This is a genomic window from Psychrilyobacter atlanticus DSM 19335, assembly GCF_000426625.1.
GTDB classification, from domain to species: Bacteria; Fusobacteriota; Fusobacteriia; order Fusobacteriales; family Fusobacteriaceae; genus Psychrilyobacter; species Psychrilyobacter atlanticus.
The window spans coordinates 1324416-1439758 of record NZ_KE384547.1 but is presented as its reverse complement, the minus strand read 5'-3'; the positions used below and the strand labels follow the sequence as shown (position 1 = coordinate 1439758).

Annotated in this window: 115 protein-coding genes, 1 pseudogene and 2 riboswitches (2 of these 118 cut by a window edge); of the genes and pseudogenes, 73 read left to right on the top strand and 43 right to left on the bottom strand. The window is 29.6% G+C overall.

Annotated elements, in window-relative coordinates:
• Positions 1–60, top strand: the final stretch of a protein-coding gene (locus K337_RS0107305) for a mechanosensitive ion channel family protein (protein ID WP_028856025.1). The gene continues 747 nt to the left of window position 1, outside the view; the window shows 60 of its 807 coding nt (coding positions 748–807); its start codon lies off the left edge, out of view; it ends in the stop codon at positions 58–60.
• Between the two features lie 158 nt (positions 61–218).
• Positions 219–887 (top strand): Crp/Fnr family transcriptional regulator, encoded by a 669-nt coding sequence (locus K337_RS0107300; RefSeq protein ID WP_028856024.1) that lies wholly within the window; start codon positions 219–221, stop codon positions 885–887.
• Between the two features lie 16 nt (positions 888–903).
• On the opposite strand, the gene K337_RS19800 is transcribed toward K337_RS0107300, so the two are convergent.
• The 3 genes from K337_RS19800 to K337_RS0107285 all read right to left on the bottom strand — a co-directional run bounded on the left by K337_RS19800 (position 904) and on the right by K337_RS0107285 (position 2327).
• The gene (locus K337_RS19800; protein ID WP_156877338.1) at positions 904–1053 is read right to left on the bottom strand and encodes a hypothetical protein; all 150 of its coding nucleotides are present in this window, start codon (positions 1051–1053) and stop codon (positions 904–906) included.
• Positions 1054–1226: 173 nt separating this feature from the next.
• On the bottom strand, positions 1227–1622 hold the full coding sequence (locus tag K337_RS0107290) for a hypothetical protein (RefSeq protein ID WP_028856023.1): 396 nt from the start codon (positions 1620–1622) through the stop codon (positions 1227–1229).
• An 81-nt stretch (positions 1623–1703) separates the two neighbouring features.
• Positions 1704–2327 carry a copper homeostasis protein CutC gene (locus K337_RS0107285; RefSeq protein ID WP_028856022.1) on the bottom strand — a complete coding sequence of 208 codons (624 nt, stop codon included), beginning with the start codon at positions 2325–2327 and terminating at the stop codon, positions 1704–1706.
• Between the two features lie 178 nt (positions 2328–2505).
• On the opposite strand from K337_RS0107285, the gene K337_RS0107280 reads away from it, so the two are divergent.
• The 5 genes from K337_RS0107280 (at position 2506) to K337_RS0107250 (ending at position 7682) form a co-directional block, all read left to right on the top strand.
• A complete protein-coding gene (locus tag K337_RS0107280; protein ID WP_037029243.1) occupies positions 2506–3435 on the top strand; it encodes a nucleoside recognition domain-containing protein in 930 nt (309 codons plus the stop codon).
• Positions 3436–3576: 141 nt separating this feature from the next.
• The gene (locus tag K337_RS0107275; protein ID WP_028856020.1) at positions 3577–4686 is read left to right on the top strand and encodes a GGDEF domain-containing protein; all 1110 of its coding nucleotides are present in this window, start codon (positions 3577–3579) and stop codon (positions 4684–4686) included.
• Between the two features lie 66 nt (positions 4687–4752).
• Complete coding sequence (locus K337_RS17915; protein ID WP_051251654.1) at positions 4753–5265, top strand: GNAT family N-acetyltransferase; 513 nt, start codon at positions 4753–4755, stop codon at positions 5263–5265.
• A 1367-nt stretch (positions 5266–6632) separates the two neighbouring features.
• On the top strand, positions 6633–6998 hold the full coding sequence (locus K337_RS0107255; RefSeq protein ID WP_028856019.1) for a toxin-antitoxin system YwqK family antitoxin: 366 nt from the start codon (positions 6633–6635) through the stop codon (positions 6996–6998).
• Between the two features lie 45 nt (positions 6999–7043).
• A complete protein-coding gene (locus K337_RS0107250; RefSeq protein ID WP_028856018.1) occupies positions 7044–7682 on the top strand; it encodes a Type 1 glutamine amidotransferase-like domain-containing protein in 639 nt (212 codons plus the stop codon).
• 99 nt (positions 7683–7781) lie between these two features.
• On the opposite strand, the gene K337_RS0107245 is transcribed toward K337_RS0107250, so the two are convergent.
• Both K337_RS0107245 and K337_RS19795 read right to left on the bottom strand, forming a co-directional pair.
• Positions 7782–8276 carry a GNAT family N-acetyltransferase gene (locus tag K337_RS0107245; protein ID WP_028856017.1) on the bottom strand — a complete coding sequence of 165 codons (495 nt, stop codon included), beginning with the start codon at positions 8274–8276 and terminating at the stop codon, positions 7782–7784.
• Between the two features lie 572 nt (positions 8277–8848).
• The gene (locus K337_RS19795) at positions 8849–9016 is read right to left on the bottom strand and encodes a hypothetical protein (RefSeq protein ID WP_156877337.1); all 168 of its coding nucleotides are present in this window, start codon (positions 9014–9016) and stop codon (positions 8849–8851) included.
• A 176-nt stretch (positions 9017–9192) separates the two neighbouring features.
• On the opposite strand from K337_RS19795, the gene K337_RS0107235 reads away from it, so the two are divergent.
• From K337_RS0107235 to K337_RS0107225, 3 genes are read left to right on the top strand one after another with little or no spacing between them, the layout of a single operon-like run.
• A complete protein-coding gene (locus K337_RS0107235; RefSeq protein ID WP_028856016.1) occupies positions 9193–9813 on the top strand; it encodes a nucleotidyltransferase domain-containing protein in 621 nt (206 codons plus the stop codon).
• Between the two features lie 4 nt (positions 9814–9817).
• Complete coding sequence (locus tag K337_RS0107230) at positions 9818–10183, top strand: hypothetical protein (RefSeq protein ID WP_169712879.1); 366 nt, start codon at positions 9818–9820, stop codon at positions 10181–10183.
• Complete coding sequence (locus tag K337_RS0107225; RefSeq protein WP_028856014.1) at positions 10180–11034, top strand: OmpA family protein; 855 nt, start codon at positions 10180–10182, stop codon at positions 11032–11034. The genes K337_RS0107230 and K337_RS0107225 overlap by 4 nt, the downstream gene beginning before the upstream one ends.
• Before the next feature lie 121 nt (positions 11035–11155).
• Here the strand turns inward: K337_RS0107225 and K337_RS20370 are convergent, their stop codons facing one another.
• The gene (locus K337_RS20370) at positions 11156–11284 is read right to left on the bottom strand and encodes a hypothetical protein (RefSeq protein WP_281168329.1); all 129 of its coding nucleotides are present in this window, start codon (positions 11282–11284) and stop codon (positions 11156–11158) included.
• A 299-nt stretch (positions 11285–11583) separates the two neighbouring features.
• On the opposite strand from K337_RS20370, the gene K337_RS0107215 reads away from it, so the two are divergent.
• The 4 genes from K337_RS0107215 (at position 11584) to K337_RS0107200 (ending at position 15895) form a co-directional block, all read left to right on the top strand.
• Positions 11584–12927, top strand: a complete 1344-nt coding sequence (locus K337_RS0107215) for a reverse transcriptase domain-containing protein (protein ID WP_028856013.1) — start codon at positions 11584–11586, stop codon at positions 12925–12927.
• Positions 12928–12936: 9 nt separating this feature from the next.
• On the top strand, positions 12937–13521 hold the full coding sequence (locus K337_RS20475; protein WP_028856012.1) for an SLATT domain-containing protein: 585 nt from the start codon (positions 12937–12939) through the stop codon (positions 13519–13521).
• A 360-nt stretch (positions 13522–13881) separates the two neighbouring features.
• A complete protein-coding gene (locus tag K337_RS0107205; protein ID WP_028856011.1) occupies positions 13882–15324 on the top strand; it encodes an MATE family efflux transporter in 1443 nt (480 codons plus the stop codon).
• 358 nt (positions 15325–15682) lie between these two features.
• The gene (locus K337_RS0107200; RefSeq protein WP_028856010.1) at positions 15683–15895 is read left to right on the top strand and encodes a hypothetical protein; all 213 of its coding nucleotides are present in this window, start codon (positions 15683–15685) and stop codon (positions 15893–15895) included.
• 112 nt (positions 15896–16007) lie between these two features.
• Here the strand turns inward: K337_RS0107200 and K337_RS0107195 are convergent, their stop codons facing one another.
• Positions 16008–17111 (bottom strand): YdcF family protein, encoded by a 1104-nt coding sequence (locus K337_RS0107195; RefSeq protein ID WP_028856009.1) that lies wholly within the window; start codon positions 17109–17111, stop codon positions 16008–16010.
• Between the two features lie 323 nt (positions 17112–17434).
• On the opposite strand from K337_RS0107195, the gene K337_RS0107190 reads away from it, so the two are divergent.
• Positions 17435–18178, top strand: coding sequence for a hypothetical protein (locus K337_RS0107190; RefSeq protein ID WP_028856008.1), 744 nt, complete (start codon positions 17435–17437; stop codon positions 18176–18178).
• A 58-nt stretch (positions 18179–18236) separates the two neighbouring features.
• Here the strand turns inward: K337_RS0107190 and K337_RS0107185 are convergent, their stop codons facing one another.
• Positions 18237–19853, bottom strand: a complete 1617-nt coding sequence (locus tag K337_RS0107185; RefSeq protein ID WP_028856007.1) for an ABC transporter ATP-binding protein — start codon at positions 19851–19853, stop codon at positions 18237–18239.
• 278 nt (positions 19854–20131) lie between these two features.
• On the opposite strand from K337_RS0107185, the gene K337_RS0107180 reads away from it, so the two are divergent.
• Both K337_RS0107180 and K337_RS0107175 read left to right on the top strand, forming a co-directional pair.
• Positions 20132–20647 carry a GNAT family N-acetyltransferase gene (locus K337_RS0107180; RefSeq protein ID WP_028856006.1) on the top strand — a complete coding sequence of 172 codons (516 nt, stop codon included), beginning with the start codon at positions 20132–20134 and terminating at the stop codon, positions 20645–20647.
• A 71-nt stretch (positions 20648–20718) separates the two neighbouring features.
• Entirely contained in the window at positions 20719–21213 is a 495-nt protein-coding gene (locus tag K337_RS0107175) for a GNAT family N-acetyltransferase (protein ID WP_028856005.1), read from the top strand.
• 44 nt (positions 21214–21257) lie between these two features.
• Here K337_RS0107175 and K337_RS17905 read toward each other — a convergent pair whose 3' ends face one another.
• A complete protein-coding gene (locus tag K337_RS17905) occupies positions 21258–22961 on the bottom strand; it encodes a BCCT family transporter (RefSeq protein ID WP_051251653.1) in 1704 nt (567 codons plus the stop codon).
• A gap of 624 nt (positions 22962–23585) precedes the next feature.
• Here K337_RS17905 and K337_RS0107165 point away from each other — a divergent pair.
• Positions 23586–23963 carry a toxin-antitoxin system YwqK family antitoxin gene (locus tag K337_RS0107165; protein ID WP_156877336.1) on the top strand — a complete coding sequence of 126 codons (378 nt, stop codon included), beginning with the start codon at positions 23586–23588 and terminating at the stop codon, positions 23961–23963.
• A 78-nt stretch (positions 23964–24041) separates the two neighbouring features.
• Here K337_RS0107165 and nifU read toward each other — a convergent pair whose 3' ends face one another.
• From nifU to K337_RS0107140, 5 genes are all read right to left on the bottom strand, one after another.
• Positions 24042–24410, bottom strand: a complete 369-nt coding sequence (gene nifU, locus K337_RS0107160; protein WP_028856003.1) for a Fe-S cluster assembly scaffold protein NifU — start codon at positions 24408–24410, stop codon at positions 24042–24044.
• A 55-nt stretch (positions 24411–24465) separates the two neighbouring features.
• A complete protein-coding gene (metK, locus tag K337_RS0107155; RefSeq protein ID WP_028856002.1) occupies positions 24466–25620 on the bottom strand; it encodes a methionine adenosyltransferase in 1155 nt (384 codons plus the stop codon).
• 453 nt (positions 25621–26073) lie between these two features.
• Positions 26074–26844, bottom strand: a complete 771-nt coding sequence (locus K337_RS0107150) for a hypothetical protein (RefSeq protein WP_028856001.1) — start codon at positions 26842–26844, stop codon at positions 26074–26076.
• Positions 26841–27407 (bottom strand): DUF1007 family protein, encoded by a 567-nt coding sequence (locus K337_RS0107145; protein WP_028856000.1) that lies wholly within the window; start codon positions 27405–27407, stop codon positions 26841–26843. The genes K337_RS0107150 and K337_RS0107145 overlap by 4 nt, the downstream gene beginning before the upstream one ends.
• 316 nt (positions 27408–27723) lie before the next feature.
• Positions 27724–28188: a GNAT family N-acetyltransferase gene (locus K337_RS0107140; protein ID WP_028855999.1), complete on the bottom strand. Its 465-nt coding sequence runs from the start codon at positions 28186–28188 to the stop codon at positions 27724–27726.
• A 538-nt stretch (positions 28189–28726) separates the two neighbouring features.
• On the opposite strand from K337_RS0107140, the gene K337_RS0107135 reads away from it, so the two are divergent.
• Positions 28727–29929: a putative manganese transporter gene (locus K337_RS0107135; RefSeq protein WP_028855998.1), complete on the top strand. Its 1203-nt coding sequence runs from the start codon at positions 28727–28729 to the stop codon at positions 29927–29929.
• 234 nt (positions 29930–30163) lie between these two features.
• On the top strand, positions 30164–30724 hold the full coding sequence (locus K337_RS0107130) for a GNAT family N-acetyltransferase (protein ID WP_028855997.1): 561 nt from the start codon (positions 30164–30166) through the stop codon (positions 30722–30724).
• Between the two features lie 79 nt (positions 30725–30803).
• Here K337_RS0107130 and K337_RS17900 read toward each other — a convergent pair.
• The 4 genes and pseudogenes from K337_RS17900 to K337_RS0107110 all read right to left on the bottom strand — a co-directional run.
• Positions 30804–30938: pseudogene (locus tag K337_RS17900) on the bottom strand (cold-shock protein); the annotation flags it as partial.
• A gap of 63 nt (positions 30939–31001) precedes the next feature.
• Positions 31002–32708, bottom strand: a complete 1707-nt coding sequence (locus K337_RS0107120) for a ShlB/FhaC/HecB family hemolysin secretion/activation protein (RefSeq protein WP_028855996.1) — start codon at positions 32706–32708, stop codon at positions 31002–31004.
• An 18-nt stretch (positions 32709–32726) separates the two neighbouring features.
• Positions 32727–37436, bottom strand: a complete 4710-nt coding sequence (locus tag K337_RS0107115; protein WP_028855995.1) for a YDG domain-containing protein — start codon at positions 37434–37436, stop codon at positions 32727–32729.
• A 549-nt stretch (positions 37437–37985) separates the two neighbouring features.
• Positions 37986–38186, bottom strand: a complete 201-nt coding sequence (locus K337_RS0107110) for a cold-shock protein (RefSeq protein ID WP_028855994.1) — start codon at positions 38184–38186, stop codon at positions 37986–37988.
• 783 nt (positions 38187–38969) lie between these two features.
• Here K337_RS0107110 and K337_RS0107105 point away from each other — a divergent pair.
• The 4 genes from K337_RS0107105 (at position 38970) to K337_RS0107090 (ending at position 40640) form a co-directional block, all read left to right on the top strand.
• The gene (locus K337_RS0107105) at positions 38970–39347 is read left to right on the top strand and encodes a hypothetical protein (RefSeq protein WP_028855993.1); all 378 of its coding nucleotides are present in this window, start codon (positions 38970–38972) and stop codon (positions 39345–39347) included.
• On the top strand, positions 39316–39555 hold the full coding sequence (locus K337_RS0107100; RefSeq protein ID WP_028855992.1) for a hypothetical protein: 240 nt from the start codon (positions 39316–39318) through the stop codon (positions 39553–39555). Before K337_RS0107105 ends, K337_RS0107100 begins: the two co-directional genes overlap by 32 nt.
• 123 nt (positions 39556–39678) lie before the next feature.
• The gene (locus K337_RS0107095) at positions 39679–40032 is read left to right on the top strand and encodes a hypothetical protein (RefSeq protein ID WP_028855991.1); all 354 of its coding nucleotides are present in this window, start codon (positions 39679–39681) and stop codon (positions 40030–40032) included.
• Between the two features lie 158 nt (positions 40033–40190).
• On the top strand, positions 40191–40640 hold the full coding sequence (locus K337_RS0107090) for a YiiD C-terminal domain-containing protein (protein WP_028855990.1): 450 nt from the start codon (positions 40191–40193) through the stop codon (positions 40638–40640).
• A gap of 255 nt (positions 40641–40895) precedes the next feature.
• Here K337_RS0107090 and K337_RS0107085 read toward each other — a convergent pair whose 3' ends face one another.
• On the bottom strand, positions 40896–41573 hold the full coding sequence (locus K337_RS0107085; protein ID WP_028855989.1) for a DNA alkylation repair protein: 678 nt from the start codon (positions 41571–41573) through the stop codon (positions 40896–40898).
• Between the two features lie 535 nt (positions 41574–42108).
• On the opposite strand from K337_RS0107085, the gene K337_RS20365 reads away from it, so the two are divergent.
• The 6 genes from K337_RS20365 (at position 42109) to K337_RS0107050 (ending at position 49166) form a co-directional block, all read left to right on the top strand.
• Entirely contained in the window at positions 42109–42243 is a 135-nt protein-coding gene (locus K337_RS20365) for a hypothetical protein (protein WP_281168328.1), read from the top strand.
• Between the two features lie 258 nt (positions 42244–42501).
• Positions 42502–43761, top strand: a complete 1260-nt coding sequence (locus K337_RS0107070) for a PDDEXK family nuclease (protein WP_028855988.1) — start codon at positions 42502–42504, stop codon at positions 43759–43761.
• A gap of 597 nt (positions 43762–44358) precedes the next feature.
• Positions 44359–44997: a tetratricopeptide repeat protein gene (locus tag K337_RS17895; RefSeq protein WP_051251652.1), complete on the top strand. Its 639-nt coding sequence runs from the start codon at positions 44359–44361 to the stop codon at positions 44995–44997.
• Positions 44998–45464: 467 nt separating this feature from the next.
• Entirely contained in the window at positions 45465–45623 is a 159-nt protein-coding gene (locus K337_RS19790; protein ID WP_156877335.1) for a hypothetical protein, read from the top strand.
• Positions 45624–46177: 554 nt separating this feature from the next.
• The gene (gene metG, locus K337_RS0107055; RefSeq protein ID WP_028855987.1) at positions 46178–47854 is read left to right on the top strand and encodes a methionine--tRNA ligase; all 1677 of its coding nucleotides are present in this window, start codon (positions 46178–46180) and stop codon (positions 47852–47854) included.
• Between the two features lie 406 nt (positions 47855–48260).
• Positions 48261–49166 carry a GGDEF domain-containing protein gene (locus tag K337_RS0107050; protein WP_028855986.1) on the top strand — a complete coding sequence of 302 codons (906 nt, stop codon included), beginning with the start codon at positions 48261–48263 and terminating at the stop codon, positions 49164–49166.
• A gap of 180 nt (positions 49167–49346) precedes the next feature.
• On the opposite strand, the gene K337_RS19120 is transcribed toward K337_RS0107050, so the two are convergent.
• Both K337_RS19120 and K337_RS0107040 read right to left on the bottom strand, forming a co-directional pair.
• The gene (locus tag K337_RS19120) at positions 49347–50927 is read right to left on the bottom strand and encodes a sensor domain-containing diguanylate cyclase (protein WP_051251651.1); all 1581 of its coding nucleotides are present in this window, start codon (positions 50925–50927) and stop codon (positions 49347–49349) included.
• Between the two features lie 255 nt (positions 50928–51182).
• Positions 51183–52970, bottom strand: coding sequence for an ABC transporter substrate-binding protein (locus K337_RS0107040; protein ID WP_037029242.1), 1788 nt, complete (start codon positions 52968–52970; stop codon positions 51183–51185).
• A 666-nt stretch (positions 52971–53636) separates the two neighbouring features.
• On the opposite strand from K337_RS0107040, the gene K337_RS0107030 reads away from it, so the two are divergent.
• Both K337_RS0107030 and K337_RS19115 read left to right on the top strand, forming a co-directional pair.
• Entirely contained in the window at positions 53637–53864 is a 228-nt protein-coding gene (locus tag K337_RS0107030) for an SHOCT domain-containing protein (RefSeq protein ID WP_037029241.1), read from the top strand.
• 25 nt (positions 53865–53889) lie between these two features.
• Positions 53890–54237 carry a heavy-metal-associated domain-containing protein gene (locus K337_RS19115; RefSeq protein ID WP_051251650.1) on the top strand — a complete coding sequence of 116 codons (348 nt, stop codon included), beginning with the start codon at positions 53890–53892 and terminating at the stop codon, positions 54235–54237.
• A 241-nt stretch (positions 54238–54478) separates the two neighbouring features.
• On the opposite strand, the gene K337_RS0107015 is transcribed toward K337_RS19115, so the two are convergent.
• Positions 54479–55669 carry an NAD/NADP octopine/nopaline dehydrogenase family protein gene (locus tag K337_RS0107015; protein ID WP_028855982.1) on the bottom strand — a complete coding sequence of 397 codons (1191 nt, stop codon included), beginning with the start codon at positions 55667–55669 and terminating at the stop codon, positions 54479–54481.
• A 738-nt stretch (positions 55670–56407) separates the two neighbouring features.
• On the opposite strand from K337_RS0107015, the gene K337_RS0107010 reads away from it, so the two are divergent.
• Positions 56408–56995: a GNAT family N-acetyltransferase gene (locus K337_RS0107010; protein ID WP_028855981.1), complete on the top strand. Its 588-nt coding sequence runs from the start codon at positions 56408–56410 to the stop codon at positions 56993–56995.
• Positions 56996–57180: 185 nt separating this feature from the next.
• Here the strand turns inward: K337_RS0107010 and K337_RS0107005 are convergent, their stop codons facing one another.
• Complete coding sequence (locus K337_RS0107005; RefSeq protein WP_028855980.1) at positions 57181–57696, bottom strand: GNAT family N-acetyltransferase; 516 nt, start codon at positions 57694–57696, stop codon at positions 57181–57183.
• Positions 57697–57940: 244 nt separating this feature from the next.
• On the opposite strand from K337_RS0107005, the gene K337_RS0107000 reads away from it, so the two are divergent.
• On the top strand, positions 57941–59821 hold the full coding sequence (locus K337_RS0107000) for a toxin-antitoxin system YwqK family antitoxin (RefSeq protein WP_028855979.1): 1881 nt from the start codon (positions 57941–57943) through the stop codon (positions 59819–59821).
• A 139-nt stretch (positions 59822–59960) separates the two neighbouring features.
• Here the strand turns inward: K337_RS0107000 and K337_RS0106995 are convergent, their stop codons facing one another.
• Entirely contained in the window at positions 59961–60842 is an 882-nt protein-coding gene (locus K337_RS0106995) for a DMT family transporter (protein ID WP_028855978.1), read from the bottom strand.
• A gap of 1222 nt (positions 60843–62064) precedes the next feature.
• Here K337_RS0106995 and cas6 point away from each other — a divergent pair.
• From cas6 to cas5, 4 genes are read left to right on the top strand one after another with little or no spacing between them, the layout of a single operon-like run.
• Entirely contained in the window at positions 62065–62772 is a 708-nt protein-coding gene (gene cas6 / locus K337_RS19110; protein WP_051251649.1) for a CRISPR-associated endoribonuclease Cas6, read from the top strand.
• Between the two features lie 8 nt (positions 62773–62780).
• The gene (gene cas8a1, locus K337_RS0106985) at positions 62781–64121 is read left to right on the top strand and encodes a type I CRISPR-associated protein Cas8a1/Csx8 (protein WP_028855977.1); all 1341 of its coding nucleotides are present in this window, start codon (positions 62781–62783) and stop codon (positions 64119–64121) included.
• Positions 64118–65017 carry a type I-B CRISPR-associated protein Cas7/Cst2/DevR gene (cas7i, locus tag K337_RS0106980; RefSeq protein ID WP_028855976.1) on the top strand — a complete coding sequence of 300 codons (900 nt, stop codon included), beginning with the start codon at positions 64118–64120 and terminating at the stop codon, positions 65015–65017. The genes cas8a1 and cas7i overlap by 4 nt, the downstream gene beginning before the upstream one ends.
• 2 nt (positions 65018–65019) lie before the next feature.
• Positions 65020–66120 (top strand): CRISPR-associated protein Cas5, encoded by a 1101-nt coding sequence (gene cas5, locus K337_RS0106975; protein WP_028855975.1) that lies wholly within the window; start codon positions 65020–65022, stop codon positions 66118–66120.
• Between the two features lie 424 nt (positions 66121–66544).
• Here cas5 and K337_RS0106970 read toward each other — a convergent pair whose 3' ends face one another.
• A complete protein-coding gene (locus K337_RS0106970) occupies positions 66545–66733 on the bottom strand; it encodes a hypothetical protein (RefSeq protein WP_028855974.1) in 189 nt (62 codons plus the stop codon).
• A 390-nt stretch (positions 66734–67123) separates the two neighbouring features.
• Here K337_RS0106970 and K337_RS0106965 point away from each other — a divergent pair, with 390 nt between their 5' ends.
• A complete protein-coding gene (locus K337_RS0106965; RefSeq protein WP_028855973.1) occupies positions 67124–67438 on the top strand; it encodes a nucleoside triphosphate pyrophosphohydrolase in 315 nt (104 codons plus the stop codon).
• A 771-nt stretch (positions 67439–68209) separates the two neighbouring features.
• Positions 68210–69742: an alanine/glycine:cation symporter family protein gene (locus K337_RS0106960; RefSeq protein WP_028855972.1), complete on the top strand. Its 1533-nt coding sequence runs from the start codon at positions 68210–68212 to the stop codon at positions 69740–69742.
• Positions 69743–69846: 104 nt separating this feature from the next.
• Here the strand turns inward: K337_RS0106960 and K337_RS0106955 are convergent, their stop codons facing one another.
• The 5 genes from K337_RS0106955 to K337_RS0106935 all read right to left on the bottom strand — a co-directional run bounded on the left by K337_RS0106955 (position 69847) and on the right by K337_RS0106935 (position 78678).
• Positions 69847–73263 carry a DUF748 domain-containing protein gene (locus K337_RS0106955; RefSeq protein ID WP_028855971.1) on the bottom strand — a complete coding sequence of 1139 codons (3417 nt, stop codon included), beginning with the start codon at positions 73261–73263 and terminating at the stop codon, positions 69847–69849.
• A 216-nt stretch (positions 73264–73479) separates the two neighbouring features.
• The gene (locus K337_RS0106950) at positions 73480–76554 is read right to left on the bottom strand and encodes an AAA family ATPase (protein ID WP_028855970.1); all 3075 of its coding nucleotides are present in this window, start codon (positions 76552–76554) and stop codon (positions 73480–73482) included.
• The gene (locus K337_RS17880) at positions 76554–77705 is read right to left on the bottom strand and encodes an exonuclease SbcCD subunit D (protein WP_051251648.1); all 1152 of its coding nucleotides are present in this window, start codon (positions 77703–77705) and stop codon (positions 76554–76556) included. Before K337_RS17880 ends, K337_RS0106950 begins: the two co-directional genes overlap by 1 nt.
• A gap of 216 nt (positions 77706–77921) precedes the next feature.
• Positions 77922–78149 (bottom strand): hypothetical protein, encoded by a 228-nt coding sequence (locus K337_RS0106940; RefSeq protein WP_028855969.1) that lies wholly within the window; start codon positions 78147–78149, stop codon positions 77922–77924.
• Between the two features lie 190 nt (positions 78150–78339).
• Positions 78340–78678: a zinc ribbon domain-containing protein YjdM gene (locus K337_RS0106935; RefSeq protein WP_028855968.1), complete on the bottom strand. Its 339-nt coding sequence runs from the start codon at positions 78676–78678 to the stop codon at positions 78340–78342.
• A 438-nt stretch (positions 78679–79116) separates the two neighbouring features.
• Here K337_RS0106935 and glsA point away from each other — a divergent pair, with 438 nt between their 5' ends.
• From glsA to K337_RS20360, 14 genes are all read left to right on the top strand, one after another.
• Complete coding sequence (gene glsA, locus K337_RS0106930; RefSeq protein ID WP_028855967.1) at positions 79117–80031, top strand: glutaminase A; 915 nt, start codon at positions 79117–79119, stop codon at positions 80029–80031.
• 33 nt (positions 80032–80064) lie between these two features.
• Positions 80065–80505, top strand: coding sequence for an NUDIX hydrolase (locus tag K337_RS17875; protein ID WP_084140809.1), 441 nt, complete (start codon positions 80065–80067; stop codon positions 80503–80505).
• Positions 80506–80514: 9 nt separating this feature from the next.
• Positions 80515–81240, top strand: a complete 726-nt coding sequence (locus K337_RS17870) for a uracil-DNA glycosylase (protein ID WP_037029239.1) — start codon at positions 80515–80517, stop codon at positions 81238–81240.
• Positions 81241–81539: 299 nt separating this feature from the next.
• Positions 81540–82397: a hypothetical protein gene (locus K337_RS0106915; protein WP_028855966.1), complete on the top strand. Its 858-nt coding sequence runs from the start codon at positions 81540–81542 to the stop codon at positions 82395–82397.
• 113 nt (positions 82398–82510) lie between these two features.
• On the top strand, positions 82511–83719 hold the full coding sequence (ilvA, locus tag K337_RS0106910) for a threonine ammonia-lyase (RefSeq protein ID WP_028855965.1): 1209 nt from the start codon (positions 82511–82513) through the stop codon (positions 83717–83719).
• 115 nt (positions 83720–83834) lie between these two features.
• Positions 83835–84050, top strand: a complete 216-nt coding sequence (locus tag K337_RS0106905; protein WP_028855964.1) for a hypothetical protein — start codon at positions 83835–83837, stop codon at positions 84048–84050.
• Between the two features lie 43 nt (positions 84051–84093).
• Positions 84094–84447 carry a zinc-ribbon domain-containing protein gene (locus K337_RS0106900; RefSeq protein WP_028855963.1) on the top strand — a complete coding sequence of 118 codons (354 nt, stop codon included), beginning with the start codon at positions 84094–84096 and terminating at the stop codon, positions 84445–84447.
• Positions 84448–84578: 131 nt separating this feature from the next.
• A complete protein-coding gene (locus tag K337_RS0106895) occupies positions 84579–85217 on the top strand; it encodes a histidine phosphatase family protein (protein ID WP_037029238.1) in 639 nt (212 codons plus the stop codon).
• A gap of 179 nt (positions 85218–85396) precedes the next feature.
• Positions 85397–85825, top strand: coding sequence for a ribose 5-phosphate isomerase B (rpiB, locus tag K337_RS0106890; RefSeq protein ID WP_028855961.1), 429 nt, complete (start codon positions 85397–85399; stop codon positions 85823–85825).
• 29 nt (positions 85826–85854) lie between these two features.
• Positions 85855–86202, top strand: coding sequence for a histidine triad nucleotide-binding protein (locus K337_RS0106885; RefSeq protein ID WP_028855960.1), 348 nt, complete (start codon positions 85855–85857; stop codon positions 86200–86202).
• 345 nt (positions 86203–86547) lie between these two features.
• The gene (locus K337_RS19555) at positions 86548–86688 is read left to right on the top strand and encodes a zinc ribbon-containing protein (protein WP_084140808.1); all 141 of its coding nucleotides are present in this window, start codon (positions 86548–86550) and stop codon (positions 86686–86688) included.
• A gap of 139 nt (positions 86689–86827) precedes the next feature.
• On the top strand, positions 86828–87337 hold the full coding sequence (locus K337_RS0106875; protein WP_028855959.1) for an NUDIX hydrolase: 510 nt from the start codon (positions 86828–86830) through the stop codon (positions 87335–87337).
• Positions 87338–87358: 21 nt separating this feature from the next.
• Positions 87359–87784 carry a VOC family protein gene (locus K337_RS0106870; RefSeq protein ID WP_037029236.1) on the top strand — a complete coding sequence of 142 codons (426 nt, stop codon included), beginning with the start codon at positions 87359–87361 and terminating at the stop codon, positions 87782–87784.
• Positions 87785–87807: 23 nt separating this feature from the next.
• Positions 87808–87936 (top strand): hypothetical protein, encoded by a 129-nt coding sequence (locus tag K337_RS20360; RefSeq protein ID WP_281168327.1) that lies wholly within the window; start codon positions 87808–87810, stop codon positions 87934–87936.
• A gap of 402 nt (positions 87937–88338) precedes the next feature.
• Here the strand turns inward: K337_RS20360 and K337_RS0106860 are convergent, their stop codons facing one another.
• Complete coding sequence (locus K337_RS0106860) at positions 88339–88530, bottom strand: hypothetical protein (protein ID WP_028855957.1); 192 nt, start codon at positions 88528–88530, stop codon at positions 88339–88341.
• An 81-nt stretch (positions 88531–88611) separates the two neighbouring features.
• Positions 88612–88833 carry a hypothetical protein gene (locus tag K337_RS0106855; RefSeq protein ID WP_028855956.1) on the bottom strand — a complete coding sequence of 74 codons (222 nt, stop codon included), beginning with the start codon at positions 88831–88833 and terminating at the stop codon, positions 88612–88614.
• 257 nt (positions 88834–89090) lie between these two features.
• Positions 89091–89173: riboswitch (cyclic di-GMP riboswitch) on the top strand.
• 85 nt (positions 89174–89258) lie between these two features.
• Here K337_RS0106855 and K337_RS19785 point away from each other — a divergent pair.
• From K337_RS19785 to K337_RS0106820, 7 genes are all read left to right on the top strand, one after another.
• Positions 89259–89399: a hypothetical protein gene (locus tag K337_RS19785; protein WP_156877333.1), complete on the top strand. Its 141-nt coding sequence runs from the start codon at positions 89259–89261 to the stop codon at positions 89397–89399.
• A gap of 49 nt (positions 89400–89448) precedes the next feature.
• A complete protein-coding gene (locus tag K337_RS19780) occupies positions 89449–89595 on the top strand; it encodes a hypothetical protein (protein ID WP_156877332.1) in 147 nt (48 codons plus the stop codon).
• Between the two features lie 202 nt (positions 89596–89797).
• Positions 89798–90403 (top strand): pentapeptide repeat-containing protein, encoded by a 606-nt coding sequence (locus K337_RS17865; RefSeq protein WP_051251647.1) that lies wholly within the window; start codon positions 89798–89800, stop codon positions 90401–90403.
• A gap of 793 nt (positions 90404–91196) precedes the next feature.
• Positions 91197–92735: an alanine/glycine:cation symporter family protein gene (locus tag K337_RS17860; RefSeq protein ID WP_051251646.1), complete on the top strand. Its 1539-nt coding sequence runs from the start codon at positions 91197–91199 to the stop codon at positions 92733–92735.
• A gap of 275 nt (positions 92736–93010) precedes the next feature.
• Complete coding sequence (locus K337_RS0106830; protein ID WP_037029234.1) at positions 93011–93562, top strand: GNAT family N-acetyltransferase; 552 nt, start codon at positions 93011–93013, stop codon at positions 93560–93562.
• A gap of 198 nt (positions 93563–93760) precedes the next feature.
• Positions 93761–93952, top strand: coding sequence for a hypothetical protein (locus tag K337_RS0106825; RefSeq protein ID WP_028855954.1), 192 nt, complete (start codon positions 93761–93763; stop codon positions 93950–93952).
• 20 nt (positions 93953–93972) lie between these two features.
• Entirely contained in the window at positions 93973–94443 is a 471-nt protein-coding gene (locus K337_RS0106820) for a YbaK/EbsC family protein (RefSeq protein ID WP_028855953.1), read from the top strand.
• A gap of 100 nt (positions 94444–94543) precedes the next feature.
• On the opposite strand, the gene lpdA is transcribed toward K337_RS0106820, so the two are convergent.
• From lpdA to lipB, 6 genes are all read right to left on the bottom strand, one after another.
• Positions 94544–95911, bottom strand: coding sequence for a dihydrolipoyl dehydrogenase (lpdA, locus tag K337_RS0106815; RefSeq protein ID WP_028855952.1), 1368 nt, complete (start codon positions 95909–95911; stop codon positions 94544–94546).
• 11 nt (positions 95912–95922) lie between these two features.
• Positions 95923–97158: a dihydrolipoamide acetyltransferase family protein gene (locus tag K337_RS0106810; protein ID WP_028855951.1), complete on the bottom strand. Its 1236-nt coding sequence runs from the start codon at positions 97156–97158 to the stop codon at positions 95923–95925.
• Between the two features lie 21 nt (positions 97159–97179).
• Complete coding sequence (locus K337_RS0106805) at positions 97180–98157, bottom strand: alpha-ketoacid dehydrogenase subunit beta (protein WP_028855950.1); 978 nt, start codon at positions 98155–98157, stop codon at positions 97180–97182.
• Positions 98157–99239, bottom strand: a complete 1083-nt coding sequence (pdhA, locus tag K337_RS0106800; protein ID WP_028855949.1) for a pyruvate dehydrogenase (acetyl-transferring) E1 component subunit alpha — start codon at positions 99237–99239, stop codon at positions 98157–98159. The genes K337_RS0106805 and pdhA overlap by 1 nt, the downstream gene beginning before the upstream one ends.
• A 14-nt stretch (positions 99240–99253) precedes the next feature.
• Positions 99254–100099, bottom strand: a complete 846-nt coding sequence (gene lipA, locus K337_RS0106795) for a lipoyl synthase (protein WP_028855948.1) — start codon at positions 100097–100099, stop codon at positions 99254–99256.
• A 245-nt stretch (positions 100100–100344) separates the two neighbouring features.
• Positions 100345–100971 (bottom strand): lipoyl(octanoyl) transferase LipB, encoded by a 627-nt coding sequence (lipB, locus tag K337_RS17855; protein WP_037029232.1) that lies wholly within the window; start codon positions 100969–100971, stop codon positions 100345–100347.
• Between the two features lie 250 nt (positions 100972–101221).
• Between lipB and K337_RS0106785 the strand changes: the two genes are divergently transcribed.
• Genes K337_RS0106785 through K337_RS0106765 form a run of 5 tightly spaced genes read left to right on the top strand, consistent with a single transcriptional unit; the run spans position 101222 to position 105036 of the window.
• Positions 101222–102109 (top strand): RnfABCDGE type electron transport complex subunit D, encoded by an 888-nt coding sequence (locus K337_RS0106785; protein ID WP_051251645.1) that lies wholly within the window; start codon positions 101222–101224, stop codon positions 102107–102109.
• Complete coding sequence (locus tag K337_RS0106780) at positions 102110–102712, top strand: FMN-binding protein (RefSeq protein WP_028855946.1); 603 nt, start codon at positions 102110–102112, stop codon at positions 102710–102712. It begins immediately after the preceding gene.
• Complete coding sequence (locus K337_RS0106775; protein WP_028855945.1) at positions 102705–103310, top strand: NADH:ubiquinone reductase (Na(+)-transporting) subunit D; 606 nt, start codon at positions 102705–102707, stop codon at positions 103308–103310. Before K337_RS0106780 ends, K337_RS0106775 begins: the two co-directional genes overlap by 8 nt.
• Before the next feature lie 10 nt (positions 103311–103320).
• Positions 103321–103914, top strand: a complete 594-nt coding sequence (locus tag K337_RS0106770; RefSeq protein ID WP_028855944.1) for an NADH:ubiquinone reductase (Na(+)-transporting) subunit E — start codon at positions 103321–103323, stop codon at positions 103912–103914.
• Between the two features lie 15 nt (positions 103915–103929).
• Positions 103930–105036 (top strand): NADH:ubiquinone reductase (Na(+)-transporting) subunit F, encoded by a 1107-nt coding sequence (locus K337_RS0106765; protein WP_028855943.1) that lies wholly within the window; start codon positions 103930–103932, stop codon positions 105034–105036.
• 65 nt (positions 105037–105101) lie between these two features.
• Here K337_RS0106765 and K337_RS0106760 read toward each other — a convergent pair whose 3' ends face one another.
• Entirely contained in the window at positions 105102–105605 is a 504-nt protein-coding gene (locus K337_RS0106760) for a hypothetical protein (protein WP_028855942.1), read from the bottom strand.
• A gap of 641 nt (positions 105606–106246) precedes the next feature.
• Here K337_RS0106760 and K337_RS0106750 point away from each other — a divergent pair.
• Positions 106247–107167, top strand: a complete 921-nt coding sequence (locus K337_RS0106750; RefSeq protein ID WP_156877330.1) for a 2-thiouracil desulfurase family protein — start codon at positions 106247–106249, stop codon at positions 107165–107167.
• 387 nt (positions 107168–107554) lie between these two features.
• Positions 107555–107630, bottom strand: a riboswitch (cyclic di-GMP riboswitch).
• Positions 107631–107685: 55 nt separating this feature from the next.
• Here the strand turns inward: K337_RS0106750 and K337_RS0106745 are convergent.
• Positions 107686–108366: an RAMP superfamily CRISPR-associated protein gene (locus tag K337_RS0106745; RefSeq protein WP_028855940.1), complete on the bottom strand. Its 681-nt coding sequence runs from the start codon at positions 108364–108366 to the stop codon at positions 107686–107688.
• A gap of 408 nt (positions 108367–108774) precedes the next feature.
• On the opposite strand from K337_RS0106745, the gene K337_RS0106740 reads away from it, so the two are divergent.
• Positions 108775–109941, top strand: coding sequence for an ABC transporter permease (locus K337_RS0106740; protein ID WP_028855939.1), 1167 nt, complete (start codon positions 108775–108777; stop codon positions 109939–109941).
• Positions 109942–109993: 52 nt separating this feature from the next.
• Here K337_RS0106740 and K337_RS0106735 read toward each other — a convergent pair whose 3' ends face one another.
• On the bottom strand, positions 109994–110440 hold the full coding sequence (locus K337_RS0106735; protein WP_028855938.1) for a DUF1353 domain-containing protein: 447 nt from the start codon (positions 110438–110440) through the stop codon (positions 109994–109996).
• A 241-nt stretch (positions 110441–110681) separates the two neighbouring features.
• Between K337_RS0106735 and K337_RS0106730 the strand changes: the two genes are divergently transcribed.
• The 3 genes from K337_RS0106730 to K337_RS19550 all read left to right on the top strand — a co-directional run bounded on the left by K337_RS0106730 (position 110682) and on the right by K337_RS19550 (position 113232).
• A complete protein-coding gene (locus tag K337_RS0106730; protein WP_028855937.1) occupies positions 110682–111488 on the top strand; it encodes a class I SAM-dependent methyltransferase in 807 nt (268 codons plus the stop codon).
• A gap of 818 nt (positions 111489–112306) precedes the next feature.
• Positions 112307–112963: a PHP-associated domain-containing protein gene (locus tag K337_RS0106720; protein ID WP_028855936.1), complete on the top strand. Its 657-nt coding sequence runs from the start codon at positions 112307–112309 to the stop codon at positions 112961–112963.
• Between the two features lie 98 nt (positions 112964–113061).
• Positions 113062–113232, top strand: a complete 171-nt coding sequence (locus K337_RS19550; protein ID WP_084140806.1) for a rubredoxin — start codon at positions 113062–113064, stop codon at positions 113230–113232.
• Between the two features lie 64 nt (positions 113233–113296).
• On the opposite strand, the gene K337_RS0106710 is transcribed toward K337_RS19550, so the two are convergent.
• Positions 113297–113875 (bottom strand): hypothetical protein, encoded by a 579-nt coding sequence (locus K337_RS0106710; RefSeq protein WP_028855935.1) that lies wholly within the window; start codon positions 113873–113875, stop codon positions 113297–113299.
• A gap of 271 nt (positions 113876–114146) precedes the next feature.
• Here K337_RS0106710 and K337_RS0106705 point away from each other — a divergent pair, with 271 nt between their 5' ends.
• Positions 114147–114674, top strand: coding sequence for a hypothetical protein (locus K337_RS0106705; RefSeq protein WP_028855934.1), 528 nt, complete (start codon positions 114147–114149; stop codon positions 114672–114674).
• Between the two features lie 15 nt (positions 114675–114689).
• Positions 114690–115133 carry a hypothetical protein gene (locus K337_RS0106700; protein WP_028855933.1) on the top strand — a complete coding sequence of 148 codons (444 nt, stop codon included), beginning with the start codon at positions 114690–114692 and terminating at the stop codon, positions 115131–115133.
• 99 nt (positions 115134–115232) lie between these two features.
• On the opposite strand, the gene K337_RS0106695 is transcribed toward K337_RS0106700, so the two are convergent.
• A protein-coding gene (locus K337_RS0106695) for a LysO family transporter (RefSeq protein ID WP_028855932.1) crosses the window boundary here: on the bottom strand, positions 115233–115343 show its 3' portion. 486 nt of this gene lie beyond the right edge of the window; 111 of the gene's 597 nt are visible here — the last part of the coding sequence; its start codon lies beyond the right edge, outside the window — the gene reads right to left on this strand; its stop codon occupies positions 115233–115235.

Below are 115343 nucleotides of genomic sequence, written 5' to 3'. Positions count from 1 at the left end.
TTTGATAAAGCAGGAATTTCCATTCCATATCCGCAAATGGATATTCATATGGATAAGTAAAAAAATATAAAAATAAAAATCAGGAGAAAATACTCCTGATTTTTATTTTTATAAGAAATTAATATGTTCTTTTATTATTAATGAATTGATTTTTTATCCTAATTACTATAAAATTATTCAAAGAGATAACTATAACTTGATTGTAAGGAGTTAAAATAATGGTAATATCAAAGACACTTTCAAAATTGAATTTAAAAGAACTTATAGGGACCGAATTTGAAAATTTAATAAATGTAAAAAAAATTAAAGAAGGAGAGATTATAATAGACATACCCTATAATAAGTTAGGAGCTTTCTATGTGTTAAAAGGAACTCTTGAATTGGTATCCTATAGTAAAGGTGGAAAAGAATTTTACAGATATCTCACTCCGGGAGATATTATAGGGGTAGGGGAATGCTTTTTTGAAAAAAATAAAAATGAGCTTGAAAAAAAATTTGGAACGGAAATACATGTATTGGAAAATTCTGAGGTTGCTTATCTTCCCTTTTTTAAATTGATAAGTTTAAAAATAGATAACAAAGATAAAATTTTAAGAAAACTCATTGTTATGATTGTTGAAGAAAAGGAAAAAGAAAGTAGTCATTATTTAGGAAAAATTCTGAATTCTGATGAGGAGTTTATAATTAAAGTTTTAGATCAGTTAAAAACGGTTAAAACACCCAGTACTAAATATTTAGCTAAAGGTCTCAATATGAATATTAGAAACCTCCAGAGGATACTAAAAAAATTAGAAAAAATGGATATAATAAAAAAAGATAGAGGTGTCATTTCTATAAAAAATTTAAATAAATTTGATAGTTATAATAAAAAATTAAAAGACTATTAAAAAATTAGAATTTTTTTTAAAAAAGCTGACAAATCATGCTTAACTTCTCTGCATCTGAAAGAGAGCTCCAAACTTTTATTGGTTTTGTTTCATCCTTTATTTTTAGTTGGTATTTATTTTTGCGATTCTTTTTTAATATGATTTTGTATTTTACTTTGATACCCATTTTTCCTCCTGTTAGATGTTGGAATAACTGCATAAAATTATATTAGTTATTCTAACATTTAATAAAATTATATTGCCGACAATTGTCGTAAAATATTATTTTTTTTGAATTTCATCAAAAAGAAGAAATAAATCCCACTCAAACAACTCATATCAATCTTTCGCCAAACTTTTTTAATCCTTAAAAACTCCTAACTCCTTCATAGATTCATAGGAATACTTTTTAAAATATTGATAGATATATGAATAGAGTAAAGCATTAATGATCCCTTGAACGGATATTGTCCAAAATAAATTTGGTATTTTAAAATAAAAATCAATGAAAGTAAATATCAAAAAATTTAAAATAACTATTGTAAAAAGAGCACTTAATAAATAACCAAACTTATAATTAGGATCTCTGGCAAACTTAATTATAACTATAATACTTCCAAATCCTTTGAAGAGTTCCAATATATTAAAGGAAGCAGCAGAAGATATTGAGGGCTCAATTGTTGTAATGAATAGGTCTACTATTGTAAAAAAAATCATAATACCTAATACAGAAAGATCCATTTTTCTAGCCTCCATAGATTTCACTCCTCTTAAAACATTTTTTCTATCTATAACAATAGTAATATAGCTTAAATTTTTATTTATATCAACTTAATTTTATTTATTTAAATCTCCTACGATTTTTTTACCATGAAATTCAGTAGATGGTATTTTTGATCTTACCTCTTCAAAATTTTCCCTAGTTACTCCTCCTGCAACTACAATTTTAATCTGTCCAGAGGCTTCATGAATCATTTGATTTAAAGTTTCTTTTCCTTCGAGAGCTGTTGTGGCTCCTCCAGAGGAGAGGATTCTGTCTATTCCTAATTCTATCAGTTTCTCTATTTCATCTGCAGGGTTTAAAATATCATCGATTGCCTTATGAAAGGTTACCTCCATTCCTTTAGTCTCTTTTAAAAGTCTTTTTAAAATGGGATAGTCGATCTTGTTATCTTTAGTCAAAACGCCTAAAACAATTCCCTTTATACCTAATTTTTTAAACAATCTGATATCTTCAATCATAATATCAATTTCGGAAGAGGTATAACAAAAGTCTCCTCCTCTGGGTCTTATCATAACAAGGACAGGAATCTTTATTTCCTCTAATACTTTTTTTACCGTTCCATAGGAAGGAGTTGTTCCTCCCTCAGATAGATTTTCGCAAAGTTCTATTCTCTCAGCACCAGCGATCTCTGCTTTTTTAGCTTCTATAAAATTCCCAACGCATGCTTCTTTTATCAATGATTTAACCTCCGATTAAATTAATATGTTTAAAATGATATAATTTATTTTACTAATGTTTTATAATGACATATAATTATACTAAATTCAAATTTTTATTAAATATGTTTGTAAAAAAAATTAATCTATAAAAGTAAAAATATATATAGAAAAGAAATTAGTCGTGGAGGAGAAAAAAATGAAATTATTAAAAGAAAGTGCAAGGATAAGCTTAAAGCTTTTGAAGATAATGCTGCCTATAAGTATCTTAGTAAAGGTCGGAAGTAATTTTGGAATAATAGATATCCTTTCTAAAACTTTGTCTCCATTAATGAAAATAATGGGACTCAGCGGAGAGATGGGAATTGTATGGGCAACAGCCATGATAACCAATATATATGGTGGGATATTGGTATTATTTACCATGGCACAAAATAATACATTCACAGTGGCAGAGATAACTATAGTGGCTAGTATAATTTTATTTGCTCACTCCCTTCCAGTAGAGCTAAAGGTTATCTCGGAAACAGGAGCAAAACCCTGGAAAATTTTGAGTATTAGAGTGTTGTGTGCTGTGATAGCGGGAGGATGTTTAAATTTATTGTTTAAGTTTTTTAATATCTACCAAGAAACAGCAGTCTTTAAGTTTACAATAAAGGAATCAAATTCAGGAATTACGAGCTGGATATTGGGAGAACTAAAAAAATATATAACAATATTTATCATTATATTTATTCTTTTGGCTCTCATGGAGGGATTAAAAAAAATAGGAGTTATAGATTGGATAAATGATAAGTTCTCTCCAGTGATGTCTTTTCTGGGAATTGATCCAGGACTCTCATTGACTTGTATTGTTGGTCTTACTATGGGAATCAGTTATGGCAGTGGACTCATCATAAAAGAAACAAGGGAAGGTAACTATAACAGGAGAGATCTATTCTTAGTGGCTGTATTTATGAGTTTGTGCCACGCCCTTATAGAGGACACACTTTTGATGATTCCTTTGGGAGCTAAGATGATAGGGATATTCTGGGGACGAATAGTCTTTGCAGTAATATTTACGTTGGTATTCAATAGGATAATGCCGAAAGATGAGGTAAAAGAAGTAGAAGCGGAATTAGAAAAATAATAATTAAGAGTGAAAATGAAATTATATATTAAAGAAATTACTAGGATATTTTACACCAAAATAAATTTTATAATTTAAATTTACAATTCAGAAATTAAAATAGCACTCTATTGGTTTTATGATGGAAAAGGAGAAATTATTATGGTTTTGAAAAAAATGAACAAAGTTGTTAAAAATAATAATAAAACTATTACTTTATCAGAAAATAGAGAAACTAAAGAAGAATGTCATAAATTGATAAGGGAAAAAGATATCCTTTATTTTATAAAGGAAATTGCAAAAGCTTTGGTTTCTACCAGCTCAATAGAGGAGATGTCAAAAATAGTATATAATTTTTTGAGAGATAGTTATGGTGAATGTACTATTGGGATAGCAGTTAATTATCCTAAAGAAAAAAGAATATCTGATTGTTTTTTCTTTGAGAAAAATGAACGATTAGACTTTGAAGAGATCCTTTATAGTGAAGGTAGTGCGAGTAAATTATTAAAGGCAGTTTTAGATAAAAAAGAATATATCTATGAAAAACACACAAGGGAAGGGCCTGCAGTTTTTATAGGAAGAATTCCAACAGCGACTTATTTTACACCTTTGATAATAGAAAAAGATGCAATTGGAGCATTTACTTTTCAGATATATGAAAGGGATACCTTTTCAATAGAGCAGATAGAGGTATGCAGGGAGCTAATTCCTTTTATGAGTATTGCTCTCAATAACACTCTTCAAAATAAAAAAATATTAATGGCAAATAAAATTTTAGAGAAGTATTCTAAATACGATGACCTTACTGGGATTTATAATAGGAGATTTTTTTATGAATCCTTTGATAAGATCTATAAAAAATCTATTTTAAAAGGTGAAAAAGTTTTCCTCTACCTGATGGATCTGAATAATTTTAAAGGTGTCAATGATAACTTCGGTCATTTTGTAGGGGATGAAGTTCTTATGAAGGTGGCTGAAATTTTGAAAAGATTATTTTTTAACAGAGGAGAGATCGGAAGGTATGGGGGAGATGAATTTCTCTGTGGAATTACTAAAACCTCTAAAGAAGAAGCGCTGGAATTAGCTGAAAAAGTTGTAGATGAGGTCTCTAACTTAGATATTTATTACAATGATTTTGGTGGGAAGGTCGGGATCAGTATTGGGATATTGGAGTTAGATTCAAAAAAAGACTTAAGGGGCTATTTTATGCAGTTAGATAAAAATCTCTATAGGGCAAAGAAATCGACAACAAAAACAATATTTATCTCTTAAATTAGGGATGGAAATAAATTTGAGTTAATAAAAAACAGAAGTACTTGGATAAAGGGGGATAAAAATATGGAAAAAATAGTAGATGAAAATATAAAAATTGTATCTCTGGATTTAGATGATATGGGATCTATCGATCAGCTGTGCAATGAATGCGAGGATTATTTTTTAATGGTTAATGGTGCCATTCACACAACAGAAGATACAGAGGAAATATTGACTGCTCTGCCTCCGGAGAAAGAATACAAAGATAAGTTTGTATTAGGAGTCTATTATAAGGAGGAGCTGATAGGGGTAATAGATCTTATAAAGGATTACCCTGTAATAGATCAATGGATCATTGGGTTATTTCTTTTGAAGAAAAAAGATAGGAATAAGGGAATTGGAAAATTGGTTCATAATGCTTTAATTGAAATGGTATTAAAGGACAGTGGAAAGTCACTTACACTAGGTGTTGTCAAAGAAAATATCAAGGGATTAAAATTTTGGGAGAACCTGGGTTATAAAACAATAAAAGAAACCGATGTAACACTGGGGGATAAAGTAAAGAAAGCGTACGTAATGGCAATGGAATTAGTGTAGGTTAAATTTTTTATCTTAATTTTTTCTAAATTGAAATAAGTTAAATACTCGTGGATAGAACAAAAAATTAAACCTAAGGGTGTCACCCTTAACGGAGTTCATTTCAGATATGCGAATATTTTATTTTTCTCTAATAACATTAGAAAAAAATAAAAATGCAGCAAAAGAAACGAACCAAAGAAAAGCAAAAAATCTTATACTTCCTCATTCTGACTTCTCTCAAATAGAGAAGACGAAGCAATAACCATTTGATGTTATAGAGTGAGGCCATGGATCCCCGTTTCTTAGTGGGGTGCCTGACGGACATGGTGAGTACGACGAAACTCGTAAAGATATTTACTGAGGAGTAGAATAACATCTAAAAAAAGAATTTAATTATTTTTGACGTAGACTAGTACCTGTTTTTAATTTTTAATTTTGAAGTTTATAGTCGTTGTACTTCAGCTGTACTGTTTCTACAACAACGATTGTGTATTACTCATTAAGACCATTAGAAACTTCTTGAACTTTTACGTCTCATTTTCTTCTACATCTTAATTTTTTCTAAATAGAAATAAATTAAATACTCGTGGATAGAACAAAAAATTAAACCTAAGGGTGTCACCCTTAACGGAGTTCATTTCAGATATGCGAATATTTTATTTTTCTCTAATAACATTAGAAAAAAATAAAAATGCAGCAAAAGAAATGAACCAAAGAAAAGCAAAAAATCTTATACTTCCTCATTCTGACTTCTCTCAAATAGAGAAGACGAAGCAATAACCATTTGATGTTATAGAGTGAGGCCATGGATCCCCGTTTCTTAGTGGGGTGCCTGACGGACATGGTGAGTACGACGAAACTCGTAAAGATATTTACTGAGGAGTAGAATAACATCTAAAAAAGAATTTAATTATTTTTGACGTAGACTAGTACCTGTTTTTAATTTTTAATTTTGAAGTTTATAGTCGTTGTACTTCAGCTGTACTGTTTCTACAACAACGATTGTGTATTACTCATTAAGACCATTAGAAACTTCTTGAACTTTTACGTCTCATTTTCTTTCAAGAGAAAAGAGACCCGTATTAAAGATGGAATCTTTAGAAACTCTCCCTTCTCTTTCTTTCTAGAAGAAATATTAGAAATAATAAATTAAAAAAATACCTTTTCACTTCCCTCCTAAGTTTTTTCGTAAGGTTCTTAGATGCAATTTCTTCCTGATCAAATCATCCATTCGTTAAAATTTCTCTTAAATAAATGAAAATAAGATTAAAAACATGGCTTATTTACCTATAGTTTATTAAGGTAATCTTGATATTATTTAGGGTTTGTAGTATAAAGTATATGAGCATACTTTAAATTAAACTATAAATAAAGAGGGGGAAACCATGAAAAAAATACTATTACTGCTGTTATTATTGATATCAGTGATTAAAATAAGTTTAATTAGTTATAGAAAATCAATTGATCAAAATCAATCATATGAACGAAGTATTGAACCTGAGAGACATTTTAAAAATAAATTAAAAAATGCAGAAGTTATTGGATACTGTGAAAACGGAAAGGTTATGTTTAAAGGAAATTATAAAAATGGGAAAAAAGATGGAGAATGGCTCACTTATTATAAAGGCGGAGAAATAAAATTTAAAACAAACTATAAAGGCGGAGAAAGAGACGGAGAATCAATTACCTATAATAAAAATGGAGAAGTTAAACTGAAAATGAATTATAAAGATGGGGAAAAAGTTGATTAAAGAAACTAAAAGGTATTGGGTAACAATTAATAAAGAGGTGTAACTATGATGACCATTTATTTATTCAGTAATTTTAACAACAATTTTCCAAAAGATATAGAAAGAAATTTGAAAGATGATATAAATATAGATAGCTTTGTTTTTATCCCGACTGTTCCTGAAGACATTAATATAAGTGAAAAATATTTTGATCTAACTAAGAACTTATTTGAAAGTATTGGAATTGATTTTAAAATCTCTACTTTATTGGATAGAAGGTATTCTTCTGAGGAAGCTAAAAAAATAATAAAAAGTGCTACTGTTATTTTTTTAAGTGGTGGCGATACATTAAATCAATTTAAATTTATCAAGGAATATCAATTGGAGAAAGCACTGGATGAATTTATTGGTACCTTAATGGGCTTGTCTGCTGGAGCTATTAATTTAGGTGGAACATCTATGGTGTTTAAAGATAATTTAGACAGTGCTGATAGGATATATGATGGATTAGGAATTAGTCCAATTACCGTCATTCCTCATTTTGAACCAATTGAGAGTCATTTTAATGAAAAATTATTTAAATTATCCAGTGAGAATTTAATTTTTGGTATAACTGACAACAGTGCAATAAAAATAACTTCAGGTTTGCAATTTTTTGGTGATATCTATTTATTGGACAGAGGAAAGGTGTTAAAATTAAAATAAAGTCTATGTTATATTTTAAGCGATTGGAATACGGGAAAAGGATCACCTACAAACTTTTAAAGTTGTAGTTGATCCTTTTTCTTTTCCCACTTTTGATTTTTAATATACTTTTCCCATATAGTATTGATCGACAAATTCACCGTCTAATCTGAAAGATGACCTTTTAATACCTTCAATTTCAAATCCCATAGACTTATATAAGTTTACCGCTTTTTCATTATCACAAACTACAGTTAATTCAATTCTTTTAATATTTTTATTCTGAGACCACTGGTCCACTTTATTCATTAATGCTTTTCCCCCGCCTTTTCCTCTATGGGAATTTAGGATACCTAAAGCAATATGTAGATTATAATTCATTCTATTACATTTGTATCTCACCCCTTTCAAAAATCCAACAATTTTACCTTCTACTTCCATTAAAAACATAGGGATTTCATTTTCAATATTATATTTAATAATATTTTTTTGATCTTCTAGGGTAGTTTTTCTTTCGCCCGGTTCGAACATCAAAAAATTTGTTTGCTCATCTAAAATTTTGAGCATTTGAAGATATCTTTCTGCATCTTCTAGTAATACTTCTCTTATAATCATAAAATCACTCCTCTATACTTATTTTTAATATTAAGTATAGCACAATAAAATATATTTTATAACATTTTAGAGTGTTATTAATTTATTTATTTTTTCTTTGCTGCATCACAAAAATTATTTCTTTTCTTTTGGGGTACAGGCTTTTACAATTGGCATTTTCTCTTGAATAAATAGGTTATCTAATATCTAAATTTAGAGATCAAAAATGGCACTTACTACAGTGCTTGAACTCCCACTATATTAATTTAAATCCTCAAAAGAAAAGTCTATCTTAATTGATAGACTTTTCTTATTAAATATATGATAGATAAGCTAACACTCTGTCATTTTTTTCTTCTCTCAAGTAATGAACATTAGAAATAAGAAAAATACAAAAATACTCTCTAATTTCCCTTCTAAGCTCTCCTAAAAACTTCCCCTTATGATTACATGGGTAGCGTTGAAATTCGTTAAATAAGAAGGTCTTTAATCCGTTGGTATCATTGGGATTGAAGGGGAGAAAATGGATAAGGCCACTGAGTGGCCTTAAGGGGGTTAGAAATAGCCTTAAAGGTAGCGTGAGTGGCCTTATTTTACTCTAAAATTAGTGTGTTTTTCTTTTTGTATCCAATAGATACCTTTCTTTCCTCCATCAAATATATTTTAAATTCATCTATAATAGATCTATTTATCCCTTTAAAATAAGTCTCTACAGTAGCTTTGGTATAGTTGTTTTCTAAGTATTTTTTGTATTGTGTCATAAAAAACACCTCCTATAGGAGTTTTAACACATAAAAGGTTGAAAGTTAAGGGTAGTATTTTTATATTTATGTAGTATACTCTAAGGGAATTAATTCTAAAACAATTTAAAATAGTAAATAAATTACACATTGAGAAACTAAAGTAATAAAAAATATGAAGTTAATTAGGAGGATTTATGTATGTAATATTGATAGGTTCTGTAGCTAAGAACGAAGAAAATGAAAATAGCGATATAGATATATGTCGAATAGGAACAGAAATGTTAATAGAAAAAGATGTGAAATGGCCTAAGGGACCAATTAGTTATATCGACTATAGTATAGAAGAGTTTAGTTCTCTTTATGAAAAAGGAAGTCTGTTTATTTATCATATCCTCAAAGAGGGCTTATTACTAAATGGATCTGAAAAAAATTGGAATTTTTTAGTAGAAAAATTTAATTTTAAAGATACTTATGGTGAAGAGGTTGAAAAGATAAAAATAATACTCCAAAAGATATTAGAAGTTGACATTTATGGCTCTACATTTTTGTCTTTTTATTCAAATCTTTTTACTTTATTAAAGAATTTTTCTATTTTTTTATTAGCACATCAAGGAAATTTTGAATTCAACAAAAGAAAGGCTTTCAACCAAGTATTGGGTGAGAAATATTATGAATTACTCTATTATTCATACAACAAGTTTGAAAGAGGGATAAATTCGAAAGATAATAAAATAGATTTTTTATCGCAAGAATTAGCAAAAGATGTAATTGAATATTTTAAAAATAAAATGGAGATGATAAATAATGTTAAGTGAAATAATGTGTGAAAGATTACTAGAAATTTTTAAAGGAGAAAAAAAGAATCGAAAAATTGTAAAGGTTATAGTTGATTCTTTACAAGAACAATTGTTTAAGAAATTTTTTTCAGAGACTCTTCCAACAGGGACAACAAACAGAAGAATTAGAATAAATTGTTCAAAGTCTGAATTTGATGAGAGTGAAAAAAAAATATTAAATGCTTTAGAAAAATTATTAGGAGAGTATGATGGAACATTTAGTAAAAGCTATATGAGTCATGCCTCAGAATTAGAGGATTTTATCGACATGCACTTAAAAAGATTAATAAAAGCAATTTTAGAATTAGATGAATCAACTCATCTTGAATTATTGGAATATATAAGATGAAAGACAAACAAAAAGAAATCCTTATAGAAGCTTGGAAGATGTACCAAAATTTAGCGAAAGGCTTTGGTGAAAATAGTTGGAAAATAAAGACTCTAGGAATCGGTTTTTGGTCAACTGTTATAGCTTATGGATATAAAAATTCAGATGCAATTATCTATTTATTTTCTATTTTAATAGTTGTGATGTTTTTCTTTATTGATTGTGGAATGAAAACGTTGCAGTATAAATATATAAAAAAATCTATTGAAGTTGAAAAAGGTATTAATGATTATTTAGTAGGTAGCGATAGTCTAAGCTTTCCAAGTAATGGCATTTCTACAAATGTAGAGGCTATCCAAAGAGAAGATTATATTTTTTTAATTAAACTGAGGAGCTGGAGATTTTGGATTCAATATTTATGTATGGCACTTATTTCAATATTTATGTTGACTTACTCTCCACAGAATAAATCAGTCAATAATATAAATGCAAATAGTAACATTAAATATAGAAAAAATAATGATTTTAATTCGAATTTTGAAAAAACTTTGATATATTTTAACTTAGGAGAGAGTGAGCTTTCCATTTCAGGGGAAAAAAAATTAGAAAAATTACAAGAATTTACTAAAGAAATAAAGTCAGTAATAGTCATACCTTACACAGATACAACAGGTACAAATCAAATGAATAGAAAAATTAGTAGTGAAAGAGGGGAAAACGTCCAAAAAAAATTGATGAAAATAGGTATCCCAAAAGAAAAAATATTCATATCATCTTCAAATACATTATTAATTGAAACATCTATAAATGTAAAAGAACCTCTTAATAGAACGGTACAAATGATTATTGAAGTAGGAACAAAAAGGAAATAAAAAATTAGAATTAGGAGTTTTATTATGAAAGAACACGCTAATATAGAGAATAACGAATGGAATAGACCTAGAAATATGACTACTTTAAATTTAAAACAAAACTCAGTTGAAAAAGAAGCAGTTAGAATTTTAAACCACTGCCGAGGTCTTTACAATACTCTAAAAGTTTTTTGTTAGTTTCTTCATCGATTCTAACTTTTATATCGATGTTTTTAGGTGATTCAACTTTTGGTCTTCCTATTTTTTTCATAAAACCTCCTTTTTGAGTTCCACAATCTAATTGTAGTTTATGAGTTCCGAAAAGTCGAATTTATTTTTAAAAATTTATTTATATACTATTTATTAAGGAAATATATATTGATATATAATACTTGGATATGATATTCTATTAAATAGAAGCTTACTATCTTTGAATTAAATTTCAATGAGACTTTCATACGAAAGTAATCTAACCAACGAGGTCTAACCTCTTTCTAAAAGACTTCTCGGCTTAAAAGCTTAGAAGATTCCTTACCTTGCACCTTAGTAAGCTTCTAAGGAGTAAAAAAAATGAAAGCTTATCAACTATTCAACAATATTTTTAAGAAAAGTAACTTACTTAGAATATACACTGAAAATGTCCAATATAAAGCTGCAGTAGGGAATGATAAAATAAATCACCGAATTTTTAAAGGTAAGCTAATGGATGAAACAATTCTTATTAGCAAAAAAGTTTTTAATAATAGTTATAACTTTACCACTTATAGACAAAAGTTAATTTTAAAAGGGAAAAAAAGTAACCCAAGAGAGGTTTCAATATGCACAATTAGAGATAAAATAACCCTAGTCGCATTGAAAGAAGTTTTGCAGGAATTATTTAAAAATGAAATAAAGACTAGTTTGGTACAAACATATATATATGATATTAAAAAGACGTTAGAAACAAATAAATATGACAGTTTTATTAAGTTGGATTTAGAGAATTACTATGGCACAATAAATCATAAAAAATTATTTAAAATACTTGGTAAAAATATTCGAAAAAAAGAAATATTAACTTTAATAAATAAATCTATTACCACTGGAACTTGTTCAATTGGGACTAAATGTAAAATTAAAAATACCTTAGGTATTCCACAAGGACTACCAATCTCAAATGTTTTATCTACTATTTATTTAAAAAATTTTGATAAAAAACATTTAAATAATAAAGAATATAAGTATTTTAGATATGTCGATGATATATTTATTTTTTGTAACAAAGAAAACGTTAAAACAATTTGTAATTCTATTATTGAAGAATTACAAATTGATTATAAATTAAAAGTTCATCCAATAGAAAATGGTAGTGCTAAAAGTTCGTTTGGTCTTATAAAAGATGGTTTTTCATATCTTGGATATGTATATACTGGTAAATTATTTACAATTAGATCAACTACAATAAATAAAATGGAAAACCGTTTAGAAAATTTACTAAATGACTATAAATTAAAAAAAGATAAAAAGTTTTTTGATTTTGTTGATAAATTCAACTTTAAAATAACAGGATTTATAAGTGAAAATGAAGAAAAATATGGTTGGCTTTTCTTTTTTTCTCAATTAGAAGATTTAACTATCCTATATAAATTAGATAACTTAGTAATTAAGTTATTTAAACGTCATGATCTCGAAACAAAAAATATAAGAAAATTTTCAAAAAGTTTTCATGAAATACTCTATAATAGAGATAAAACAAAATATATCCCTAATTTTAGCAAGTATACTACTGAAGAAAAAAAAGAGATTTTAATTAAAAGTTTAGGTGGGAAAGTTGAAAAATTTAGTGAAGATGACATTAAATATGAATTTAAAAAATATGAAAAATCATTAAAAAAAGAAATGGAAAGAGATCTTCAAGGTATATCATATTTATAGGAGGAATAAGTGAAACAAGGATATTATAACAATTTAAAAAGAAATATATATATAACTAGAAAATGTAGGATAAACTTATCTGAACGATTACTGAAAAAAAATAAATGTTGGAACTATATCAATTTTATTTATTCCTTATGTTTAATAGGTTTAGCTATTTTAGGGTTAAAGAAAAACATAGGAACAGCTAATTATAATCTATTAATGGTTTTTTTATCTGTATCTGTAACTATGATTTCTTTATATTCCAACACTCAAAACTATAAAGAAAGAGCTCTCTCTTTAAAGTTTCATTATATTAAACTTCAAAGTATGTATATCGAACTCTCACACTTAAATTTTAATACTCATTTTCAAAGAATAAAAAAAATAGAAAATGAGTATTTAGAAGAATTAAAATTAAGCGAAAATCACATTCCTAGAGATAGATATTTTTCAATAAAAGAAGATCCTCAAGAAATTGAGTCATTAAAAAGGATTTCTTGGATAAAGAAAATCTATTATCACATATTCTTTTATGAAGATTATATCTGGTTTATACTTTTTATTTTGCCTATATTATTTTTTTACCAGAATTATACTCCTCTAACTTAGAGGTCAAAAACGGCACTTACCTAGGTACTACTAAACCCTTAAGAAAATAATAAAAGATCCTAATTTTTTTAGGATCTTTTTTAATTACTTTAGAGTTAGGAATTAAGTCAAATTATCTACCAAAAATAGTGATTCCGTGGGGACAGTTTGGGGACAAAAAATATTATTCTCAAAAAAACGCGTAAAATATTGATATTAAACCTCAATAAAAATAGGGGTTTAATGAATAGAATTACGTTAAAATAAAACCTATTAGGTGCGCCACTTCCTTGAAACTCTCCTTCTTTAAGTAAATTGTTTTTAAAGGGTAAAAATAATATAAATTGTATATTTAAAGAATCAAGTAAAAAGGAGGGAGAGATGTCAACATACAATATATTAGAAGATGATATTTATGGTTTAATAAAGAAAATAGCTATCCCAGCATCTATAGGGTCGTTGTTTACAACACTTTATAATGTTGTAGACACTATTTTTGCAGGAAAAGTTGGAACTGCTGGAGAAGGTTTAGCAGGGGTATCTATAACTTTCCCACTTTTTTTATTGCTCTTATCTATTTCTATAGGGTTAGGAGCAGGGACAACTACTCTTGTAGGTAATGCAATAGGTGCTAAAGAGAATAAAAATGCAAGAGAGATAACATACAATTCATTTATATTAGCAACAATAATGTCAATTTTAAGTGTTGTTATTTTATATCCAATGCTTCCAGGAATTTTAAGATTTTTAAAAGTTTCAGAGGAAGTTTTACCTTATTCTCTTAGTTATATTAGAGTTATATATATAGGAATATTTACTTTTACTATCTCAGGTGTCGCTAATTCTGTTTTATCAGCTCAAGGACAAACAAAACCTTATAGAAATATCCTTATTATAGGTTTCTTCTTAAATATAATATTAGATCCATTATTCTTGGGGAAAAATCCTTTATATTTTATAGAATTAGCATTAAAAAAAATATTTTCAACAGTAACTTTTGGAAATATGAATACAGGAATATATTTTTCAGAAAGTTTGGATATATTCCCAAATATGGGAACTGCTGGAATAGCTCTTGCTACAATACTAATTCAATTATTTCAAACTATATATATAGTCATAAAATTAATAGAATCTCCATTATTCCATTGTCAAAGAGAAAAAGGAGAATTTAAATTTGATTATAACATTATAAAAGAACTTCTAAAACAAGGTCTACCTGCTATGCTTAATATGATAACTGTTACTACAGGTATATTTATATTAAATTATTTCGTTTCATATATAGGAGGAAGTAATGCCACAGCTGCTCTTGGAATAGGATATAGAGTAGAGCAAATAGTCATGTTACCTGCATCAGGAATATATATCGCTATGATGGCGATTATTGCACAAAATAGAGGTGCCGAAAAATATGACAGAGTCTATGAAACTTTTAAAAAAGGATTTATATTGAGTGTAGGGTTACTAACACTTGGTTCTATAATAGTTTTTATAATAAAATTAAGTTTAATATCGTTATTTACCAACAACAAGAATATTATTAGATTAACAATAGAATATCTAAATATAGAAGTATTTACTATTCCTGCATATGCAGTTTTATCTAGCAGTATCAATACATTACAAGCTATTAAGTTACCAAAAGTTCCAATGTATGCTACCTTAGTTAGACAATTTTTTATGCCTTTAACACTATATACTTTAGTAACTTTTGTTTTTCAATTACCTATAAGATTTATATGGATTTGTGTATTTATTAATGCATGGAGTGTAAGCTTATTCTTGATGTTTTATGCAAGACGACAAGTCAAAAAAATTTAAATAATTATATTTTTGAAAGTTCTAGAATAACTATTACGAAAATTTTGTAATAGTTATTTTTATTTAACAGAAATTTTATAGATTTTATTATTAAAAATGAAATAATTTAAAATCAGGCTTTTTATATCAAACAAATGATAAAGTTTGGTCTACATGACTTCAAGTAATTACGAGTTTATTTGTTTATATTCCATACAAAAAAATATGTTTCAAAAGTTATAAAATTTTGATTGATTAATATATTTAAATATAGTATTATAATTTCGATTAAGAAAAAAAGTTCTCCTAAAATATTCTGATTTCTTTAATAATTAAAGGAGATAGATTTTTTAATGAATTTATAAAAGGAGGAAAAAGTATGGATTTAAAAGAATTACAGATGATTATGGAGTCAAAAGATTTTAAAAAATTTGTTGAACTCTATGAAATAAAAAAAGAAATATACACCTGTGAATGGCTTGAAATAGAAGAGATGAAAGATGAGCTTCTTGAACAATATGGTTTAGTTAGTCTATACGGCTTAAAAATTAATGATGAAGATGACGACGACTGTTACGAAGATGATTATTAAATTTATATATGGGTATACTTTTTATGAATATAATTAAAAAAAATGATTATATTTTAGATCTTTAGCTAAAAATAAAAAAACATCACGAATTTTTCGTGATGCTTTAAATATCTTATCTTTGTATTCCTGGATAGTTCCATAATCCAGAACCTCTTAATGTGTCTCTGTAAACTACCATATATTCTTTAGATGACACTTTCATTGCTTCTTCTACAGAATCATAGTCTAGGTATACTAAGTTATCAAAGTTAATATCTAAGTTTTCTCTAACAGAAACTTCTTTATACACTGATAATCCTCTTCTAATATGACTAGCACTAGAAATCAATGTTACATTTTTAGTGTTTAATTTTTTCATTATCTCAGTAGAGTATACAGCATTTCCTACTGTATCTTTAGCTTTATCATCTATAAATACTCTAGATGCATCTATTCCATTTTCAACTAACCATTCCTTCATTAAATGTCCTTCAGTAACTCCCTGCTTAGGAACTCCTCCACTTACAATTATAGTTGAGTTAGGATTTAATTTGGCCATAGCCAATGTTTGGTCTAATCTTTTTATCAGAGTAGGTCTCATAGTACCGTCATTTGCCAGAGCATATCCTAAAGTAACTATTGTGTGATTAGGAGTTTTTACCTTGTATGCGTCTGTTTTTATATCTGTTTTTAAAAAGTTCTCTGTTCTTTCAAAACTAGCTACATATTTTGCAGTCTTTTCAGGTTCAATCGTGCTCAAGAATTTTAAAGTATTATCATAAGATAAAGTATCTCCATTTATTCTAGAATATGCTGCAAACAATATATTAGCATCAAAATTATTTGGTTCAATGTTTAAAATTCCTTTATATGTTTCTAAAGCTTCAGCTATCTTCCCTTGTATAACTTGAGTAGAGGCGATAGAGAATCTTAAGTCTAACCTATATGGATCTAAGTTGCTTGCCTCTTTAAAAGAATTTTCAACAACATCATATTTTCCTTTAAGAGTGATCCCTTTAAAGAACTCTTGTTCTACCTTCTTTAGATCTCCTCCATTCCAGTAATAATAAATACCTGTTTGAACTAATTCGTCTATTTTTCTTTGGTTATCAAAATTGACTACTTGAACTATTTGGTCTTTTGATACCTTATTTGATTTATTTTGAGCTGGAGTACATGCCATTAAAGATAAAGATAAAACTGCGGTAATTAAGATTTTTCTTTTGATATTCTTCATTTTTTCATCCCCTATTATGTTTATGTTTTGTATTAAAATTTCACTCTTCGTTTGTTAAGTGAAATTTAGTATACAGAATTATACACCATCAATCTTTAAAAAGCAAAAAAAATCTTTACAAAGATACCAATTATTTTTGCATAACCTCTTAGAAGGCATTAAAACTTTAAAAAAATTGACTTTTTAAAGATTTAAAGCTAAAATTACTCTTGGATAAAGCTTAAAAAATGATATATCTTTTAGTGAAATGGCGATTTCTGTAAAAGAAGAAAATAAATTTTAAAAGCTATTGATTAAAAAATTATTTAACAAAGGTGGCGAAAATGAAAAAAGTAAATTGGAAAATCTATATGGGCTTGTTACTGATAATGATGTCAGCTTCTTTTTATCTTCTGGAATATTTTTTATTTAGAGATATACATCATATCTTGGTATTTTTAATAGAAGATATTGCTTTTTTGTTTATTGAGGTTTTATTGGTTACATTGATTATTCATAAAATTCTTGATAACAGGGAAAAAAAAGAACGGATGGAAAAATTGAATATGGTTATAGGGACTTTTTACAGTGAGATAGGTACAGACCTTTTGAGTATTATTGCAAATATGGATGTGGAGATAGTAAAGTCACAATCTAAATTTAAAATAACGGATCATCCCTCCAAGGAAGAATTTAAAAATATGTGTACACTTCTAAAGGAACATAAAAGTCAATTCAATCATAAAGATATTGACTGGAAAAAATTAAAATTTCTTTTAGAAAATAAAAAAGATTTTTTATTAAGGCTTCTTGAAAATAATAATTTACTGGAGCATGAAAGTTTTACAGACCTTTTGTGGGCTGTATTCCACCTCACTGAAGAGCTGAAGCATAGAGATACTCTCGTAGGCCTTCCTGAAGAGGATTATCAACATCTCACAGGAGATATGAATAGAGTTTATGGTGAACTAAAAAATCAATGGGTAAGCTATATAGATCATTTAAGAGAAAGTTACCCTTATTTATTTTCCCTTGCCTGCAGAACCAATCCTTTTGATCTGGATTCTTCAGTAATAGTAAGAAAGTAATAAAAAATGCCAGTTTTAATACTGGCATTTTTTATTGCTTAGATTGTAGTGATTTTTTTTATTCTAAATTAGAATAATTATTTAGGTTAAGAATTTTACTAAATTTTGAAATTTCATATTTACTATGGGTAATAAATAATATAGTTTTATCTTTAAATAAATCTAATACCAAATCTAGTATCCTTATTTGTGATTCTTCATCTAAATTACTCGTTAGTTCATCAAAGATATAAACATCAGAGTTCTTTAAAAATGTTCTAGCTAAAAGCATCTTCCTCTTTTCCCCCCCTGAAAAATTAGAACCTAAATGGCTTAATCTAGTCTGATACCCCATAGGGAGGGAAGATATTAAATTATGAATATTTAATTTTTTACAGATGTCTATTATATCATTAAGATCTATATCTTCATTTCCTAATCTTAAATTTTCCTCTATACTAAAATCAAATAAATTATTCTCCTGAAAAAGTATTGAAATTTTATCTCTATAATCTTCTATATTTATGTCATAAAAATTACTGTTGTTTAAGATAATTTCTCCTGAGCCTATTTTTTCTATTCCTGTAATAATATTTATTAACGTACTTTTCCCTCTTCCATTTCCTCCTACAATAGCTATCTTGTCACCATGATTTATTTTGTAGGAAAAATCTTTATATACAACTTTAGTTCCATAAGAAAAACCAATTTTTTTGAATTCCAAAGATTTAAAGATCTCCAAGGTTTCAATAGATCTAAAATAATTCTTATCTTTAATAAATATATTCTCTATTCTTTTATAGGATTCTTCTGTTTTTACTCTATCTTCTAAAAATTTTCGAAATTGCAATACAGGGTTATACATAAATTCATAATAACTGAGGAGGGCTAATAAACTTCCGATTGTTAATTTCCCAGATTTAATTCCTAAAATACCTATAAAAAATATAACTACTCTTCCACCTGTTAAAGTATATTTAGTTAATGCTCCTAATAGATTTGAAAACACGATTGATTTAACATTTATTTCTTTTTCTGCCTCCGTTATAGTTATCATTTTTTTTGAAAAATATTTTTTTAAGTTATTAGATTTTATTAATTTTAATGATAATATCGATTGATTTAATAATTCTAAAAATTTTTCTTTATTTTTTAAAATTTGAACTTTATATTTTTTATATTTTTTGCTATGAAAAGTATTAAAGTAAAAGATCAATAAAAATAAAAAAACTATTATAGCAGTTATTTCCATAGAGAGTTTAAACATTGTTATTAATAAAAATACTATTATTATTATATTATAAGTGAACAATTTTAAAGTAGAACTTAGAAATGTAGAAACTGTGGTGATGTCACTCTCCATAATTGTCATCAGTTTCCCCACTTTATTTTTTGTTATATTTGATAGGTTAGAATTTAACATTTTATTATAAACATCTTTTTGAAACTCTGTTTTAATAGTTGTAGAAAGTGAAGCATCGTAATAAGACCTTATTATTTGGAATACATAGTGTAAAAAATATAGAGCTAACATATAGAATATTAACCTGTTTATTTTAGAATAATCTTTATTTACAATATCATCTAATATATTTTTTTGAACTAATGGAATGATCATATAAGATAAAGCCTCAATGACTGTAAAAAATAAAGATTGGCTCCATCTCAGCTTTGATTTTTTTAATAGTGAGTACATAATTTCTCCTAATGTGTTTTTTATTTTGGTATAAAAAATAAGTTCCTATTTTTAAGCTATTTTTAAGTTAGTATCATATATACCACAATATCAATAAAAAGCAATAATATTACATATTTTTCTCACTAAATTTTCGAATCTATTAAAATTCTTCCTATGTTTTTATGTGAGACAAAAGCGACATAGTACTTTTTTTAATTTTAAAAATTGACTTTTAAAAAATTAAAAGATAATATTAGTCTTGAATAGACTTATAAAATGATAAAAAAAGGAGATCTATGAAAATAAAAAAACCATTAAAAAATAACCTTCCTCAGCTAGAAGAATTTTTTAGAATAGTTATATCTGATACGGCTAAAAAAGAAGAAATAACTATTCCAGATTTTGTAGATGAAGAAGTAACAGAAAAAATGAAGTATTGTAAAAATTATTTTAAAGAAGGGAGTAATATATCTCTTTTGATTGCTCTAGATGGTGAAAAAATAATAGGGACTATATCATCCTCATATTGTAATTCAGATATAAAAGATGTGATTAAAGATCTTAAGAAAGGTGCTATAAAAATTGGAACCGTATATATTCATCCATCTTATCAAAAAAAAGGTATAGGGAAAATCCTTTTAAATGAAATGTACAAAATATTAAGATCTAAAAATATAAAAGAGTTTTATTTGGATTCTGGTTATAAAAGCGCTCAAATATATTGGACTAAAAATTTTGGAAAACCATTTTTTAAGGCTAAAAATTATTGGGGTCCTAAAATAGATAATCTAATTTGGAAAGTTAAATTATAATAAGGAAATTTATTTGCCCTTTTTTATTTATGTAGTATACTCTAATAATTAATTAATAGGGGGAAGGGAAGATGGAGATCTATCTAAAAAAATTAGAATTAGAAGAACCGATTGAAATTTTTAATTTACTTCAAGAAACAGTTAAAGAAGAGTGGGGATTATTGGATTCTATGACTACTGAAGAATTCCCCAAATATTTAGAGGACAAATACAATGAAGATTTAGGAATTAATTTAAAAAATGGAAGAGTTCCACAAACAAATTATTGGCTTTATGTGGATGAAATTCCGTGTGGACTGATTGTTCTTAGAAGACGAATCAGTGAACCTCTAGTTAAGAGAGGAGGACACATTGGGTATTATATAAAAAAAGACTATAGAAAAAAAGGTTATGGGCAAAAAATGCTTGGATTGTGTTTAGACCTTTTGAGGGAAGAAGGGATGGATAAAGTCTTAATTACATGTGATATTGATAATAAAGGTTCTCAAAAGATTATAGAAGGGAATAGAGGAATTCTTGAAAATATAATAGATGGGAGCAAAAGATATTGGATAACTATTAATTAAAAGCCAGGGAATAATTCCCTGGCTTTCTTTACTCAATTTTTGATTTAAATTTCTTTGACCGATTCATCTTTTTCAAATTCACCGTATATTTTCTCGTTAAACATTTTGTTTAGAAGTTTATCACTTCTATATTGTTTAAGTTTTTTTAAGTCATCTCGAAGACCTATATGTAAACTATAAGTCATAGCAAGGAGCATCACTGTAAAGGGCAGACCCGAAATGATTACACCTGTTTGAAGCGCACTCAGGGCCTCGCTTCCTCCGGCAATTAAAAGTGCTGCCGCTATAGTTCCCTGCATCATAGCCCAGAATATTCTCTGAGAAATAGGAGAGTCTGTCTTTCCTCCAGAAGTTAGGTTGTCAACCACAAGAGATCCTGAATCTGATGAAGTGACGAAGAATGATATAACTAAGAATGTACCAGTTATTGAAAGAATCATTTTAAAAGATGAAGAAATATCTAAATTTTGAATCATTGCGAACAATGAAGTCGCTACATTATTATTAACTGCATCTAATAAAGCTCCACCATCTATACTGTTTTGGAATAAGGCTGTTCCACCAAAAGCGGACATCCAGATAAAACTTAATAATGTTGGCACTATAAGAATGGCTAGTATAAATTCTCTGACTGTTCTTCCTTTTGAGATTCTCGCGATAAACATTCCTACAAATGGAGACCATGAAATCCACCATGCCCAATAGAAAATAGTCCATGAACCCTGCCACTTATTTCCATTTTCAGTAAAGAAACTTATTGAGATTAAATTATTCAGATAAAATCCCAATCCATTATTAAAAGCTCTTACAATATAAAGGGTCGGACCTAAAACTATAATCATAATAAGAAAAACAGTAGCAACTTTCATATTTAATTCCGAAAGGATCCTAACCCCTTTTCCTATTCCAGAAACAACAGAGATAGTTGCTATAAGTGTGATAACAACTATAATCAACACTTGGATTTTCGGTGATTGAGGGATCCCAAATAAAAAATTTAATCCTGCATTTATTTGCTGAGAACCAAATCCAAGGGAAGTAGCCAGTCCAAAAAGACATGAAATTACAGCAGTTATATCTATGACATCTCCTATCCATCCAAAGACCTTGTCTTTAAATATCGGGTAAAAAACAGACCTTAAAGAAAGAGGTAACCCTCTGTTATATGCAAAAAATGCTAAAGATAGAGCTACCAAAGCATAGATCCCCCACGGGTGAAACCCCCAATGATAAAAAGTTACTCCTAAAGCTTCTCCAATAGAATTCCCATCGGTTATGGGCATTTTACCGGTGGCGTGGTAAAGAGGTTCTCCTACACTCCAGAACATAAGTCCGATACCCATTCCAGCACTTATAAGCATAGAATACCATCCAAAATTAGTATATTCTGGTTTTGCCTTGGGTCCTCCTAATCGAACCTCTCCTAATTTACTAAACATAAGATAGATAGGAAATACCAAAAATATATTTGCACTTATAATAAAAAACCAATTCCAATTGTTGGTTATATTATCTTTAATCCCACTTAAAACTTCATTTACCCTGATTGGGTCTTTTAAAGTAGATCCTATAAAGAATAAAACCAATAATCCAGAAATAATAGATACTTGCGGGTGAAAATCAAATCCCCACTTATTAATATTTCTAGAATGTAATAATTTTGTCTTTCCTTTTAGTTTATCAGTTTCAAACTTTGGTTTTTTTAACCTTGTTTTTGATTTTTGTACTGTTTTCTTTTTTTTCTCCATTTTTTCCTCCTAATAACAAAAAAACACTCTAATTCTACTACCATAAAGGTAATAGAGTTAGAGTGTTTAAGTTTCGTCTAATAGACTCACAATATGCCACATAAGTAGCATAATACATTGCCTCAAAAGAGACCCTGAATAAACCCCAGTTCTATAAATATTTTTCAAGTTAAATTTTTCTTTTTTGTTCAATTGGTTTGCATCTACACTATATAAAACATTATAAACCTCGCCAATTAAGTAATCATTTAATTTACTTCATATCGTATTCTTTAGTATTATACTATATTTGTCCCACTAAATCAACTATTTTGACTATTTTTTTGGTATAATCATGGTTTGTTAGAGACTTTAGTATTTAAAAATAAGTTGAGATGGTTAAGATAGAGGAGAAAAGAATAAATTATTACCCTGCAATATTAGTTAGAGTGTACCATAATGAGAGTCTTTGTTAATTTCAATATCATTTTTAGTTGAGTACTTTAATTTTTTATATAAGTACCTAATATTGTTTAAACTTTTAAGAGCCTATAAATAAATTTAAAAATTTGATTTTATTGTTATTTCAAGGCAGACTTAAATAGGGGTATCTGGTTACAAGAGAATACAATGGGGGAGAGAGGGATGAAAAAAATAATATTAATATTGATGATTAGTATGAGTTTAGTAAATTATAGTAAATCAATGGGTCAAAACCAATTAGAAAGCAAAGACACTAAAGAAAAAAGAAGTTTTAGAAGCAAATTTACAGATACCAAGGTGGCTGCTTATTGTGAAAATGGAAAAGCTATATATAAAGGAAGTTTTAAAAACGGGAAAAAAGATGGAGAATGGGTAACCTATTATAAGGCTGAAAAAATTAAACTTAAAGGGAATTATAAAAACGGAAGGAAAGATGGAGAATGGACTACTTATTATAAAGACGGGGAAGTCAAATGGAAAACAAACTATAAAGATGGGGAAAGTATTGACGATGGGACTATATCAAAGTTTGGTCATTAAAAAAAATAAAATATATAGAGCCAGGACAGTAAATTTACTGTCCTTTTTTTAGGCTCTAATGAACTCAAGTCAATTTTTTTATCTTTTAGAAGTATAATCCTCTATTGCTGCATTTATAACTTCTTCAGCTAAGACTGAACAATGTAATTTTGATGCTGGTAATCCGTCTAAATTTTGTGCAATAGATTTATTTGTCAATTGTAATGCTTCTTCTATAGTTTTATTTAAGATCATCTCTGTTGTCACAGATGAGGAGGCAATAGCTGATGCACATCCAAATGTTCTAAATTTTGCATCGATGATTATTTCATCTTCTATCTTTAAGAAAATTTCCATCATATCTCCACAAGACGGGCTTCCTACTTTTGCATATCCATCAGGGTTTTCAATTACTCCAACGTTTCTAGGATTCATAAAATGATCCATTAATTTTTTTGTATACATCAAATTAGCCATTATTTCTTCTGTAGATGTCATCTATTATCACTCCCTGTCTTTTATTTTATTTTTTTAGCTGAAATTTAACTAGGTCTACTCTATTTAATCTTTCCCAGGGAAGATCTATGTCTGTTCTTCCAATATGACCAAATGCAGCTAAATCCTGATAGTTAAAGTTTCCGCTTCTTAATTCAAGGTCATTTTCTATCCCTTTAGGGGTAAGATCAAATGTATTTTTTACAATATCAGCCATCTCTATGTCACTAATTTTACCGGTTCCGAAAGAATCTATCTTTATAGAGGTCGGTTCTGCTACACCGATTGCATAGGATAGCTGCACCTCACATTTTTCTGCAAGATCTGCTCCTACGATATTTTTTGCAACCCATCTTGCTGCATATGCTGCAGATCTGTCTACCTTGGAAGGATCCTTTCCGGAGAATGCTCCTCCTCCATGTCTGAAATATCCCCCATAAGTATCTACAATTATTTTTCTTCCTGTAAGTCCTACATCTCCATGGGGGCCCCCTATTACAAATCTTCCTGTAGGATTGATATGATAATGTCTTACACCTTCCGGATCTATCTTATATTTTTTTAGAACAGGGTTGACTACCTCCTCTATGATCGTTTTATGTATTTCACTCTGTGTCACTTCTGGGTGATGCTGTACAGATACTACTACTGTATCAACATAATCAATATTTCCATCTTCATCGTAAGCCAGAGTTATCTGTGATTTGGCATCAGGTCTTGCCCAAGTAATTTCCTTTGATCTGGTCATTTGAGTTAATCTTTTAATAATCTCCCTAGAGAGAACCAATGCCAAGGGCATAAGCTCTGGAGTTTCTCTCACAGCTCCTCCAAACATTATTCCCTGATCTCCTGCTCCCCCTTTATCTACACCCATGGCAATATCAGGTGATTGGGAACAAATTAAGTTTATCACTCCGCAATTTGAATCAAATCCCATCCCTTCCTCATACCCTATCTCCTTGATCTTTTCCCTTACAATTTTCTGAACATCTACATAAGTGCTGGTAGTAATCTCTCCTCCTACCACAACTTGTCCTGTTGTACAGAAAACTTCACAGGCTACTCTGGAATTTGGGTCACCTTTTAAGCAGACATCTAATACTGCATCTGATATTTGATCTGAAATTTTATCCGGGTGTCCCGGTGATACATACTCCGAAGTAAATAATATTTTCTTTTCCATCTGTTGATCATCTCCGTATAAACTTTTATGAATAATATTTTAATAACTCTTACAAGTATTGTGCATATGCACGTTTAAACTATAGTAATTTATTCTGGTTTTGTCAATAAATATTATTTATATATGATTTTTCCTCCTGTCTTTTACCGTCAACTTATACTAATTCATAGAACGCGGATCTCTATAGAGACACACTAAAACTCTATAATTAAAGAGAGTAATCCTTTTTCTAGATGTTATTTAACTTTTCAGTAGATGTATTACGAGTTTCGTCAGATCTACCATGTCCGTCAGGCATCTCACTAAGAAACAGAGTCCGTCCTTAGAATTTTATTTATTCTTCATTTCTTTTCAGATAATAAATATCAGAAATAAGGAAAAGGAGTTTTAAATTATTCTTCTAAAAAAAGAGAACACCTTAAAATTTTTAAGATGCTCTCTTTTTAATTAAATCTAAACAATAATATTAATCCCATATAATATCATAACTATAATTCCAATGTATCTAAGGGATACAATAAATGACCCTTTAATTTTGATAACCTCATTACTAAAAAAATTGCTTAACAGCCCACTAAAAACTAATGTAATAAATACTCCCGTACAAACAGCTAAAATACTAATAACTCCATACTGGCTTAATTTCAATATGTTTAAAAAAAGTAATATGTTTAATATTCCACTGCAGGGAACAATCCCTAGGAAAAAAGAAGCCAGAAAAATATTTTTGCTGGCAGAAGATCTGCAAGAATGACTTTCTCTTTTAAATTCTTTATAGAATAGGTACAGCCCCATAATTACTAGTAATATCGCTGTCATCGTTCTACCATGGTTTTCAATTTTAAAATTCAAAACAGGTAAAAGTTGTTTTCCAATAAATGCAAACAACTTATATAAAATAAATGTACTGATTCCTTGACAATATGCTATTATTCCAGCTAAAAAAATAATTTTTTTAAAAGTTATTTTTTCGATAAGAACAGCAGAAGATAAAATGATTTTCCCATGACCAGGACCTATAGAATGAACCACTCCGTATAAAAACAATGTAATTATACCTAAGTAAATACTTCCATCACCCCGAAAATTTCCGCTGATATTTGCAACTATTTCTCTCTGAATATTAACAATTTTTCTGAAAATTAATTGATTATAACTCTTAAAAATATAAAACAACCCCATAAACAAGATTATAAGTAATATTAACTTTATTTTTTTTTTCAAAACTTCACCTCAAATTCAACTGGATTAAGATTTCCCATGTAGTAACTGACATTTTCGTTTTCTATCAGATCGTATTTTAAAAATCTTTCTATATTATTTTTTAAGAAATAATTTTTATCATAGACATAATCATAATAATATTCCTCATCATAGATAGAAATATTCATTTTATCTCCTGAATTTATTTTAAGTTCAAAAGGTATATAAAGTTTATAAATAAGATTATTATTATCCATAAAGACATCTTTTATAACAAATTCATCTATATCTACAATGCTTTGGTTATATTTTATATGGAAATGGCTGTTTTTGCCGCTAATCCCTTCAAAATTTTCATCAGCTAAAGCTTTAAATTCCGCTTCATTTAAATTCCCATCATTATCAAGATCGTAAAGAGAAAGATAGATTAAACTATTCATCTCATCCATAATTACGATAAAGTTAACTCCCTTTAAGAGGTCATCCTCTATTTTAAGCTCTACAAAGGTTTCTAAAAATACATGGGGATGTGCTTCTGCCATTATGGTTACAATAAAGAAAATTGTTATCATTAATTTTTTCAATTTATTCCTCCTAAATCTCTAGCTTATAGATTTCCAAATATTATATCATGAGAGACTCTTTTTCTTGTAGATTTTCTCCTTAAAAGTTTAAATAGTTATACATTAAATAAGAAGGTCACCAAACGATTGAAAACATTGGGCTAGAGGACAAATTTTTAAACTTGTATATTCAATTGACAGAACGTCTATCAAAAAGACAAACTGTCTCCTCAATAGACGTTTTTAGGGTATGATTTTAGGTTTAATTACAGTAGTTTAGACCCTAAAAAAGGCTCACAGTTGGGTTTCATCTCCCATTATTATTAATTAATTGATTTTATAAATTTTTAATAAAAATCCTGTTTCCGTTGTCAGCAGTTTCGTCAATATGGTGGTATCCGTTTTTCTTCCAAAAATTTACAGCATCCTTATCAGCAGTTATATAATATGATTTTGTAGCTAATTCTTCTTCTACCAGGGTAACCAGCTTTGAGCCAATATTAGTGTTTCTGGCATTTGGATCCACATATAATTCGCAAATTCTCCCAGTAACGGTCTTTTTAAAATTATATCGATCATACATGATAAATCCTAGAATAATACCATTTTCCGAAGCAACCATCATATTTGTATCATTATCTTCAGTAACTAAAGACATGACATGCTCTCCATGATCTTCGAAATTATATTTTTTTCCCGATAGAATATCTCCCCTATATATATATTTAAAATAATCGACTATAATTTTTTTTAATCCCAAATAATCTTTTAATGTCTCTTTTTCTATTTTTTTTATTTTCATATTTCATCTCCTCAATTAATAAATAAGTATTTCTAATAATTTTTTCTACTATACCTCCTTTGTATAAACTCTAGGGGAATAATTTGTATCAAAAAAAGCCTATCTAGAAATATCTAAATAGACTTTAATTTACTTAAACTAATAGCTATTGATACAAACCTAAACTCCTGAGAAAGAGTTGTCTTGAATAAATAACAATAAATTTAAGCACCTAAAAATACTATGAGTAAGTTAAGTTCTATGGTTATAATTGTTTTATCAAACATCCTCTTTTTATTAAATTGTACTGCTACCTCTTAAATTTTTCATTATTATCGCCTCCTTTTTTATTTATATTTTAGATTGTAGCATCTTTAATTTTTATTGTCTAACCCAAAATTTAATATCAGGTAACAATAAATTTGTACTTTAAAAAATACATTAATTTGATATTCAAATAATTAGAAAGAAAAACATTTACAAAACATTTTTAAAGTGGTAATCTAATGTTGAATAATAAATTTTAAAGATATTATTAAATAAAAAAAGGAGTAAAATTATGGATATAAAAAATATATTTTATGAAACAGCAGTAGGTTCATTTGTAGAGGTTGGGACATTCGTTGCAATACCTCTTTTAATTTTAGGCTATATTAATTTCAAGACCGAGGGAAGACTCATCGATAAAATGGAAAAAAATAAAAAAATTCAGGTACTTTTGGGAGCTTTTCTAGGGATGACACCAGGGTGTGGAGGAGCCATAATGGTCATGCCTCTCTATCATTTGGGAAAGGTAAGTTTTGGAACTATAGTAGCAACCCTTATAGCTACAATGGGAGATGCAGCTTTTTTATTGTTAGTAAAATCTCCTAAAATATTTGCTGCTGTATCTATAATTTCGTTTATAGTAGCTATAGTAACAGGTTACATTATTGATTATTTTGGGATAGGAAAAAATATACTTAAAAAAACTAAGACAAAATATGAGCTGGAAAAAGAACATGAAATGTTTAGAAGGGAACCCACAGAATTTGAATTGAATACAGAAAACAAAATCTACACATTCAAACACCTAGGGCACGAAGAGGGGGATGCTGTAGATATAGCTCTTCATCACGGGAAAAGCATGGCAGGAACCTTTCATAAATTTAGACATACGCTAGGGTATAAAATCTTTTGGACTTTGATTATTTTTTCATTTCCCCTGGCAGTTTTAAATCTTCTACAAAGAGATGTAGATAACATATTTTTTATAAAAGATTTGAGTGTTTTAGGTTTTATAGGGACTATGTTTTCAGTGATCTATACTATTATCAGTAAAAAAATCATATCCGATGAAAATCATGCTGAAGTGGAGAGTAAGATGAATTCTTTCAAAGAAACACTTATACACAATGCAGAAGAGACAGCTTTTGTTATTATGTGGGTATTTATAGCTCTTTTCTCCTATGAAGTTTTTGTTGGATCTGTAGGAGGAGAAACTGTTGTTGCCAACTTTATGAGCCAGCCAGGTTTTATAGTTATCCTTGCAGCTGTTGTCATAGGTATAATTCCAGGATGCGGTCCACAGATTATATTGACAACACTCTTTATAAATGGAGTAATACCGTTTTCTGCTCTTATGGCCAATGCCATATGTAATGATGGGGATGCACTTTTCCCGTTATTGGCTATCGATCGGAAATCTGCCATTATTACTACACTTTATAATATAATTCCAGCTTTAATAGTAGGATCAATACTCTATATTTTAGGGTTTTAGAGAGTAAAATTTGAGTCTAGTTTTAACAGGAAAAAAGTGATTTATTTTTTGATATAACTATGTTATTATGTCCCTATAAAGTAGCTATAGAGCACTTTAAATAAATCGTAAGAATTACAGGCTCTGACTATATTTTAAGAGGCTTGGTGAATTCAGGGAGTGGAACTATGTTTGTATTAAGAAGTAATTTTGGAGAAAGAAACAGATAAAAATAAGAATTAAAGGAGAACTAAATTGAATATAGAAATAAGAGAAACAACCAAACTTGACTATGAGGATGTAATAAAGGTTAATAGAGATGCGTTTAAGAATTATGGGGAAGAGGAGATAGTAACTTTAGTTACCGATCTTTTAGAGGATGAAACTGCCAAACCTGTAATATCATTGCTTGCATTTGTTGATGGAGAAGCTGTCGGGCATATAATTTTTTCAAAATCTAAAATAGAGAATGATAAAAATAACCTATCGACTTATATTCTAGCACCTATGGGAATTATTAAGGAGTACCAAAAATTAGGAATTGGCGGAAAACTTATAGATGAAGGAGTAAAAAGATTAAAAGAATTAAAAACAGATATTGTTTTTGTTTTAGGACACTTAGATTTTTATCCTAGATACGGATTTATAAAAAATGCTATAAAAGAGATAGGATATAAACCAACTTATGATATCCCGGAAGAGCACTATGATGCGTGGATGTATATGCCGTTAATATCAATGAAAGAAATTAAGGAAAATCCAGGCAGGGTAATCTGCGCTAATACTATGAACAAGGCAGGATATTGGGTTGAATAGTAGCATTTAATATCTAAAAACGGCAAATAAAAAAGAGGTAGAAATTTCTACCTCTTTTAATATTTAAAATTTTACATAATTATACAGTTTCTATGTTTGAAGCTTGAGGGCCTTTATCACCTTGAGTGATTTCAAAAGTTACTTCTGCTCCCTCGTTTAAAGTTTTAAATCCTTCTTTATTGATCTGTGAAAAATGCATGAAGTAATCGTTCCCAAACCTTCATATTTAAATAAAAATCTTATGGTTTAGTAAATGGTTTATATATCCAAGATATAATTAAAAAGTCCATCCAGTGGAAACCATATATCTAGCGTTATAGTCAGGTTCAGATTCTATATTTTCATTATCTATCTTATAGGCAGCATAGAAATTTAAGAAGAAGTTCTTGTAGTCTATATAGTATGATATCCCAACATCTTGGAGAGTTCTACTTTTAAAGCCTACTTTATCAGCATTATTTGTCATATAAACTCTACCAATATCATAGAAAATTCCTACCTTGTTACCAACATTATAGATATATGGTAATTGGTAGGCAAGTTCAACATTTGCTAAATATCCATTTTCTGCACTTAGCTCACCATCTGGATATAGTTTTACACCATATGCTCCACCTATAGATAAGTCTTCGCTACCATCTAAATTTTTATCTTGTAGGGTATGTTGATAGCAGATAGATGTTTTTAGTGATAATAGATCGGTCAAATAGATTAAGTTAGAGTTTTCTAAGTTGATTTTTGAAAAATCACCTTGGGTATTAGCTCCTTGTTCATTAATCTCTTTTTTATCAGCTTCTTTAATATCTAAATGTCCATAAGTTACTATAATAGAAGAGTTTGTATAGAAATCACGGCTAAGAAAAACACCTTCTTTATCGTAATCTAGTCCTATATTGATCTTATCTAATCTTTTATTTTCAGTTTCGTCAAAAGCATCATATTTGTCTTCTAGGTCAGAACTGTCTATTCTTGTACTGATATAGAGGTTTTCAAGTCTACTTCTAATTATAGGATAGGATAACTTTCCATAGAAGGATTTAGATGTTCCCTTAGCATCTAGGCTACTGTATTTTCCAGATAGCTCATACTCTGTTTGATCATATCCAAAACTACCGATAAGTCCACTATAGTATATAGGAAGACTATAGGAGGCACTTCCACTTATTATATCACTAGCATCGGTTATCATACCATTTAATGACAGCTGATCACCTAGTGAGAGTGGTGAATTGATAGTTGTTCCAGCCATAAGCCTTTCCTTACCAGTATATTTACCACCGTAGTTATCACCTATAAAATAGCCGTCATAGGAAGAACCTTTTGAAGCAACGATATCAAAGTCACTAGTAAGGGGTTTATTGCCAGGTTTCACCTCAGCTTTGGTAATAACAACTCCTGGAAGGTCATTTAATAAAAGAAGGGTTCTTTCGATGGAATTTTTTTCTACAGAAGCACTTCTTGATGACCCGCTTGTCTTTGTATTATCAAGATATCCTTGGACAATAAAGTCTTTTACACCACTATTGTTTTCGAGATTAAAGTTTCCATATAATCCCTCAATAACATTTATTTTTATGATATTACCTTTGAAATCTTGATCTTTAGGAATATAAGCTCTAGCTACAAAAAAACCTTGATTACGATAGTGCTTGGTAATAATAGATACAGCATACTTCACTTGTGAAAAGGTAAGTTTTTTTCCCTCATAGGAGGCTAGTATCTCTTGTAAAATTTCAGTATCGACACTATAATTGCCTTCAAATTTGAAGCCTTTAATTAGAATTTTTTGTCCCACATCATCTGGGAGTTCTTCTTGTATTAGATCTATACCGCCTACTTGTGGGATATCTCCACTTTTTCTTTCCTCTACACCTTGGGATTTTTTTACTTCTTGTAAAACACTCCCTATATTTGGAACATTATTACCATAGAGGAAGTTGGTACAAAATAAAGATAAAATTAGTATGTTTTTAATTGGTTTCATAATTTTCTCCTTTAAAGTCTATTTATCGTTTATATACTCTGTCACATAAAATATTTGTTCAACTTGAGTATCTTTAGAAGTTAAATTTACTCCGGAACCATTTATAGTAAGGATAGAATTTTCTCCAATGGGAACTTTAGTTTCTGTTGTTCCTTGCATAGACTGAACTTCAGAATGAGTTACCTTTTTAGTTTTACTAGCAATCTTAGGAGTAGAAACTATATCCTCTCTTTGTATATTATTACCCTTTCTTTGGAGTGAATCTATAGGAGTTTTAATATCATTGGAAATAGGAGTTTTTATACTAGTTGTGTTATCGATAGAGGCTAGTATATATTCAACTTTATTTTCAGTAATATCAGCTTTTGTGGAAGTCGATCCAACTAAATTATAGTTATCTTTATCCTTTCCAGTTAAGATAGTATCTGTAACTATTATATCTTTATTATTTCCTGAATATGGGTCTACAAAATTTCCAACATAATTATCTACAGAGAGGTCATCACTATTTAGATAATTATCCCAACTACTAAATTTTAATTCTGTAAGTGTTTCACCATTATAAATCTTGTTACTAGCAACAAAAGAAGCATTGATATCTCTTTTGTTGATATCAGCCTTTGTAGAGTCAGAAGAAAGTAAGTTGTAGTTATCAGCATCTTCGCCGGTAAGAGAGATATTGTCGATAGTTACAACTTTATCGTTTCCAGCATTTTTATCGTTAAAAGAAGCAGTTATACTAGAAGCATTAAGGTCATCATTTTCAACTAAGTTATCCCAAGAGTTAAATGAAACATTGGCACTGGAACTACCGTCATAAGTTTTGTCTGAAGTAACAAAAGAAGCATTGATATCTCTTTTGTTGATATCAGCCTTTGTAGAGTCAGAAGAAAGTAAGTTGTAGTTATCAGCATCATCACCGGTAAGAGAGATATTGTCGATAGTTACGACTTTATCGTTTCCAGCATTTTTATCGTTAAAAGAAGCAGTTATACTAGAAGTATTAAGGTCATCGTTTTCAACTAAGCTATCCCAAGAGTTGAATGAAACATTGGCACTGGAACTACCGTCATAAGTTTTGTCTGAAGTAACAAAAGAAGCATTGATATCTCTTTTGTTGATATCAGCTGAAGAAGAGTTAGAAGTAACTAAGTTGTAGTTATCAGCATCATCACCGGTAAGAGAGATATTGTCGATAGTAACGACTTTATCGTTTCCAGCATTTTTATCGTTAAAAGAAGCAGTTATACTAGAAGTATTAAGGTCATCGTTTTCAACTAAGCTATCCCAAGAGTTGAATGAAACATTGGCACTGGAACTACCGTCATAAGTTTTGTCTGAAGTAACAAAAGAAGCATTGATATCTCTTTTGTTGATATCAGCTGAAGAAGAGTTAGAAGTAACTAAGTTGTAGTTATCAGCATCATCACCGGTAAGAGAGAGATTGTCGATAGTTACGACTTTATCGTTTCCAGCATTTTTATCATTAAAAGAAGCAGTTATACTAGAAGCATTAAGGTCATCGTTTTCAACTAAGTTATCCCAAGAGTTAAATGAAACATTGGCACTGGAACTACCGTCATAAGTTTTGTTAGTCGCTACAAAAGAAGCATTGATATCTCTTTTGTTGATATCAGCTGAAGAAGAGTTAGAAGTAACTAAGTTGTAGTTATCAGCATCATCACCGGTAAGAGAGATATTGTCGATAGTTACGACTTTATCGATCCCAGCATTTTTATCGTTAAAAGAAGCAGTTATACTAGAAGTATTAAGAACATCATTTTCAACTAAGTTATCCCAAGAGTTAAATGAAACATTGGCACTGGAACTACCATCATAAGTTTTGTTAGTTGCTACAAATGAAGCATTGATATCTCTTTTGTTGATATCAGCCTTTGTAGAGTCAGAAGAAAGTAAGTTGTAGTTATCAGCATCTTCGCCGGAAAGGGAGATATTGTCGATAGTAACGACTTTATCGTTTCCAGCATTTTTATCGTTAAAAGAAGCAGTTATATTAGAAGCATTAAGAACATCATTTTCAACTAAGTTATCCCAAGAGTTAAATGAAACATTGGCACTGGAACTACCGTCATAAGTTTTGTTAGTCGCTACAAAAGAGGCATTGATATCTCTTTTTGTGATATTAGCTGTAGCAGTGTCTGTAGATGAAACTAGGTGATAGTTGTTAGCATCTTCACCACTTAGGGTAATTCCAGAGATAGAAACAACTTTATCGTTCCCAGCATTTTTATCTGAAAACATTCCGTAAGCAGTATTAGATATACCAACTGAATCACTACCAAAAATTCCATTCAAAGAATTTAATGATATTTGTGCATTTATGTTACCGTCGTAGACCTTGTTGCTAGCAGAAAAATCTGCTGTAATAGCCTTTGTATTAATTGTAAAAAAGCCATTAGTATTACCATAATTAGCCTCAGTGTATCCCTCTTTAAGTATATCTATATATACTTCATACATTCCAGCTTCAGTAATGGAAGTTAGAAGATTGCCATCATACATAAAGTTATAGTCCGTTCCTAAAACCCAGTCGGAATATTCACTACCGAAAATTGATTCATTTGTATAATAATCACTTAAGTAATATTCAGATCCTTTATATGTTTCAGTTAAATTACCTAAAACATAATTTATATCAATATCTGAAGGAACCTCAATTACTATACCTTGTTTTCCAAGTAAACCTGTTGGATCCACAGGTATAGGAGTAAATAGTTCATTATTTTTTAACGTACTTCCTGAACTATTAGTTAAAGTGATATAAGGAGAAAGACCCATATCTGATAAATTAAAGACTACAAATCCTAATCTATAAGTTCCTGCTTCTCCTGCTTTTAAATTAACTTTTTGCCAACCTGTTGAACCATAGTCTCCTGTTCCCCAGTTTCCAGTTCCTTCAACTGTTGCACCTAATACAAGTGTTTCTCTATTTAAAGAATAAATTTTTGATGTATGATCAGAACTATTTGATAAGTTTACAAATGAAACAAAGGATGCATCATTGAAAGGGGAATAATCAAGAGCAGTATAGTTCCACTCTCTTATAACTTCTTCTCCTGCTTCTAAAGTTATATCTTCATATACAACTGAAAAATTTGTAGTATTACTAAAGTCTTGAGTTATTATTCCTTTGCTTTCATTTGTTATCTTTAACTCTGTTGCTACATTATCAATGTTATAGGTATTTGATTTAGGCTGAGAAATAATAATGTCTTTTTGTTCTGGATCTTGAGAAAAATGTTCCCATGTTGTTTTTACTCCGTCATACATAACAGTAGAAGAAATTTTAGAGGTTACATATGCACGGTCTTTAAAGAGATATAATCTTTCTATTCCATTAGTTCCTTTTTTTCTATAAAATAATCCTCCATTAGTAAAAATAATATTACCAGACTTATTTACAGATATATTATCACCTGATAAAATTGAATCTGTTTTTATTTCTCCATTTACTATATAATTAGAATTAGTATCAGAATTAAAACCTTGTCCATAATATAACTTTAAAATTCCTTCAGAATTATTAATTGTTATATCTTCATTAATGATTATATTGTTATATGCATCTAAAGTTAAAGTAGTGTCAGCACCCCAAGCGATAGCACTATTTACATAAATATTACCATCTCCACTAGTATCGGTACTTTGTGTAGAACTATTAATAGAACTTTTATTATCTGTTGTTTGGATAGTGACATCGCCAGTTTTTAATGAATTCTCAACAGTAGTAGCCAAGGTGTTATCTATTGTTATATCCACTGGATCTATTAGCCATTTTTTAGCTTCTATACTGGAATCTTTTGCTATAGAAAAATCTTTTCCAGAGGTTTCTACAAAACCGTCTTTGGCTTTTATGCTACCTCCTACTTGGACTTCACCCCCATGGGCAAACAACTCTACATACCCTGTTATATCTTCAAAGGAATTTGCTTCTATTACTCCAGTATTGTTTACAGTTCCCTTTAAAAGTTCTTCGGCACCTGAAGTAGTCAGATAGATCTCACCACCATTTGCAATAAGAGCTCCCTTATTTTCCACAAGAGAATCAATAAAAGATTTTTCTACCTTTAAACTTACAAGAGAGTTTCCATTGAGGTTAATAGAATATTCACTAGCACCAACTAATTTTATAACTCCCTTGATCGCCTTTATACTTCCTTCATTTGAAACTTTATGACCTAAAAGAGCTGCATACCCAGCATCGGTAATCTCTATCTCTCCAAGGTTAATAACTGAATTTTTAGAGTTTCCTTTAAAATTATATTTTCCTGCTAAAAAGTCTTTATCAGTTAAGTTTTTAGTAGTGGCTAAAAGTCCTGCTGTATTTATTTTTGCATTTTTTCCAAATAAAACTCCGTTGGAGTTTAGTATCCACACTTGTCCATTAGCATTTAAAGCACCGTTTATAACAGAACGTTCACTACCAGTAACTCTGTTTAGAGTTATTGAACTTTTGTTTGGCTGCTTAAAATTAACGGTTTCATTTTTATTTATACTAAATTTATTCCAATTGATACTAGCTTTTTTAGTGGACTGTGTTATATTAGTAACACTTCCTTTTGTAGAGATATTTGCTTGTCCTAAAGTAACTTTTCCACTTTGTGGAGCTGCATTTGCAAAACTCCCCACTAAAAATGAGAAGATTAGAGTATTTCTTCCTATTTTTAGTAGAGTAGATAATATTTTTAATTCCTCTTTCTTAAACATAATTAACCTCCTACAACAAATTGGTTATTATATTCTACCGTTCATATAGAAAAATTTTTTTTAAACAATAAAGTGTATTACAACACTAAATATTAGAGGGTATCCATATAATAGTAGTATAAATATTGAATATCTAGAGAATTGGTATAATAAAAGGAGAATCTAGAAAAAGCTAGATTAGAAGCCTCTTAAAGGGTACATAGAGGTAGCATAAAAATGAAGAAAGAATTGTCCAATAACTTGATGTAATATCAGTAAAAAATACAAATAATTTTGTATTTTTGTCTCTTTCTTAATTACTTACTAATACTATTATATTGAAATAGTTAAGGGAGGGACTATAGAAAATATTTATAGATGATTAAAGAACCTCCTCACTTTAGCATGCCTTTAAAATCATAAAAAATCAAATTTATTTTAATATGGAATTAAGAACATTTTAGGCCTGATTTTGTTGATTTACTAAGTTTTCATATTTAATATCCAAAAACAGCAAATAAAAAAGAGGTAGAAATTTCTACCTCTTTTAATATTTAAAATTTTACATAATTATACAGTTTCTATGTTTGAAGCTTGAGGGCCTTTATCACCTTGAGTGATTTCAAAAGTTACTTCTGCTCCCTCGTTTAAAGTTTTAAATCCTTCTTTATTGATCTGTGAAAAATGTGCGAAGTAATCGTTCCCGTCTTCTGCTGAAATAAATCCAAATCCTTTATCATCGTTAAACCATTTAACTGTTCCTTTTAACATATATATATTCCTCCGTAAAATTTTAATACAGATAAGTTTTTCTTGAAAATTCATATAACTCTGACCCAATCAAGGGTTTCTTAACTAATGAAGCTCTTGTCTTACTCTCTGTTACCATTAAATAGTATCATAGCTGTTACAAAAAGTAAAGTTTTATCTTAAATCTCAAAAATACCCCCCTCATTCCCCTCCTAAGCTCTTTCGCAAGATTCTTATGATAAGAATCTTATTTGTCTTGGAGAGATCGTCTCTAAGTAATATATTTTTTATATGACTTAGGGAATCAGATTTGTTTTTAATAAGGATAACCTTTACCCCCTAGAAATTCTAAGGATTCCATCCTTAACTGGGTTCATTTCAGATATGCGAATATTTTATTTTTCTCTAATAACATTAGAAAAAAATAAAAATGCAGCAAAAGAAACGAACCAAAGAAAAGCAAAAAATCTTATACTTCCTCATTCTGACTTCTCTCAAATAGAGAAGACGAAGCAATAACCATTTGATGTTATAGAGTGAGGCCATGGATCCCCGTTTCTTAGTGGGGTGCCTGACGGACATGGTGAGTACGGCGAAACTCGTAAAGATATTTACTGAGGAGTAGAATAACATCTAGAAAAAGAATTTAATTAAACCGAAGTTTATAGTCGTTGAGCTTCAGCAGTACTGTTCTTACAATGTCGCCATTCCTGTAGATTATACAGATTTGAGTTGACTTTTTAAAAATTAAAAGATAATATTACCTTAAGTGAAACTTAAAAAATAATAAAAAAAGGAGATGTTATGAAAAAGAAAATGACCTGGTGTTCTTTATTATCATTGGTTTTGTTAAAAATATTCGCATTATATAAAGGAGTAAAATTTGATATTTTACCCCAATTTGATGATATATACATATATACAATTGTATATGTTTTTACCATAATAGCTTATCTATTAATTTTTAAAAGAAAGAAAAGTTTATATATTTCTTTTTTAACGGGATGTTTATTTGGATTTATTAATATTTTAAAACCAAATAGCCCTTATGGAGATTCACCTGAAAATATATTACATGCTTTAGGTGTAATTAGTTTACTGGTATTTATAGTAACTTTAATTAGTTTGGGAAAAAAGGGGACGAAAATTGTTGAAAAAAATATTGATAATATTAATAATTAGTATAAGTTTAACTTGTTATGGAAAAACAATCAATAGAAGTTACTTACAAAACAGATACGGGACTTTTTATGAAATAGATCAAAAAAATCCATATACAGGAGAAGCAACTTTCTATTATGAAAATGGAAAAGTGGAATTACAAGAAAATTATAAAAATGGAAAAATTAAATCAAAAACAAAATATAAAGGTGAAAAAGAAGTCGATTAACTAAATAAATAAAGCGCTATTCTACTAAAACTTAGGTTGACTTTTATTAAAATTTGAAAGACACTCATAATAAGTTTCAATATTATTTGGTTAAAATTTATCATTTTTATTACAGGGGGTCATATGAAAAAGAAAAAAATAATGATCTGGTGTTCTTTATTATTATTGGTTCTGTTAAAATTTTTTGCAGTATATAAAGGGGTAAAACTTGGGGTTATTCCTAGAAGTCATGATGTTGTTACATTTTTAATGGTCGCTCTTGGCACGTATATACTTTATTTATGGGAAAAAAAAGGGAAAAAAAAGAGAGGTTTATATAGTAATTTTTTAACAGGATGTATCATTGGAATGGATGGTTTTAGTGAAGGTTCCCTAGAGAAAACATTACATACTTTAGGGATGATCAGTTTACTAATATTTATAGTAACTATTATTAGTTTGAAAAAAAGCCGAGATATAGTTGATAGTTTGGAATAGCCTTTGTAAAAAAAAGTATAAATCCATTTCAATTAAGTTAAATTTTTTTTTACCTTTAATTTTAAAGAGCAATAAAAAACAATATATTTTAGATATGTCTCTTCCTATAGATATATTTGTAGTATAATAATTTAATTGTATTTATCAAGGAGGATATCATGGATAAGATTGAACTTCAAAAGTATATTATAGAAAATATCCCTATCGTAAAGGAAATGGGATTTATTATTGAAAATATAGGGGATAACGAAATAATTGTTTCAGGGGAATATAAAAAACACATCAATCATACTAATTCTGTATTTGGAGGAAGTATTTCCTCTGTGATGACTTTAGCAGGTTGGGGGAGAGTTAGAATTTTAATAGAAGATATTGACAATAATGCGATTATTCTCATAAAAAGCAATAGCACCGATTTCATAAAACCTGTAGTTGAAGACTATATTGTAATTACAGAGCCTCTCCTGGAAAAGGATATAGCGAAATTAAAAAAAATATATAATAAATTCGGAAAGGGAAGAATTATGGTGAATGCTGTTTTAAAACATAGAAATTCATGTGAGATTTTAGCTAAGTTTACAGGAGAATTTGTTGCAATAAAAAAATAAAGTTAAGGCTCTTTCGAGAGCCTTTTTATCTGCTAAGTATTTTTTGTATTCTGTCATAAAAAATACCTCCTATAGGAGTTTTAAAACATAAAAGGCTAAAAGTTAAGGGGACTATTTAATTTATAGTGTCCTTTTATTTTTAATGAACGATAAAATAAACATAATTTTAGTTTACACCCATTTAGAGGTTTACACAAAATATGAGACAGACCTACTTCTTTGACGATTTAGGCTCTTGTAAGTACTGTTTAAGTACTATATTCTTTTTAAAGTTTTTAAAAGATTTTTGTGTTCCTTGCTGACTCTATTACTTTCACGTGATTTTTGAATAGCTTTGTTATGGGTAAGTTTATCTAATCGATTGTCTTTAAAAAATAAGATAGTTTCTTCTGGAAATTTAGCCATGCACACAGAAATAAGCCAGGCATTACCCATAAAAACATAGTGACCCTTATGAGTTATTTTATTAGAAATATCAAATATATTCTGAAGGTACTCTTTATTTACATAGTAACTAAGGAGTATGAGAAGAGCAGTCCTAACAATAAATTCTTCTTTTGAATTTAACCATGGTTTTAGCATATTAAATACAACTTCTTTGTCTTTTTTAATACCTTTAAAGTTCATCACAAAGGAATCGACTTGGGCCCAATTATCAATTTTTTTCATATAAGTTTCAATGTACGAGACAAGATCGGAAAATGGAATTTTAAGAGATGAAATAACTAAGCCTTCTAACATAATCATTTCATAATTGTTCCCTTTATCTAGAGCTAAAAATTCATATGGTGATTCTTTAGTAATTTTTTTAGCTAACTTCTTTAATAAAGGCATTCTGACCCCTAAAATATTATGATTTGTAGGAACTAATTTTATAATAAAACTTTTATAGCTTTCATCTGAAAGGCTTTTTAATTCTTCGAATATATTCATATTTCACTCCTTTAAAAATATAATTTAATCTTAAATCACTATGGTATTAAATAATTGAGTTAAGATTTATTAACAATTTATACGTAATATTACCATATATTTCAAAAATATTTTTATATAATAAATAATTTAAAATTAATGGAAATAATCAAAATGAATATAATTTCGGTTATATTATGTCATATCTACTGGTATTATTAGGATTAAGTAGATTTAATCCATTAAAATAACCTCGGACAGTCTGAAATCCAATAAAGAGGACATGAATGCAAACAAAATTTAAAATAGTTTCAAATAAATGTACAAAAAATTATTTTTTAAAATTCAATACTATCTTTTTCAAGAATAAAAAATTGATATAGTTTCCTCAATATAAAGGGCGATTAGATAAATTAAATCTATTTCTCCTTTTTTAGTAAAAAAATGAAAGGAGATTACGCTCTTGTTAAGAATTAAATAATATGTTCCAATTCTAATTAGGAGAAAGACATAATAATTTGAAAAAATTTAATCTGATTTTTTAACTGGAGGAATTATGGTGAAAAAGTTGAAACATAGTGAGTACGTTGAAAGACTAAAAGGAAGGAAGATTGCAGTTATAGGGAAATATCTTAATAATAAGAGCCCTATCGATCATCTCTGCCTTGAAAAAGAGTGTGGGCACAAATGAAAAGCAGCTCCGAGTGATATATTAAAAGGTAGTGGATGCCCTGAATGTAGAAAGAAAAAGTATGGCAATCACCTAAGAGACTCGCATGAAGAGTTTTTAGAAAAGATAAAAAACTCTAACTGGATACTTCTTGATAAATATATAAATTCCAGAGTAAAAAATAGATTCTGTTGTAAGAAATGTAATGATCAAGAAGTTGTTGTGGCGCAAAGAATTAGTGGGGGATATGAATGTTCAAATTGCAAAAAGATAAGAATAATGAGAGAAAGAACAAATAAGTATAAAGATGACGTAAAAAAATATAATATTATTCCACTAGAGAATGTTCAGAAATTAACAACTCATATAATTCATAAGTGTCTAGTGTGCGGAAAAGAATTTAAGGGATGTCCAAAAGATATTAAGTCTGGAAAAACAGGTTGTCATTTTTGTAGAAAAAAATCTCGTATAGAAAATTCTAGAAAATCACATGAAGAATTTATAAAAAATTTAGTAGACGGAATTATAGTCCATGGGACTTATATTAAGTCTATTGCAAAGATTAAAGTAGAATGCACTAAGTGTGGTTATATATGGAATGTGATACCTGCAAACATTCAAAAAATAAAACCAGGAAACAAAAGAAGAGCAACAGGGTGTCCTAAATGTTCTGGACGGCTTAAATTTGGGATAGAGGAATACAAACAATCTCTTATTCAAAAGAAAATAAAGCTGATAAACAATCCAACAGATGCTAATGACAAAATTGAGCATTTATGCTTAGTGTGTAACAACCATTGGAATGTTAAACCTACTACTATAAATCAAGGACATGGTTGTCCTGTATGTGCTGCGGCTAAAGTAGGAAAGACAAAAAGACTTGACGTTAAAACAGTTGATAAAATTTTCAAAACAAAAAAAATTAAACTACTTACACCATATGAAGGAATGGGAAAGAAACACCAGTTAAAATGTCTTAATGAAGAATGTAATTACATATGGGAAGCTACTTTGGCTCATCTCATATGTGATGAACTAGCTGGTTGTCCTAAATGTTCAAAAGGTGGTCAGTCTCTTGGAGAGAAGATTTTTGAAGATTTTTTAATTAAAGAAAAAATTGAGTATACTTATAGAGCTAAACCTTCATGGTTAAAAACTAACAGACATTTTGATTTTTATATTCGTAAGAAAAATCTTTTTGTAGAAATAGACGGTGCGCAACACTTTCACCCTTCAGGTGGATATTTTGGTGGAGAAGATGGTTTCAAATCTACTAGAATAAGGGATATTGAAAAAATGGAGAAAGCACTTAAAAGGGGTTTTTCTATACTAAGGATTACTAATTACGTAGTTAAAAGAAAATCTGACCTTCTCCATATTTTAATGGCAAGAAGTTACAAAGGGTTAAATTGTGTAGGAGAAGCCTATTATGAAGTCGAAGATTTCTTTAAATATAATCCTACATTTATAAAATCTGAATATAAAAAGCATCGTTCACATAAAACTCAGGAGGCCTGTGAATTAAAAAAAAAGGTATAGAGTAAGAAGGTAGTTAGGGAGTAATATATTCTTAATTTACATTCAAAAAAGATAGGCTTGTCAACGGTATAATTTCTTTATACTAATGATTGTGTCTTTTTAATTCTTTTGTAACCTTCATAATTGGCATCAATAAAATAGACCTTTAAAGGACAGTATAAAATTACTGTCTTTTTATTTATTATTTTTTATTACTTTGTCTTCGATTTTCTTTAAATTTTGTCCGCGATTCATCTATAATAGATCTATTTATTTCTCTATCTTTTAAAAAATTATTGAATATAGTTATTCCTTTAAAATAGGCCTCAATAGTAGCTTTGGTATAGTTGTTTTCTAAGTATTTTTTTTATTGTGTCATAAAAAACAACTCCTATAGGAGTTTTAACACATAAAAGGGTGAAAGTTAAGAGTAGTATTTTTTCTATTTAAAATTGACTTTTATATAAAAAAAATATAAAATTATAATTAATTAAGACTTAAAAAACAAAATAGAATAGAAATGAAACCAAAAGGAATGAAAATTAAGGGAAAGGAATTCTATTATTTGAAATACTGTATTAAGATATTGCGTGAAATAAACTTATTAGGGGGAATTAATTGAAAAGAAAATGGGTAAAGAAATTATTAATATTATTTTTAATAATATTATTTATAGGTTGTCAAAAGCGAAAAACAGGTTCAAATCTTGATGTGAACAATAAACCTTATACTACAGTCAATACAGCTGCCTATAGCTATAGTCGAAAAGGATTACTTAGGGAAAAATTAGGCAATACTGATGAAGCATTAGAAGACTATACTAAAGGAATAGAAGTCGATCCTAACTATATTTATAACTATATCTATAGAGGGCAACTTAGGGAAAAATTAGGCAATACTGATGGTGCATTAGAAGACTATACTAAAGGAATAGAAGTCGATCCTAACTATGTTTATAACTATAACTACAGAGGGCAACTTAGGGAAAAATTGGGGAATACTGATGGTGCATTAGAGGATTATACTAAAGGAATAGAAGTCGATCCTAACTATATTTATAACTATATCTATAGAGGGAAAATTAGGGAAAAATTAGGCAATACTGATGGTGCATTAGAAGACTATACTAAAGGAATAGAAGTCGATCCTAACTATATTTATAACTATAGCGATAGAGGGAAAATTAGGGAAAAATTAGGCAATATTGAAGGTGCATTAGAGGATTATACTAAAGCCATTGAGATTGACTCTCAATAAATTTTTAGGCTTATGGTTATAGAGCTCTTCTAAAAGTAAAATTGGAAGATCTAAAAGATAAAACTGAAATACAGAAAGGGATATTAAGAAGAGTTAAAGCCGAAGAAAGTTTTACAATTATAAAAAAATAGAAAAATCCGGGTAAATTAATTTCCCTGGATTTTTCTCTACTCACTCAACTTCCCATGAAACTCCGAAGTTTCGTAGCAGTCATAAATTCATCTTTACCCATTAGGCTACCTCCATTACTAGGTTTGCTAGTTCCAGGAATGGCTCCATATAGTAGTGAGCCTGAGTTTCTTTTAGATTCTACGGGTAAATTTATCAATACGCTAGTAAGTAAATATTGATTTTATTGAAATATTATTGTATAAAGTGTATAGATTGTAAAAATTAATTTTAGGAGGTAAAATGAAAATTTCTAAAGAATTAGAAGAGTTGTATTCACAGTATATAAAGAAATTCTAATGCAAATAAATGAGAAAAATCACGAAAAATTAAATGATATATATGTAGTTTTGGATAAACATATCAAAACTCTAAATATCAATATTATGTTTGAAAGTGATCTGGGTCGAGAAGAAGAAGAAGAAGAAGAAGAAGAGGAATACGATTATAGTTATTAAAATTAAACCCTCTAAACTTAGAGGTCAAAAACGGCATTTACTTAGATACTTGAACCCTCTAAATTATTGAAAAATCTAGTAGAGGAAGGAGCCGCGTATTCTGATGCACTTGACCTCTTAAAATAATAAAAGATCCTAAAAAAATTAGGATCTTTTTTAATTACTTTTAAGGACACAGGCTCTAACATGTGCCCCGAAATATTTAGTTATTTTAGTTGATTTGAAAGGTGGTAAAGTTTCTATGAAAACATGTTTATAATTATTAATTCTGAAAAAAAGACTTTACATTTAAATAAAATTTATGTTATTATCTAAAAAAATTCAAATGGAGAAGATTGTTATGAAAAATATAGAATTCAGACAATTAAATATGATGATGATGCTTTGGAAGGGTTTGTAACTTAAATTATTTAAATTTAAGGGCAGACTCATTTTGTATTAATTTACTGAGTCTGCCAAACATCTTTCAAGCAATTATGAAAGCCTGTGGTAGACGCCACAGGCTTTTTTTATTTTCTAAAAATATTATATTAAATCAATAGGGAGTTGAGATTATGACAAAAATTATTACTGCTGCTTTACCGTATATTAATAACGTTCCACACCTAGGGCATATTGCTGGTTCACATTTACCAGCAGACATCTATAATCGGTTTTGTAAAATCAAAGGAGAAGACACTTTGTTTGTAGGAGGATCAGATGTTCATGGGACTCCTTCTTTAATACTTTCTAGAGAAATCGGTATTTCTCCAGAAGTTCTCACAGATAACCTACATAAAGTTCATAAAAAATTATATGATTATTTTAATATTTCATATGATAACTATTCAAAAACATCATCACCTATACATAAAAAAAATGTACAAAACTTTTTTACAAAGCTTGATGATAATGGTTATATTCAAGAAAAAACTTCTATTATGAAGTATTGTGAATATGACAAACTTTACCTACCAGATCGTCTTATTGAAGGAACTTGTCCTAATTGCGGGTATGAAAATTCCAATGGTGATCAATGTGAAAAATGTGGTTCACTGACCGAATCTTCTTCACTTTTAGATTCAAGATGTAAACTTTGTGGGAATAAACCTATAGAAAAAGAAGATACTCATTTATATTTTTCATTAGATAAAGTTTCAAATGAAATATCTGATTGGGTAAAAACAAAAGAAGAAGTTTTTAATAATATTACATATAGTGAAGCTCAAAATTGGTTGAATAAAGATCTACACCCTAGGAGTATCACACGAAATATGACATGGGGAATTCCTGTTCCTAAAAAAATGTATGAAGACAAAGTGTTTTACGTGTGGTTTGAAGCCCCTATTGCGTACATAAGCTTCATTGAAGAAATTAATAATAAAAACCTTTGGGAAAATAAAAATACTAAAATTTATCATTTCTTGGGGAAAGATAATATCCCATTTCATACTATTTTTTGGCCGGGGCTTTTAATTGGAAATGGAGAATATAATACTCCTAATAATGTAATTGGATATAATTATTTAACATATGAAAATGAAAAATTTTCTAAAAGTAAAGGGGTCGGAATATTTTGCATAAATTTTTTAAATTGTGATATTAATATAGATTCACTTAGAGCATACTTAACTTATATATTACCAGAAAAAAGAGATTCTAATTTTAATTTATTAGATTATAAAAATTTTCATAACAGCGAATTAATAGGTAAAATTTTTAATTTTTTTAATAGGAGTTTGAATATGGTCTGGAAAAACTTCGATGGAGAAATTAAAATTGATCTTTCTAATGATTTGGAAATCATCTCAAAAGTCGATGAAAAATGCAGTATAATAATGAAAAACTATGAAATTTTCTCTTTTAGATCGGCTTTATCAAAAGTAATAGAATTAGCATCAATTGGAAATATTTATTTCGATAATGAAAAACCTTGGGAATTAGCTAAAAATAATGATTTAGAAAAATTAAAAGAAATTTTAGGAGTTTCTATGTATATTTGTGAAAAATTAATTATTTTTTTAAATCCAATTTTACCAACTATAAGTAGAGAACTATGGGAAAAACAATTACAGAAAAAAGAAAAAATTCACTATAGTAAAGAAACTTCCACTAGTATGGATCTATTAATAAAGAAACCTTACCCAATATTAAATAGAATTGATGATGATCAACTTCAAAATTACGAAAAAGTTTTGACAAGAGAATTTTCTTTAAAAAACTTAATTAATGAAGAGAGAAAAATTAATTAATTTTTATTATCTTTACTTTCCTTTTAATATTTAAAATTTCATATAATTTTACAGTTTCTATGTTTAAAGCTTGAAGACCTTTATCACTTTAAGAGATTTCTAATTGAAAATACTTTGTAGTCTGTCAATGCTTTTCAAATATTTAATCCTTTATTTAAATCAAGATTATATGAGGTTCATAAAATCATTTTATCTGCAATTATTTGATACAAGTTAGTTAGATATGTAATCTATAGAGATAATCTTAAATTAGATGAATTGAGGAGATCTCTTTTTTTTTGAAAAGGAAATAATGAAAAATAATGAATAAGGTAGATATAGATGTATTATTTCTTAAAATTTTTGTAAGCATTATAAATAGTATTGCATTTGATTTGACAATCTAGGGAATAAAAGGAGTAAATATGTGAAAAATTTAAAACAGGTGAAAAGGTCTATACCTTACTTAATTTTAATAACAGCAACTATAATATTAATCTACTTTGATATGTCATTTACAAGAACAGAAAATATAGAATTTGGGGATATTTTAAGTGAGATTTTGATATGTATTCAACCTTTAATATGGATATATTTTGGAGAAGTTGGTTTTAAAAATAAGAATAACTACTACTTGATGACCATTGGATTTATTTTGTTTTATTTAGGACATTTACAAGATGTAATGGATGAAATTTATATATTAGAAGGACCTTTATCTAGAATAGAAAATATTTTAATACCAACTGGACTAATTATTATATCAATCGCATTTATTTGGCGTTTTATAGAAGAAAAGAGAATTAAGAACATCCTATCAGAAGAAAAGAAAGTTATATATGATAAAAGTATAAGAGATTCCCTAACGGGGCTATATAACAGATATTATCTAGAAGAGCGACTAGATAACATACTAAATGAATTGAGTAAAATATACTCAGAAATATCAGTAGCGTTTATTGATATAGATAATTTTAAAAATATTAATGATACTTATGGTCATATAACTGGAGATATGACATTAAAAAACTTGGGAGAACAAATAAATAATTCTATAAGAAAATCTGACTATGCTTTTAGATATGGTGGAGATGAATTTTTAATTATTTACCCTAATACAAAAATGAAGACAGCTCTACAGGTGACTGAAAGGATTAAACAAAATACTTCTAAGTCATCTGTAAAAGAGGATAGAATAAAATTAAGTTTGAGTATTGGAATTACTACACATAAAAAATTTGAAGATCATAAAAAATTGATAGATAGAGTTGATAAAATTATGTATGAATCTAAAAAAAATGGTAAAGACCAAATAACTGTAATGGTAGAATAATAGATGTTACTGATGAAACCTTAAATTATATTGATGCTTGGTAGCCAGGAATGAGATTTTACAAAAGCAAATAAAAGATCCTATAAAATTAGGATCTTTTTTTTATGCTTACAGTTATTTTTAATCAGACTAGAGATAAATTTCACCTCCACTTTTCATAAGCTTCCACCTTCTTCAATTTTAATATTCTACTTTATTCCTTCCATTATTTTTGGCTTTATAGAGCAGGTTATCGACCCTTTCTAGGATAGAATCTAAGTCGTCATTTTTTAAATTTTCAGCAACTCCCATACTTATAGTTATGACAGTGTCGTATTCCCACGAGAGCTTTTCTGTAATTTTTCTTAGTCTTTCTGCAACCTTTATTCCTTCAGATAATTTAGTATTAGGTAATAGAATTAAAAATTCTTCTCCACCATATCTTCCCAAGCTGTCTGTCGTTTTTATATTTTCTAACATAACCTTAGAAACATCTTTTAAAACAAGATCTCCAAATAAGTGACCAAAAGAATCATTGACCTTTTTAAATTTATCAAAATCAAACATTATTAATGAGAAATTTAAATCAAAAAATTTTGATTGCTCGATTTCTTTTTCAATAAAATTGATAATAGCCCTTCTACTATAACAGTTAGTCAATTGATCAGTTTCAGATATGTATATCAGATCGTGCTCTCTTTTTATAATTTCATAACTCATTTTTTCTATAGCATTCTTCATAAAATTAAATTCATTTTTATCATCTATAATTTTAGTCAGTTTATCAATATTCTTACTATAATTACCTCTAGAAATACTCTCTATAATATAGGTTAATCTGTTTAGGGAATTGTTAAAACTTATATTAAGGATGGATAAAATGGCAAGAATAAAGATTATAGTTAATACAACAACCTCAACAGTATAAGTTCTTAATTTTAAAATAGTGCTGTTAAGGTCTTTTTCATAAGCGCTTCCGATTAAAAAAAGATTTAATCTTTTAATTTTTTTTATGTGATAAAATCTTTGTCCTAAGAGAGTAGTTTTGACAACCTCAAAATGATCTTTGGCAAATAGATCCATTTTAGAAATATAACTGAAATTTTTCTTGTTGTTTCCACCATCTATTAAAATTTTATTGTTTTCATCGACAATAAAAAAAGTACCAGAAGTACCGATCTTATATTTAGATATCTCTTCCGATAAGTGAGACAGGTCAACCATTGCCGCTAGAACACCAACTACTTTACCGTTGGACACCACTTTTTTAGAGAGTGTAACGATGGGGTTACCTGTACCTATGTGGGTGAAAACATCAGAGAGGTAGACTCCTTTAGAGTTAAGTGCCCCAATATACCATGGTCTTGTTGTGGGATCATAATCAGCTGATAAATTTTGGTTTCCAGCTGAATTATCAAATATCATTTTTTTATCAGCGGTCCCGAAAGCTATAAATTTTAGAGTTTTTTCTAACTTTGCCAGATTCTCCATATGATGAAGCATATGAATTTGGCGATTTTCATCAGTGGTATCAATCTTTCCTCCTTTTAAATGATTGTCTTTATTAGTATATGTATAGGATAAATATTTTAGCATCTCACTAGAAGTATCAATTTCTTTATTGAGAGTTTTTTCTATAGCCTGGTTGAGTAGATCAATTTTTTGATTTTCCACTTTTTTTAATTTTTCAGAAAATATTGAAAATGTAATTAGTGAGATAATTAATATTGGAATTATAGCCGTAAAAAAAGTCAAAGTAAAAATCTTTCTTTTTATATTCATTTGATCACTCCCTATTAATTAAGGTATATCTATAAAATCATATTTTTCCTTTTTTTATTGCCATGGGAACTTTAAAATATATTGTAAGACTTTTCTATGGATGGGATATACTCTCTACTATTTGACCTCAACTATTGATGAAAATCTAACTTTAACTAAAGAAAACACCTTCAGGTTTTGAAGGTGTTTTCACTATTATTTATAGACAGAGTTTAAATTCTTTATCTGATTTTTTATAACTGATCTACCTCAAAATTAATTGCTTTTAAATTTAGCTTTAACTATAGCATAGGGGAAACTCCACATAGGTGTAGTATCAAAATCAGTTATATCACCTGCATAAGTATCAAAATACAAGCTTGAAAATGTAGGCAACAAAGGAATTTCTTCGTTCATAACTTTCATATAATCTCTAAATGCCTTTTTATACTGTTGGTCTCCCTCTTTACTAGATGGATTAGCAATTCTCATTCTATTTAGAATCTCTTTATTTATAGGGAATCTTGTTACATTACTTGTAACTCCGCTACCGTATGGTATTATATAACTTTTTCTATAAAAATTATAATCTGTCTTAGTCGCAAAGTTTGTAGATGTAGCAAATATATGGTATCTTCTTTCTGATAATGGAGCGCTGCTATATAGAGATTTAGCTAGAACTGACCAGTCCATAGAATCCATATTGATTTTTATTCCAAATTCCTTCTGTACTTCCTTAGTGAATATAAGATTATAAGCATCTACCACTCCGGCAGTTAAAGCCATATTGATCTCTAATGGTTTACCTTCCCACAAATACTCACCACTTACTTTGGTTAACTTAGCGTATTCACCATCTTTTTTATTAGCTGCCTGATCTAAATATTTATGAGCTTCTTTAATATTAGCTTGTTCATCCCACTTACCGTTAGCATCTAATATATCATAATCAGTATATGTTCTTGATAATCTACTTTCTGTTCCTATTTTTTCATCATCATCGTACATCATCCACATACTTCTAGAATACGGTGCATTAGCCATTAGCCCATTTTTACCGACAATAATGTTCTTATACTTGATTCTGTCAAAACTGTAAGCAATAGCCTTTCTGACTTCCTTTAATTGAACTGGACCGAAATCTGTGTGGAATGTAAGCTGACCGGTTCCATGTCTATAATATCTGTTTGTCTGTAATGTATCTTGACCTAAAACAGCGTCTACATCTTCTTCTTTTGATATCCCTGTTGCAATATCTATTTCTCCTGTAATTAATTGTGTAAGCTTAGTTTCAGTTGGAGTATTTTGTAATATAATTTCTTTAATGCTAGGTTTATCTCCCTCGTAGTTACCCTGGTAATTTTCGTTGATAGATAACTTTACATATTGAGAAGGTACAAATTTGTCTATCTTATAAGGACCATATCCTATTGGAGAAGACATATTAGCCTTTACCCATTGCTGGGGTGTTATCCCTTCTTTTTCAGAATTTTTAATGATAGTATTAGAATCTAAAACAAAATATTCGAACGTGGAATCCACCATGTATATAACTTCTTTAAGATGGAATTTTATTGTATTTGTCGCTTCATCCACTTCAATTTTATCCATAAACTCATTTAGATCATCTGTAGCTCCTGTATCATTGAGAGCTTTTTCATTCATATAAAAATCATATGTAAACTTAACATCTTTAACAGTCAATGGATTTCCATTTGAAAATTTCATCCCATCTTTTATTTTAAACGTCCAAATATCTTCACTTTTCTTAGATGGATCTGACTTTGTAGTAACTAAACTATCTACCCACTGTGATTTAACTAATTTACCAGTAGGAGTCTTAGACATTAATCCTTCTCCCCATACGAGACGTTTTACATTAGCATCGTAAATGGAATTTGTCCATCCATTATAAAAATCGCCGTTAAAGTTTCCAGAAGCTACTACTAAAGATCTTTCATTTTTAGAACTACCCTCTACCTTACGGTTAGTATCTTCCTTACCACCACATCCAATCAGACCAAATATAGCAAGTCCCATAACCAATATTTTTTTTAACTTCATTTTCTCCCCCCTTATATTTTCATTTGATACTATATATATACAATATTAAATTAAAAAATCAAAAGATTTTCTAATGTATTTCTAATAAAATTTTAATATAAAATTAGAAATTATCTCAAGCTCAATGATTTCCAAATAAGAGTAAAAAAAGTTTAGTTTATTTAATTAATTTAGATAATTTAGGTTATCTTTTGAATTTATGGAATCGGTGATATAATTTATAATTATTTAAATAAAAATGATTAAAGAGGTGAATTTCTTGGAGAAGAAAAAGATTATATGCTTAAAATGTAAAAAAGAATTTATATCGGAAGTAGATTCAAAAGGAATTCCATATAAAAAAATATGTTCAAACTGTAAACAACACAATAAAAAATATGGACGGGGCTTAAGTGGAGCTTTTTAATGTTTGTTTAGACTCAATTCATCTGATAGTTGCAGCAAGAAATGGATATACTCCATGTAAAATATGTAACCCAAAAGAAGTTGTATAAGATTGTCCCGACAAGATAATGAGAACTACTAAATATATTTATTTGGTAGTTTTTTATTTCTTCACAAAAATTTCACACAACTATTTTATACTAACTTAGTAAAGAATAGTAGGGTTTTTGCTGTTAAAGAAGAGAGGATTCAAAGTTATAATAAAACTTAGGAGATGATTTGATGCTGTGGTATAGAGATGGATATGGGTGCAATATTTTTGGGAATGGAATATTTGGCAATATGGTAATGGCTGTTGCTATGGGGATAATTCTACTTCTAATAATATTGACCATTTTCAAAATAATTAATGTTCATGAAAAAGAATCAATTAAAATTTTAAAAAGAAGGTATTCTAAAGGGGAGATGAACAAGGAAGAATACAATGAAATGAAAAAAGATATTAAATAATTTTTGAAATAACAGGAGGGCCTAGATGAAAAAAATATTAATTGAAGGTATGATGTGCAGCCAGTGCGTAACTATTGTTGAAAATAAATTAAAAAATTTAGAGGGGATAAGGGAAGTTGAAGTAGTGTTAGAAACCGATGAAGTTTTTATAGGAGGAGATATTTCTGATGATGTCTTAAAAATGGTTATTGAAAGTGAAGGCTATAAAATAATAGATATAAAGAAAATGAATCAGGTAAGATCTAAAACTATAAACACTTCTGCTAAAAAAGGATTTTTTTCTAAATTAATAGATAAAATAGGGAATTCAAATGAAAATACTTTTGGAGAAGGTCATCTTGATTGCTGTGATCTGAATAAAAAAGATAAATAAGTTGCTGATCTACAAAAATTATAGAGGAGGTATATATATGTTTGTATTATTTATGATTTTATTTTTTATAATGTATCCACCAGTCCAAGAAGATAAAAAAATACTGGCAGTGGATAAATAATCCATTAAAAATCTTAGATTAGATGTTGATTAATTTTTTTATTGAGTAAAAAATCAATCAAAAAAAGGTTTAATAAGTCTGTTGGAGGACTTATTAAACCTTTTTTTGGATATTTGAATGTTATTTTATTAAGTCTATCCCTTTGTATGTTTTGTATTTTGTTGGGATCCCAACTTTTATACCATTATACTCATACTCAGTATTTAACACATCATTTTTTAATAAATCTAAATTTAAATAACTTTGACTCCAATTTAAGAGTTCATTGATCATAGGAACTGCTATCTTATATTTATCTGCAAGCCATTTTACTATAGCAATTCCGTAAAATATATCATCAGTAAAAAATCTACTATTTTTATCTAAAATATATTTTTCTCCTTCTTTCATTACCGGAGTTTTTATCTGTCCAAGAGTTTTAGAATTTACAAAAGATTCTTTTATATTTTCATTGGAAGAATTATTTGTAAACCTTTCCAAATCTAAATAATTTAGCATATAATCAAAAGGTTCAGTTGGATTTTGAATTTTGATTTTTTGTCTAACTTTGTCATAATCGGCATCTAACCTCTTTAATATATCAGCTGAACTTTCATCAAACTCTCTATAAAAATAAGGGACTTCATCTAAGGTTTTCCAACCTTGCTTGTTTTTTAAGTATAATCCGTACATACGTGAAGTATGAATTATCTGATTATCTACCGATAAAGTTAAGGACAAGAAATTATCAGCTTGACAGGTTTTACTTGTTTCATACCCTTCTAAAGATATTTTTTTAAATAAATCATTATTTAATTCATTAAATTTATCCTTCGGAAAAACAGATACGATATTAATATATTTAGCACCATAAGTTATTCCAGTTGATCCATATTCCTTGGTTCTACATATCCATGGGATCAGTCCATAGGAAAAATATACCAACTTATCCAGTGAAAACTTCTCTTTAATTTCGTTACACATCCAATTAAATCCACCTTGTCCATAAATAGATCCAAGCCACACCTCTTTATCTTTGGGGATATATTCTCCAATTCTTAAAAGTACTTTAAAATATTGAGATACCGGCATACATAATAAAATTATTTCAGCATCTTTTAATGCTGTTTTTTCATTGCTGGTAGCTAAATGTATTTTACCTTCCACTATTTTTTTAACTTCTCCATTTTTTGATTGAAACTCTACCTTTAAAGTTTTTTTCCAAAGATCCGGTTTACTTGTTAAAATTGTCACTCTAAAGCCTGAATTTGCTAGTAAAGGTGCTACTATGTGAGCACTGCTACCGCCTCCAACTATGGTTATTTTTTTCATTTTTTAACTCCCCCTTAAATGTAAATACCTAATTTTAGTTTTTCCGACGTTTTTTAAGAAGTTCAAAAATCTTTAGTTTTTTTGGGGAACGATTAAAAATATTCTTTTATTTAGGAATATTCCCCCCACTTCTGCATTATTTTGATAATTTAATTTTAGATTGTAAAAAATTGTAATATATAGAGTGGATACAAAGTATAAAATAGATGGAACTTATAGAGCTTCTAAAATGAATAGAAGATGTAAAATAGTTAAATAGATATAAAATGGTGTATTTCATTGAAACTTAATCAGATTGAGCTGAATAAAATAGCAAAAAGTCTATCAAAATTGTAATGATTTTCTAATTTTTTGTAATGTTGAATAATAAATTTTCAAGAGGAAATGGGAGTATAAGTGTAGGGGATTGTGTAGTATTTTCTAGATTTTAAAAGATGTTTCTTATTTAATTATATTATGTTAATGGTAAAAAGTCCAATAAAACCTAAAGTAGATTAAAAACTGTGTTGAAAAATAGTTTGAAAAAAGGATGGATTATGAGAAAATTCTAGATTTTTTTAACAATTTAATCGACAAAGAAATAAAGGAAGGGTATTATAAAAAAATGGAGTATAACATAGTTCAATGATTCGATAATTCTGTTGAAATTATTGAATATACATCCTTAAATATGGATTTGTTAGTGCAAAAAAATCTGTTATAAAATATATTATAAATAAATTTAAATTAGGAGGGGTTATGAAAATAAGAAAAGCAACTCTAGAAGATTATTTAAAAGCAGCTGAGTTGATATATCAAGCCAATCTAGATCTGGCATCTTTAATTGTAGGAGAGGATACCAAAGAAAAAACTATTGAAGGATTAGCTAAATTTTTTATTTTAAAGGGCAACTTTCTCAGCTATGAAAATTGTACGATTGTTGAAATTGATGGGAATGTTGTTGGGTGTATGATTACTTTATCACATGATGAGAGTGAAACTTTATCCCACCCTATAATTGCTAATCTTATAAATAAATATAAACCAGGAACCAAAGGTTATAAAAAATATATTGAGCCTCAATTAGAGGTTTCAGAATCTTTTGAAGGTGAATATTATATAGATAGTCTTGCTGTAGAAGAAAATTATCGAGGGTATGGTTTAGGTAGAAATCTGATGATCTATGCAGAAAAACTTGCCCTGGATAATTGTTGTAAGAAGACATCCTTGCTTTGCAGCTACTCAAATGATAAGGCATATAGACTATATAAAAGTTTAGGATACAACCATGATATCGATGTAAAAATAAAAGATTTAAAATATAAACACATGGTAAAATTATTATAGATATTGCTGTTGCAGAATAAAAATTAATTCAAAAAAATAAAAACAGAATTATTTATAATTCTGTTTTTTTCGGCCAAACCTTTTGATTATCGCAGTTGTCAGCTGCAAGGTTTTTATTATTAAAAAAAATTAAATCAACTTCCAGTACTTTATTCTAAATAAAATAGATTATCCTTTTTTTTGTTTTATTTTATTAACGACATTAAAAATGCAGAATAATATTTGTCGTTGATACAAAAATATTTAGAAATTTCTCCTTCAATTTTAAATCCAAATTTTTTATATAGATTGACAGCCTGCAAATTATCGCTTCTGACTTCCAGTTCAAGTTTTGTTAAATTTTCGTTTAAATGGAAAAAATCGACTGCATTCTTCATAAGCAGACTCCCTGCACCCATCCCCCAATAATCTTTTAATACATTGATACCCATAGCTGCTCGATGGCTGAGTCTTTTTCTAGGGGAAATATCAATTCCAAGCATACCGATGACCACATTATCACATGTACAGATATATAGTTTATTGTTGGAATTAATAATTTTTTCTATACGTTTTTCCTGACTTTCTACTGTAAAACCATCCTCTTTTCTTTCTTTGGAACTACAGGCCAAAAATTCAGTTTCATCTGAAGTTTTCATAAAGATATTATATATTTCCTGAGCATCTGAGATTGCAGCTTCCCTGACGATTAAATTTTTCATAAATTTTCCTCCCTAATTTTTATTATCCAGTATATCATATTTGTTCTTTAAGTGAAATTTAATTTTTGGGTAGAGTTAGTTATTCTAAATTTTTCGGGGTCTGGAGTGACCTTTCACTCTGGGTCCTTTTTTACTGTTAAGAAAGTTCTGAAAATTAAAAAAATTTGAAATAAAAATTTAAAAATTCATTAAATTATGTTAAAGTAAACATTAAGTAAAATATGAGAGAAACCAAGGGGGAGTTATGAATTTAAAATCAAAAATATTTTTAGTATCTGGGCTGTTATTTCTGATGGGCTGTACATCTGTAGAAAATAAAATTCTGGATATACCAATGTATAGTAAGGAAAAAAAAGTTTATAGTGTACTGGACAATAAACCTATAAATGGAGTGGTGGAGAAGGAAGAATACTACGGGGGAAAAGAATATTCTACCTATAAAAAAGGAGTGCTTTCTAACTTAAAAAAAGTAAATAAGACCGGCGAACTTACCTTTGACCAGTCTTTTGACGAGATGGGACTTCGCCATGGAGTATCATTTGAGAAAAAAGGAAAAAACAGCGAGTATTCCCATGGTGTTTTAGATGGAGAAGTTAGCTCTGAAGATTATAGAGGAAATAAGGTAGTAGAGAGGTACAGTGACGGTGTTTTAAACGGGGTACAGGAAAAATCATCTGATAAAAAATTATTCTTCAGCCAGGGTTTGAGGACAGCAGAAGATATCCAGCCGGCAGTTAAAAAACAATCAAGAGTAGTTGTATGGGGAGATACTCCTAAAGAAAATTTTACAGGGGAACTCTATGGCAAAGCTGAAAAAGATCTTGGGAACACCTATTATGCTGTTATGCAGATAGAAAATTATAGTGACGGAATCCTCCTCTCTAGAAACTACTACAATAAAGAGGGAAAAAAACTAAGTGAATTTCACTTTGCAGATGGTGATCTGAAAAAAATAACAAGAAGTATAGAGTATAAAAACGGGATTTTAACGGAATTAAAAAATTATGATTCAGATGGAAACCTTGACGGAGAATCTTTAACAAGGAACAATTATTCTAAGTCTTTATTTATACAAAATTTTGTGAAAGGAATACCCCACGGAAGAGTAGAGATATTGATTGAAAAAGGAGAGAAATTAGAAAAAAAACTAGGTTTTTTTGATAAAGGAGTTTATACAGGTTATAGAGATTATATCCATTATTATAAAGATGGAGTTAAAGAAGAGGATAGAGGAGGAGACAGACTTCCTTCTGACCTTGTTATAGTTGACGTAAAAGATATAGTTGATAAAAAATCTTTCAGTGGTTATACCAAAGAAGAAATAAGTAATGATAGCGGTTCTGGGAACTATCTCTACCACTATGATAACGGGGCTCTCAAGGAAAAGTATAGATACGAGAATAATTATCTGACTCAATCACAGCATTATAAAAATGATGGGAAGTATATTCAAAAAGACTATAACAATGGAATTCTTAAGAAAATTTTGAACTATAGTGCTGATGGAATTGCTAATGGGAAATTTACAGCCTACGAACATAAAAATGCCAAAACTATTGGGAGTATGGTCGATGGAAGAATAGATGGGAAAAGTATTCACTATCACGGGGATAAAATCTATTATATAGATCTATACAGCCAAGGAAAGAATTATGACAGGACAATCTATTATAATTACGATAAAAAACAAGTTCTTCAGACACAAAAAGGTGTCTATATAGACAGAGTATGGATCAGGGTAGGAATGGATAAAACCTACTATGAAAATGGAAAATTAAAAAAGACCATCAATTATGGAGATAAATTATCTTCAGGGAAAAAAGTAGAAGTTACTGAATATTATTTTGATGGAAAGGTGAAATCTAAAGGTACAATGGACTATGATTTATATAAAAATATTGGGAAAAAAATTGAGTTTTATGAAAATGGAAAGAAAAAAGCAGAACAAAACTACGGTGACCGGGGGTATAGTGTCGGAACACAAAAATATTATTATTCCAATGGAAAGATAGAAAAGATAGAAAGTTATAATGAGAGAGGTTATCGGCATGGGACTCTTAAAGCTTACAATAAAGATGGGAAACTCATAGAGGAAGCACAATATGAAAATGGGTATAAGAGATAAAATAGAGATAATATCTGGCTGCTTTTAAATTTGATTTTAAAGCAGCTTTTATTATAGTTTCAATACAAATACATAGTTTTTTTTAGGGGATATGTATAGATAAAAAAAGGGCACTGATATTGTGTCCTTTTCTAATCTTTTAATTGTAGTAGCTTACAGCCATCTTTTTTTTGAATCCATTAAATTTATAGATCAAACAAGAAGAAAGTATAATAAGCACTGCTCCAATAGCTGTAAATTTATTTGGAACTTCACCCCAGACTGCGAAGGCTATAAGTGAAGCTACCAATACAGTGAAATATGAATAGATTGAAACCTCACTTGCAGGAGCATATTCATAAGCTTTAGTCAGAGCAAACTGACCAATGAAAAGACATATCCCCAATGAAATTAAATCAAAAAGCTGGTGTGGATCTGGAGCATGATAATCCATTACTGTCATAGGAAGACTAAATAATAGGTTGATCCCGGTAAAGTAAAATATAACTACGAGAGTATTTTCGTTATTATTTTTAACATGCTTCACAATGGAATAAGATATTGCAGCTAAAAATGCAGACAGAAGAGCTATCATAGATGGTACCAGTTGGATATTGTACCCGGGGCGTACGATGAAAAGTACTCCTACAAAAGATATTATCAATGCCGGTATTTGGATAGGAGTTAATTTTTCCTTTAAAAACAAGCAGGCAATTATCGTTATGAAAAATGGAACTGTTTTTAAAAGTACCGCGGAATCAGAAAGTTTTAACAGACTTACAGTATAAAATTGAAGATATACGGCCATTCCACCAACAAATCCTCTTAAAATCATTGCTTTTCGATTCTTTCTACTTCCCAGTATAGGTATTTTTTTAATCTTTAGGAGTAAAAATACCACTATTACACATAAAATATTTTTAAAAAATATTTTTTCAAAGATAGGTATATCTCTTCCTATATCCTTTACAAAAAACAACATCCCTGCTACTGCAAGGGAATCCAAAATAATATAGAGCAATGATTTGGTCTTATTTTTCATTTTTTTCTTCTCCTTTTCTTCTCAAATTTTAATCCAAGTAATTTTACTTCACTAGATATGTTAAGTCAAGTTTTATATTTTTTAATTTTGTTAAATTATATAAAACTTATTTTGAGGAGAAAAAAATATTGAAATAAAAATTTTATTTTTATTTCTTCAGGGTCGACAGATAGGGTTCAATGGAGTATACTCTATTGACAAAAAACAAATTTTATAATAATCTAACTAGAGTAGAATTTAAATTGGTAAATAACTTTGTTAGCTGGTAATCTAACCAATATGGAATGTAAAGGAAATGATACCGTGAGAGAATGGGTACTTAGATATTAATTTAATCAGTGTGGAATATAAATCCCTTTTATTTCAACAGAATACAGATTCGTCTAAATATTAATCTAATCAAAGTGGAATGTAAATTGTTTTCTTTTGTAATATTACTACCGATAAATCTAGTATCAATTTAGTAGAAATAAAGTTTAGATAAACACTTGAAAAAGATGTTATGCTAACCTGTATTAATCTAATCAAAATGGAATGTAAATGTATTATTTTCATTAAAATAAGAAATTATTAATCTAATCAATGTGGAATGTAAACATATTAAAATCAAGTCTAAAATCAGGTTTAATGATAAATTTAATCTAACCAATATGGAATTTAAATCAAAGACCAGTAATTCAGCCAAATACAGACAAATTATTAATCTAACCAATATGGAGTGAAAACTTTAAAGAAAAATCAATTGCTGTAATTGAGCTTATATTTACGGGCTTAAAACGTCTACTGATGGGACTATTTGTTTCTTCGGGAGACGTTTTTTCTTATCAGGAAACGTTTCAAAAATATCCCCCAATATTTCTTTTATCTATTGTATCCTAAGATTAGGCCTATAGATCTAGAAAGTAGTTTTTAATATACAAATTAGTTATTATTTTAGTAATAAATAGTTAAAATTTAATTAAACTCGTAAAAAAGTTAAGTTTTTTCAAAGATACTATTGATTAATCTATTTTTTTGAAGTACACTAAGTTTGAAAGGAAAGATAGTGTATAAAAGAAATAATTTATTGATTATAATAATTCTTTAAATTATTGATTAATCGTGGTTATTTGTGGGAAGAATATCTATTAAAAAATAAAGAGCCTGGGGTTCTTTTTTTTTACTTTACAAGATGTATAAATTTAAAATAATTAAAGATATCTTCAATTATAGAGGGGGCACTATGAGGTTTGAAATAAGGTGTAAATTAGAAAAAAAAGTCATTTCTACAGATTATAGAAGGAAAATACTCTCATTTTTTAAAGGATCATTGGAAGAATATAATATAGATATAAAGAAAGCTATATATGATGATCCAGAAAGGAGGAATTTTACTTTTTCTGTATACCTTCCTGTTGAAAAAATAGAAAAAGACAGGGTATACCTGAAAAATAATTATATAAAAATATTTTTATCCGTGGAAAATATGATGGAAGCTCTTCATTTTTTAAATGCCTTGATAGGCAGCAAGGGGAAAAAAATTTCTATGGATGAAAATTCATTTGTAGTGGTGAGGATTCATAAGAGACTGGAAAAGGAAGTGATCAGAGATGAGGCTGTATTTAGGACACTATCACCCATAGTAATTAGAGAGGTCAGAGAAGGAAAAAACAGCTGGTACCATGATTTTGACGAAAAAGGGTTAAAAATATTAAAGAAAAATACTCTATATAATTTAAAGGATAAATTTTCTAAATCGTTATTGGAAGAATTTGAGATAGTACCTATAAAGACAAAACGTACTGTGGTGAGTTTTTATAGTTCTAAATTCCCTGTAACTTTGGGAAACTTCTATATGAAGGGAGATAAAAAAATATTAAATTATTTATATAAATCAGGATTTGGAAGCAGATCATCAGCTGGTTTTGGAATGCTGGAGATTATAGAGTAGGGGGGGACATGAAAGAAGTTATAGAGGGAGAGTACAATACTCGGATGTATCCATCGGATTGGCGTTGGAGTGCAGCTATTGTAGGAGTGAGTAAATATTTAAAGGATTATGACATTCATTATAATCAGACAGACGATTATTTAGAATTTAATACTAAAGAGATAACAGATGAAAAATATCTGCTCTTTGCAGAAAAATATTTTAGAGAGTCAATGCATCATAAAAAAGTTGAGGATCTATTGGATACTCCTTGGGAGGATGAGAGGGAGGATGAAAGGATAAAGGCAGTCAACGAAAAATTATCTAAAAATATATCTAGCAATACTATAATGTTAAAAACTTTTAAAGAAATCAAATATAATGGTAAAAATAGTTTGGAGATAGAGGAGATTATAGACAGAAACCGACTGCGATTAATAAGTGAGACTTTTAGAGGCGGGAGGAGTTTATATTATAATTTCTGTAATGAAAATAATCTTTTAAAGGAGGATCTTAATTCCTGCAGAATCAGGGGGTATTCTATCGATATGCCTAAAAAAGGAAGGTCTATAGCCTATATGAGAGATACATCTACTTTTTTGTATTCAGATGATAGATTATTTGATTTTATCCCCTTTGCTTTTTCAAAAACTAGGGAAGCCTTCTTTGTAAATAATAATTTTAACCTAAATCAACTTATAAAAACCAATAGCTGGGAGTGCCATGAACAGTCACAAAAAAGTATTAGAAATAATTTATTTAATAGGGACAGCTTTAATTTTATAGATTATGATGTAGAGTTGATCTATAAAGAAAGGGAAAAAGATTATTTTGAGACCATCTATATCAGAGAAAAAGCCCGAAAGATATTTAATCAGATAGATAAAAAGCAATTAGATATTCTGAGAAAGCCCTGTAAGGTAAAAAATGAATTTATAAAATTAGAAAAAGTTGTAACCGACAGTATTTTAAATGAGATAAAGCTAGATGATTTGTTAGATAACTTATTGAAGGAAAGAAATAAGGGATATTTAATATCACACCTGGTAAAGATAAATGAATTGATCTACAGGGGAGGAAATATGACTGATAAACAAAAGGTTGCTTATGGATCTGCTATGCAGATAAAAAAAGCATTGAGAAATAACCCAAGTAAGATAAGAACATACGAGCAAAGACTGGTAAGTGCTATTACATTAAAGGATTATGATAGAGTATGCGAAATATTATTACACCTTTCTGCTTATACGCAGGTCAGTATAGGAGTTGCTGTAGATCTCTTTGAAAATTTTGAAGATAATAAAAATCTGGCGTATACATTTATAAATACATTGGGAGAGAAAAAAACTTACAAAGGGGAGGAGAAATAATGAAAAGAGCATTAACGTTGACAGTAATTGCCAATATAACTTCAAACTATGGAGAGGGATTAGGAAATGTATCCTCTATACAAAAAGTTTTTAGAAATGGGAATACCTATGCTACCAGGAGCAGGGAAAGTTTGAAGAACTCATTGATGGTACAGAGTGGGATGTATGATGATTTGAAAGTAACTGTAGACGGAGCTACTCAAAAAGAAGTAAATGAAGAATTAAATGTAAGTAACTGCAGGGCACTAGAAGGTGGGTATATGAATACAGCTGTAGGAGAGAAAAAACTTACATATGTAAGAAAAAGTTCATTTTACCTAACAGATGCTGTTGCCTGTGAACCCTTTGTAAATGAAGCAAGATTTCACAATAATCTTCACCTTGCCAGGACATATGGTAAAGCAAATAATATAAGACTTCAGGATAGGGAAGCCGCTAAAAAAACAGGACTCATGCCATATAACTATGAATACGACAAATCATTAAAGATCTATTCTATTACATTTGATCTTTCTATGATTGGAAAAGATGAAAATTTTGATATAGAGGCTAGTCACGAGGAGAAAGCAGAGAGAGTTAACTCTATGTTAAAAACTGTTGAAAACCTTAATTTAATTGTAAAAGGAAATTTAGATAATGCTGAACCTATATTTGTTGTGGGAGGATTATCAGACAGGATGACCCATCAATTTGAAAATGTTGTAAGAGTAAAAGATGGAAAACTAAAGATAACGAATGATTTAAAGGACAGGATAGCCAAAGGATACAGGGTAGGACTTTTAGAGGGAGATGGTATAGATAATGAGACTGATATAGTCGAAGAATTAAGACCTATGAGTGTAGCGAAGTTCTTTGATAATTTAAAAGATGAAGTCAATCAATACTATGGAGTATAATTATGAAGGCTCTGAGATTAGTATTAACCCAAAATAAGGCACACTATAAGAAGGAGGAGACTATAACCAATAAGATGACCTACCCGCTTCCTCCTCTTTCAACAGTGATAGGTGCCCTGCATAATGCCTGTAACTTTAGAGAGTATCATCCTATGGATCTTTCTATTCAAGGGACCTATTCATCCCTACTGAAACAACCATACACAGATTATTGTTTTTTAAACTCTGTCATGGATGACCGGGGAATTTTAGTGAAAATGAAAAACAATAATCTAATTTCTACCGCTTTTGATAAGGTAGCAGTAGCTAAAAAAAGTATGGGAAATAGTTTTAGGAAGGGAATAACCATAGAGGTAAAGAACCCGGATTTGATGGATGAGTATAGAAAGTTAAAAAACTTAAACGATAAAATTTCAAATTTTAAAAGAACTAGGATAGAGAGACTAAAAAGAATATTTAAAGTTAGGAAAAAATCTCTGGCAGATAAGAAAAAAAATCTGATAAAAAAATCATGGAAATATAAAAGTGTAGATTTGAGGGAAAAAGAGGTTAGAAAGAAAGAAAAGAATATCAATGAAAAGATAAAAGCATTTGAATATAATAACTATACAAGGGAAATTTCAAAATATAATTCTTTGACAACATCAATCAGGTATTATGAAATTTTACACGATGTAAATTTAATTATTCATGTTAAAACAGATGATAAAACATTAGAGATTATAAAAGAAAATATCTATAATTTAAAATCTATTGGAAGAAGTGAAGACTTTGTGGATATAAGTGAGTGTGAAATTGTAGAATTGGTTCAAGATTTATCGGAAGAAGTTATAGATGAATTAGAAGGCTTTATCGGTAAAAATTCTGCATATTTAGATTACCAGAAGATAAAGGAAAATGATATAACGTTAAAAAATAAAAATGGAACAAAATATTTTTTAAATAAAAATTATGAAATATGTGGGAATAAGAGAATATTCAATAAAAAAACAGTTGTTTATACGTCAGAATATGGTATTCATGAAGATAGTGGGGATATCTATATAGATACAAGAAAAATGAAAAATGGTGAAAGAGAAAATTATATTGTTAATTTTATATAGGAAACAGGAAATGATTTGAGAAATTCTTATATCAATTTAACCAGTGTGGAATGTAAAGATATTTATCCTGAATTAATTTATTTAAACTTTATAGATATTAATTTAATCAATGTGGAATATAAATATAAAATTCTAAGAGAATGTTTAACAGAGTTAATTTTCATTAATCTAATCAATGTGGAATGTAAAGATGATTTTAGCATATCTTTAGAACTGTAATATTAATCTAACCAGTGTGGAATAAAAAAATACATGGAGGGATACATCTCCTCTTCTCTGGTTGGAGGATATATATAGACCCAGCCCTTATAATATGGGGGTATATGTGTCACAAAGTGGTTGAAGAGTATAAAATTGTTAAAATAAAGAGGAGTAATTTCAAAGGAATTATTCCTCTTTAAAAGATGTTTTGGATAGATCTAAATTAAGTTATTTTTATCTGATAATTTCTTTCAAATGCACTTTTTATACCCGCTTTTGCTGGTTGTGGTTTATTGACGATACTATAAATAAAGCCTGCTATTATGAGAAGACCTGTTATAACTAATATATTAAAAATTATTTTGTTATCCTTTTCTTCGATAGTCATCTCGCTTTTTTGTTTGCTAATCATTTTACACCTCCATAAATTATAAAAATATACACACTAATTTAAAAAACAATTCAAGTACGATTTTATTTATGTAGTTTATCTTGTTTATGTTTAACATATATAGTGTATATCATAAAACGAGGATAGTCAATTAAATATTTATTTTTTTCGAATAAAACTCCAGAAAAGATAAGTTATATATATGAAATCACACTTTAAAATATATCATACTTATGTTTTGATCTTTTGAGAAAAGAAGGGGCAAACAGAACTTTGATTACGTGTAACACTGTCAACAGAGTTTCAAGAAAGGTCATAGAAAAGAATATAGGAGTTTTTAAAAATATAGTAGATGGGGTAGAAGATAGTGGATAGAACTATAAAAAGGTATTAAACATTAGGAGGTTTGAAATGAAAATATATAATAAATTAGTTAGGGATAGGATACCTGAGATAATTAAAGAAAATGGGAAAAAATCACATTGTCATACTGCAGATGACAAAGAATATTTAGTGGCTCTGAAAGCTAAGATTAATGAGGAAGTAGAAGAATTTTATGAAACACCATGTATAGAAGAGATGGCAGACATATTGGAAGTTTTAAGGGCCTTAGGAGATTATTATGGTTTTAGTGAGGATGAAATTGAAAGAGCCAGACTGGAAAAAAATAGAAAACGAGGAGCTTTTAAAAATAGAATAATTTTAGAAAAAGTTGAGAATTCCTAACATTTAAAGAGGTATCTAATAAAAAAAGTAGATAGATGAAAAGACCAAATTTTTAATTTGGTCTTTTGTTAGTTATGTTAAAAAGGTATAAATATAATATGAGAAGAAATAGATGTCTTTTCATTAGAAATGGATTAGTGACTGTTAGAATTATATTAGAAGAGTGTTAAAAAGCTATGAAAATAAAAAAAATTAAAATCGAAATGAATTGTTACCTCTTTCACTTAATTAAAAAAAGCTTATAAAAAAGTTAAAACTAAAGTAAATTAAAATGGATCGTTTTATAATTTAATACCATTTTATTGTATAATTTTAATAGAAATAAAAAAAGTGATAAAAATATCCTATATTAAGCTAAATTAAGTATTACTTTAGAACTCAATATAGTAATTGGTGGCTACAACAGAAATTATAATAAACTTAAAGATCTATGGATGAATTAGATCAAAATAAAATAAAAAAATAAATAAAATTAATAGCTTAGATTTTAAATATTTCGGCTCTTGTAGTTCTATTTTTCTTATGGGTTAGTTCTGCAATTTTAGTATTAACGTACTTAAACATTGGTCTTAAATTTCATTTGTTAAAAAAAATTATTTTTTGACAAAAAAATCACAACCAAAGGAATACAATGCGCTATAGGTGAACTGAAACGAGATAACTTGTTCTGTTTTAGGTTTGACATTAGGTAAGAAGTGAAGCTAAACTTCTATTAGTAAATAAAAAAATTAAGAATTTATATTTCTTAACAAAATTACTTTGGAGGTTTTAATGGAAGTTATAATTAATGGGTTAAATAGTATTGTTTGGTCACCGGTGCTTGTATATCTTTGTTTAGGTGCAGGGTTGTTTTTTACTTTAAAAACAAGTGGTGTTCAATTTATGATGATTAAAGAGATGATAAGATTATTATTGGGAAAAGATGTTAAGGAAGGAGAAAGGTCTAAGGATTCAATAAGTGGATTTGAAGCCATGTGTATGTCTGTATCCGGAAGGGTAGGAACTGGGAATATTGCAGGAGTAGCTACAGCCATAGCATTAGGAGGACCCGGGTCGATATTCTGGTTATGGATGATTTCATTGTTAGGGGCTGCATCATCATATGTGGAATCTACATTGGGACAATTATATAAAGAAAAATTTGAAGGTGGATATAGAGGAGGACCTGCTTATTACTTTAAAAAAGGGTTATTAGGCGGGAAAACTTGGTATGGAAATTTATTTGCAATGTCTACAGTGTTAGCTATGTTGATATGTATGCCGTCTACTCAATCAAATGTAATCGCAGGAAGTTTAAAGACAGCAGTAGGAGTTCCTCAATGGATGACAGGATTAATTATTGTAGGATTCTTAAGTGTTATTGTTTTTGGAGGAGCGAAAAGATTAGCGAAGTTTGCTGGTATAGTAGTTCCATTTATGGCAGTAATATATATCATCATTGCAGTGATAGTGCTGGCACTTAATGCCGGGGATATCATCCCATCATTAACTTTAATAGTTAAATCTGCATTTGGAAAAGAAGAAGCTTTTGCAGGAATTGCAGGTGCAGCAATATCTTGGGGTGTAAAAAGAGGTATTTATTCGAATGAAGCAGGGCAGGGAACGGGACCAGCTTCAGCAGCAGCAGCAGATACATCACATCCTGCTAAACAAGGATTGATACAAGCATTTTCTATCTATATTGACTCAATATTTGTATGTACAGCTACAGCTTTGATGATTATTATTACAGGAGCATATAAGGTCTTTGATGGAGCTACCGGTAAGACAATATTTGCAGGAAAGGGTGCAACTTCTAGTATGAGTATGGGATCAGTAGGAGCCGCTAATACATCTACAGCATTAGATATAGGTATTGGATATGGTGCATATATAGTTGCCATAGCCATAGTATTCTTTGCCTTTACTACATTATTAGCATTTTTCTGGAATGGAGATACAGCGTTAGTATATTTAACTAAGGGTAGTGAAAAAGGTAAAAAAATCAGATTTGTTTCAAAGTTAGTATATCTTGGATTTACATTTTCAGGTTCTATAGCAGCAGGAGGAATGGCTTGGACTTTTGGAGATATAGGGATAGGAATAATGGCTTGGATAAATATAGTAGGAATTTTAATAATGCATAAACCAGCAATTGCCTGCCTAAAAGATTATAAATTAAGAATGAAAGAAAATAGAGAAGATGAGTGGGACTTTAATCCAAATAAGATTGGGATAGAAGGAAATTTTTCTGTATGGGATGAAATAAGAAGAGAGGGAAGAGACACAGTTGAAGAAGGTGCAGTAGAATTAAAAACATCATAGAATAATAAAAAAGAGCAAGTCGATTTAATCTGTCGACTTGCTCTTTTAGAATAAAATTTATTAATGTGTTATTTGCAGTTATAAATTATTTTAAAATCAGAATTTTATTCTTTAAAATCAACTTTAGCCTGTGGCAGAGAGTGATTGTCTTTAGAAATTTTTACTTCTATTCTTTTGGAAGATACTCTATTTGTAAAGAAATTAAGGATATATTGTTTTCTATCCTCCATGAGACCTTCTAAAGTTATTTCTGAACCCGTCTTCTGGCCAGAGAGGATACCGGTGATGGATTTTGTGGCTATAAGATTCTTTTCTATGTTTTTATTGGTATAGAGAGTAAAAGTCACCTTAGATTTTGGATTTTCTGTAAGTATATTTACAATTTCACTCAGTTTGTCTCTCTCCAATTTATTCAATTCATCTGAAAGATATTGAAAATAGATGGTCTTGATCTCATTATTTTCCAAAGTAAGGATCTTGGAAATGATAGTTTGAGGAGATTTAGCTGCTTTTATCAATCCGCTCATAAGACTGCTGGTAACAATTGTTGTTATACCTAACTTTGGATTGGTAAGATCCCCGGTCACAGGAAGGGTAAGGTTGATATTTCCATATTTATCGGTGAGCACCTTTACTATGGATCCTAAAGGAATTTCTCTGGAATAACCGGTAACTTTCCCTAAATCTATTTTTGAGATGGTTATATCATGCTCTGAATTTAACTGACCACCACTTAGATCAACTTTTCCTCGGGATGACAGAATACCACCATCAAATTCATTGGGCAGGCTTTTTCTTAGGAGGTTATTAAAATCAGGGATTTTTAATTTTGTCACATTAAAGGCTCCATTGAAGGTAAGTGTTTTAGGAGAGAAATCCCAGTCTTCCTTCAGACTAAGGTTCCCCTTGAGTTCTATTTTTTCAATTCCTATAATTGAAAAACCTGTATCTATGGAAAATATTTTATTTTTTTCAGTAGTAAAGTTTAAAGTTGAGACATCTATATTGTCATAGATAGAGATTTTTTTCAGACCTCTGTAGGTAACTTTTCCATTTTTAATTTTTATTTTCGAAGCTGATAATATAGGCAGAGGGTTTTCTTCTTTTTGTTCATTGGGAACCTTTGAAGACGTTTTTATCTCATTGGATTCTTTAGGAGCTTCTCTCAAATCTATTGTGGGAGATATCAAGGAGATGGTACCTAATTTTATTATTTTAGGAGAGAACTCCTTCACAGCTATATCACCTTTAGATATTTTAAACTTAGTTTCATCTTTTATTTTACCATCTAGATTTGTAAAAGAGAAACTGCTTTTTGAAAGGGTAAACTCCTCTTTTTTTAATCTGAAATCTACCTTAGAACGTATATTTCCCATGAATATTTCCATAGAATCAGGTTTTTTTATGTAGAGGTCGGCGGCAGAAAAATCCCCCTTGGAGCTCATAGTATCCTTTGAATAATTCAAAAAAGATGAATAGTTGATAACTCCATTGAATTCATAGGGGAGGGCTTTGAGATAAGGAGTCAATATCTTAAGATCTAAATTGGAAACGGATACATTTCCCTTTACTTTGAGATCTGATAATACGTCTATATCGTCTAACTTTACATTCAAATTTCCCTTAAAGGAAGCGGAATTATTTACAAGTACATCTACTATAAAATTTGAATTTATATTTTTATTGGATATATTATTTCCATCTAGATAGACATTATTTAGGGAGAGATCTCCTGTAACTATCTGCCCCTTTCTCAATTTAAGATTATCTATTATAACTTCAATGTCCTCCTCTTTAGGAGGTGTTTTATCACCTTGGGTGGCAATTTCTTCTTCTGAAGAACTTTTGGGAACTTCAGGAGAAATTTTTTTATTTAAATCTAAAAAAAAGCTGCTAAACCTTACTGAATCTAAAACAATCTTTTCCTTGCTTAAACTACCAACAGCGACAGATAGATCACCATTAAAAAAGTTCTGATCTTTTTTATCTTTGATATTGAGCCTTTTAAGATCTAATGGACCAAAGATAGAGTATGAGTTATCATCTAAATTATATGTTGAAGAAACCTTCCCAGAGAGGGATCTAATCAGGATATTATGAAGCTGCGTCTCCTTTCCTATGAGTTTTAGGTCTTCGGTAAATATATCTGAGTTTAATATGATATTAGGGTAGGTGTAGAAGTAATCACCTTTAAGTTTAACTTTTTTAATTTCAGCCTCATATGGGAGGTGCTTATTCATTGAATCAGGGAGTTCCAAAGATGGGGTCTCCAATGTAAAATTACCCTTAAAAATAAGAGATTGAAGAGGATCAAATCCCATAGAATAATCTAATACCTCAACAAGTGACTGAGATGAAAAAATTATGGAGTCGTTAAGGGTAAAGGATAGTAAAGCAGGTGATATATTCTGAGGAATATTTTTCAGATCCTTGAGGTTTAAATTTATATCTGTAAATATAAGAGCCCCATAGGAGAGGGAAGACCTTTTAACTGAAATCTCATCGATCTTTATATCTTTTAGCATAGGATTTTTTGTCTCTTCAGATAGTAGATTTACTTCATGTTTTTTCTCAAGGATAGAACCCTTCTTTTCTCTTTTAAAAATAGATAAATTACCTTTAGTGTCCTCTATTTCCAACTTTTTAAGGTTTAGAGATATCTCAGGAAAGGTCAGACTTTCCAGGTCGACAGATATATGTTCAGAGGTTAGAAGCAATTCTCCCTTTTCATTTTCAGCAAGAACCTTTGAACTGATGATATTTCCTCCTACCTGAAATATTTTTTTCAGGTAGTTTCCTTGAATAAAAATATTACCTTTAATATCCCCAGATAAACTGAGGTTACCTTTTTCCTTTGAGGAAAAGGTATTATTTAAATGAAACCCTTGGGATGTCAACGAAGTATCCAATAGGCCAGTTTCCGTATTAACTTTAATTTTTATATCAACGAGTCCGCTCCCTAAAACCTTTAGATTTGCAGATAAATTTAGTTTATTGTTTTCATAGGTAGACTCAGGGACTTTAAGGGTTATTGTATTCATTGATTTTAATATTCCCTGTGGTCTGATAAAAGTCAAATTTTCTATTGTAATATTATGAACTTCTACTTCTTTTATAAAGCCTTGAGAGGAAGTCGTAGAAGCTGATTTTTTTATTTCTGTAGAAGGTTTTTTTTTAACTTCTGAGTTTTCCTGTAAATTAATGAGATTCAAAGCAGGCTCAATAAGACGAATCTCACTTATAGACAGCTTTCCTCTAAAAAGCTTAAGAGGATCTATATTGATCTCTATAGATTTTAGAGACAATAGCGGATCTTTCTCATCTTTCCATATGGTCACATTATGGGAAAAAAGAGTTCCTGTGAAAGGATTTAGCCAGAGGCTGCTGATACTTACCTTTCTCTTTAAGCTGCTTTCTAGAGATGAACTGACAACTCCTTTTAAAATTAGGTTTGTGCCTACTACCAAAAGAAATATAATTATACTAAGAGACAGTAGAGTAATTTTATATATTTTTTTCATAATCATCCTCCTCAAAACAAAATCCACTATTATAATTTAGGGTAAAGACTTGTTTTATCCTGCATTAATCTTTTCTAAATTATAAAAAAGTTAGTATGACGTCTTCTCGTCTTAGAAATATTAGGTGTTTTTATTTGATTGTTTTGGGGTAGTTAAAGAAAAAAACTTGAATCCTCATTAGAATAAGGACTCAAGTTTTTTTAATTTATTTATTATCTAATAAACAACCTCTGCCCTGCTTCCCCTGACAGTTTTTTCAACTTTAATTTGGCTGGTTATTGTCTGCTTTAGTTCATTGACATGGGAGATGATTCCTACAGTTCGACCACTAGTTTTTAATTCCATCAAAATATCCATGGCTACAGAAAGAGACTCCTCATCTAAGGTACCGAAACCTTCATCTATAAATACTGAATCCAACTTTATTCCCCCATTTTGAGATTGCACCACATCTGATAATCCCAGAGCTAAAGCCATAGATGCTTTAAAAGTTTCACCCCCGGAGAGAGTTTTGATGCTCCTTTCCTTTCCCGTATGGGAATCGAAGACATTTACCTCTAATCCTGAGCCGGCATTTCCTTTTTTAGCTGTATCCAGCCTCATATGGTATTGGTTATTTGTCATTATACTGAGTCTGTCATTAGCTCTGTCTAAGACATCTTGAAAATAAACTGCCAGAACATAATTTTGAAAAGTTATATTGTTTCTTTTTTCTCCATATTTACCTACAGATATTTCATAGAGTTTATTAAAAATTTTATATTGTTTTTCCTTCTCTTCTAATAACACTCTACTCTGATCTAATTTTTTTTCAGGATTTGTAAAGCTGTTTAGTTGAGTCTGATTTCTATTTATAAACCCATCTATCTCCTCGATTTCTTGGGTTAATAACTTACTTTTCTCATTTAATTTTTCTAAATCTACGGGATTCAAATTTTTAAATTTTTCAGATTCAGAAATTATAGTTTTTTGTTTGACGATCTCTTCGTTATAAGTTTTTATCTCTTCGCTTAAGAGGTCTACAGGGATATTTAGTGTAGATCGGTACTCGTCCAAATCTTTAAAATTATTTTCTATGAGAGTTTTATCCCATTTTTGTTCTTGAGTTTTAATAGTTTTAGTCAACTTATTGATATCATCTTCAGCAGCTTTTAACTGAATTTCTTGAGTTTTAATTTTTTCTTTTAAAACCTCAATATTTTTAATAATAGTTTGGAGTTCTTCATATCTATCCTTGGCAGTGGCTAAAACTTTTTCAAATTTTTCAATATCCAGTTTATTTTCTTGGAATTTTTTTTCTATCTCCAAATTACCATGGGTAAAGCCCTCTATCTTAGAGTTTGATACCTCTAAATCAGTAGAGAGTTTACCTTCTTTTTCAATGATTTGGATGATTTTGTCGTTGTTTTCATTTTTATCTGAGGTAGCTTTGTCCAAATCAATTTGTGCAGGTAAAGAATCTAATTGGATGTTAAGGTCAGATATTTTATTCTCGTATTCATCCTTTAAATTTAATAGGTCAAATTTATCTTCTGGAAGATTATAGGGAGTAATTAATTCTAAAAATTTAGCATTCTCAATATCTAATTGATCTTTTGATGAGAGAAGATTCCCCTCACATAAAGTTAACTCTTTTTTTGAAATTTCATAGATCTCTTTAGCTTTATCTAATTCTTTTTTGGTAGGACAATCTACTGGTTTTTTAGGTGGATCAGGGTGGGTTGTAGAACCACATACCATACAAGGTTTTCCTGTTTTTAACTTCTTTGAGAGATTATAAGCTTCATTTTGAATCCATATATTGTGGAGATCATTATAAATTCCCAACTTTTTTTTAGTTATCTTTAACTGTCTCTCTTCATCTATTTTTAATGATTTAATCCTGTCTTCAAGGAAAGATATATCACCTATCTTGGACAGGATAGGTATTAAAATAAGCTGTTTTTTTTCTAACAGACCTTTGTTATCATTAATTTTTTTACTCTTCTCCAGTTCTTTTTTTAGAGTAGACTCAATATGCTCTAGGTGACATTTTTGAAAATTTAAATGTTTAGTGCTTCTTTTAGTATCTCGGAGTCTTCTGGTTAATTTTTTAACCTCTTTGTTTAAGTTACTTACCTCTTCCTCATTGGAAGTGTAGACTTTTAGGTCTGCCTCTAGAATACTCATTTTACTTATAAATTTAGATTTTTCTTCCAACTCTTCTTTAAATTCCTTGTAGTTATCAACATTTGTTTTAGATTTTTCTTCTAATTTTTCAAGAAAATTTTTACCTTCTGAATATTCAGATTTTTTAGAATCCAAGTTTTTTTTAGAATCCAAAAGTATTTTATACTCTCCATTTATCTTCATGGCATCTTGGTTTCTCTTTGTTTTATTTATTTTATCTTTTATATCTTTATCCTGCTGCTGAAGGGTTAAAAGAGCCCTCTCAGCTAAATTTAATTTTATTATTCCCTCATTGATAACTTTGGATTCCTCAATTTCCTTGGTAAGAGTTACAATATCTAGCTTGGATTTTTTGTTTTTCTTTTCTTCTATGAGAGTTTCTAAGGACAACTTATTTGAGCTTATTATCCTGTTAAGTTTTTCATATTCGAGAACTTCTTTTTTTAAGAGATCTGTCCACTCTTCATCTTCTATCTCCAAAGTTCTCAAGGCAGCAAAGATATCTCCCTTACTTTTGTAGATGTTTTTTCTGATATTATCCGACTTGTCTTTTAATCTATAACTGATTTTTTCATATATATCAGTATTAAAAATCTGTTTCAGTATCTCTGATTTTTGATTGGAATTGGATTTAATAAATTCACTGAAGGAACCCTGGGCCAGCATAATTATTTTTTTAAATTGTTTATAGTCGAGTTTTATAATATCTTCCTCGATAAATTTATTTACCTCTGTTTTATTAGTTTTGATTTCGTCTTTAAATTCAATTTCCACACTCTCGAGTTTTTTTGAGAGTTTATCATTCCTATTGATATACTCATATGCAGGAGTTCTCCTCACACGGTATTCAATACCATCCAGATCAAATGTATATTCTACATAGGCTTTAGATTTTTCCTTGTCGTCGATATAGTCACAGATAATACCATTTTTTTTCTCATTATCATCGAAATTAGCTTTCCCGAATAGGGCATAGGTAATTCCGTCAAATATAGAAGTTTTTCCAGCTCCTGTTGCTCCTGTGATAAGAAATAATCCCTCCTCATTGAGTTTTGAAAAGTCAAGATCGACTTCACCAGCATAGGGACCGATCCCCATCATCTTAAGTCTTATAGGTCTCATTAATGAGCCACCTCCTTAATTTCATTGATGACATCTCTTAATTGTTCCATCTCCTCACTATCTATTTCGATTCCTACACTGTGGCCTAAGTCTGTAAAAAGCTGGTCAGCAGGAATCTTATGGATCTCTTTAGAGGAGTGATCTTTATCGATAGAATCATTAGTTGGAACCTCTATTCCAAGTTCCATTATTTGAGAGTATCTACTTCTTAATTTATTCATGGCATCTAATACACTTTCAGTGAGAGTTATTTTAAGATATGCATCACAATTTATATCTGCTTTCATAATGTCGTCGAAAGTCCCCTTTAATTCGATCATAGGATATATATCTTTTATTTCGATTTGTTCTAGGTCAAATTTATCTTTATCAATGTCTATTATGGTCAATGATTTTTTTTGATTTTTTTCAGAGAAAGAATATTTGATAGGAGAACCGGCATATCTTACCCTTTCACTTTTCACTTTTCGGTTACCGTGAAGGTGGCCTAGAGCTGTATAATCAAAATCTAAGAAATATCTTTCAGCAACAGATTCTTTTCCTCCTATGGCTAGGGTTTTTACAGATTCTTCCTTCTCTATCTCTTTTTCATCATCACCGCTGCCAATAACAAATCCATGGTAGAGAGCGATATTAACCCTGTTAATGTCTAAAGTCTTGGCAGCTTCCCCTGCAATAAACTTCATAGTATCATCATAGGTAGAGATAACCAGCTCCCTTTCCTTTATGATTGTTTCAAATTTTTTCCTTATGGCAGCGGGAGTAACAAAGGGCATCAAATAAAAATCAAAATTATCTATGCTTATTTTATTTACGAGGGTTTTATATTCTCCTAGGATATGGAGCCCCTGTTTTGCTAATATCCCCCTTGAAAAATCAAGTCTTGTAGGACTGTCATGATTCCCACTTATGGCAATCACGTGGACGCCTAATATATTGATTAACTGGGATAAAAAATCATCTAATAGTTGGATGGATTCTTCTGAAGGAACAGATCTGTCGTAGATATCCCCCGCAATTAAAACTGTCTCTATTTTGTGTTTTGAAATTACACTATATATTTGTTCAAAAATATCCCTTTGATTTTCAATCATAGAATATCCATTTACTTTTTTTCCAATGTGAAGATCACCTAGGTGCAGTATTTTCATCTTACCTCCTCTAACATCTGTTGTCTAAGATAATAATACCAATAAAAAAATTAAAAAGCAACGTGACGTTGCATCTAGACAGGCGTAATCTAGGTTTTTATAAATTTTATCTCAAAATCCTATGTTTATTAAAATAAACAGATAGTATTATGCCCCTTGCGGGTATAATTTCTTAGTATAGTAAAAAAATCTCCACATGGGAGATTTTTTTGGTTTCTATTTACTTTCCTCAGTTTTGTTTTTTTCGTCTTTTTTATCCGGATCAAATGCTTCAATTAATTTTTCATATTCAAATTTGTTGGCAATATCATCTTCTTCATGAAATTTCTTTAGGTCATCCATAGGGATTCCTGTTTTCTTAGAGATATTTTCCATAGAATGTTTTTCAATTTCAAGCAGATGTTTTATATAAGCGATAAATTTTTCATGATAATGTTTAGACATAATAATCACCCCTAGTTAATTTTTTTAACTTTCACTCTAATTATAATCTACACATTAAATTTATATTTCCTTTTTTATTTTATCTTTATAGAAATAAAAAAGCAACGTGACGTTTCATTGAAATAGGCATAATAAAAAAACCTTCCTATCAATCAGATAACAGATCTGATTAACCAGGAAGATTTAAAAATTATATTTTTTTTACGAATTCAGTTTTTAATTCCATAGATCCGATACCATCAATTTTACATTTGATGTCATGATCTGCATCTACTAATCTTATGTTTCTTACTTTAGTTCCTTTCTTTACTACAAGAGAACTTCCTTTTACTTTAAGGTCTTTGATTACACTAACTGTATCTCCATCTACTAAGACATTTCCATTGCTATCTTTGTACACTTTTTCTGCATTTTCTGCAGCTTCGATCTCTGGGTTCCACTCGTATGAACATTCAGGACAGACCATAAGGTTTCCATCTTCATATGTATATTCTGAATTGCATTTTGGACAATTTGGTAAAGTTTTCATGATTTATATCTCCTTTTACTATCTGTAATTTATTTTCTAACTATAGCCTCTTTATATAAATAAAAAACTAGGCACAACATTATACAATATTTTGATGCAAAAATCAAGTTCAATGTTTTTATTACTATAAAATATGATATTTTTATATAAATCAAAAAAATACTTCTATTAATTTAATTAAAGTTGATATTATTTACCTGGAGATTCCTTTTACTTTTTTAAAATAACAGGATAGTCTGTTTAAATTTTTTTTAGGAGTAAAAAGGTATTTTCAATATTTATAAAGATTTACTGCCTCTAAAAGATCTATGAATAAAGTTGTATTGGCTTTTATTTTAATGGATGATGTGGTAAACTTTAGGTAAACGAAAATAAAAAATAATCGTTTTTTTGATATTTATTTATTTTTAAAATGAACAGAGTATATGGGGGAGAGTAATGGAAATTCTTTTAGATAAAATAGTTAAAAAAAATAAAATTAAAACAAAATTTGGAAATGTAGCTAACTACATACCTGGATTGGATAAAGCACAAAAAGAAGACTTGGGGATATGTTTATTGGACATGGATGGAAATAGATATGTATATGGTGACTATAATAAAAAATTTACTATTCAAAGTGTATCTAAACCAATAGCCCTTATGCTGGCTATGTTAGATAATGGTGTAGATTATGTATTTTCAAAAGTAGGAACTGAACCTACAGGAGATGCTTTTAATTCTATGATCAGACTGGAGACAGCTATTATAAAAAAACCTTATAATCCAATGATAAATGCAGGAGCTATAGCAGTTTCATCTATGATAAAAGGTGAAAATAAGGAAGATAAATTTAAGAGACTTCTGGATTTTTTCAAACTGGTAACTGAAAATGATACACTGACATACAATGAGGAAATATATTTAGGAGAAAATAGAACAGGAAATAAAAATAGGGCTATGGCTTATTTTATGAAAGACCAAGGAGTAATAGAATCCTCTGTAGAAGAGAGTCTGGATGTATACTTTAAGCAGTGTTCTATAGAAGTAACTACAATGGATCTGGCTATGGTTGGTATGTTTTTGGCTAGAAATGGAAGGTTATCTACTGGAGAAAAAATAATATCAGATTATGAGGCTAGAGTTGTAAAATCATTGATGATGACTTGTGGAATGTATGATGGATCTGGAGAGTTTGCTCTAAAAGTAGGAATACCATCAAAAAGTGGAGTAGGAGGAGGAATAATGTCAGTTCTTCCGAATAAAATGGGGATAGGAATATATGGTCCGGCTCTGGATAAAAAAGGTAACTCTATAGGTGGAGACGGTATATTAGAAGATCTATCCAAAGAATTGGATCTAAGTATATTTTAAAAAAATTGTAATTTAGAGATAAGGGAGGCTTTTATGGAGATAAAATTTTATAATCAAAATGCTGTGGATAAAAAAAAATATTCGGTAATCATTCCCCTGTACGAAGGAAAATTAGTTTTAGTGAAACATGAAGAGAGAGACACCCTGGAGCTGCCTGGGGGACACATTGAAAAAGGTGAAACAGCAGAGATGGCAGCCAAGAGAGAATTGTATGAAGAAAGTGGTGCAACTAGTTTTGAGCTGACTTACCTGTGTGACTATAGTGTAGAGAGAGATGGAGACTTAAATTATGGTAGTGTCTTTATGGCTGCGATAAACAAGTTTGGTGACCTTCCTAATTTTGAGATGGAGGATAAAATCCTGGTGGAAGAAATTCCTTCAAACTTAACCTATCCAGAGATCCAGGGAGAATTTATAAAAAGATATTTAGTAAAAAGTGGAGAAAAATTTGAATTTAAAGGTGAAAAAATTTAGGAGGCAAAATTGAACTTAGATAGAAATAAATTTTTAGAGGATAATAAAATTCATGATAGCTATCATGAATTTTTTACTTTAGAGGTAATACAGGAAATAGAGAAGATAATGGAAGTAATCAGTAACTACACTCCTGTGAACTCAGATATATTTAAAGTGTTTAGAGATGATTTGAGCAAGGTAAAGGTAGTGCTTCTGGCCATGGACCCATACCCACAGAAAGGAGTGGCGACAGGCTTAGCATTTGAAGTGGAGAAGGATTCATGGATGGACAAGGGAGTAAATACCTCATTAAAAAATATGGTGAAATTAATCTATAAAACTTATATGGGAGAGATCCCTGGAATAGACAAACTAAGACAGGAAATAAATGATAAAACCTTTGACATCCTTCCGCCAAATGAATTGTTTAAGTCCTGGGAGTCCCAAGGGGTGCTCCTTTTAAATACTGCACTGACAGTTGAAGTAGGAAACTCTGGAAGTCATATTAAATTATGGGGGAATTTCACAGAAAAACTTATAGGATTTATAGAGGAAAAAAATAATAATATTATTTTTTTACTTTGGGGAGCTAAAGCAGGAAAATATAGAAAGTATATTGAAAAATCCCAAGTGATAGAGCACAATCATCCAGCTATCTGTGGAAATTTAAAAAATCCAAAAGATTTTTTAAATGGCGAGAGTTTTGAAAAAACACGAGATCTGATTCGGTGGACAGGAAAGATAACGACTTAGCCACAAATCTTTGGTAGAACTTAATAGAATAACCAACAATAAAACTTCGGACATAAAGTACACAAAGAAAATGAAAGAAGGCACACAAAGAATATTTAGAACTTAGTGAGCTTTATCAATAACCTTCATACTCTTCGTGTAAAGATTAAAAAAGTCTAGTTTTGTTTGTATTTAAGTGTCAGATTTTTAAATTTAGTTTTTAATATTTGTATGCACAGAGGATATAATCTGTGTTCTATAAATTTTATAATAATTAGTGTAAGATAGAAATTTAAATATGTATTAGAAGGAGAAAAAGAATGAAGTATTTTTTATTTACAGACCATCCAAAGGGTGGATTAGATACAGTCAGCGAAGAAATTGAAGAGAGGATCAGAAGGTATTTCAGCGGGATAGATACTATAAAAACAAAGGTTACATTAAAGGGAAAGGAATATAATGCCGTTATAGATTATGCAATGTTTGCAAATTTAACTAATTTTGATTGTTTTAATTGTGTTGAACATTGCTGCGGTGATGCCCCGGCAATATTCAATAAAAAAATCAGAAATTTTATATTGGAAAATAAAGAGAGTTATAATAAACTTACCAAGACTCTGGATATATTGGAGGAGCTGGGAAATGATAGTGATGAGATAGAAGATATGATTTTAGAGGAGGATGTATTGATTCCTTCTAAGCATTTAGGCAATGAGGTAGACCTGTGTGCCTGTGCATATACTCCTAAAAATGGTCAGACTTTGTGCTCACTGCACTCAATTTGTCTGGAAAAAAATATGAGTCCCAAAGAAATTATAGATAATAAACCACTCATATGCAGTATATGGCCATTGGAGATAATCTTGGATGAAGAGACAAATACTCTCTACTTTACACTACCTGATGATTTTACTAATAATTTCACTATAGAGAATTTTTATACAAAATCTTGTATAAATATAGACTTTGCTATGAGTCCGATTTTCAGGAGGGAAAATCCAAATGGTTTCCTTGAAGATGATTTTAAACCCTTTATAGTTACCTATGGTGAAACCTTAAAAAACATCCTAGGAGAGGATATTTATCGTATGATAAAAAATAAATTAATAGAGGAAGAGATATTGGAAAACGGTGATTTTGTAATAGAAATAGAACAAATAAACAGAGTATTGACATAAAAGAGTATAAATAAATGATATTTTTTAACGAAAAATGTTGCATTTTTTTAACCTTTAGTTATATAATAGTTTTAAGGAGTTTAATACTAAAAAATTATTCGGGGGATTTAATTATGCATAAAGTAAGATTAGAAGATATTCAAATGGCACAAAAAGTTTTAAAACCGGTTATAAAGGACACATGTTTATTAGAGTGTAAGGAATTAAGTAAGATAACAGGTGGAAATGTTTATTTAAAGACAGAAAACCTTCAGTTAACGGGATCATTTAAGATTAGAGGAGCTTTTAATAAGATAAGCAACCTAAGTGAGGCAGAAAAAGCAGCCGGTGTAATTGCATCTTCAGCTGGAAATCATGCTCAAGGGGTAGCACTTAGTGCAACTAAATTAGGAATAAAATCAACTATAGTGATGCCAGAAATCGCACCACTAGCAAAAGTAGCAGCAACTAAAAACTTTGGTGCAGAGGTAGTATTACACGGTTCTGTATATGATGATGCCTATGCAAAAGCCTGTGAGATCCAAAAAGAAACAGGAGCTACATTCTTACACCCATTCGATGATAAGTTTGTAATTGCAGGACAAGGAACTATCGGATTAGAGATCTTAGATCAATTAGAAGATGTAGATGTAGTTCTTGTACCGATTGGTGGAGGAGGAATCTTAGCTGGAATCTCTACTGCTATAAAAGCTATCAAGCCAAGTGTAAAAATAATTGGTGTAGAAGCAGCTCATGCACCTTGTATGAAGAGTGCAATTGAAAAAGGTGAAGTTTATACAATCGATTCAAAAGCTACAATAGCAGATGGAATTGCTGTAAGAAGAGCTGGAGAGTTAACTTATGAGATCATCAAGGAAAATGTAGATGAATTCGTAACTGTTACAGAAGCTGAGATAGCAAGAGCCGTATTATTATTATTAGAAAAAGGTAAGATAGTAGCAGAGGGAGCTGGAGCAGTATCAGTAGCAGCACTTTTAAACAGCGACTTAGATCTTAAAGGTAAAAATATAGTATCTGTAATATCTGGTGGAAACTTAGATGTTAATCTTATGGAAAGAATCATCAACAAAGCCTTAATTGGTGAAAACAGAAGATATACATTAAAAGTAAAATTAGTGGATAAAGCTGGGGAGATGACTAAATTATTAGGATTAATAGCTGAATTAAAGGCTAATATCTTAACTTTAAATCAAACAATGTATAAAAATTCCCTTGCAATTGGTGAGCAGGAAGTAAAACTTACACTGGAAACTTTTGATAAGGAACATACTGATAAAATTGTAGAAAAATTAACAGAAGAAGGATATGAAATATTAGGTTAATTAGAAGTTGATATAGTATCAAAAAGACCCAATATATTGGGTCTTTTTTTAGAATTATTTTTAAAGTTTTGAAGATCTTATAATAAAACTAATTACCGTATAAGGAGGAAGATAGATGGCGGAGCTTAGGATACCCAGGGAAGAGGAGAGGAGAGAGCTGGAAAGGCATTATGAATGCGTAAGAAAAGGGTGTATATATGTAGAAGCACTCTTATCTGTGAGTTATAGTATGTTCAGCAGTACTGCTGTTCCAAGAGTGAGATGTACAAGTGGTAATTTTTATTTGAATCCTGAGAGTAAGATTTGTGGTAATTTTTGTCAGTCGTTATAATTTGAGTTATAATAGAGAAAATTATAGATGAGTTGGAGGAAAGATGTTTTTTATAGGAGTTTTTGGAATTGGACAAAAAAGAAAAATACTTAAAGAAGTAAAGTTTAAATGTACAGGATGCATGGAAGAAAAGGCGGTTTTAATTCAACAAAGTAAAAGTTTTGATTTGTTTTTTATTCCTGTATATCATTGGGATAAAGTATATTTAATAAACTGTTTGTCGTGTGGAAGTTTATATAGAGTCAAAGAAGAAAAAATCAATAAAATAATTGAGAGTTCTAAGGTAGAATATGATGATATAGAAGATATTATCTATGAGCAAGTTAGCTGTCCAATGTGTGGCAACAGAATAGATAAAAGTTTTAAATATTGTCCAAAATGTGGAAAGGAATTATAAAAAAACTTATAAAAATCTAAATTATGCTTATCTGGATGAAACGTTGCGTTAGGTTACTTTTTTAGATAGAGTGACAAAATAAAAAAAAACTTATATAATATAAGAAATAATTTATAAGAAAGGGAGTAAGTATGTTAAGAATACATTTTGTTAGACATGGACAGACCGAATGGAACGTTATAAAAAAATTACAGGGGCATCTTAATTCGCCATTGACCGAGGAGGGAGTAGATCAGACAGAACTTCTCTATGAAAAGCTAAAATATGTTGATTTCAATAAGATCTATACCAGCCCCCAAGGAAGAGCACTTCATACTGCGAGAATCTTAAAGGGAAAAAAAGATATAGAGATTCTGGAATTGCAAGAGATTATGGAGATGGGATTTGGAGATGTAGAAGGTCTGGAAAAAGAAAAATTTAAAGAGAAACATCCAGAAGCTTTTATGAATTTATGGACTGATGCTGTAAAATATAATCCCAATGATTTTTCTGGAGAATCTTTTATAGAGGTAGAAAAAAGAGCTATAGAAGGGCTAGGTAAATTAGTGGATGAAAATAAAACAGGAGATATCATGGTAGTCAGTCATGGGATGATATTGAAGGTTATATTTGGTTATGTATTAGGTCATGGTTTGGATAAATTCTGGATAGATCCGGTACCTCAAAATACCAGTGTGACAACTATAAGTTATAGTGCCGGTAAATTTAAGATGGAAAATTTTTCTAATATAGATCATTTAGAAAATGTAGAAGAAATAAGCTATATATAGCAATGTGACGTTGCAACAATTAAATTAATAAAAAATAATCTAAAAGTCCGATAATTAAATGATATAAATTTTAAATTAAAAATAATAAAATCAAACCTAGAAAAAATAAGGTATATAGAATATAATAAGACGATAATTTTTTTATAATTATAAATAAATATAAGAGGAAGGTATAAGAAATGAAAATAGCTATTGGTAGTGATCACGGTGGATTCGAATTAAAGGAAAAAGTAATAAAATTTTTAACAGGGAATGGATATGAAATTTTAGATCTAGGATGTAATTCTATAGATTCTGTAGATTATCCTAAATATGGAAGATTAGTAGGAGAAGCAGTAGTTGAAAAAAAAGCCGATAAAGGAATTGTAATCTGTGGAACTGGAATAGGGATATCTATTGCTGCAAATAAAGTGAAGGGTGTAAGAGCTGCACTATGCACAAATACAACAATGGCTAGATTAACTCGTGAACATAATGATGCTAACGTATTATCTATGGGTGCAAGAATGGTAGGAGATATCTTAGCTTTAGAGATGGTAGATGTTTTCTTAACTACTGAATTTGAAGGTGGAAGACACCAGAAAAGAATAGATCAATTAGAAGGGTAGATAAAGTTTATATTTAGGAGGTAGAGTTTATGAGTACATTATTTACAAAAATAATTAACAGAGAAATTCCGGCATCCATAGTATATGAAACGGAGAAGGTGATTGCTTTTAATGATATCAATCCCCAAGCACCGGTTCATGTTTTGGTAGTTCCTAAAAAAGAAATACCTACATTAAATGATATTGAAGCAAAAGACTGTGAATATCTAATGGAGATGTATAAGGCTATAAAGGAAATTACTAAAGATTTAAAGATTGCAGAGGATGGATATAGAGTAATAACCAATTGCAATAGCCACGGGGGGCAGGAAGTCTTTCATTTACACTTTCATATCTTAGGTGGAGAAGCATTAGGTTCTATGGTATCTTCAAAGTAATAACATTGAGACAGAAAAAATCAGATTTTTATATCTGATTTTTTTTATGTATTTATTTTCCTTTTTAAATCTGTAGAAGTCTTGTCACTTTGAATTTAATTTTTTTAATAATTATTAGTTTTTTTAAATTTAAATATTTACTTTTATTGGTATGTAATGTATAATCCCTCGGGAGAGAGTTATGTTTATATAGAAACAGGTAAAAGTCAGTTTTTAGGAACTGTCTTTCTTGTTTTTAAATCTAGTATTCTTAAAAAAAAACAATAAATTTAGTGCTTTTTTAAGTGTTTTGATGTATACTCGTAGGGTAAAGAAATTATGATTTTTTTTAGGAGGTGAAATCCTATGTATGTCGCAGGTGAAAAACCAGGTTTAGGTACCTATATGTGCATGATGTGTCACTTGGAACTTATAACAGAGACTGACAATGAGGAATTGCCAAGATGTCCAGATTGTGAAGGTGGAATCTATAAAAAGGTGGATTAGTCCGCCTTTTTATTTACCTTTTTTACCTGAATTTTCTTTAATAGTTTTATTACACTTGGTTCTTTTACAGTATAATTAAATAAAGGAAATTAATAGCTGTAAAAGAAAATAAAGTTTTGATATGGTTAAAGGGGGAACGATGAAAAAAAAGTGGCATAAACATTATGGTGTCTATGGAATAGTTTATGAAAATTCTAAAATGTTATTGATAAATAAAGTAAAAGGACCGTATATTAATAGATTTGATCTGCCAGGGGGAAGTTTAACTGAAGATGAATCTATTATTCAACATCTAAAAAGAGAATTTATAGAAGAAACAGGTTATGAAATAGAAGTTTTAGAACATCTAGGAATACAAGATTTTAAAATCAAAGAAGCATATTTACACTATCAATTTATTCATCATATAGCTATATTTTATTCAGTAAAATTAAAAGAAAAAGTTAGAGATATCTCCAATGAAATTAATGTTTATGGAAACAACGAAATCAATGATTCCGCTGGGATATGCTGGAAAAATCTAAATGAGCTGTCAATTGAAAATTCATCTCCACTTGTAATGAAAATATTATCAGAAGAGAAAATAAATTTTAATAATAAAGATTTTCCCAGTGATTTAATAAAATATGATAGCTGGAAAAGAAAATAAATTTCAATAAGGAGGATATCAATGGAAATATCAAAACAACCAATATTTAAAAATATAGACTGTGTGCAATTTTATATTCCTAATTTAGAAGATGGATTAAAATATTATTGCAATAAACTTGGATTGAAAATTATATGGAAATCCGATTCAGCGATAGGTCTTGGAATGTGTGAAGGAATAGCAGAAATTGTTATTCAAAATGAGCGAAAGGCACAAGAAATTGACATTAAAGTAGAATCAGTGATAGATACAATTGTAGAAATAAAAAGAGCAGGTGGAGAAATTATATGTGGACCTTTTGATATAAAAATAGGTAAATGTGCTGTTGTAAAAGACCCTTGGGGTAATCAATATGTAATATTAGATGCTACAAAAGGTATTTTTATTACTGATGGTGAAGGGAATATTGTTGGACAAAGCACTACCTCAATCAAAAATATTGGTTAATTGGATTCAATAAGGGGTTATTAATGGGATATAAAGGTAATTTAATTAATAAACTATGGAGTTTATTTGATGAAAGAAAGTATTTAGAAGCAAGAGAGTTGTTTCACGATAAATGTAAAGTAATTCTTGAAAGCAGTAGAGAAATTTTTTAAATATATTCGATTAGGCGGACCTCCTAAAATAAGTCACTGTTGCAGTTATATTTATGAGTATATAAAAAAAACTCTTAAAATAGTCATTTAAGAGCCTTCTTTATACAATGGTTATAATGACTTCCCTTGGGGAGGGAGCAGCATTAAACTAACACTACAATACTCATTACATTTATATTGTATAGTTGTTTAGAGAGAAAAACAACTTAAACGTTATCGACATTAATTAAGATTATTAATGGTATTAATTAAATTAAGTAGATAAGGAGCGATATTATAAGGTCTCAGGCAAAGAGTCTCAAGTAACGGTATTTTAGAAAAATAGAAGGTGGAGGAGTTAATAGGTGAGAGAAAACTTTCAAGAATAATAAAAAGAGCTACTTAGTAGCTCTTTTTATTATTTTAAGAGAATATATTGCAAGATTTACAGACAGAAGCCTTTTTAAATCCTTTAGATATAGCGTTTACCAATGCCACATCCAAATCCCTATAGATCCCTAGATAAAGATTATTTTCAGTAGGTATATGATTACAATTAGATTGGTGTATTTTGTAAGTTTTAGTATCAATATAAAAATCAATATAATAGATCATAGAAGTCACCTCCTTTTTCGTCCTAAAATTATAGCATGAAAGTTACAAAATTGTAAACTAAATAAAGGAGGTATTTCAAAGTTACCAGCCTATTGAAGTACAACAACAGGAAGAGGATCTAGCATTAATATAGCCTCTAGAGATTCCACTCATTATGACAGATTCTAAATTTTTATGAAATCCTAAATTAGTATAAAATTTAAAATCAGCATAAAAAGCTGAAGATATTCCAAGTTGTTTTGGTAATATAGAACATTTAGCTGAGTGAATCTCTTGAGTTTTAGTGTTGATGAAAAAGTGCATAATTAATCCCCCTGTGTTATAGTTTTAGAAATTATAACATAAAAATTAAAAAAATGAAGATAAATTTAAGATTTAATTAATAAAACTAAATTTTAACTAAGATTTTAGAAGAGTATCTCCAAATCAATGAGAAAGTGATAAAAAGATCGAGAAATCCCCTTTGATACAATTCAATAAAAGAATTATTTAATGTTTTTTTAGTTGAAAAAAATAAATTGATATGATAACATAATTAGAATTGTAATTAAAAAATTGAATTCTGAAAAAGGCAAAATAGGGGAAATCCTATGACGCAAAACTTAAGGGTCTAAGTCTATAGATATGACAGCCAGTTGCCAAAACTTTTTTAGAGAGATGCTATTTTAAAAAATAATATAGCCTCTTTTTTATTTACATAATTTTAAAACTAAAAAAGGTGGTGAATGGTGGATATTGATTTAATTAATCGTTTGAAATATCAGATTCTAAAAAAGTATAAAGATCAAGAAGGAGTTAATGAATTAATTTTTATTTTAGAAAATTTAGAGAAAAAAATAAAAAACTTAGAAAAAGAAATAAATAAATAGTGAAAATGATGCCTGATACTTTGTAATTTTTATTTGTAGGTGTGAAATTATGGCAAAGAAAAAAATATTATGTTTAAAATGTAAAAGAGAATTTGAAACAGAGCTAGATTCTAATGGGATTCCATATAAAAAGATTTGTCCATTATGTAAAAAGAATAGAGTAAGTTATGCGAGAGGAGTAATCGGTAAAATTTAGCCTGAAGAAATATCAATTTATAAAAACAGAATTATAAATACTCTGTTTTTTTTATTTTTTTGATGAAATTAAAGAAACCCATTAAATTTAGACTTTCAACGTTTGAAGAAAAATGGTATACTAATTCTTAATTTTGTGAAAAAAATAGAGAGGAAGAAATTTATGGGGAAATATTCTAAAAAAAATTAAAAAGGAGGTTTTTATGTTACAGTCTAGGGATTTAAGTGGGGATTTGAGGAAAGCAAATTTACGTAATGCAGATCTAAGTTATGTTAATCTAAGAAATCTGGATTTGAGTTATGCTGATTTACGTAATACTGATTTACGTAATGCAAATTTAACTAATGTAAACTTAACTTGTGCTGATCTGCGTGATATCAATTTAGCGGATACTCATTTTATTTATGCCGACTTAAGCTATGCAAATTTATCCGGTGTTGATTTTAATAATACAGATTTAAGTTATACAAATTTACGTAACGCAAATTTATCCGGTGCAAAATTAACTGCTAATATTTTACGTGGTGCAAATTTATGTGGTGTAAATTTAACTAACGCTGATTTAGCCAATACTAATTTAACCGGAACTAATTTAACTAGAGCAAATTTAGTTCTTGCTAACTTGAGTAACTCTGACTTAAGTAATTCAAATTTAAGGAGTGCCGATTTAAGTGGTGCGAATTTAAGGAATGCCGATTTAAGGAATGTAAATTTAAGAGACGCCGATTTAAGTGGTGCAAACTTAAGTGGTGTAAATTTAAGTGGTGCTGATCTAATCGGTGCCAAGTTTGATGTTGTTGTCGAATAAATATCTAAAGATATCCTTTTATTAGTTTTATCTGCAGTTTTTCTGAATTTTGTTCACGATAATTAGAATGTTTTAATTAAAAATAGTAATGTAAGCATAAAAACAAATTCTTATTTGTTTTCACAGGGTCATCTAGAAAAGGAAGGGAATAAAAAACGAAAGAAAAAATTAAAAGTTTATTATAATTGTATTAGAATAGTATTAGAATACGACAATAAAAAAACAATTAATGAACGCTCAAAATTTGTTATTTATTTCACTAATCAGAGAATAGGACCACCTTTTTAAATACTTTAGTATCATTTTAAAATACAGTATTAGAGATGATTTTTAAATTAATAAAAGTTTCTTATACCGGATTAAATTGAATATATGTATATTAGGTTATAGTAATAACTGATAAGCTATAGAGTGTTTTATAAGAAATAACCGCTAAACTAAAATATCGATTGATAAATCTATCTGAAATCTAAAAAATATAAATCTAAAAAAAATTTGGAAATTCAAAATTTAAAATCAAAATATTCCAGATGGTACAGTTAATTTCTTTGCTTGTGCTATTTTAAAACGTTATAATATCTAAATTCAAATTTTAATATTTCTAAGTTTAATTTCTTCGTTTAATTTTGATAAAAAATTCACTTTTTATAACGTTTAAAACGAAAAAAAGCGAACAAAAACAGGAATAGCTGTTCGTTTTTAGCTTTGACATCTATGAAAAGTGATGCTAAACTTTTATTTAGTAAACAAATAAAGTTTAGATTTATTGTACGAAATTACTTTGGAGGTTTTAATGGAAGTTATAATTAATGGGTTAAATAGTATTGTTTGGTCACCGGTGCTTGTATATCTTTGTTTAGGTGCAGGGTTGTTTTTTACTTTAAAAACAAGTGGTGTTCAATTTATGATGATTAAAGAGATGATAAGATTACTATTGGGAAAAGATGTTCAAGGTAGAGAGAAATCAGAAAATTCAATAAGTGGATTTGAAGCCATGTGTATGTCTGTATCCGGAAGGGTAGGAACTGGAAATATTGCAGGAGTAGCTACAGCCATAGCATTAGGAGGACCTGGGTCGATATTCTGGTTATGGGTGATTTCATTGTTAGGGGCTGCATCATCATATGTGGAATCTACATTGGGACAATTATATAAAGAAAAATTTGAAGGTGGATATAGAGGAGGACCTGCTTATTACTTTAAAAAAGGGTTATTAGGCGGGAAAACTTGGTATGGAAATTTATTTGCAATGTCTACAGTGTTAGCTATGTTGATATGTATGCCGTCTACTCAATCAAATGTAATCGCAGGAAGTTTAAAGACAGCAGTAGGAGTTCCTCAATGGATGACAGGATTAATTATTGTAGGATTCTTAAGTGTTATTGTTTTTGGAGGAGCGAAAAGATTAGCGAAGTTTGCTGGTATAGTAGTTCCATTTATGGCAGTAATATATATCATCATTGCAGTGATAGTGCTGGCACTTAATGCCGGGGATATCATCCCATCATTAACTTTAATAGTTAAATCTGCATTTGGAAAAGAAGAAGCTTTTGCAGGAATTGCAGGTGCAGCAATATCTTGGGGTGTAAAAAGAGGTATTTATTCGAATGAAGCAGGGCAGGGAACGGGACCAGCTTCAGCAGCAGCAGCAGATACATCACATCCTGCTAAACAAGGATTGATACAAGCATTTTCTATCTATATTGACTCAATATTTGTATGTACAGCTACAGCTTTGATGATTATTATTACAGGAGCATATAAGGTCTTTGATGGAGCTACCGGTAAGACAATATTTGCAGGAAAGGGTGCAACTTCTAGTATGAGTATGGGATCAGTAGGAGCCGCTAATACATCTACAGCATTAGATATAGGTATTGGATATGGTGCATATATAGTTGCCATAGCCATAGTATTCTTTGCCTTTACTACATTATTAGCATTTTTCTGGAATGGAGATACAGCGTTAGTATATTTAACTAAGGGTAGTGAAAAAGGTAAAAAAGTCAGATTTGTTTCAAAGTTAGTATATCTTGGATTTACATTTTCAGGTTCTGTAGCAGCAGGAGGAATGGCTTGGACTTTTGGAGATATAGGGATAGGAATAATGGCCTGGATAAATATAGTAGGAATTTTAATAATGCATAAACCAGCAATTGCCTGCCTGAAAGATTATAAATTAAGAATGAAAGAAAATAGAGAAGATGAGTGGGACTTTAATCCAAATAAGATTGGGATAGAAGGAAATTTTTCTGTATGGGATGAAATAAGAAGAGAGGGAAGAGACACAGTAATAGTTGAAGAAGGCGCAGCAGAACTGAAGATATCATAAGGTATAAAAAATTATGTTAGAATAATAATATTCAAAAAAATCAGGTATTTATGCCTGATTTTTTTTGAAATTAAAATATTTATAACACATATTTCATGAAGAAACAAAAGAAATAAAAAAATGTCAATGACTGACTATATATTAATCTGGATAAAATAAAAAATTATGATATACTTTTAAAGGAATTAAAAATTAGGGGGGATTATTATGAATTTATATTTTAGAAGAGCAAATGAATCTATTGAAGGTGTTATATTAAAAAATTAGGGGGTTCCATGGAACAAAATATTAAACTTAGAAAATTAATGATGAAAGATTTAGAGAGCTACTTAGAATTAAATAAGCCAGAAAGAGAACATCATAAATATAATGGGCCATATTTTGAGCAGTCAACATTAAATGAATTAGAAGAGTTAGTTGAAAACTATAGAAATAAATTTTTAAATGGGGAAGAAAATGTTAAGGCAGGAAAGATGATTGTCAACTCCGATAACGATGAATTAATCGGGGCGGTAAATTCTTATTGGAAATCTAAAGAAACATTATGGATGGAAATAGGAGTTGTTATATTTAATGAAAATTATTGGGGTAAAGGAATAGGTTATGACGCATTAAAGATGTGGATATCTGAGGTGTTTAATGAAAACCCTAAAATTGTAAGGCTCGGTCTTACAACTTGGTCAGGAAATGAGCGGATGATGAAATTATCAGAAAAATTAGGGATGAAAAAGGAAGCAACTTATAGAAAAGCCCGTATTCTAGATAATAAATATTATGATTCTGTAAGTTATGGTATCTTGAGAGAAGAGTGGGAAGAACGGATGTAAAAAACATTGAAAAAAAGCCAAGGATTATTTTCCTTGGTTTTTTTATAGAAACTTTCATAGAATTTTAACCTTTTATTTCTCTAGAATTTATAATGAAATTGTAGGTTGATTCTTTACTCTTTAGTAAGGAAAAGTTGATTTTCTTTAAATATTGTAGTATATAAAGTATTAGAATTTAAATATTTGGAGGGATTGAGAATGAAAGTATCTAGAGGACTGTTAAACAAATTAGAAGAACTGTATTCTCAATATGAAAAAGAAATTCCAAAAGCAAAAAAAGATAAATATTTTAAAGATAATCCAAAAAAAACTTATTTATTACATAATAATAATTTTATGAGATGGCTTAAACATGATCTTGAGTCGGGGGGAAATAATAAAGAAAATTAATATTAAATAGGAGGAAAATAATGAGTGTTCAGAGTGTGAAAGAATATTTTAAAGATAATAACCTGCCTTTAAAGATCATTGAAACCACAGAAGATACCTCTACTGTAGAAAAAGCAGCAAAAGCTTTAGGTGTTCAGCCAGATATGATAGCTAAAACTTTAGCGTTTGAATTGAAAGAAAAAGAAATTTTAATTTTAACTAAAGGTCGTGCCAAGACAGATAATAGAAAGTTTAAAGATTATTTTAAACAAAAACCTAAGTTTGTTAAGTATGAAAAAGTAGAAGAGGTTACGGGTCACCCTATAGGAGGCGTATGTCCCTTTGGTCTGCCTAAAAAATTAGATATATACTTGGATATATCTTTGAAGGAGTTTACCACTGTATATCCAGCTGGAGGTTCTCCTAACTCTGCTGTAGAGATAGATGTAGAATATCTGGCAGAGGTAACTAAGGGCATTTGGATAGATATTACTAAGGATGAAACGATATAATTTAAAAAATAAGGGCTTTTAAGCCCTTATTTTTTATGATCTCACATAATATTTATTTTATAGAAAGATCTATGAGTCATAGACCTTTTATAATTTTAAATTAAATATGAATGGCTTTATCCACTATCCCCATGGCGGATTCTACAACAGCTTCAGACATTGTTGGGTGAGGATGGATAGCTCGAGTGATCTCCTTGGCAGTTCCTTCTAATTCCATGGTAGTAACTATCTCACTGATCATATCAGTTGCATGACTTGCAACAATATGGACTCCTATAACTTCATCATATTTTTTAGTAGCTATTATTTTTACAAACCCCCTAGCTTCCCCTTCAGCTAGTGCTTTTCCATTAACAGATAGAGGAAATTTAGAAACTTTAATTTCATTTGGATATTGTTTTTTAGCTTCCCTTTCAGTGAGCCCTACACCTGCTACTTCTGGAAATGTATAGATACAGTAAGGGGCTTTATTATAATCTATTTTTAGATCCTCTCCAAACATGTTTTCAACTGCTATTACTCCTTCATGGGAAGCCACATGTGCTAACTGCATAATTCCATTGACATCCCCAGCAGCATAAACTCCATTTATACTGGTCTCCATCTTATTGTTTGTTTTTATGGCCCCTCTTTCAATCTCTAAATTTAAATTTTTTATTCCTTTTAAATTAGGTGCTCTTCCTATACAAACTAAAACTTTATCTCCTTCTAATTTCACTTTTTTTTCATTGGTAGTATACTCAATATAATCAGTTCCTATGTAATTTGTATTGGTGTTATAGACTATTTCTACATTTTTTTCTTCTAAAACTTCTGTGATTTCTTTGATTACATCTTTATCTAGAGCATCAAGGATCCTTCCACTTCTTTGGATTATGGTAACCTTTGTCCCCAAAGAAGCGAAGAGTATAGCGAACTCTATTCCTATTACTCCTCCTCCTATTACTGTTAATCTTTGAGGGATCTCTCTAATATTTAAAATTTCTGTACTGGTCATTAGATAGCCGCTATCTAGAGCTTCTTTTGCTCCTTCTATCTCTGGAATCCTAGCATTTGATCCTGTACAAATAAGTAAATTTTTACATACTATTTTTTTACCACCAACTTCTACTGTATTTTTATTGATGACCTTTCCTACTCCATTAAACATATCAATTTTATTTTTTTTTAGTAGAAATTCTACTCCTGCAACAAGTTTATTTACCACTTTGTCTTTTCTTTTTATAACGTTTTTCCAATTTATATTAAAGCTGCCCTCTATATCTATTCCAAATTTTTCAGCTTCTAACATGTCACTGAAAAGCCTCGATGACTTTAACATTGTTTTAGTAGGAATACACCCAACATTTAAACAAACTCCTCCATATTTATTTTTTTCTATTATAGCTACTTTCATTCCCAGTTGACTTGCTTTTATACTAGCTACATAACCTCCAGGACCTCCCCCAAGGACAATTAAGTCATACATATTTTAACCTCCTAACTAAGTAATAATAACTTTGGATTTTCTAGATAAGATCTAATTTCTTCAACGAACCTTCCACCGTCTGCTCCATCTATTATTCGATGATCTACTGACAGAGATATGGGGAGGATTGATCTTACCTGAATTTCTGAATCTACTATAACAGCCTGCCTATTAACTCTTCCGACCCCTAGTATAGCCACTTCTGGATATTTAATTATAGGAGTGCCTGCCTTAGCAAATTTCCCAAAATTACTCACAGTGAATGTTCCACCTGTTATATCTTCTATAGACAATTTTTTATCTTTAGCCCTATTACCTAAATCCTTTAATTTTTCACTTATCTCAATAATACTTAAACTAGATAAATCTTTTAATACAGGAACTACTAACCCATAGTCAGTATCCACTGCTACTCCTAAATTTACCTGCTTTTTATAGATGATTCCTTCTCCATCGATTATTGAATTAAATATGGGATATTTCTTTATCCCTAAATAAACTGCTTTCATTATGAATGGCATATAGGTTAATTTAATCCCTACCTCTTCTGATAATTCGGCCTTTAATTTTACCAATTTTTCTAAATCTATATCATCAAATAGAGTAGTATGAGGGATTTCTTTTTTTGAAATGCTTGTAGCTTTAGAGATAGCTTTCCTCACTTCTGACATCTCTTTCCTGATGTCATCATAATTTTCTGAAACTATTGATTTTGTGACTTCTGCTTTAACTACTTCTACCTTGTTGTTTAAATTATAAAACTTTTGAATATCCTCTTTCATTACTCTGCCATTTAATCCACTGCCTCTAACTTCGTTTATATCTACCTCTAAATCTTTCGCCATTCTTCTGGCTACTGGGGTTGCTAAAGATTTTCTCCTAATTATTTTCTCTTCCACTTCTTTTGTGTGGAAACTAGGAATTAATTCATTAGAAATAGTCACTTCACCTACAACACTTGCTCCTTTTTCTTCCTCTGCTACTCCTTTTACCGTCTCAGTAACATTAGCGGTATCATCATCTATAACAACGACTACATCCCCTACATTGATAATGTCATTTATCTCAAAATTAATAGCAGCAATTATACCATTAGCAGGTGAGGGTATTTCGGCATTTACTTTATCTGTTTCTACTAAAAATAAACTTTCTCCTTCTTCTACCGTGTCTCCAACTTTAAAAAAACAATCTATTACTTTTCCTTGATGGATTCCTTCTCCAATATCAGCAAATTTAAACTCAAACATTATCTCCTCCCACGTTCCATTTTAATAATTTATAAGTTCTTTTACTTTTAATTTTATTTTTTCTGGATTAATCATAAAATGTCCTTCTCCCTTTGCTAATGGGATTATAACATCATATCCCGTTAATCTAGTGGGAGGGGACTCTAAGTGCAAAAAAGCTTTTTCATTTACTATTGAGATTAATTCTGCCCCTACCCCAAAAGATCTTACAGCTTCGTGAACGACTAAAAATCTTCCTGTTTTCTTTACAGAATTTTCTATTGTTTCTTTATCAATTGGGGAGATAGTCCTTAGGTCAATTAATTCTACACTTACCCCCTCTTGTTCTAAATCTTTTACTGCTAATTGTATCTCTGGGATCATTGCACCCCATCCCACTACAGTAATATCATTTCCCTCTTTTAAAATTCTTGCTTTTCCAATAGGAACTTCATAGATCTCTTCGGGAACTTCCTGTTTGAAAGCTCTATATATCCTCTTAGGCTCTAAAAAAACAACTGGATCGGGATCTTTAATTGCAGAGACCATCAACCCCTTTGTATCATATGGATTTGACGGGACCACAACTTTTAAACCTGGAGTATGAGCTAACATTGCTTCTATACTTTCAGAATGATGTTCTAACGCTCTTATTCCTCCTCCATATGGCATTCTGACAACCATTGGTACTGTGAATCTTCCCCTGGATCTATTTCTAAACCTAGCTCCATGGACTAACAATTGATTTAATCCTGGGAATAAAAAACCTTGAAACTGTATCTCTAAAACTGGTTTCATCCCATTTATTGCCATACCTATTCCCGATCCCATGATTCCCGCTTCTGTTAGAGGAGAGTCAAAGCATCTATCCTTTCCGTACTTGGCTTGAAGTCCTTTCGTTGCTCTAAATACTCCTCCTTCAAAACCTGCATCTTCACCATAAATAACTATTTTTTTATCTTTTTCCATCATTTGATCCAAAGCTTGGTTCAACGCCTCTATATTATTTAAAGCTTTCATTAATTTTTCCCCCCTTCCAATTTTTTAGCTTCCTCATATTGTTCTTTTAAATTTTCTGTCATCTCTTCATAGGTATATTTAAAAATATCTTCTAGTGGAGTTATATTTTCCTGCTCAGCTTTTTCAAATTCTTCAAACACTGTTTTTTTACATTCATCTCGGATTTTCGCCTCATCTTCCTCAGTTAAAATTCCTTTTTCTACTAAAAAGTTTTTAGCTCTAATAATAGGATCTTTAGACATTCCATCTAGATGCTCTTCCTCAGTTCTATAGATAGTCGGATCATCTGCTGTTGTATGTGGTCCTTGCCTGTAAGTTACAGCTTCAATTAAACTTGGTCCATTTCCTGATCTGGCATTCTCTACAGCTTCTTTCGTAGCAAAATACATTGCAAATATGTCATTTCCATCTACTTTTATCGATGGGATTCCTGCTGCAATGCCCTTTTGGGCTAAGGTTTTTGCCTTTGTTTGTGATTTCACACTGGTACTTATAGCAAATTGATTATTTTGAATAATAAAAATTACTGGAGCATTTACCACACCTGCAAAGTTTATCCCTTCATAAAATTCCCCTTCAGAAGTCCCACCATCTCCTATATAAGTTACGACTACCTTATCCTCTTTAGTATATCTAAATGACATTCCAATTCCAGTTGCATGATTAAATTGAGTTCCAATTGGTACTGCAATAGGCAGCATATTTATATGGTCAGGAATCTTACTTCCCATTTCGTTTCCACACCAGTATAAAAAGATGTTTTTCATAGGTAATCCCTTATATAACCAGGCAGCATTACTTCTAAAAGCAGGAACTAACCAATCGTCGTCTCTACATGCAGCCATAGATGCTACTTGTAAGCCTTCTTGACCCAGTGTAGGAGCAAAAGTTAACATCCTTCCCTGTCTTTGAAATTTCAATGCCCATTCATCTTGGATTCTAGACAAAACCATACATCTGTACATTTTTAAAAGGAGATCACTATCAATATCCTGATAGTATCTTTCATTTACTATCTTCCCGGTCTTATCTAATATTTGGAATACTTTTCCTTCTAAAGGATTGTGGTTTTCAAAAATCATAACTCCCCCTCGTATTACTTCATTAATTTTTTTATACTATCTATGGCATTATAAGAGCTTCGAATAAATACTCCACTCTCAACAACTGGTATTCCAATTTCTAAAGCTAGTTTTTTATATAAACTAAACTTTTCCTCGGTTATATACTCAGAAACCTCTATGTGTTTCTCACTAGGGCGTAAATACTGTCCTAGTGTTAGGATGTCACAATTTATATCCTTTAAATCCTCTATAGATTCTGATAATTCACCGATAGTTTCTCCGAACCCTAACATTATTCCACTTTTAGTAATTATATTTTTATCTCTTTCTTTGACATAATTAAGTAATTCTATTGAGTTTTCGTAACTCCCTATAGGTTTTACCTTTTTATGTAGGTTTTCAATTGTTTCTATGTTGTGGTTTATTACATCTGGTTTAGCATCTATGACTATATCTATCAATTCTTTTTTTCCATTAAAATCAGGGATTAAAACCTCTATAGTAGCATCAGAAACTTTTCTTATCTCCTCTATAGTCCTTTTAAAATGTATAGCACCTTCATCGTCTAAGTCATCCCTGGTTACAGAAGTTATTACAACGTGTTTTAATCCTATTTTATTTATGATTTCTGCTATTTTCATAGGTTCATTTATATTTAGGGTTTCTCCCTTGATACTTTTATCTACAGAACAAAATCTGCAAGCTCTAGTACATTTGTTCCCTAGAATCATAAAAGTTGCCGTTTTTTTCCTGAAACATTCCCATTTATTGGGGCAATTTGCAGCCTCACAGACAGTGTTTAATAAATTTTCAGCTAAAAGTTTTTCAATTTTATTATTTTTATAAAATTTCTTACTAATCCATTCAGGCTTATCCATTCTATCCTCCTATCTAGATATTTTAATAAAAACCTTGGACACAGATAACACGGATCTAAAGGAGATAATCACAGATTAAAACCTTGGACACGAAGTACACTAAGAAAAACTAACAGAGTATAGAGCGTATTTAGATCTGTGAAAATTAAAAATCTTAATCCATAGAGATCTGTGTCAAAAATGACAGCATATGATAATTGATATGAATTTATTTTAGTGTGGAAAATAATTTACTCTCTATCATTTTAGTAGAAAACTTTGTTAAAATTCTCTACAAATTTTTCTTTGAGAATACTCATTTGCACTTTTGTATCCAACTTTTCAATTGAAGTTACACCGGCTTCCTTTATCCCACATGGAATTATTAAATCAAATAAGGTTAGATCAATATCATTGTTTAGTGCAATTCCGTGGGTTGTTATCCATCTTTTTACATGGATACCCATGGCACAAATTTTTTCTTCTCCTACCCAAACTCCTGTGTATTCTTCCTTTCTGCCGCTATCAATATTTAGTTCTTTGAGGATATTAATTACTACTTCCTCTAAGTTTCGTAAATATTTATGTAGATCTTTCCCAAATTTTTCTAAATTTAAAATAGGATAGCAAATCAATTGTCCTGGTCCGTGAAGGGTTGTTTTACCGCCTCTATTTACTTTTATGCATTTTATTCCTTTTTTATTCAGTATTTCTTCTGAAAATACCACTTCCTCACTATCTGAGGAATGAGCAGTTGTAATCACTGGATCCACTTCTAAAAATACTAAAACACCATCTATTTTCTTATTGTTTAATACATACTCATATATTTCTTCTTGTTTTTTTTGTCCTTTTTCATAGGTAATTAATCCTAAATCATGTACTTCTACCATAGCCCCTCTCCTTTTATACGCAGTAAAACAAAATATGTAGTTATCTTATTTACAGTTATCTGTAAATTTCCTTTAATTACAGCAATGAATTTCTATATTTTTAGAGGACTTTTTTTTAAAGTTGGTATTATATATCATACAGATTTCTTACATGGATTGGTTTTTTACTCAAATAGATATAGTTTTATCTTATTTGAATATTTAGGTATTATTGGTGTAGGAAAAATAATTTACTCTGGAGGTTAAAAATATGTTTCAAAAACAAGCAGTTATGAGAAAGGTTTTAATTTCTCTTACCCCTCTTTTAGTTTTTTCAATATTTTTATATGGTTTTAAAAGTATAGGGATTATTATCGTTACTTTTACCTTAGGTATATTCACCGAATGGTTGTTTGTTCGAAAAGCAAAGAAAAAAGTTAGTGAAGCCGTTCTTGTTAGTTGTTCCCTCTATGCCCTTTCTATGCCACCCTTAGTTCCATTATGGATTGTAGGGATTGGTATTATATTTGGGATTTCTTTTGGAAAGATGGTTTACGGTGGCTTTGGGAGAAATATATTTAATCCAGCTATTGTAGGGAGATTATTTATTTATATTTCTTTTCCAAATACAGTCAATCAATGGTTAAATCCAAGAAATATTGATGGTTTTGCAGGGGCAACGCCCCTTGAAATATTAAAAAATGGTGAGCTGCCATCACTTTTAAATTTATTTACTGGTTTCAAAAGTGGATCTATAGGAGAAGGGTCTATAATACTCATTTTGATTGCTTTTATTTATTTACTATTTACTAAAACTGCAAGTTATAAATCGTCTATTTCAACTATAGTTGGGTTTTTAATTATGCAGTCTATCCTTTATTTTATGGATTTAGGAGGAGCCAATCCTATTTATAGTTTATTCTCTGGTAGTATTTTATTTATTGCTGTATTTATGGTTACCGACCCTGTGTCTTCACCTAAAAAAAATAATTCATTAATTTTATATGGTTTACTCATTGGAGTTTGTACATCACTAATTAGAACTTATTCCCTCTTTAATGAAGGAACCAGTTATGCTATTTTACTAGGAAATATGTTTGCTCCATTATTTGATGAAACTATTGGAAAATTAAAGTTAAAATTAAAAGGGGGGGAATAGATGGAAAAAAATTCAATGACCTATACTGCTATTTTTTCATTTGTTATTACTTTTATACTAGTATTTTTATTGACTTTAACCCATCTTGTTACCAAGAATAGAGTTTCTGAATATAATAGAGATTATGAAATTTCCTCTATTTTAAAAGCTGTAGGTGTGAGAGTGGAAAATGGTGAGGTTCAAGAACAGTTTAAATCAATCTTTAATCTAGAACTTCCTACCGATGAAACTATGACAGCAAAAATAGATGGAGAAGATATACTGGTTAGTAAATTTTCCGGGAAAGCTCTTTGGGGGACGGTAAATGGAATTATTGCAATGGATAAAGATTTACAAATTATAAAAGGTGTCGATATTATTTCTCATAATGAAACTCCTGGTTTAGGGGGACGTATAGAAGAGGAGTGGTTTTTAAAACAATTTCAAGGAGAAACTGTCAATAAAAACACTATTAAAGTGGTACAAGGTAGTGGAGATGGAAATTATGATTCTGACGATGGAATTATCGATGGGATTGTTGGAGCTACTAGAACTAGTCACTCTATAGAAGTTATGATAAATAAAAAGATAAAAAGTCTGAAGGAGGAGGTAGGAAATGAATAAATATAAAGGCATATTAAAAGAAAATTTATGGGATAATAACCCTGTTTTTGTTCAAATCCTTGGGATTTGCTCGACACTGGCAGTTACTAATAGTTTAACAAATACATTTATAATGACTATTTCTGTAGTTTTTGTTGCTGGATTGACTAATTTTAGTGTAGCTAGCATAAAACATCTAATTCCTGGTAAAGTTCGTATGATCATACAAACTCTTATAATTTCTTTCTTTGTTATTATAGTAGATTTACTACTCCGAGCTTTCTTACCAGCTATAAGTAAATCTTTGGGGCCCTATGTAGGTTTAATCATCACTAACTGTATTATCATGGGGAGAGCCGAAGCTTTTGCTCAATCAAATAAACCTCTAATATCTCTTTGGGATGGGATTACAACAGGGATAGGATATATGTGGATTTTAATGGCTATAGCCTTTATTAGGGAACTACTTGGTTTTGGTTCACTGTTTGGGATTCAAATAATGCCAGAAGGATTTCAAACTTGGACAATAATGATTATGGCTCCAAGTGCATTTTTTATCTTAGGTGGGGTTATTTGGATAATTAATAACATCAAACTTTCAAAAGAAAGTTCAAAATAGGAGGTTTTATATGTCACCAGATATTAATCCATTAGTTTTGTTATTTGCTTCAATATTTACTAGTAATATTTTATTAGCTAACTTCTTAGGGATGTGCAGCTTTATATCAATATCTAAAGATATGGATTCTGCCAACGGTCTTGGGATGTCTGTTACTGCAGTTTTAACTATTACAACGGCTATAAATTGGGTTGTATATAAATTCATATTAATACCTTTTGGTCTTTTATATCTTAGATTTATTATTTTCATCATAATTATCGCAGCGACCGTTCAAGTTTTAGAGATGGTTATTGATCGATTTTCTCCTTCCCTCTACATGGCTTTAGGTATTTTCTTACCATTAATAACTGTTAATTGTGCTATTTTAGGAGTTGCATTATTCATGGAGATTAGAGGTTATTCATTTATACAGAGTATTGTTTTTGCTTTTGGTTCGGGCCTAGGTTGGTGGCTTGCCATCGTTTCCTTAGCAGCTATACAAAAAAAAGTTTTAAAAGCTCCTGTTCCAGAAGGGTTAAAGGGAGCAGGAATAACACTCATAACAATTGGGTTTATGGCCATGGCATTTATAGGTTTTTCCGGTATGCTTATAGTTCAATAAAAAGGAGGAGTGTCTATGGAATTTTTAATTGCACCAATTATCGTTGCACTTCTTGCTAGTCTACTCGCTCTGATTATCTCCATCGTAGATAAACATGTCAATAACTATGGAGATGTAGAAATTAATATTAATAAGGGAAAAAAGGTGATAAATACAAAGGGAGGAGATAAACTCCTAACAACTCTATCTTCAGAAGGTATTTTTATACCATCTGCCTGCGGAGGAAGGGGAAGTTGTGGGTCCTGCAAATGTGAGGTTTCTACAGATATAGGACCTATTCTTCCTACGGAAAGACCTTATTTATCCCCTGAAGAAATGAACAAAAATACAAGATTAGCGTGTCAAATCAAAGTAAAGAAAAATTTAGATATGTATATACCTGAGGAGTTATTTAATGCTAAAGAATTTTCTGGTATTGTAGAAGAGATAAATGATTTAACCTATGATATCAAGGAAGTTATAGTTTCTATAGGAGACGAATCTATTGATTTTGTTTCAGGAAGATATATACAATTAGTTGTTCCTCCATATGGGAAAATAAAAGAATATACTCAAAGAGCTTATTCTATATCTTCTAAACCCTCAGAAAAAAATAAAGTTGCCATGTTAATTCGGCTGATTCCAGATGGGATAGCTACTACATGGGTACATAACTACATGAAAGTAGGAGAAAAATTAAAACTGATAGGACCTTTTGGTGAATTTCAAAAATCAGATTGTAATTCTACTATGGTTTGTATTGCCGGGGGATCTGGTATGGCTCCGTTTAAGTCTATGTTTCATGACATGTTAGAGAAGGGTGAAATTGATAGAGAAGTTTGGTATTTTTTTGGAGCAAGGACTATAAAAGATTTATTTTTACTTAAAGAATTTCAAGAGATAGAAAAAAAATGGCCTAACTTTCACTTTATTCCTGCATTATCAAACTGTTCACCTGATGACGATTGGGATGGTGAAAAAGGTTTGATTACTGATGTTTTGGATAAATATTTAAAAACTGAAATTGATTCCTCTAAACACAGGGAAGGGTTTCTTTGTGGAAGTCCAGGGATGATAGGAGCCTGTAATAATATCCTTAATCACAATGGTATAAGAGATATTTTCTATGATAATTTTTCATAGAGAGAGTAATAAATTTAAAAATAGGACATCGAAGAATAAATCGATGTCCTATTTTATTAATAATTTTATATTTTCCTACTATCATAAGCCCAATGGAGGAGTGCCTGCCTTTGTTTGACACGGCATTCTAGATCCATAGGAATACAATTTTTTTTAACTGCTCCTAGATGTCTTTTCATAGCTTTCCATCGCTTAATTTGCCTTCTGTCCTCCTCAACCATCCTTCTGCCACAGTAGTATCTGCAATACCACTGAAACCATCCTCTAGGATCCACAGGATTTATCCACCCCTTTTCCTCCCATTTTTTTAAAGACAATGAAGCGTCTACCTTAAAAAAATTCAACTTTGGATTTTTTATCTCCGGTGAGAGCTTGGCATTTTCATACCAGGATGGGGGGAATTCATCTCTGCAATCAGTCATATATTTTCCACCGAAAACTCCTAATTCCAGCATCTCTTTGGGAGTAAGTTCTGGTTTGAATTCAGGATCAAAATTTTTACCTATAGGTTCGATCAGGTAATAATAACCGCTCTGCATCTTGTCATTGAATTGGATTTTTTTCTTCATACTCTTATCCCTCCCAGCTGTCTTTTATTTACTCCTATGTAAATTAATTTCAAATTGTTTTACAATTTTCCTTCTTTTTCTATTTATTCTTTAACTTACCTGTAGATTCTAATCTAAAAAAAATCATTATTTAAGCTCTCGTAATAGCATGAGAACGTTATAATTTCATCATATTTTTTGCTTTTTTGACATAGATTTTGTTGGACTTTATACTAGTCATAAAGATAGAAAAAATCTAGAATAACCTAATAAAAAAAGCCGTTTATTTGCCCCTGAAGGCCTGTTGAGTGACGACCCCTTATGATTTATCCTCTGTTTTCTAAAAAACGAAATAAGAGCTCCGCTCTAAGTCAATTAAATCAAGGATAGAGAGGGAGTTGGTGGATGAAGAACTCAAATATCCAGTAAGAGGTTTAATGAGCCCTTTAAGAGACTTATTATGCCTCTTAGAGGAGAAATTTTTACTGGATATTTCTAAAACAAAGATTAAATATGAGAAATCTTGATCTTTATTCTTTATTTCACTCACTTAAGTCTTCCATAGGACAAAGAAATCGAAAAAAAATTATTTTTTATAGGATTTAAACTTATTATAAGTATATTCTTTAACAGTATTAATATTTTATATGGAGGCGATTTTATTGTCATATATATTTGATCAAAAAATAAAAATTGGAATTTCAGCCTGTATGTATGGTGCAAAAGTCAGGTACAATTCAAAAGGGTATGAGATGTTAGGATACCTTAAAAGAGAAAAATCAAATTATATTTGGACCCCTGTCTGTCCCGAGGTTATGAGTGGAATGGGAGTTCCAAGACTTCCTATCAGACTTACAAGTGGAAATGGTCATGATTTTTGGAAGGGAGATGCGAAAATAAAAAATAAAAAGGGAAGAGATCTTTCATTGATGATGAAAAAAGGAGCTGAGGCTTGTTTTGAAACCTTGGAAAGAGCTCATGTAGACGCCTATATTTTTATGGAAGGAAGTCCAAGCTGTGGAGTTTATAGAACGACATTAAAAAATCAAAGGCTGGGACATCCCCCTGGAGTATTTGGGGCATTGTTATTGGAAAGGGGAATTTTTTTAATCCCAGCACAAGATCTACAGAGTCCTGTTAAATGGTGGGATTGGAGGAGAAGACTCAGTGCTTTTGTGTGGCTAAAACATAGAGAGATAAATAATTTAAAGGAACTTTATGATACATGGCACACTTTAAAATTCTTGTCACAGGAGATCGATGAAAAATTTGCAAGGGAGTTAGGGAAAAGAATAGCTGGATTTAAGATAGATCCGCCTCTAAATGTTTTAGAAGAAATAAGGTGGCAGATCTTAAATACTCTGAGAAAACCTTCCGATGTAAAAAAAGTTAAACAATGGTTGTGGAAAAACTATACTCATTTAAAAAAACATGAAGGAATTCAATTGGAGTCAGTCTGCCCTCCTGAAATTTATAGAAATATGACTAATATTGTAGAAGAGATGATAACTGTTGAAAGAGAAGTTAAAGGTAAGGATATTTTATTTGGGACTTCTCCAATTATTTATTCTCCTAGATATTAAAGAGAGGGACACTATATGGTATAGTGTCCTTTTATTTGAGTTTAAAATTTTTAGATTTCTCTACTGTCAAAAGCCCAATGTAGGAGTGTCTGCCTGTCTTTCGGTATAAAAGGAACAAAGTTTAATTTTAGGTTTTAATTTTGAAGTTTATAGTCGTTCTACTTCTCAGTAATCATCTAGCGAGTTTCGTCGAACCCACCACCCTCTCTCTTACTCTCTCTCCCTCGTAGGGAGAAAGTAACTATAATAAATAATCTATGGTATTTATTTGCTTGGTTACTCCCTACGAGGGAGCAACCTAAAAGGATGAGGGTCAGCTTGCTTCGATTTCTCTTTGTTAACCTAATCACTTCTATATTAATAAAAAAAAAATACAGGTCCCGAAAGATCTGCAACTGGCTACCATTTTAAAGGTCCTATAGCTTTGCGTCACAGGATTTCCCCTGCTTTGCTAATATTTTATGTTATTTTTAGTCATCTCTTTAGAATGTAGTAAAATTAATGTCAATTTTTAGAATTTACTTTTCTATATTCAAACTTATTTTTCCTTTATTTAAAATTTCCTGGGTTTCTGTCTTCATTTTACCATGGAATAAATAGTCATTTAAAGTATCTTTAGTTATATATTTAACCCTGTCAATATTCAATTTACACCTTCCAATTTCACCTGTTGTTTTCTGACCAAACATATCATCTTTCATAAGGTTTAATCCTATATTTATTAGATCGACCTCATAATCTTGCAAATTTTCTAGTATTATATTTAATTTAAAAGTTGAATTTTCGATGATATTATAATCAAATTTATTATTTTTTTTTCTTATTCCGACACCTCTATTTATAGTTATACCGTCATAGATAGAGTTTTTATTATTTGGTTCTATTATAAGGTCTTCTATATAGATCTTTCCTCCCACATTGTTAGAGTTTTTTCTTGTGTTGATATTTCCAAAAATTTCCTTGATATCCAAAACATGTAATTTTCTATCTTCAAGGGTAAGTCCTAAATTTACTAAAGTTTTTAATTTATATTGAAAACGATCTCTAAAGTTTGACCCGGGAATATACGCTATATTATTTAAATATTTTATAGTAGGAGAATCAAAATTTTCCTCTGGTCTATATTTCCCAATGTGTAAGGAATAGACTGATAAAGTTCCTTCTATTATATATTTATTCTGAAATTTGCTAAAATCCATTAAATCCTCCCCAATAATTTATTTCACTACAGTTATGTAGATAATTAATCTTAACATAATTTAAATTAAAATCAAATTAAATATTATTAAAAAGGAGTTAAAAAATATTTGCATTTTGGAAAAAATTAAAATTGAGAAAAATATTTTTTTTAAAAGTTGTGTGAAAAAACATCTGAATTCATATGAATTTTATAAAAGATACTTTACCAGGAGATCTTAAGTTTACTTTTTTTTATGATTTATTAAAAAAAGGTTAAAATTAAATAAAATTGAATTTAATTGTGAAGTGTTGTATAAAATATATAGGGAATAATTTTTTGAGAAGAGATAGGATCAATATTATTGATATTGGAATTATGGGAACCTATCACAATTCATGGATAATATAAGAAGAATTGAGGGTGAAATATGATAGAATTTTTTATAGCAAAAAAGCATATTTTTGAAAGGAAAAGACAGAGTGTAGTGGCAATGTTCGGAGTAGCAATAGGAATCATAGTATTAGTAGTTTCCCTTGGGATATCCAATGGGCTGGATAGAAGTATGATGGAAAGTATCTTTTCAATGACTTCCCATATAATAGTCACAAAAAATGGAAAATCCATAGAAAATTACAGGGAGTTCCAGTCAAAGGTAGAAAAGATAAGGGGAGTAAAAGGGGTAGTTCCTCAAAGTTCAGAACAGGGGATATTAAAGTATAATCAAATTCATGGGTCATATGTAACAGGTGTAAAGATAAATGGTCTGGATTTTGATGATGCGAAAAAGACTATGGATTTGGATGAAAAAGTAATTTACGGAACCATGGATGCCAAAACCCCCACAGAATTTATCATAGGAAAGAAACTCTTTGATGACTTAGGAGCAGAATTAGGGGATGAGGTAACTATAGTTACTCCTAAGAATATTCAGATAACTCTGACCATAATAGGAGTATACCAGTCAGGTTATGAGGAATACGATAAAACTATAATAATAGTTCCCCTGAGAGTAGTTCAAATCTTAACCTATGGAGGAGATTCAGTAACAGATTTAGAGGTGTTTTTAGACGATATATACAGTGCAGATAAAACAGCATTACAGATCAGAGAGGAAACCGGTCTTTCTACCAGCACATGGAAAGATTTAAACAGAAATTTATTGGCGTCGTTATCTCTACAGAAAAGTGGAATGATAATGGTATTTTCTCTAATAGTCATCATAGCAGGATTTTTAATCTGGGTAATATTGAGTATGTCTGTCAAAGAAAAAATAAAAGATATAGGAATAATGAGATCTATGGGATTTTCCAGTAAAAATATCATGAGAATATTTATTATAGAGGGGTTATTTTTAGGAGTAGCTGGAATAGTTATTGGATTAATGATTTCAGGTGTAATATTATGGTATCTAAAAAATTATAATATAAATGAAATAACTAGTATTTATAATTTAAATAAAATTCCTGTGGAAATAAAATTTAAAGAGGTGCTTCTAATAATAGGAGCAAATGTTATAATTGTATTTTTGTCCAGTATATTTCCGGCATACAGAGGGGCAAAGTTAGAGGTTGTAGAAGCTTTAAATCATGACTAAGTAAATAAAAGGGGAGGGAGATACTAAATATCTCCCTTTGTTTTTTAATAGATCATATCCCATACTTTGAAGGATCTTTACCAATTTCAATTATTTTATTTTTTAATTTCTCAATATACTTTGAGTCATCCTCATCATTTATCCAGTACCAGTTACCAAATTTTTCTACTGCTTCCCGGATTAAGACTGCTTTTACCGGTTCGACATTATTTTCCAAGAGAAGCTTATAGAATAATTTATCTGCATCTTTTTTTTCCAGCTGATGGGTATGATAAAGCCAGTCATGTATAACGGCGGCTTCCATAAAGTGAGGGTTGAAGGGAGTACCAATTACCTGCCATGCTAAAGACGGGATGCTGGCTCCATCATATTGAAAAAATTGAGGGACCCATATGTCGATATTCTCATATACAGCCTTAAAATCTTCAGCGACTTCATATGCCTGGTCAAGTTTGTTTTTATCTGATTGTACAACAGGGAATAATAATAATCTACTCATAACGCCTCCTGGGAAAAATGATAAAATGATAAATTCTACTATAGAACTATACTTTGCATAAAATAAATTTTATAAATAGATTATATAAAGAAAAAATAAAAATCCTTTAAATGTTCAAATAAAAAAGGGTGAAGGTAACTTTTTATGTAGTATACTCTAATAAATCTAAAACTAAAAAAATTATTATATATGATTTATCGATTTAGATAGGTCAAAAAAGAAAAAATTAAGGGGGAAGAAGATGAAAAATGAAGTTACAGAATATTATGATAAAGTAGCTGTTCATGAATTGGAAAGGTTAAATAATTCATACAGCCTTGTGGAGTTTGAAAGCACTATGTTTTTAATTAAAAAGTATTTTCCTGACAGAGGAAATATTTTAGATATTGGATCGGGTCCTGGCCGATATTCAGTTGAATTGGCAAAGTTAGGATATGATATGACTCTTCTTGATCTTTCTCAAGCTGAATTAGATATAGCCAAAGAACAATTTGAATATCATGGACTTTCTTCTCATGGGTTTCATTGCAGCTGTGCTCTGGATTTAGATCAATTTACAGATGAACAATTTGATTCGATTTTGGTTTTGGGACCCATGTACCATGTTCATGATGAAAGTGATAGGATTAAAATTCAAAATAACGTTCATAGAATTTTGAAAAAAGATGGGATTGCGATTTTTGCATATATAAATACTTGGGGAACTTTAAAATCAAGTTTGTATGAATTATCAGATAGTTTTCATGATGAAAATAATTTTAAACTAATGTTGGATGGAGATTTAAAATTAGACAGTCAAAATGCTTTTACAACAGTACACTTTACTACGCCACCCCAGGCAATAAAAGAGATGAAAAAATCAAATTTTGAAATTCTTTCCTATGCTGGTGCAGAAAGTTTTATCTCTGGAATGAATCTTGAAATTGAAAAGGTCAAAGAAAAATCAAATGATCTCTACAAGAATTATATTAAAGCAGCAGCTGAATATTGCGAGAAACCACAATATAGAGATGCTACTGAACATTTAGTTATAGTTGTAAAAAAATAAAATTTTATAAAAACTACGGGGGAAAGATGAAGATACTTTATGGAACAACCAATGATTCAAAAATTAATCATATGAAAGAGATGGTTAAAGAGTTGGGGGATTGAGATAATTGGAGAATAAAAAATAATAATATAAAAAATGGAGGAGCTGACAGCTCCTCCATTTTTTATATTATTTAGTTACTATCAATAAAGCTATTCCACCAATTATTCCAATAACAATGGTTCTAATATAATCACTTTTCTTTAAACTCAAAATATTTTCCTCCAGAGATTAGTCATAAATATTTTTTCTATCTAAACATTATATCATATCTTATTATGAAATTTTTAAAAATAATGTTGACACTGCATTTAAATATACTGTAAAATAAGACATAATGAATTAATAAAAAACATTTTAGGAGGAAATATGAAAAAAATTCAATGAAACTGACAATTAGTTGAAACTTCCGGTGGAAGTTACAAGGTCTACTGCAAATGGATAGTATAGATGAGGTCAGTTTAGAGAAATTTCTGTTCCTAACTTCTTTTCTTATAGTTTTAAAACTATACCTATTCGCTTTTTTCTGCTTAGATCATCCTTTATATTTAAAATAAACTTTAAATTTCTATAAAGTGAAATCCTAAAGGGATTAATATTTTATGCCATTACTATGGGCTTTATAGAAAAAAATATCAATATATATGTGGAGAATCTTCATATTTTTATTGAACCATTTTTTATTGAAGAAAAATAGAAGATCAGACATAGAAAAGACATGATCTCTATGTTATAAAACAGAAAAAACTAATCAAATTTAGAAGAAGGAGAAAAAAATGTTTATAGATACGCACATGCATTGTATAGAAGGTTCAGATGATAGTTTCATAGAAATTTCAGAGATTGTAAAAAGAGCAAAAACCATGGGATTAAATGGGATCTGTATTACAGATCACGATAATAATAGTGTTAAAGAATATGCCACTCAATATGGAAAAAAACATAATTTTAAGATCTTTGTAGGGGCTGAAATTTTAACTCATGAAGGGGATATATTGGTTTTTGGATTAGATGAAATCCCTACAAAAAAGCTTTATGCTCAGGAATTGATAGATCTAGTAAACTCCAAAGGAGGAGTTACTATTGCTGCTCATCCATTCAGGGAAAATAACAGAGGATGCGGTAAACACCTTAAAAACTTAAAGGGCCTTACTGCTATAGAGACTTTTAATGGCAGTACAAAATCTTATAATAACTTAAACGCTTTTGAGAGTGCTATTGAACTAAATTTAGCTACCACAGCAGCCAGTGATTGCCATACTACCGATGCAATAGGTAAATATTGTACAAAATTTTTGGATAATATTGAAACTGAAAAAGATCTAATAGATGCTATTAAGAGGAGGAGGGTAATACCTGCTGTATATAGAGATGGAGAATATATAAAAATAGATAACTATGAAAAGTATGGAGAGATTTTCCCATTAAATTAGAATAACTCGTGAGTGAATAAAAAATTGGAAAAGTGGTACTTTGATGGTAATATTAAGAATGGATACAGTTAATTAAAATAAGATTAGGGAGGAATTAAATGGAAAAGTGGGCATGTACAGTATGTGGTTATGTTTATAATTCAGAGATAGGTCACCCAAAATCAGGATTAAAAAAAGGTACAAAATGGGAGAATATTCCGAAAGATTGGATTTGTCCCCTCTGTGCTGTAAATAAAGATCAATTTGAAAAAATAGAGGAAAAAAAATAAAAAATGTCTCTTAGTATTTTTCTAAGAGACGTTTTTTATTTAATATTTAAATAGATCTAAAAAATTATATCTCTATTTCTTCAGTGTCTTCAGATGAACTATCCGTTTCATCACTAGTTTCTTCTAAAATTTCCGAGGTCTCCATATATTTTGAAAGAGAGTTTTCTATCTTATTTATAGAAAGCTCACTCATACCTGCTAATTTTAATGCTATTAAAGTATCTTCATTTATTTTATTAGGAGAATAATCATTGATCAATTTTTCAACTAAATTTTCCAGATCAGTGGGGTTATTTGGATCATATTGTGGTATTGAACTTAAGTCTAGATCAGGATTTTTTTCCATTTCTCTTCTAATCTCATTTCTGATTATTTTTTTAGTAGTAATTTCTTCCTTTATTTCTTTTTGTTCAGATTTATCTAGATCTTCGTATTGATCTTTTAGCTTACCCCAGTTTTCTTGAGCATCTTCTGCCTTTATATTCTTTTCATGTTTATTTTTTTCAGGCTTCTCTCTTTCGGGTTTATCCCTCTCAGGTTTCTCTTTTTCCGGTTTATCCTTTCCAGAATTTCCCTTGGCATACAATTCATGAGTCGTTGTCAAAGAAACAATCATTGTTAAAAGCAGTACAAGTTTTTTCATGTTAATCCCCCTAGTTATTATTTGTAATAATATTATTATACAGTATTTTTGAATAAATTTCATTAAAAACTCTTAGGTGTTTAAGGGTTGAAATTGAAAGTTCTTGATTTTCCAATGGATATATAGTAAACTTTTAAAAGTCTATTTTATTAAAAAATGCTTAAAATGTAATTTTTTGTTTTTTAACAATTAAGTTATTGGAGATGGATTATAGGGATTATGGCATTAAATTTTAAGAGAAATAGTAAAAAAAAGGGAAAGAGGAGTTGAAATGAAAAAAAATTATTTGTTTATTATTTTAGTGTTTTTATTTACAGGTTGCGGGACTATGATGGAACCATCTAGGAAAATGGTTACAATTCAATCAGCAACCCCTGTAAAGGCTTATGTCGATGGGAAAAAATTTATTGGAGAAGGGAAAGTATTTGCTTTTAATGCAAGCAATCGAAGTAGAAGTGGGGACGAGTATGTTCTTTTGAAGGAAGTTGGAAATGAAGAAAATGTTCAAACTGTTTATTTAGACAGAGAATATAACCCTTGGGCAACTTGGAATTTCTTATTTGCTTATGGACTTCCTTATATTATAGACTATCCATCAGGGGGAACTGGAAGATTGGCTAACGTAAATTATTATATGCCGGATTTTTCTATGAAAAATCATTCTGAATCTTCAAAGGATGAAGAGGTAGATAGATTAAGTAAGGAACTTGAAAAAATAAAATTAAAGAATGAAATTAAAAAGGAATTAGAACTTGAGAGAACAAAAGAAAGAGTATTAAAGTTAGAAGCAACTAGTTAAAATTAGGAGGAGAATATGAAGATAAGAAATATTATAATGGGTTTGGTAGTTTTGTTCATGACAGCTTGTTCATCTACTACAACTAAAGAGGTAAGAAGCATTATTGTTACAACAAACGTTGAAACAGCAGAAGTATTTGTAGATGGGAAACCATATGGTGAAATTTATGGAGGACTTCTTGTTGTAAACATCCCTTTGAATGGGATTCATTCTATAATGTTGAAAAATGATACAGAATCTAAAAATGAAATAATAGATGACAGTTTTACTGAGAAAACACTTCATTTTTATTTTTCAAAAAAGAGTGAAGGAACTAGTTTAAATAGCAGTAATTCTAAATATGATAAATTAGAAGAACAGTTAAACAATATAAAGGTAAAAAATGAAATAAAACAGGAATTGGAGTTAGAAAGGACTAAGGAAAGAGTACTAAAGGTAGAGGTTCAAAATAGTAAATAAATATATATATAATGTAAGGTTAAAAGTATATTAAAATGAAAAACAGACAGGAATTCCTGTCTGTTTTTTATTTTTTATAAAATAAATTATTAAATGTGATCAAATAGAATAGAAAAAGGGAACTAAAATAGGGACTAATCCCGATAATAAAATTCCATTTATAAATGCTATAACAACAGTTTCCGGATTGGTGTATTTGGAGATTATAGG

What these genes read in the sequence shown, in the direction of transcription:
- K337_RS0107300 (WP_028856024.1), top strand. Translation starts at nt 219, where the DNA reads ATGGTAATATCAAAGACACTTTCAAAATTGAATTTAAAAGAACTTATA.
- K337_RS19800 (WP_156877338.1), bottom strand. Translation starts at nt 1,053, where the DNA reads ATGGGTATCAAAGTAAAATACAAAATCATATTAAAAAAGAATCGCAAA.
- K337_RS0107290 (WP_028856023.1), bottom strand. Translation starts at nt 1,622, where the DNA reads ATGGAGGCTAGAAAAATGGATCTTTCTGTATTAGGTATTATGATTTTT.
- K337_RS0107280 (WP_037029243.1), top strand. Translation starts at nt 2,506, where the DNA reads ATGAAATTATTAAAAGAAAGTGCAAGGATAAGCTTAAAGCTTTTGAAG.
- K337_RS0107275 (WP_028856020.1), top strand. Translation starts at nt 3,577, where the DNA reads ATGGTTTTGAAAAAAATGAACAAAGTTGTTAAAAATAATAATAAAACT.
- K337_RS17915 (WP_051251654.1), top strand. Translation starts at nt 4,753, where the DNA reads ATGGAAAAAATAGTAGATGAAAATATAAAAATTGTATCTCTGGATTTA.
- K337_RS0107255 (WP_028856019.1), top strand. Translation starts at nt 6,633, where the DNA reads ATGAAAAAAATACTATTACTGCTGTTATTATTGATATCAGTGATTAAA.
- K337_RS0107250 (WP_028856018.1), top strand. Translation starts at nt 7,044, where the DNA reads ATGATGACCATTTATTTATTCAGTAATTTTAACAACAATTTTCCAAAA.
- K337_RS0107245 (WP_028856017.1), bottom strand. Translation starts at nt 8,276, where the DNA reads ATGATTATAAGAGAAGTATTACTAGAAGATGCAGAAAGATATCTTCAA.
- K337_RS19795 (WP_156877337.1), bottom strand. Translation starts at nt 9,016, where the DNA reads ATGACACAATACAAAAAATACTTAGAAAACAACTATACCAAAGCTACT.
- K337_RS0107235 (WP_028856016.1), top strand. Translation starts at nt 9,193, where the DNA reads ATGTATGTAATATTGATAGGTTCTGTAGCTAAGAACGAAGAAAATGAA.
- K337_RS0107230 (WP_169712879.1), top strand. Translation starts at nt 9,818, where the DNA reads ATGTGTGAAAGATTACTAGAAATTTTTAAAGGAGAAAAAAAGAATCGA.
- K337_RS0107225 (WP_028856014.1), top strand. Translation starts at nt 10,180, where the DNA reads ATGAAAGACAAACAAAAAGAAATCCTTATAGAAGCTTGGAAGATGTAC.
- K337_RS20370 (WP_281168329.1), bottom strand. Translation starts at nt 11,284, where the DNA reads ATGAAAAAAATAGGAAGACCAAAAGTTGAATCACCTAAAAACATCGAT.
- K337_RS0107215 (WP_028856013.1), top strand. Translation starts at nt 11,584, where the DNA reads ATGAAAGCTTATCAACTATTCAACAATATTTTTAAGAAAAGTAACTTA.
- K337_RS0107205 (WP_028856011.1), top strand. Translation starts at nt 13,882, where the DNA reads ATGTCAACATACAATATATTAGAAGATGATATTTATGGTTTAATAAAG.
- K337_RS0107200 (WP_028856010.1), top strand. Translation starts at nt 15,683, where the DNA reads ATGGATTTAAAAGAATTACAGATGATTATGGAGTCAAAAGATTTTAAA.
- K337_RS0107195 (WP_028856009.1), bottom strand. Translation starts at nt 17,111, where the DNA reads ATGAAGAATATCAAAAGAAAAATCTTAATTACCGCAGTTTTATCTTTA.
- K337_RS0107190 (WP_028856008.1), top strand. Translation starts at nt 17,435, where the DNA reads ATGAAAAAAGTAAATTGGAAAATCTATATGGGCTTGTTACTGATAATG.
- K337_RS0107185 (WP_028856007.1), bottom strand. Translation starts at nt 19,853, where the DNA reads ATGTACTCACTATTAAAAAAATCAAAGCTGAGATGGAGCCAATCTTTA.
- K337_RS0107180 (WP_028856006.1), top strand. Translation starts at nt 20,132, where the DNA reads ATGAAAATAAAAAAACCATTAAAAAATAACCTTCCTCAGCTAGAAGAA.
- K337_RS0107175 (WP_028856005.1), top strand. Translation starts at nt 20,719, where the DNA reads ATGGAGATCTATCTAAAAAAATTAGAATTAGAAGAACCGATTGAAATT.
- K337_RS17905 (WP_051251653.1), bottom strand. Translation starts at nt 22,961, where the DNA reads ATGGAGAAAAAAAAGAAAACAGTACAAAAATCAAAAACAAGGTTAAAA.
- K337_RS0107165 (WP_156877336.1), top strand. Translation starts at nt 23,586, where the DNA reads ATGAAAAAAATAATATTAATATTGATGATTAGTATGAGTTTAGTAAAT.
- metK (WP_028856002.1), bottom strand. Translation starts at nt 25,620, where the DNA reads ATGGAAAAGAAAATATTATTTACTTCGGAGTATGTATCACCGGGACAC.
- K337_RS0107140 (WP_028855999.1), bottom strand. Translation starts at nt 28,188, where the DNA reads ATGAAAATAAAAAAAATAGAAAAAGAGACATTAAAAGATTATTTGGGA.
- K337_RS0107135 (WP_028855998.1), top strand. Translation starts at nt 28,727, where the DNA reads ATGGATATAAAAAATATATTTTATGAAACAGCAGTAGGTTCATTTGTA.
- K337_RS0107120 (WP_028855996.1), bottom strand. Translation starts at nt 32,708, where the DNA reads ATGAAACCAATTAAAAACATACTAATTTTATCTTTATTTTGTACCAAC.
- K337_RS0107115 (WP_028855995.1), bottom strand. Translation starts at nt 37,436, where the DNA reads ATGTTTAAGAAAGAGGAATTAAAAATATTATCTACTCTACTAAAAATA.
- K337_RS0107110 (WP_028855994.1), bottom strand. Translation starts at nt 38,186, where the DNA reads ATGTTAAAAGGAACAGTTAAATGGTTTAACGATGATAAAGGATTTGGA.
- K337_RS0107105 (WP_028855993.1), top strand. Translation starts at nt 38,970, where the DNA reads ATGAAAAAGAAAATGACCTGGTGTTCTTTATTATCATTGGTTTTGTTA.
- K337_RS0107095 (WP_028855991.1), top strand. Translation starts at nt 39,679, where the DNA reads ATGAAAAAGAAAAAAATAATGATCTGGTGTTCTTTATTATTATTGGTT.
- K337_RS0107090 (WP_028855990.1), top strand. Translation starts at nt 40,191, where the DNA reads ATGGATAAGATTGAACTTCAAAAGTATATTATAGAAAATATCCCTATC.
- K337_RS0107085 (WP_028855989.1), bottom strand. Translation starts at nt 41,573, where the DNA reads ATGAATATATTCGAAGAATTAAAAAGCCTTTCAGATGAAAGCTATAAA.
- K337_RS20365 (WP_281168328.1), top strand. Translation starts at nt 42,109, where the DNA reads ATGGTGAAAAAGTTGAAACATAGTGAGTACGTTGAAAGACTAAAAGGA.
- K337_RS0107070 (WP_028855988.1), top strand. Translation starts at nt 42,502, where the DNA reads ATGAGAGAAAGAACAAATAAGTATAAAGATGACGTAAAAAAATATAAT.
- K337_RS19790 (WP_156877335.1), top strand. Translation starts at nt 45,465, where the DNA reads ATGCAAATAAATGAGAAAAATCACGAAAAATTAAATGATATATATGTA.
- metG (WP_028855987.1), top strand. Translation starts at nt 46,178, where the DNA reads ATGACAAAAATTATTACTGCTGCTTTACCGTATATTAATAACGTTCCA.
- K337_RS19120 (WP_051251651.1), bottom strand. Translation starts at nt 50,927, where the DNA reads ATGAATATAAAAAGAAAGATTTTTACTTTGACTTTTTTTACGGCTATA.
- K337_RS0107040 (WP_037029242.1), bottom strand. Translation starts at nt 52,970, where the DNA reads ATGAAGTTAAAAAAAATATTGGTTATGGGACTTGCTATATTTGGTCTG.
- K337_RS0107030 (WP_037029241.1), top strand. Translation starts at nt 53,637, where the DNA reads ATGCTGTGGTATAGAGATGGATATGGGTGCAATATTTTTGGGAATGGA.
- K337_RS19115 (WP_051251650.1), top strand. Translation starts at nt 53,890, where the DNA reads ATGAAAAAAATATTAATTGAAGGTATGATGTGCAGCCAGTGCGTAACT.
- K337_RS0107015 (WP_028855982.1), bottom strand. Translation starts at nt 55,669, where the DNA reads ATGAAAAAAATAACCATAGTTGGAGGCGGTAGCAGTGCTCACATAGTA.
- K337_RS0107010 (WP_028855981.1), top strand. Translation starts at nt 56,408, where the DNA reads ATGAAAATAAGAAAAGCAACTCTAGAAGATTATTTAAAAGCAGCTGAG.
- K337_RS0107005 (WP_028855980.1), bottom strand. Translation starts at nt 57,696, where the DNA reads ATGAAAAATTTAATCGTCAGGGAAGCTGCAATCTCAGATGCTCAGGAA.
- K337_RS0107000 (WP_028855979.1), top strand. Translation starts at nt 57,941, where the DNA reads ATGAATTTAAAATCAAAAATATTTTTAGTATCTGGGCTGTTATTTCTG.
- K337_RS0106995 (WP_028855978.1), bottom strand. Translation starts at nt 60,842, where the DNA reads ATGAAAAATAAGACCAAATCATTGCTCTATATTATTTTGGATTCCCTT.
- cas6 (WP_051251649.1), top strand. Translation starts at nt 62,065, where the DNA reads ATGAGGTTTGAAATAAGGTGTAAATTAGAAAAAAAAGTCATTTCTACA.
- cas8a1 (WP_028855977.1), top strand. Translation starts at nt 62,781, where the DNA reads ATGAAAGAAGTTATAGAGGGAGAGTACAATACTCGGATGTATCCATCG.
- cas5 (WP_028855975.1), top strand. Translation starts at nt 65,020, where the DNA reads ATGAAGGCTCTGAGATTAGTATTAACCCAAAATAAGGCACACTATAAG.
- K337_RS0106970 (WP_028855974.1), bottom strand. Translation starts at nt 66,733, where the DNA reads ATGATTAGCAAACAAAAAAGCGAGATGACTATCGAAGAAAAGGATAAC.
- K337_RS0106965 (WP_028855973.1), top strand. Translation starts at nt 67,124, where the DNA reads ATGAAAATATATAATAAATTAGTTAGGGATAGGATACCTGAGATAATT.
- K337_RS0106960 (WP_028855972.1), top strand. Translation starts at nt 68,210, where the DNA reads ATGGAAGTTATAATTAATGGGTTAAATAGTATTGTTTGGTCACCGGTG.
- K337_RS0106955 (WP_028855971.1), bottom strand. Translation starts at nt 73,263, where the DNA reads ATGAAAAAAATATATAAAATTACTCTACTGTCTCTTAGTATAATTATA.
- K337_RS0106950 (WP_028855970.1), bottom strand. Translation starts at nt 76,554, where the DNA reads ATGAGACCTATAAGACTTAAGATGATGGGGATCGGTCCCTATGCTGGT.
- K337_RS17880 (WP_051251648.1), bottom strand. Translation starts at nt 77,705, where the DNA reads ATGAAAATACTGCACCTAGGTGATCTTCACATTGGAAAAAAAGTAAAT.
- K337_RS0106940 (WP_028855969.1), bottom strand. Translation starts at nt 78,149, where the DNA reads ATGTCTAAACATTATCATGAAAAATTTATCGCTTATATAAAACATCTG.
- K337_RS0106935 (WP_028855968.1), bottom strand. Translation starts at nt 78,678, where the DNA reads ATGAAAACTTTACCAAATTGTCCAAAATGCAATTCAGAATATACATAT.
- glsA (WP_028855967.1), top strand. Translation starts at nt 79,117, where the DNA reads ATGGAAATTCTTTTAGATAAAATAGTTAAAAAAAATAAAATTAAAACA.
- K337_RS17875 (WP_084140809.1), top strand. Translation starts at nt 80,065, where the DNA reads ATGGAGATAAAATTTTATAATCAAAATGCTGTGGATAAAAAAAAATAT.
- K337_RS0106915 (WP_028855966.1), top strand. Translation starts at nt 81,540, where the DNA reads ATGAAGTATTTTTTATTTACAGACCATCCAAAGGGTGGATTAGATACA.
- ilvA (WP_028855965.1), top strand. Translation starts at nt 82,511, where the DNA reads ATGCATAAAGTAAGATTAGAAGATATTCAAATGGCACAAAAAGTTTTA.
- K337_RS0106905 (WP_028855964.1), top strand. Translation starts at nt 83,835, where the DNA reads ATGGCGGAGCTTAGGATACCCAGGGAAGAGGAGAGGAGAGAGCTGGAA.
- K337_RS0106900 (WP_028855963.1), top strand. Translation starts at nt 84,094, where the DNA reads ATGTTTTTTATAGGAGTTTTTGGAATTGGACAAAAAAGAAAAATACTT.
- K337_RS0106895 (WP_037029238.1), top strand. Translation starts at nt 84,579, where the DNA reads ATGTTAAGAATACATTTTGTTAGACATGGACAGACCGAATGGAACGTT.
- rpiB (WP_028855961.1), top strand. Translation starts at nt 85,397, where the DNA reads ATGAAAATAGCTATTGGTAGTGATCACGGTGGATTCGAATTAAAGGAA.
- K337_RS0106885 (WP_028855960.1), top strand. Translation starts at nt 85,855, where the DNA reads ATGAGTACATTATTTACAAAAATAATTAACAGAGAAATTCCGGCATCC.
- K337_RS19555 (WP_084140808.1), top strand. Translation starts at nt 86,548, where the DNA reads ATGTATGTCGCAGGTGAAAAACCAGGTTTAGGTACCTATATGTGCATG.
- K337_RS0106875 (WP_028855959.1), top strand. Translation starts at nt 86,828, where the DNA reads ATGAAAAAAAAGTGGCATAAACATTATGGTGTCTATGGAATAGTTTAT.
- K337_RS0106870 (WP_037029236.1), top strand. Translation starts at nt 87,359, where the DNA reads ATGGAAATATCAAAACAACCAATATTTAAAAATATAGACTGTGTGCAA.
- K337_RS20360 (WP_281168327.1), top strand. Translation starts at nt 87,808, where the DNA reads ATGGGATATAAAGGTAATTTAATTAATAAACTATGGAGTTTATTTGAT.
- K337_RS0106860 (WP_028855957.1), bottom strand. Translation starts at nt 88,530, where the DNA reads ATGATCTATTATATTGATTTTTATATTGATACTAAAACTTACAAAATA.
- K337_RS0106855 (WP_028855956.1), bottom strand. Translation starts at nt 88,833, where the DNA reads ATGCACTTTTTCATCAACACTAAAACTCAAGAGATTCACTCAGCTAAA.
- K337_RS19780 (WP_156877332.1), top strand. Translation starts at nt 89,449, where the DNA reads ATGGCAAAGAAAAAAATATTATGTTTAAAATGTAAAAGAGAATTTGAA.
- K337_RS17865 (WP_051251647.1), top strand. Translation starts at nt 89,798, where the DNA reads ATGTTACAGTCTAGGGATTTAAGTGGGGATTTGAGGAAAGCAAATTTA.
- K337_RS17860 (WP_051251646.1), top strand. Translation starts at nt 91,197, where the DNA reads ATGGAAGTTATAATTAATGGGTTAAATAGTATTGTTTGGTCACCGGTG.
- K337_RS0106830 (WP_037029234.1), top strand. Translation starts at nt 93,011, where the DNA reads ATGGAACAAAATATTAAACTTAGAAAATTAATGATGAAAGATTTAGAG.
- K337_RS0106825 (WP_028855954.1), top strand. Translation starts at nt 93,761, where the DNA reads ATGAAAGTATCTAGAGGACTGTTAAACAAATTAGAAGAACTGTATTCT.
- K337_RS0106820 (WP_028855953.1), top strand. Translation starts at nt 93,973, where the DNA reads ATGAGTGTTCAGAGTGTGAAAGAATATTTTAAAGATAATAACCTGCCT.
- lpdA (WP_028855952.1), bottom strand. Translation starts at nt 95,911, where the DNA reads ATGTATGACTTAATTGTCCTTGGGGGAGGTCCTGGAGGTTATGTAGCT.
- K337_RS0106810 (WP_028855951.1), bottom strand. Translation starts at nt 97,158, where the DNA reads ATGTTTGAGTTTAAATTTGCTGATATTGGAGAAGGAATCCATCAAGGA.
- K337_RS0106805 (WP_028855950.1), bottom strand. Translation starts at nt 98,157, where the DNA reads ATGAAAGCTTTAAATAATATAGAGGCGTTGAACCAAGCTTTGGATCAA.
- pdhA (WP_028855949.1), bottom strand. Translation starts at nt 99,239, where the DNA reads ATGATTTTTGAAAACCACAATCCTTTAGAAGGAAAAGTATTCCAAATA.
- lipA (WP_028855948.1), bottom strand. Translation starts at nt 100,099, where the DNA reads ATGGATAAGCCTGAATGGATTAGTAAGAAATTTTATAAAAATAATAAA.
- lipB (WP_037029232.1), bottom strand. Translation starts at nt 100,971, where the DNA reads ATGGTAGAAGTACATGATTTAGGATTAATTACCTATGAAAAAGGACAA.
- K337_RS0106785 (WP_051251645.1), top strand. Translation starts at nt 101,222, where the DNA reads ATGTTTCAAAAACAAGCAGTTATGAGAAAGGTTTTAATTTCTCTTACC.
- K337_RS0106780 (WP_028855946.1), top strand. Translation starts at nt 102,110, where the DNA reads ATGGAAAAAAATTCAATGACCTATACTGCTATTTTTTCATTTGTTATT.
- K337_RS0106775 (WP_028855945.1), top strand. Translation starts at nt 102,705, where the DNA reads ATGAATAAATATAAAGGCATATTAAAAGAAAATTTATGGGATAATAAC.
- K337_RS0106770 (WP_028855944.1), top strand. Translation starts at nt 103,321, where the DNA reads ATGTCACCAGATATTAATCCATTAGTTTTGTTATTTGCTTCAATATTT.
- K337_RS0106765 (WP_028855943.1), top strand. Translation starts at nt 103,930, where the DNA reads ATGGAATTTTTAATTGCACCAATTATCGTTGCACTTCTTGCTAGTCTA.
- K337_RS0106760 (WP_028855942.1), bottom strand. Translation starts at nt 105,605, where the DNA reads ATGAAGAAAAAAATCCAATTCAATGACAAGATGCAGAGCGGTTATTAT.
- K337_RS0106745 (WP_028855940.1), bottom strand. Translation starts at nt 108,366, where the DNA reads ATGGATTTTAGCAAATTTCAGAATAAATATATAATAGAAGGAACTTTA.
- K337_RS0106740 (WP_028855939.1), top strand. Translation starts at nt 108,775, where the DNA reads ATGATAGAATTTTTTATAGCAAAAAAGCATATTTTTGAAAGGAAAAGA.
- K337_RS0106735 (WP_028855938.1), bottom strand. Translation starts at nt 110,440, where the DNA reads ATGAGTAGATTATTATTATTCCCTGTTGTACAATCAGATAAAAACAAA.
- K337_RS0106730 (WP_028855937.1), top strand. Translation starts at nt 110,682, where the DNA reads ATGAAAAATGAAGTTACAGAATATTATGATAAAGTAGCTGTTCATGAA.
- K337_RS0106720 (WP_028855936.1), top strand. Translation starts at nt 112,307, where the DNA reads ATGTTTATAGATACGCACATGCATTGTATAGAAGGTTCAGATGATAGT.
- K337_RS19550 (WP_084140806.1), top strand. Translation starts at nt 113,062, where the DNA reads ATGGAAAAGTGGGCATGTACAGTATGTGGTTATGTTTATAATTCAGAG.
- K337_RS0106710 (WP_028855935.1), bottom strand. Translation starts at nt 113,875, where the DNA reads ATGAAAAAACTTGTACTGCTTTTAACAATGATTGTTTCTTTGACAACG.
- K337_RS0106705 (WP_028855934.1), top strand. Translation starts at nt 114,147, where the DNA reads ATGAAAAAAAATTATTTGTTTATTATTTTAGTGTTTTTATTTACAGGT.
- K337_RS0106700 (WP_028855933.1), top strand. Translation starts at nt 114,690, where the DNA reads ATGAAGATAAGAAATATTATAATGGGTTTGGTAGTTTTGTTCATGACA.